The sequence below is a fragment of the Streptomyces plumbidurans genome (assembly GCF_019857225.1).
Classification (GTDB): domain Bacteria; phylum Actinomycetota; class Actinomycetes; order Streptomycetales; family Streptomycetaceae; genus Streptomyces; species Streptomyces plumbidurans.
Window position 1 is genome coordinate 56763 of record NZ_JAFJSY010000013.1, and the last position, 115343, is coordinate 172105.

Sequence of the window (115343 nt, forward strand, 5' to 3'; positions counted from 1 at the left end):
TGACGCCGCAGTTCTCCTGCTCGTGGCCGTGCGAGACAGCGCTTTCCATCGGCGCGGGCCGCGCGCCCGGCACCGGCTCGACTACCGTCGATCGCATGACCGGCACGAACACCCTCACCGCGGCCCTCGGCCGGGGGACCGTGGTCCTCGACGGCGGCCTGTCCAACCAGTTGGCGGCGGGCGGGCACGACCTGAGCGACCGGTTGTGGTCGGCGCGGCTGCTCGCCGACCGGCCCGAGGCGGTCGCCGAGGCGCACCTCGCCTACTTCGAGGCGGGCGCCGACATGGCAATCACCGCCAGCTACCAGGCCACCTTCGAGGGCTTCGCCGAGCGGGGCATCGGTCACGACCGGGCCGCCGAACTCCTCGCCCTCAGCGTGCGGTTGGCGCGCGAGGCGGCCGGGCGGGCGCATGCGAAGGGGGTCACGCGACCGCTGTGGGTGGCGGCGTCCGCCGGTCCGTACGGGGCGATGCTCGCGGACGGCTCCGAGTACCGGGGCCGGTACGGCCTGAGCGTGGCCGAACTCGAGCGTTTTCACCGGCCCCGCCTGGAGGTGTTGGCGGCGGCCGGGCCCGACGTGCTGGCTCTGGAGACGGTGCCCGACACCGACGAGGCCGCGGCACTGCTGCGGGCGGTGCGCGGGCTCGGTGTACCGGCCTGGCTGTCGTACTCCGTCGCGGGCGACCGCACCCGCGCCGGTCAGCCCCTGGACCAGGCCTTCGCGCTCGCCGCCGACGCGGACGAGATCATCGCGATCGGCGTCAACTGCTGCGCCCCGGAGGACGTCGACGCCGCCGTCGAAACGGCCGCACGGGTCACGGACAAGCCGGTCGTCGTCTACCCCAACAGCGGCGAAACCTGGGACGCCGACGCCCGCACATGGAACGGCCGCTCCACCTTCACCCCGCAACAGGTCACAGGCTGGCGGGAGTCGGGGGCACGACTGATCGGGGGGTGCTGCCGGGTGGGGCCGGACACGATTGCGGGGATTGCGGGGGCGCTGAAGGGGTGACGGGAGGGGCGGCCGGGGTACCGGAACTGGTCGCCGCGGCTACCGGAAGCACAACTCGGCGGCCGACTCGGCGAACTCCGCGGCGCGGGGGGCCCGACCGCAGCCCCGCCCGCCCAAAAACGCGCACCCCCAGCTCACTGCCTCCGCACCGACCCCGGCAGCCGCAACCGCCGTACGACCGAGCGCAGCTCCGTGGCGCGTGAGGACGGGCTGCGGGGCGGGACCATCGCGGGCACAGTCTGCAGCTCAGGGGGTGGGGCGGCGGTCCACAGGGCGAAGTCTGCGTCGCGGGGGCCGTAGGCGACGCGGGGTGGGTCCGCGTCGAAGATGCGTACGGGGTGTGTCTCGTCCCAGGGCTGCCAGCCCGGGTCGCCGTCGGTGGCGAAGCGGACCCAGGCCGAGTGCATCGCGTCGGCCAGGTGCTGGGGCCCGCCCTCGCCCGCCAGCTTGCGGGACTCCGGTACATCGCCGGTGTCGAACACGAAGCCGAGTTCCAGGGCGTGGCAGGCGCCGAGGCCGGGGAGGTTGGAGGGCCAGGCGAACTCGTAGACGTACGAGGTGCCGGGGTGCGCGTCGGCCAGCCGGTGCAGCGGGAGGCGCAGCAGGTGGTCGGTGACGATCTGCCCGACGATGTCGGCGGTGCCGGCCTCCGGGTGCAGGGTGCGGTAGCCGCGGGGCACCTCGGTGCCGCAGTGGCAGCGGGCCATGGCCCCCGCGAGGGCGACGGCACCGAGCCGGTCGACGCGTTCCAGGAGGCCCCCGGGGACCAGCCACAGGCGGTACTCCTCGCTGGTCCAGCCCATCATCAGGTCGACGCCTCGGGCCGCGTCGCCCGTGGTCAGGGCCTCCAGCGGGTCGCTGGGTACGAGGTCGCCGTCGACGACGATCCCGAAGGAGGGCCCGCCGAGCACGGGGCTGCTGAGGCGGCCCACGTCGCCCTGGACGCGCAGCAGCAGGTCGCGGTCGACCTCGGCGAAGGCGGCGGCGGTCGCGGGGATCTTCAGGCGGGTCGCCATGCGGCGCACCATCCGGCGCACCTTGTCCCGTTCGAACGCCTCGGGCGGCCCGCTCTGCAGGACCGCCCGGTGTATCAGCCCCTGCGCCTGCGGGGCGGCCAGCAGGGCGCCGATGCTGATCGCCCCCGCCGACTGGCCGAAAAGGGTGATCCGGTCCGGGTCGCCGCCGAAGGCCGCGATCGACTCGTGCACCCATTGCAGCGCGGCGAGCTGGTCGCGCAGACCCGCGTTGGCGGGGACGTCCGGGAAGAGCCCGTAGCCCTCGACGCCCAGCCGGTAGTTCACCGAGACCAGCACGACGCCGTCGCGGGCGAAGGTCGCTCCGTCGTACACCGGCACGGCGGAGGAACCCCTGGTCAGGGCGCCGCCGTGCAGCCAGACCATGACCGGGAGCCGGGCGGCGGGGCCGGGCTCCGGGGTCCACACGTTCAGGTTGAGGCAGTCGTCGCCGGGGACGACGGGGTCGGACAGGTACTTGTCGAAGGCCTCGGAATACGGCGGTTTCGGCGGTGTCGGCCCGAAGGAGCCCGCGTCGCGGACACCGTCCCAGGGCTCGGGCGGGACGGGCGGCCTGAACCGCCGGGGGCCGAAGGGGGGCGCCGCGTACGGGATGCCCCTGAACACCGCGATCCCGTGCTCGTACCGGCCGCGTACGGCTCCGTACGGCGTGCTCACCACGGGATCCGTCTGGACTGCTGCCGTCATACGACCATCAGCCTCCTCACCGCGCCATTGCACCGTGAACAACAGAGCACCACAGGCCGCGCCGGTATTCCGGCTCAGGGCGCGTTTCGGCCGCCGGCCGGGGGACCCCGCCCGCCGATGGCCGGCCTCGGTGGCCGGCCTCGGCGATCCGCCCGTGGGTGGACGGGAAACGGCTCCCGGCCGGTCGTGTCCGATTCCTTCAAGACCCGCCGCCGGGATGCTGCCTACGGTCGTCGCATGACTCCACGAATCGATGCCGTAGGGATGGTCGTCTCCGACATGGCGGCCTCCGTCGCGTTCTACCGCCGGCTCGGCCTGGCGTTCCCCGAGGGGGCCGAGGGCGAGCCGCACTGCGAGGCCGCGCTCCCGGGCGGGCTGCGTCTGCTGCTCGACACCGAGGCCACGGTCCGCTCCTTCCACGCCGGGTGGCAGCCACCCACTGGCGGCTACCGGTCCGCGCTCGCGTTCCGCTGCGACAGCCCGGCGGAGGTGGACTCGGTGTACGCGGAACTGGTCGAGGCGGGACACCACGGGGAGCTGAAGCCGTGGGACGCCTTCTGGGGCCAGCGCTACGCGGTCGTGCAGGACCCGGACGGCAACGGCGTCGACCTGTTCGCCCCGCTAGCGCAGTAGCTCGCGCAGCGGGACGCCCGCCAACTCCTTGACGTCCCGGGACAGATGGGCCTGATCGGCGAATCCGGTGCGGGCCGCGGTCTGCGCGAACGGCACCCCCTGCCGGGCCAGCCGCAGCGCCCGCTGCAGCCGCAGCACGCGGGCCAGCGTCTTGGGTCCGTAGCCGAAGGCGGCCAGCGAGCGGCGGTGCAACTGGCGGGCGCCGAGCCCGAGTTCGGCGGCGGCGGCCGCGACCGGGCGGCCCCGGTCGAGGGCGCCGACGAGGTGCCGCAGCAACGGGTCGGGCGGTCCGGTGCCGGCGGCCAGGCGCAGCGCCAACTCCTCCAGCGCGCCCGCCGGTTCGGCCGCGGCGCGCATCCGGTCGGTGAGGCGGCGGACCTCCGCGGCCGGCCGGAGTTCGGCGAGCGGGACGCGCCGGTCGCGCAGCTCGTGTGCGGGCACGCCGAGGAGTGCGGGAGCGGTTCCGGGAGCGAAGCGCACGCCGGTCCACACGCCGGGCGCGTTCTCGGTGACGTAGGCGCTTGTGTCGGGTCCCGCGACCAGCAGCCGGTCCTCGTGCCAGAGCAGGTCCATGCAGCCGTCGGGCAGCACCCGCCCCACGCCGGCCTCGGCCGGGGTGTTGCGCCACACGACCGCTCCGGTCAGCCGGGACGGCCTCTCCGCGTACACGTCGGCCAGCCTACGCGCGCGCCTCGGCCGCCCGCCCCCGGTGCTCCTGCGGGCTGACGCCGTAGACCCTCTTGAACGCGCCGGACAGGGCGAACGCGCTGCCGTAGCCGACGCGGCGGGCGATCGCCTCCAGGGTGTCGTCGGTGTCGCGGAGGGCGTCCGCGGCCAGTTCCAGACGCCGGCCGGTCAGATACGTCATCGGGGGCTCGCCCACCAGCTCGGTGAAGCGGCGGGCGAGTGCGGCCCGGGACACCCCTGCTTTGCCCGCGAGCGAGGCCACTGTCCAGGGGTGCGCGGGGTCGCCCTCGACCAGCCGCAGCACCCGGCCCACCACGGGGTCCGCGAGCGCCCGGTACCAGGCCGGTGCCTCCGCGTCGGGGCGGGAGAACCAGGTCCTGAGCGCGGCGATGACGAGCAGGTCGAGGAGCCGGTCGAGGACCACCTCCTGGCCCGGTTCGTCCCGCACGATCTCCGCCATGAGGAGTGGGGTCAGCGGGCAGTCCCACATCTCCGACGTGAGGGTCAGCAGGGGCGGCAGGGCGTCCAGCAGGCGTCCGCCGACCTCGCCCTGCCACAGATAGGTGCCGATCAGCAGCACGGCGGAGCCGTCGAGCCGGTGCCCCCAGCTGCGTACACCCAGGTCCATGGAGCCGTTCAGCGACCGCCCGTCGGGGTAGCTGCACTCGGCGCCGGGCAGGATCAGCGCCTGCGGCTCGGTGCCGGGGTCGTCGGCGCAGGTGTAGGGGTCCGGGCCGCGCGCGACGGCCAGGTCGCCCGCCCGCAGCCGCACCGGCTCCCCCGCGTCCGGTACGACCCATGCCTCGCCGCGGACCATCAGCATGACGGTGAGGGGCGCACGGTCCTCGATGCGCACGGACCACGGCGGTTCGAAACACGCACGGATCATGAAGGCGCCCCGCGCGCGGGGGCCTTCGAGGAGGCCTGCGAGAGCGTCCATGGGCTCAGCGTAGACGTCCGCGCATGGGAATGAGCCGTTCGGCCATGGGGGCTTGGGGCGTTGGGCCGTTGACTTCAGGCATGGCTGACAACACGGCGAAGACGCGGAACATGACGGTGGTGGTGACCGGTGCCTCGGGGCGTACCGGGAGCCGGGTGGCACAGGCGGCACGGGCGGCGGGCCTGACGGTGCGGGCCGCGTCCCGCGCCCGGGGCTTCGACTGGGAGAACGCGGCGACCTGGGCACGGACTCTGCGGGGCGCGGACGCGGCGTACCTCGTGCATCCGTCCGACGTCGGCGCCCCGGCGGCGACCGAGGCAGTCGGGGCTCTTGCGCGGGAGGCGGTCGGGCTCGGGGTGCGGCGGCTGGTGCTGCTGTCGGCGCGGGGCGAGGAGCAGGCGCGGCCGACCGAGGAGGCCCTGCGGGCCTCGGGCGCGGACTGGACGATCGTACGGTCCGCGTGGTTCGCGCAGAACTTCAGCGAGGGGCCGCTGCCGGCCGAGCTGCGCCGGGGCGGGCTGGTCTTCCCGGCCGGTGAGGTGCGCGAGCCGTTCGTCGACGTACGGGACATCGCGGATGTCGTGGTGACCGCGCTGACCTCCGGGGACCGCTTTGCGCGGCGGGCGGTGGAGCTCACCGGGCCGCGGCTGCTGTCCTTCCGGGAGGCGGTCGCGGAGATCTCCCGGGCGACCGGCACGGAGCTCACGTACACACCGGTCCCGGCGCGCGCCTACGGCGAGGCGCTGACCGGGTTCGGCGTGCCACCGGAGGAGGCGGAGTTCCTGGTGGAGGTGTTCGAGGGGCTGCTCGACGGCCGCAACGCCCGTCTGACGGACGGCGTACGGCAGGTGCTGGGCCGTGCGCCGCGCGACTTCACGGACTTCGTACGGGAGGCGGCCGCGGCGGGCACCTGGAAGGCGTGAGCCCTCAGGGGGTGTCCGGCTTGTGTCCCGTGTGCGGCGGGTGCGTGCTCTTCACATGGGTGCGCAGCCGGGAGGTGACGTCCTCCGGCGGCAGGAAGCGGGACCAGCGTTCGGGGAACTCGGAGGGCATGTCGGGGTCGTCGGGGTCGGGTTCGTGGCCCGCGGCGGCGCGGGCCACCTGCTCGGCCAGCTGTGCCTCGCGCAGGCGTTCGTTCGCGGCGCGGGCCGCGGCGGTCGCGGCGGCCGGCCAGACCCGGTCGATCGCGGCGTTGACGGCGGCCCCGACGAGCACGGCGAAGGCGGACACGCCGATCCACAGCAGCACGGCGACGGGCGCGGCGAGCGAGCCGTAGATGGAGGGGCCCTCGACCGTGCTGGTGAGGTAGATGCGCAGCAGGAAGCTGCCGAGCACCCACATCGCGAGGGCGACCAGGGCGCCGGGCACGTCCTCGATCCACGGGGAGCGGACGGGCACGGACACGTGGTACAGCGTGGTCAGGAAGACCACCGACAGCACGATGACCACGGGCCAGTACAGCACTTGTACGACCGTCGTCGACCAGGGCACGACGTTGACCACCGCGTCCGGCCCGGCCACCATCAGCGGCAGCGCGATCGAGCCGATCAGCAGCGCCACGACGAAGAGCAGGAAGGCCAGCAGGCGGGTCTTCACGACGCCCCGGGCGCCGTCGAGGCCGTACATCACGGTGATGGTGTCGATGAAGACGTTCACGGCGCGCGAGCCCGACCACAGGGCGAACACGAAGCCGATGGAGATGACGTCCGGTCTGCCGCCCTTCATCACGTCGTGCAGGATCGGCTGGGCGATCTCCGAGACGCCCTTGTCGGACAGGACGGTGCGGGACGCCTCCAGGATGTTGTTCTCCAGGCTGGCGATGGTGTCCGCGCCGGTCCAGTCGTCGACGTAGCCGAGCAGGCCGATCATGCTCAGCAGCAGCGGCGGCACGGACAGCAGCGTGAAGAACGCGGCCTCGGCCGCGAGGCCCAGGATGCGGTACTCCATGCAGGAGTTGAAGGTGTCCTTGAGCAGCAGCCAGGCGGTCCTTCGTTTCGAGACGTTCCGGTAGAGGGCACGCGCCCGGTGGAGACGCCCGGAAGGGCCCTGTGGGGATTCACTTGCTGGCTGCACGACCTAAAGGTATCCGCCGTGGCGGGGTGCACTCACCCCCTGGCCCCACGGCCTGTCGGGATGCCCGGGACGAAACGGGGCGGTAACGGCCCGGAGGCCGGTCGAGTGAATCCGACCCATTATTCTGTCATGTCCTCGATGGCCGGATTGTTCTGCCGTTCAACCGGAATCATTGCGCACACGTGTGCCAGCAATCCGGCGAGTGAGCCGGTCGCGCGCCGCGAGATCCCTCATCCGGGGCGCGCACAACGCACCGCGCACCGACTGGATCGCGCCAATGGCCGAAACGCCCTTGAACCGTTCATGCACTCTCCGAAAGAATTCGCATTGCATTCGTCGTGCATGCTGGGAACGACTCAGGCGCACACGACACGGGGGACTTCGAGGGCCCGCGACCAGGGCCCGATCCAGCCGCGTTACCCGTGATTCGCAGGGGACCCATGCGAATCGCGCCGTGCTGCCCTGCGCCATTTTTCACGCGGCCACTCCACACACTTACACACCATTCTGAACTCGAACACCAATCTCTCGGAATTCCGTCCCGGCGTGAACAGCCGACGGATTTCCGCCGTATTTGTCTCGGGGGAATTCTCATGCCAGCTGCGCACTCATCGACGCGTGCACCGTCGCCGGCACACCGGGCCGGCGCGGGCAGAGCACTCGCGCCCCGCACGGCGGCGGGCAGGCACCATGCCGCCCACCCCCCACATGCAGCTCACCCCCCACTGCGCGCTCGTCCCGCTCCATGCGACGGGCGCGCTCGGCAACTCCCCCGGCCTGCTCCAGGCCGCGCCGGTCGCCTTCGGTCGTGATGCAACAAGCCTGTCACCGACGGAACCGGACAAGCCGCAAAGCGCGTAAAGACTGCAAAACCCGTAAGGAGCAGACGTGGTGGGAAAAATCGACACCCTCACCGAAAATGTACTGGCCGAGGTCCTGGCCGGCGTCGTACGCCGGGACCACGTACCGCTCGACAGCCACTTCTTCGACGATCTCGGCGCCAACTCGCTGGTGATGGCCCATTTCTGTGCCCGGGTCCGCAAACGCCCCGACCTGCCGTCCGTGTCGATGAAGGACGTCTACGGCAACCCGACGATCCGCAGCCTGGCCGCCGCCCTCGACACGGTCCCGGCCCCCGCACCGGCCCCGGCGCCCGTGGCACCCGCGCCGCAGCCCGGCAGCACGCCGCGCTATCTCCTGTGCGGCCTGCTGCAGTTCCTGGTCTTCGCCGTGTACTGCGCGATCGCCGGGATCGTGATGGGCCGGGGCTACGACTGGATCTCGGCCGTGGACGGGGTCCTCGACATCTATCTGCGGTCGCTGGTCTTCGGCGCCTCGGTGTTCGCGGGCGCCTGCCTTCTCCCGATCGCCGCCAAGTGGCTGCTGGTGGGCAGGTGGAAGGAGACCGAGTTCCCCGTCTGGAGCCTCGCCTACTTCCGCTTCTGGACCGTCAAGGCGCTGCTGCACACCAACCCGCTGGTCCTGTTCACCGGCAGCCCGCTGTACGTGCTGTACCTGCGGGCGCTGGGCGCGAGGATCGGCAAGGGCGTCACGATCCTGACCCACACCGTGCCGGTCTGCACCGACCTGCTCACGGTCGGCGCCGGTTCGGTGATCCGCAAGGACTCCTTCATCCTGTGCTACCAGGCGCACGCGGGGCGCATCCGCACCGGCCGGGTGACGCTCGGCCGGGATGTGTACGTGGGTGAGAAGTCCGTCCTCGACATCGGTACGACGATGGGTGACGGCGCCCAGCTCGGCCACTCCTCCGCTCTCCACGCCGGGGCGTCCGTCCCGGCCGGCGAGCGCCGGCACGGCTCCCCCGCCGTACCCACGGACGTCGACTACGTCCGCATCCCCCCGGCCCGGGTCTCCACCCTGCGCCGGGCCGTGTACGGCCTCGGCGGGCTGCTGCAGATGCTGGTCGTCTACGTACCCGTCGGGGTCGGCGGAACCTATCTGCTGCTGACGGTGGTCCCCGCCCTCGACAAGCTGCTCGACCCGACCTCGAAGGACCTGGGCTCGGCCGCGTTCTACGGCGAGTCCCTGGGCTTCTCGCTGGCGGCCTACGCGGCCTTCCTGGTCCTCGGCTTCCTCGGCGTGTCCGTGCTGCCGCGCCTGCTGGGCCGGATGCTCCGCCCGGACCAGGTCTATCCGCTCTACGGCTTCCACTACTCGCTGCAGCGCGCGATCGCCCGCATGAGCAACATCAAGTTCTTCAAGTGGCTCTTCGGCGACAGCTCGTACATCGTCCACTACCTCAGGTCCATCGGGTACGACCTCTCGCACGTCGAGCAGACCGGCTCGAACTTCGGCACCGAGGTGCAGCACGAGACACCGCACCTGGTGACCGTGGGCAGCGGCACGATGGTCGCCGACGGGCTGTCCGTCGTGAACGCCGACTTCTCCGGCACGTCCTTCCGGGTCTCCCGCGTGACGATCGGCGCGCACAGCTTCCTCGGCAACAACATCGCCTACCCCAGCGGCGGCCGCACCGGCGAGAACGTCCTGCTGGCGACGAAGGTGATGGTCCCGCTGGACGGCGAGGTGCGCGAGGGCGTGGGCCTGCTGGGCTCGCCCGCCTTCGAGATCCCGCGCTCGGTGGAGCGCGACAGCCGCTTCGACCACTACCGCGAGGGCGACGAGCTGCGCCGCAGGCTGGCCCTGAAGAACCGCTACAACCTGCGCTCGATGGGCCTGTTCCTGTTCGTGCGCTGGCTGCACTGGTTCGCCCTCAGCGTGCTCGGCTTCGCCGCCTTCGACCTGTACGGCGCCGACGGCATCCTCGGCGGACTGGTGATCGGCGCGTCCCTGCTGGTGGGCCTGGTGTTCAGCACCGGTTACTACGTGCTGGTGGAGCGGCTGATCACCCGCTTCCGCCCGCTGGAGCCGCGGCTGGTCTCGATCTACGACCCGCACTTCTGGTGGGTGGAGCGCCTGTGGAAGGTGCCCGACAACCACCTCGTGGTGTTCAACGGGACGCCGTTCAAGACGTTCGTGTGGCGGCTGCTGGGCGTACGGATCGGGCGCCGGGTCTTCGACGACGGCTGCTACATCACCGACCGCACGCTCGCCGCGATCGGCGACGACTGCACCCTCGCCGCCCACACCAAGGTGCAGGCCCACTCGCAGGAGGACGGCACCTTCAAGTCCGACCACATCACCATCGGCGCCGGCTGCACGCTCGGCACCGGAGCACTCGTGCACTACGGCGTCTCCATGGGCGACGGCGCGGTCCTCGCCCCCGACTCCTTCCTGATGAAGGGCGAGGAGATGCCGGCGGGGGCGCACTGGGGCGGTAACCCGGCGGTCGCACCGAGGCACGCGTGAACACAACGCACGGAAACACAGGGGGGAACCACTGATGGAAACCATTCCGCACTGGACGCTCGACCCGGTCGTGGGCGTCGCGGAGTACGAGGTCCCGCTGCCGGACGGAGTGCCCTGCACGCCGGCCGAGCTGGCGGCCGCACACACCAGGGTGCTCGCCGCACTGTCCGGCGAGGACGAGGTGACGTCCGGGCCCGACGACGGCGCCCTGCACGTCACCGTCACCGGACGCACGCTGCGCCTGCGCTACCGCACCGACGTGCTCGACGCCGGTGCCGCCGCCCGCATCGCCGGCTACCACCTCACCGCGCTCGCCCACCCCGAGCGGACGAGCCTGCTGTCCGAGGAGGAGATCCGGTTCCAGCTTCTGGAGCTGGCGGGGCCCGAGCGGACGCTGCCCGACCGGCGCGTGCACGAGCTGTTCGAGGAGCGGGTGCTGCTGCACCCGGACGCGGTGGCCGCCGTCCAGGACGACCGGGAGTGGACGTACCGGGAGCTCAACTCCCGTGCGAACCGCATCGGCCGGGCGCTGCTGGCCCGCGGGCTGGGCAGCGAGGGCGTGGTCGCGGTCGTCATGGAGCGCAACCTCGACTGGCTGGCCGGCGTGCTCGGCGTCCTCAAGGCGGGCGGCGTCTACCTGCCGATCGAGCCGCACTTCCCGGCCGACCGCATCGCGACCACCCTCGGCCGGGCCGGCTGCGCGCTCGTGCTCACCGAGCACGGCAGCGCCGGTCATGTCGACGAAGGCACCCGCAGGCTGTTCGTGGACGACGCCTACGCGGAGGACCACGCCGACGACGACCTCGGCGTGCCCGTCGAGCCCGGCCAACTCGCCTACATCTACTTCACCTCCGGCTCCACCGGTGAGCCCAAGGGCGCGATGTGCGAGCACGCCGGTTTCCTCAACCACGTCCTCGCCAAGATCGACGACCTGGGCGTCGGGGCCGGGCGGACGGTCGCGCAGACCGCGCCGCAGTGCTTCGACATCTCCCTGTGGCAGCTGGTCTCCGCGCTGCTCGTCGGCGGGCGGACGCTGCTGGTGGGGCAGGAGACGATCCTGGACGTGCCCCGGTTCGTGGACACGATCGCGCGCGGCCGGGTCAACGTCCTGCAGATCGTGCCGTCCTATCTGGAGGCCGTGCTGGCCGAGCTGGAGCAGCGGCCGCGCGAACTGCCCGACCTGCGCTGTGTGTCGGTCACCGGTGAGGCGGTCAAGAAGGAGCTCGTGCAGCGCTGGTTCGACGCGATGCCCGGGATCCGGCTGGTCAACGCCTACGGCCTGACCGAGACCTCGGACGACACCAACCACGAGGTCATGGAGCGGGTCCCGGACCAGGACCGGGTACCGCTCGGGCGGCCGATCGCGAACGTACGGGTGTATGTCGTCGGCCAGGACCTGGCGCCCGTGCCGCTGGGCGCACCCGGCGAGATCGTCTTCTCCGGCGTCTGCGTGGGCCGTGGCTACGTCAACGACCCCGAGCGCACGAGGGCCGCCTTCGGCGAGGACCCGTACCGGCCCGGCGAGCGGCTGTACCGCAGCGGCGACCACGGGCGCTGGCTGCCCGACGGGAAGCTGGAGTTCCTCGGCCGCCGCGACAGCCAGATCAAGATCCGCGGCTTCCGCGTCGAGATCGGCGAGGTCGAGAACGCGCTGCTGCGGGTGCCCGGCGTGCGGGACGGCGCGGTCGTCGTCGTACGGGGCGAGCAGCTGGTGGCGTTCTGCACCGGCGACCAGCCGGTGGGCGCCGAAGAGGTGCAGAACAAGCTGGCCGCCTCGCTGCCCACGTACATGGTCCCCGCCGTCGTGCACTGGCGCGAGGCGCTGCCGCTGACCGCCAACGGCAAGATCGACCGCAAGACGCTGACCGCGCTGGCCGAACAGCTCGACTCCGCGGACTGCGAGGCGCCGGACACACCCGCGGAGCGGCGGATGGCCGCCGCCTGGGCCGAGGTGCTCGGCGTGAGCGCCGACCGGATCGGCCGCACGGACCACTTCTTCGACCGCGGCGGCACCTCGCTGTCCGCCGTGAAGCTGGCGATCGCCCTGGACCGGGCGATCAGCCTCAAGGACGTCACCCGCCACCCTGTCCTCGCCGATCTGGCGGGGCTGCTGGACCAGCGCCACTGAAAGGAACCAGTGCCATGTCGCACACGTCCCCTGCTGCTTTGTCCGACATCGAACTGGCCCCGGGCCGGCCGCCGATCCTGCACACCAAGTCCGACGGCGACACGGCCGGCTGGGCCGCGGAGCACCGCGGCGCGCTGCGTGCCGCCGTCGCCGAGCACGGCAGCCTGCTCGTGCGCGGCCTGGGCCTGGACGGGCCCGGCGTCACGCAGGAGGTGTTCCGGCAACTGTCGAGCGACCGCTTGATGGCCGACCGGGAGCCGTTCGCACCGCGCCGCGCCTACTCCCAGGGCGTGTACTCGTCCTCCAAGTGGCCCTCCAACCAGCCGATGTGCATGCACCACGAGCTGAGCTACGGGCTCGAGTTCCCGGGCCTTCTGCAATACGCCTGCCTGGTGGCGCCGGACGAGGGCGGCGCGACCGCGCTCGCCGACAGCCCGACGGTCCTCGACGCGCTGCCCGCCGATCTGGTCGAGCGGTTCGAGCGCGAGGGCTGGGTGCTGACGCGGACATACAACGACGAGATCGGGGCCTCGGTCGCCGAGGCCTTCGGCACCGACGACCGCACGGCCGTCGAGGACTACTGCCGGGCGAACGCCATCGAGTTCGACTGGCAGGACGACGGCTCGCTGCGCACCCGGCAGCACCGCAGCGCCGTGCTGCACCACCCGGTGACCGGCCGCCGCTGCTGGTTCAACCAGATCGCCTTCCTCAACGAGTGGACGATGGACCCCGAGGTGCGCGAGTACCTGGTCGACGTCTACGGCTCCGACGGGCTGCCCTTCAACACCCGTTTCGGCAACGGCGATCCGCTCGACGAGGGCGTCGTGAAGACCATCAACGAGGTCTACGAGGCCCACACCCTGCGCGAGCCGTGGCACTCCGGTGACCTGCTGCTCGTCGACAACATCCGCACCTCGCACAGCAGGGAGCCCTTCGAGGGGCCGCGTGAGGTGCTGGCCGCGCTCGGCGAGCCGGTCCGGCTGACGGACTGCGCGCCGACCATCGAAGTGAGGACCGCATGACCACCACTGACAGTGCCGCTCAAGGCGCCCTGGCCGCACCGCCGTTCGCGGTGATCTCCGGCGAGCAGGTGCAGCAGGTGCTGGCGGGCCACGAGCCGCAGATCGCCGAGCTCGTCGAGGCCGTGTACCGGCTGCACGGGGCGGGTGACGCGGTCAATCCGCCGTCGTTCTTCCTGCGCTTCCCGGACCGTCCCTCGTCGCGGATCATCGCGCTGCCGGCCTCGCTCGGCGGGAAGCTGCGGGTGGACGGGCTGAAGTGGATCTCCAGTTTCCCGGAGAACACGGATGCCGGGCTGCCGCGGGCGTCGGCCGTGCTGATCCTCAACGACCCGGAGACCGGCTATCCGTTCGCATGTCTGGAGAGCTCGGTCATCAGCGCGACGCGCACGGCGTCCTCGGCCGCGCTGGCCGCCGACCGGCTGAGCCGGACCCGGCAGCGGCCGCCGCGCGTCGGCTTCGTCGGGACCGGTCTGATCGCCCGCTACATCCACACCCATCTGACCGCGACGGGCTGGGAGTTCGAGGAGACGGGCGTGTACGACCTGTCGCCCGGCAGCGCGGCGGGCTTCCGCGGATACCTGGAACGCACGGGCGCCAAGGGGCGGTTCACGGTGCACGACAGCGCCGAGAGCCTGGTGCGCTCCAGCGATCTGCTGGTGTTCGCGACGGTCGCGGCAACCCCGCACATCCACGACGTGTCGTGGTTCGACCACCATCCGCTGGTGCTGCATGTGTCGTTGCGCGACCTGGACCCGCAGATCCTGCTGGCGTCGGCCAACTACGTCGACGACGTCGAGCACTGCCTGAAGGCGCAGACGTCGCCGCATCTGACCGAAACGCTCACGGGGAACCGGGAGTTCATCGACGGCACGCTGAACGACGTCCTGACCGGGCGGGTGTCCGTGCCGGGTGACCGCACGGTGGTGTTCTCGCCGTTCGGGCTGGGGGTGCTCGACCTGGCGGTCGGCAAGTTCGTTCACGACGAAGTGGCCCGCAGGGGTGGGCTGCACGTCGTCGACGGGTTCTTCCACGAGCTGCGAAGGCATGGCTGACCGGCCCGTGGCGCATGAGGAGGGGGGGCATCATGCCCGTCATTTCTGATCCTGTTCAGTTCAACGAGGAGGAGCTCTATGTCGACCTTCGGGCCGCACTGGGGCTGCCTCTGTACCTGAAGTGCGAGGGGTTCAACTTCGCCGGGTCCATCAAGCTCAAGGCGGCGACGGAGATGGTCGACGCGGCCGAGCGCGAGGGGCGGCTGCGACCGGGCGCGGTCCTGGTGGAGTCCTCGTCGGGGAACCTGGGGGTGGCGCTCAGCGTGATCGCGGCGAGCCGGGGCTACCGGTTTCTGTGCGTGACCGACGCGCGCTGCAACAAGCCGACGATCCGGCTGATGGAGTCGCTCGGCACCCAGGTGCACGTCATCGACGAGCCCGACACGCTCAGCGGGTTCCTGGGGGCGCGGATGGCGTACGTCAACGCCTTGTGCGCCTCCGACGACCGGTACGTGTGGCTCAACCAGTACCAGAACCAGGGCAATTGGCGGGCGCACTTCCGTACGACCGCGCCGGAGATCGCCCGCCGCTTCCCGGACCTGGACGTCCTGTTCGTCGGGGCCGGCACGACCGGCACCCTGATGGGCTGCGCCCGCTGGTTCTGGCAGCGGAGGCGCCGGGTGCGCATCGTCGCGATCGACACCGTCGGCTCGGTGAGCTTCGGCGGGGTGGCCGGGCGGCGCATGGTCCCGGGGCTCGGCATGAGCGTGCCCCCGGCCCTGCTCGACGAGTCCTACGTGGACGACCTGGTCCGCGTCGAGGAGAGCGACGCCATCCTCGCCTGCCGCCGCCTGGCCGCCCGCGGCTTCATGTTCGGCGGCTCCACGGGCACCGTCATCAGCGGCGCCGGCCAATGGCTCGCCGAACACGCCCACCAGGCCCTGACCGCAGTAGCCATCGCCCCAGACCTCGGCGAACGCTACCTGGACACGGTGTACCGAGAGGGCTGGCCGGCGGACGCGATGGAACCGGAGCCGGCTATGGCTAGGTTGGCTTGATCGGGCGGCGGCCGGCGTACGCCGTTGACCGAGTCGACCGCCGGGCGCACGCGGTTGGCCGGGCCGGGCTGGCGTGACGGGTTGGTCCGGCGCCGGGGCGTGGGTGTCCGGTCGGGGTCGGGCGTGCGTGTCCGCCCGCCCCCGGCGCCCGGGGACACTTGCAGGCGGGGGCTATAGCCAACGCGGCAGTCCCGGGGCGCCACCCCCGGGCCCGGGCACACATGCTCGTCCAGCAGCTGGCACCCGTGGTCAGCCGGGTCCGGCGTCCCGGGGCACCGCCCGTCCGGCGCCGTAGCGGGAGTCCCAGGCGCAGGCCCCCCGGACCGGGCTGCTGGGGGCGCCCGTGTCCTCGGTGGGGCTGAGGCGCGGGCCCTCGTGGGCGGACGGAACCAGGGCCGCGGTCGGGGCGGCGCCCGTCGGTCCATGTCCCCGGTGTGACGGCAGCCCCGTCCGGGGTACCTTCGCCGCATGGCGCGTCGTACTCACATCGTGAGCAATCAGCCCCCGCCCCTGGTCGGGTACGACGTTTTCGGGGCCGATCGGGTGTTGGGGGAGGCTGTTGAGCGGCATGTGGATGGCGGGCTGCTCGATGAGGTTCGTGGTGAGTTGGGCGCGCTCGGGGAGGCTTCGGGGTCGGCGCAGTTGCAGGAGTGGGCTGTGCAGGCGAACGAGAATGCGCCCCGGCTGCGTACGCATGACCGGCACGGGCGGCGGATCGACGAGGTCGACTTTCATCCCGCCTGGCACCGGCTGCTCGGCAAGGGTGTCTCGGCGGGCCTGACCGCGGCCTGGAACCGGCCCGGCGGTCATGTCCGCCGGGCCGCAGCGTTCGTGGTGTGGACGCAGGTCGACGCCGGGAACCTCTGCCCCCTGTCGATGACCCACGCCGCCGTACCCGCCCTGCGTACGGACCCGGAACTCGCCGCCGAGTGGGAGCCGCGACTGACGTCCGTGATCTACGACCGCGAGCTGCGCCCCGCCCCCCTCAAGCCCGGCGCCCTGTTCGGGATGGGCATGACGGAGAAGCAGGGCGGCAGCGACGTACGGGCCAACGCGACGACCGCACGGCCGCTCGCCGAGGACGGGACGTACGAGCTGACCGGCCACAAGTGGTTCTGCTCCGCCCCGATGTCCGACGGCTTCCTGGTGCTCGCGCAGGCGCCGGGCGGCCTCTCCTGTTTCCTCGTGCCGCGCGTGCTGGAGGACGGCACCCGCAACGTCTTCCTGCTCCAGCGGCTCAAGGACAAGCTCGGCAATCGCTCCAACGCCTCCGCCGAGGTCGAGTTCGACGGCACCTGGGCGCGCCGGGTCGGCGAGGAGGGGCGCGGGGTGCGGACCATCATCGGCATGGTGGCCGCGACCCGCCTCGACTGCGTGCTGGGCTCCGCCGGACTGATGCGGCAGGCGGTGGCGCAGGCCGTGCACCACTGCGGCCACCGGGAGGCGTTCGGCGCGAAACTCACCGACCAGCCGCTGATGCGCAACGTCCTGGCCGACCTGGCGCTGGAGTCCGAGGCGGCGACCACGCTGGCGCTGCGGCTGGCCGCCGCCTGGGACGACGGCGGCGAGCAGGAGCGGGCGCTGCTGCGGATCGCGGTGCCGGCCGCCAAGTACTGGGTGACCAAGCGCTGCCCCTCGGTCGTCGTCGAGGCCGCCGAATGCCTGGGCGGGAACGGGTACGTGGAGGAGTCGGGGCTGCCCCGGCTGGTGCGCGAGTCGCCGCTCAACTCGATCTGGGAGGGCGCCGGCAACGTCCAGGCACTGGATGTGCTGCGTGTGCTGCAGCGGGAGCCGCAGGCCCTGAACGCCTACCTCCAGGAGGTCGGCAAGGCCCGCGGCGCCGACCACCGGCTGGACGCCGCGATCAAGAACCTGCTGACCGAACTGGCCGATCTGGACGGCATCGAGACCCGCGCGCGGCGGCTGACGGAGCGGTTCGCGCTGGTGCTGCAGGGCTCACTGCTCGTCAGGTTCGCGCCACCGCAGGTCGCCGACGCCTTCTGCGGCTCGCGGCTGGGCGGCGACGGCGGCTCCGCGTTCGGCACCCTGCCGCACACCCTGGACCTGGCGTCGATCGTCGAGCGGGCCCGGCCGCCGGTCTGAGCTGTGCGGACGCGTTGCGGGGGTGATGCTGCGCCGACACGGCATCACCCCCGCCCAGCTGGCCCCTTACAAGGCCAAGAACGCCGCTCGGGACGGCGTTGCCCAATATTCAAACAGTCCGGGAGCGCTTCACCAGGGTTGCAAGGGGTTGCAACTTGCTGCTGTCTGTGGCTGGACTGTCTCCGTCAGTCAGCGCCGGACGGCACTATGAGACGGACAGTGCGGACGGCTTCGGGCTCCGTGGCCGAAAGGCGACGGAAACCGGTTGTCCCGAGCCCTTCTTGCGGGAGGACCAGTGGCGCATCCGCCGACGGACGTGACGCAGCTCGCCATGGTGGACACGGCCCAGGCGGCGCGCGTACTGAGCGAGGTCCGCACCGCCCGGCTCTCCGGGCAGCGCACCTCGGTCGCCCCCCGCCCGGTGATCGAGCAGTCCTGGGGGCGCATGCTGCGCAGCGGCATCGACCCCGAGCGCGGCCGCCGCTCCGGGCTGCTGCCCGCCGACGAGGTGCGGCGGCGCAGGGAGACCACGACACTGCGGCACGTCCTGCCGGTGCTGCGCGAGGGGTTGCTGTCGGTCGCGGACGTCGCCCACCACATCATGGTGGTCGCCGACGCGGACGGCCGGGTGCTGTGGCGGGAGGGCAGCCCGTCCGTTCTGCGCAAGGCGGACCACCTCGGTTTTGAGCTCGGCGCGGACTGGCGGGAGGACGTCGTCGGCACGAACGGCATCGGCACCCCCGCGGTGGTGCGCAGACCCGTACAGGTTTTCGCCTCCGAGCACTTCGTGCGTTCGCAGACCTCCTGGACGTGCACCGGCGCGCCGATCACGGATCCGCGGGACGGCCGGCTGCTGGGGATCGTGGACGTCAGCGGGCCGCTGGAAACGATGCATCCGGCGACCCTCGCCTGGGTCGACTCGGTGGCCAAGCTGGCCGAGGCGCGGCTGCGGGAACTGCATCTGGGCTCGCTGGAGCGGCTGCGCGCGGTGGCGGCGCCGGTGCTGGCCCGGGTGGGCGGCCGGGCAGTGGCGGTGGACCGGGACGGCTGGACGGCTGCGGTGACCGGGATGCCGTACACCGCTCGGATCACCCTGCCCAAGTCCCTTTCGGCGGGCCGCCGGCGGCTGCCGCCGCTCGGTCTGTGCGCGGTGGAGCCGCTCGGGGAGGGCTGGCTGCTCCGGGTCTCGGAGGAGCCGCTGCCGCGCGGCGCCACGCACATCCTGCTGGATCTGACGGTGCCGCGCCGCTGTTCGGTGACGGTGTCCGGGAGCGCCGGCTCGTGGACCCACGAACTGAGCCCCCGGCACGCCGAGTTGCTCTACCTGCTCGCGCTGCACCGCAGCGGGTGCAGCGCCGCCGACCTGGCCGAGGAGGTCTTCGGCGACCCGGCCCGCAGGGTGACGGTACGGGCGGAGATGTCCCGAGTGCGCCGCTATCTCGGGGGGTTGCTGGAGCACCGGCCCTACCGTTTCGCGGAGGACGCGGAGGTGGAGCTGCTGCTGCCGGCCGCTCCGGTCGATCTGCTGCCGCAGTCGACGGCACCGGCGGTGCTCAGGGTGCGCGAGCCGTTCGAGGCGCCTTGATCGTGACCGCCCAGTGACCGGGGCGTCCCCCTGAGTCACCCCATGGGCCCATCTTCCGCATAATTGCAGGGTCTTTGTCCCCGGACGGCCCCGACTGCCGTAGCATCCCTCTACGGGCCACCCCACCTGCTCCTTTGGTCAACGCTCGGACCAATAAACGCAGTTGGCCCGCCTCGGGAGGACGTATGACGCAACGTGGCCGACACCGCAGGCAGAAGCGGGGCCGTGCGCTGCGCGCCGCCCTGGCCGGGACCGCCCTCGCGCTCACCGCCGCCGCCACGATGATCAGCGCGTCGCAGGCCACGGTCGGTGACAAGCCGGGGGCCCTGAAGACCCTCGCCTCCTCCGACCGGGCGGCCGCGGGGCTGCGCCTCCAGGAGCGCGAGGTGCCGCAGAGCACGCTCGACCGACTCTCCTCCGCGATGGGCAGGCCCGTGGGTGTGAGCACGGTCCTCGCCGACGCCGACCACTCGCTGCTCGGCGCGGGCGACTGCGCGTCCACCGAGCGCGCGGCGCTGCCCCTCGCTCCGGCGGCCACGCGCGCGTACTGCTGGGACGCCGCCGACACCCGCGGCTGGCGGGCGGGCGCGGTCACCACGTCCGGGGACGCGGACGACGACGGTCACTGGGGCGAGCACCGGGTGATCCTCTCCGGCTGGAGCCGTGACACCGGCCGCTCGGCGAAGCCCGGCTCCGCCCGGCTCGCGGTCGTCGACGCGACCGACCCGGCCAGGCTCACCTACGCCTGGGCGTCGCTCGTCGTCCCGGTCGACGGCGGCCGCAACTACCGCGGGCTGTCCTCCCCCGTCTCGGGCATGGTCTGGTATCAGGGCAAGCTGCTGGTCACCGCCGCCGACGGGCTGTACGTGTACGACATGCACCGCATCCAGCGGACCACCGTGAACAGCGGCGCGGTCGGCCGGGTGAAGGGCGGCTGGGCTGCGCAGGGCTCGCGGTACGTGCTGCCCGCGATCGGCTCGTACCGCCCGACCGGTCATGGCGCGCGACCGGCGGCGATCTCCCTGGACCGCAGCACCGCGCCGGACAGCCTGGTGGCGAGCGAGCGGGTGCGGGCGGACAGTCGAGGAACCACCCTGCTGTGGCGCTACGCCTTCAGCAGCGACCCGGTCCGCGCCGGACTGCTGGCCACCGACGCCGCGGGGCGCGCGGTCCCGGACCGGGCGTACGAGACGAGGACGGACGGCGTCGGCGGTGTGCTGTCGTACCGCTCGCAGTGGTATCTGGCCCGCTCGGACGGTGACCCGGACGGCCACGGCACACTCTGGCGGCAGAACGCCCGCAAGGCGCAGGCCACCCGGTGCGGGTCGGACGAGTCCAACCACTGCTGGACCCCGCGGGCCGGGTCGCTCTCCTACGCCGAGGACAGCGGCGAGGTCTGGTCGCAGTCGGGACCGATGCTCTACGCGCTGCCGCTGGCCTCGATCGACAGATCTCTGGGGTAGATGATTTTCTGGCGGTCATGACCACCATCCCCGTGACCACCTGGTCCCTGGAGCAGACCGACCCCGCCGACCTGCTGCCGGCCGCCGCGCCGGAGGGGGACGTGCGGATCGTCCGCTCCGAGATCCCCTCCCCCGAGTTCAGCCGTTTCCTGTACGCGTCGGTCGGCGGCGACATCCGCTGGATCGACCGGCTGGGCTGGACGTACGCGCGGTGGCAGGAGCAGCTGGACCGGCCGGGCGCGGAGACCTGGGTCGCCTACGACCGGGGCACACCCGCCGGGTACATCGAGCTGGACCCGCAGGACGACGGGGTCGTGGAGATCGCCTACTTCGGGCTGATCCCCGCCTTCCGCGGCCGCCGCATCGGCGGGCACCTGCTCTCCTACGGCACCGCCCGCGCCTGGGACCTCGCCGAACGCTGGCCCGAGCGCCCGCGGACCAAGCGGGTCTGGGTGCACACCTGCAGCCTGGACGGCGAGCACGCCATGGACAATTATCGGCGCCGGGGCTTCACGCTCTTCGACACCAGGGTCGAGGAGCAGCCCGAGGTGCCCGCTCCCGGTCCGTGGGCCGGTGCATACCCGGCCTGACCTGCGCCGACAAGACCGGTCGCAGCCGATGTGATCGAGGACACGCCTGTCCCATAATTCGGGACAAGGATGTCCGCATCGTGGACGAAGCTGGACTGTGTCCAGACTGCCGTGCCACGCTTCCGTCATGTCTGGAACTGGAATTGCCTTGGTGAGTCGGCGGCACGTCGACCTCGGCCGCATGTCCAGCGCCATCTGTCCGGCGAGCTGATCTGCTCCACGGTGGCCTTCGGCCACCGGCGCAGCACGCCCGGCACCTTTTGACTCTCTCCCCCCGCGCAACGACGCGCACGTATGCCCATGCGCCCGCACGCGCAGGTCAGAGCCGCATTCACGCCTGTCCCGAAGGACGTATCAACCATGGCCGCCACCCCGCAGAAGCCTGCCGCCGCGACTCCACGCCGCAAGGTGAGCCGTCACCGCGGTGAGGGCCAGTGGGCCGCGGGGCACTTCACCCCGCTCAACGGCAACGAGCAGACCAAGAAGGACGACGACGGTCTCAATGTGCGGACACGCATTGAGACGATCTACTCCAAGCGCGGCTTCGACTCGATCGACGGCGGTGACCTGCGCGGACGGATGCGCTGGTGGGGTCTGTACACCCAGCGCAGGCCCGGCATCGACGGCGGCAAGACCGCGGTGCTGGAGCCGGAGGAGCTGGACGACGAGTACTTCATGATGCGCGTGCGCATCGACGGCGGAGCGCTGACCACCCAGCAGTTGCGGGTCATCGGGGAGATCTCGCAGGAGTTCGCGCGCGGCACCGCGGACATCACCGACCGGCAGAACGTCCAGTACCACTGGATCCGCATCGAGGACGTCCCGACGATCTGGGAGCGTCTGGAGGGCGTGGGCCTGTCGACGGTCACCGCCTGCGGCGACACCCCGCGTGTGATGATCGGCTCCCCGGTCGCGGGCATCGCCGAGGACGAGATCATCGACCCGACGCCGGCGCTGGAGGAGATGAAGCGCCGCGTTCTGAACAACAAGGCCTACTCCAACCTCCCCCGGAAGTTCAAGACGGCCATCTCGGGGTCGCCGCTGCTGGACGTGGTGCACGAGATCAACGACGTCTCCTTCGTCGGCGTACGCCACCCCGAGCACGGCCCCGGCTTCGACCTGTGGGTCGGCGGCGGCCTGTCCACCAACCCCAAGCTGGGCGTGCGGCTCGGCGCCTGGGTGCCGATCGACGAGGTCCCCGACGTCTACGAGGGCGTCATCTCGATCTTCCGCGACTACGGCTACCGCCGGCTGCGCACCCGCGCCCGGCTGAAGTTCCTGGTCGCCGACTGGGGCGCGGAGAAGTTCCGGCAGGTACTGGAGGACGAGTACCTGGGCGGACGCAAGCTGATCGACGGACCCGCCCCCGAGCAGCCGGTCCAGCAGTGGCGCGACCACATCGGCGTGCACCGGCAGCAGGACGGCCGGTTCTACGTCGGCTTCGCCCCGCGCGTGGGACGCGTCGACGGCGCCACGCTCACCAAGATCGCCGAGCTGGCGGAGGCGCACGGCTCGGGCCGGGTGCGCACCACCGTCGAGCAGAAGATGATCGTCCTCGACGTCGAGCAGGACCGCGTCGACTCGCTCGTGGAAGGGCTGGAGGCGCTGGACCTCACCGCCCGGCCGTCCACCTTCCGGCGCGGCACCATGGCCTGCACCGGCATCGAGTTCTGCAAGCTCGCCATCGTCGAGACCAAGCAGCGCGGCTCGCAGCTGATCGACGAACTGGAGCGCCGCCTGCCGGACTTCGACGAGCCGCTGACCATCAACCTCAACGGCTGCCCGAACGCCTGCGCCCGTATCCAGGTCGCGGACATCGGTCTCAAGGGCCAGTTGATGCTCGACGACCGGGGCGAGCAGGTCGAGGGCTACCAGGTGCACCTCGGCGGCGCGCTCGGCCTGGAGGCCGGGTTCGGCCGCAAGGTGCGTGGTCTGAAGGTCACTTCGCAGGAGCTGCCCGACTACATCGAGCGGGTCCTCAAGCGGTTCCTGGCCGAGCGCGAGGACGGCGAGCGGTTCGCCGCCTGGGCCGCGCGCGCCTCCGAGGAGGCCCTGTCATGAGCGAGCGCGCCGCCCCCTTCTACTGCCCCTACTGCGGCGACGAGGACCTGCGCCCGCACGAGGAGAGCCACGGCGCATGGGAATGCGCGGCGTGCAACCGGGCCTTTCAGCTGAAGTTCCTCGGGCTGCTCGCCCGGGGCCTTCAGCACTCCGACGCAGGGGGAGACACGACATGACCGCGGTGACGGAAGAGCAGACGACACAGGACCTGAAGGCGCTCGCCGAGCAGGCGGGCCGCGACTTGGAGGACGCCTCCGCGCTGGAGATCCTCCAATGGGCGGCCGACACCTTCGGCAAGCGCTTCTGCGTGACCTCGTCCATGGAGGACGCGGTGGTCGCCCACCTCGCCTCCCGGGCCATGCCCGGTGTGGACGTGGTGTTCCTCGACACCGGCTACCACTTCCCGGAGACCATCGGCACCCGCGACGCCGTCGAGGCCGTGATGGACGTCAACGTCATCACGCTGACCCCGCGTCAAACGGTCGCCGAGCAGGACGCCGAGTACGGGCCGAAGCTGCACGACCGCGACCCCGACCTGTGCTGCAGGCTGCGCAAGGTCCAGCCGCTGGAGCAGGGCCTGACCAATTACGTGGCCTGGGCGACCGGACTGCGCCGCGACGAGTCCCCGACCCGGGCCAACACCCCGGTCGTCGGCTGGGACGAGAAGCGGCAGAAGGTCAAGATCTCGCCGATCGCCCGCTGGACCCAGGACGACGTCGACGCCTACGTCGCCGAGCACGGCGTGCTGACCAACCCGCTGCTGATGGACGGTTACCCGTCCGTCGGCTGCGCCCCCTGCACCCGCCGGGTCCTGGAGGGCGAGGACGCGCGGGCCGGCCGCTGGGCCGGGCGGGCCAAGACCGAGTGCGGGCTGCACGGATGACGGCCGCCCCCGGTCCTCACACGACGCCCACAGGTCCGGCTGGTACTGCTGTGACCGAAGCGACCCCTGCGACTTTGGAGAACCACGTGACGAGCGGAGCCACCGTCTGGCTCACGGGTCTGCCGAGCGCCGGCAAGACCACCATCGCGTACGAGCTGGCAGGCCGGCTGAGCGAGGAGGGCCACCGCGTCGAGGTGCTCGACGGCGACGAGATCCGCGAGTTCATCTCGGCGGGCCTCGGCTTCTCCCGCGAGGACCGGCACACCAATGTGCAGCGCATCGGCTTCCTCGCCGAACTGCTCGCCCGCAACGGCGTCAAGGCGCTCGTCCCGGTGATCGCGCCCTACGCCGACAGCCGCGAGGCGGTCCGCAAGCGCCATCAGGACAGCGGGGCGCCGTATCTGGAGGTGCACGTCGCCACCCCGGTCGACGTGTGCTCCGTACGTGATGTGAAGGGTCTGTACGCCAAGCAGGCGGCGGGCGAACTCACCGGGCTGACCGGGGTCGACGACCCCTACGAGGCCCCCGACTCGCCCGACCTGCGGATCGAGTCGCAGCACCAGACCGTCCAGGAGTCCGCGGCCGCGGTTCACGCGCTGCTCACCGAAAGGGGACTGGCATGACGACCGTCGCCACAGCCGAGGAGGGCACGGACGCCCCGTACGCCCTCTCGCACCTGGACGCTCTGGAGTCCGAGGCGGTGCACATCTTCCGCGAGGTGGCGGGCGAGTTCGAACGGCCGGTGATCCTCTTCTCCGGCGGCAAGGACTCCATCCTCATGCTCCACCTGGCGCTGAAGGCCTTCGCCCCGGCGCCGGTCCCCTTCTCGCTGCTGCACGTGGACACCGGGCACAACTTCCCCGAGGTCCTCGCCTACCGCGACCGCGTGGTGGAGCAGCACGGACTGCGCCTGCATGTCGCCTCCGTGCAGGACTACATCGACCGCGGCGTCCTCAAGGAGCGCGCGGACGGCACCCGCAACCCGCTGCAGACGCTGCCGCTGACGGAGAAGATCCAGGCGGAGAAGTTCGACGCGGTCTTCGGCGGCGGGCGGCGCGACGAGGAGAAGGCCCGCGCCAAGGAGCGGGTGTTCTCGCTGCGGGACGAGTTCTCGCAGTGGGACCCGCGCCGCCAGCGGCCCGAGCTGTGGAACCTGTACAACGGCCGGCACGCCCCCGGCGAGCACGTCCGGGTCTTCCCGCTGTCCAACTGGACCGAGCTGGACGTCTGGCAGTACATCGCCCGCGAGAACATCGACCTGCCGCAGATCTACTTCGCGCACGAGCGCGAGGTGTTCAACCGCGGCGGGATGTGGCTGACGGCCGGCGAGTGGGGCGGGCCGAAGGACGGCGAGAGCGTGGAGAAGCGGCAGGTGCGCTACCGCACCGTCGGCGACATGTCCTGCACCGGCGCCGTCGACTCCGACGCCGACACCATCGACAAGGTGATCGTCGAGATCGCCGCCTCCCGGCTCACCGAGCGGGGCGCGACGCGCGCCGACGACAAGCTCTCCGAGGCCGCGATGGAAGACCGCAAGCGCGAGGGGTACTTCTAAGCATGAGCACGATCACGACCGAGGAGCTCTCGGCCACCACGCTGCTGCGGTTCGCCACCGCCGGCTCCGTCGACGACGGCAAGTCGACGCTCGTCGGCAGGCTGCTGCACGACTCCAAGTCGGTCCTCACCGACCAGCTGGAGGCCGTCGAGCACGCCTCCCGCAACCGCGGCCAGGAGGCCCCCGACCTCGCCCTGCTCACCGACGGCCTGCGCGCCGAGCGCGAACAGGGCATCACCATCGACGTGGCGTACCGCTACTTCGCCACGCCCAGGCGCCGGTTCATCCTCGCCGACACCCCCGGCCATGTGCAGTACACCCGCAACATGGTCACCGGCGCCTCCACCGCCGAACTGACGATCATCCTCGTCGACGCCCGCAACGGCGTCGTCGAACAGACCCGCAGGCACGCCGCGATCGCCGCCCTGCTGCGGGTGCCGCACGTGGTCCTGGCCGTCAACAAGATGGACCTGGTCGACTACAAGGAGCCCGTCTTCGCCGCGATCGCCGAGGAGTTCACGGCGTACGCGCTCGAACTGGGCGTCCCCGAGGTCACCGCCATCCCGATCTCCGCGCTCGTCGGCGACAACGTGGTGGAGCCGTCGGCCACCATGGACTGGTACGGCGGCCCGACCGTCCTGGAGCACCTGGAGACGGTCCCGGTCAGCCACGACCTGAGCCACTGCCACGCGCGGCTGCCCGTGCAGTACGTGATCCGGCCGCGGACCGCCGAGCACCCGGACTACCGGGGCTACGCCGGGCAGATCGCCGCCGGTTCGTTCCACGTCGGCGAGCCGGTCACGGTGCTGCCGTCCGGCCGTGCGTCGCGGATCTCCGGCATCGACCTGCTGGGCGAGCCGGTCGACGTCGCCTGGACCACCCAGTCGGTGACCCTCCTGCTGGAGGACGACATCGACATCTCGCGCGGCGACCTGATCGTGCCCAGCAAGGACGCCCCGGCGACCACGCAGGACATCGAGGCGACCGTCTGCCATGTCGCCGACGCGGCGCTGACCGTCGGCCACCGGGTGCTGCTCAAGCACGGCACCCGCACCGTGAAGGCGATCGTCAAGGACATCCCGTCCCGGCTCACGCTGTCCGACCTGTCCCTGCACCCGCACCCGGGGCAGCTCGTCGCCAACGACATCGGCCGGGTGAAGATCCGTACCGCCGAGCCGCTGCCGGTGGACTCCTACTCCGACTCGCGCCGCACCGGTTCCTTCATCCTCATCGATCCCAGCGACGGCACCACGCTGACCGCGGGCATGGTCGGTGAGTCGTTCGCCTCGCCCGAGCCCGTCAAGGACGACCCGGACGACGACGGTTGGGACTTCTGACATGAACCCCACCGACTACTACTCCACGTTCGCGAAGGAGGGCGGCCGCGTCGGCAGCGGCGACCTCGGCAGCGGGCAGGGCGGAGTGACGCGATGTGTGCGCTGACGTACGCGCACTGCTTGCGCGCCCTCACCCCCCACCGCCGTAGACGCAAACCTGCCGACCTCCCGGCCACGACCTGAAAGACCGTGACCGCCGGGCCAACGAGAGGAAAGCCTCCCGTGCCTGCCAACCGCTCGCGCAGCAAGTTCCTTCGCCGCGGCACAGCCGTGCTCGCAGCGCTTCCGCTTCTCGCCCTCGCCGCTTGCGGTTACGGGTCCCATTCCGACGACACCGACACCGCGAAGGTGGCCGCCGGGTCCAAGAAGATCGACGGGCTGGACTCCGTCAAGATCGGCTACTTCGGCAACCTCACCCACGCGACCGCGCTGGTCGGCCGTGAGCAGGACCTGTTCCAGAAGGAACTGGGCGCCACCAAGGCCGACTACGCGATCTTCAACGCCGGCCCCTCCGAGATCGAGGCCCTCAACTCGGGCTCCATCGACATCGGTTGGCTCGGCCCCTCCCCGGCGATCAACGGGTACACCAAGTCCAACGGCAAGAGCCTGAAGATCATCGGCGGTTCGGCCTCCGGCGGCGTCAAGCTCGTCGTGAACCCGAAGAAGATCAAGTCCCTGAAGGACGTCAAGGGCAAGAAGATAGCGACGCCCCAGCTGGGCAACACGCAGGACGTCGCGTTCCTCAACTGGGTCGCGGAACAGGGCTGGAAGGTCGACGCGCAGAGCGGCAAGGGCGATGTGACGGTCGTCCGCACCGACAACAAGATCACCCCGGACGCCTTCAAGGCCGGTTCCATCGACGGCGCCTGGGTGCCGGAGCCGACCGCGTCGAAGCTGGTCGCCGAGGGCGGCAGGACCATCCTCGACGAGTCCACGCTGTGGCCCGACAAGAAGTTCGTGATCACGAACATCATCGTCCGGCAGGCTTTCCTGAAGGAGCACCCGAAGGCCGTCGAGGCGGTCCTGAAGGCCTCCGTCGAGGCCAACAAGTGGATCAACGCCAACTCGGACAAGGCGAAGACGGCGGCGAACAAGCAGCTGGGGATCGACTCAGGCAAGGAGCTGCCGGCGAACGTCCTGGACCCGGCGTGGAAGTCCATCCGGTTCACCGACGACCCGCTGGCCGCCACCCTCAACACCGAGGCGGCGCACGCGGTCAAGGCCGGTCTGCTGCAGAAGCCGAACCTCAAGGGCATCTACGACCTCACCGTCCTCAACAAGATCCTCAAGGCCGCGGGCGAGGACCCCGTCGACGCCGCCGGTCTCGGCACCAGCTGACGCACGTCCCGACGAGTTCCCAGGAGGTGACGACCATGGCCACGACCACGACGCTCGCCAAGGCCGACGAGACGGTCGAGTACGCGGCACGCCTCGACCACGTGTCGAAGTCCTTCGCGACGCCCCGCGGGCAGCAGCTCGTCCTGGACGACATCAGCATCGATGTCGCGCCGGGCGAGTTCGTCACCCTTCTGGGGGCCTCGGGCTGCGGCAAGTCCACGCTGCTGAACCTGGTGGCGGGGCTCGACCGGCCCACCGCGGGCTCCATCGCGACCGACGGGCGCCCGGCCCTGATGTTCCAGGAGCACGCCCTGTTCCCGTGGCTGACCGCGGGCAAGAACATCGAACTCGCCCTGAAACTCCGGGGCGTGGCCAAGCAGGACCGGCGCGCGAAGGCCGAGTCGCTGCTGGAACTGGTCCGGCTGAAGGGCGCGTACGGCAAGCGCGTCCACGAGCTGTCGGGCGGTATGCGCCAGCGCGCGGCACTGGCCCGCGCGCTCGCGCAGGAGAGCAATCTGCTGCTGATGGACGAGCCGTTCTCGGCCCTGGACGCCATCACCCGGGACGTGCTCCACGACGAACTGACCCGCATCTGGCAGGAGACCGGGGTCTCCGTCCTGTTCGTCACGCACAACGTGCGCGAGGCGGTCCGGCTCGCCCAGCGGGTGATCCTGCTGTCCTCCCGTCCGGGCCGCATCGCCCGCGAGTGGACGGTCGGCATCCCGCAGCCGCGCCGTATCGAGGACGCGCCGGTCGCCGAACTGTCCCTTGAGATCACCGATGTACTGCGTGGGGAGATCCGCCGTCATGGCCAGCACTGAGACCACACCGGTCCAGGACTCCGGGAGTGTCGAGGCCGGCCTGGACGCGCTGGAGACCTCGGCCACCGGCCGTCCGACCCTGCGGCAGACCCTCGTCGGCAAGATCCTGCCGCCGATCGTCGCGATCGCGGTGGTCCTCGTGATCTGGACGCTGCTCTACCCGGTCGTCGACGACCCGACCAAACTGCCCTCGCCGGGAGCGGTGGGCAGCGCCTTCAAGGACGCCTGGCTCAAGGGCGATCTGCTCGGCTACATCTGGACCAGCGTCTCGCGCGGTCTGCTGGGATTCGTTTTCGCCCTGCTCATCGGCACCCCGCTCGGCCTGCTGGTGGCCCGGGTGAAGTTCGTGCGCGCGGCGATCGGCCCGATCCTGTCCGGCCTGCAGTCGCTGCCGTCGGTGGCGTGGGTGCCGCCCGCCGTGATCTGGCTGGGTCTGAACAACTCGATGATGTACGCCGTGATCCTGCTCGGCGCGGTCCCCTCCATCGCCAACGGCCTGGTGTCCGGCGTCGACCAGGTGCCGCCGCTGTTCCTGCGGGCGGGCCGCACGATGGGCGCGACGGGCATCAGGGGCGTCTGGCACGTCACCCTGCCCGCGGCGCTGCCCGGCTATGTGGCGGGTCTTAAGCAGGGCTGGGCCTTCTCCTGGCGCTCGCTGATGGCCGCGGAGATCATCGCGAGCTTCCCCGACCTGGGCGTGGGCCTCGGCCAGCTCCTGGAGAACGCCCGTACCGCCAGCGACATGGCCATGGTGTTCGAGGCCATCCTGCTGATCCTGTTCGTCGGCATCGCCATCGACCTGCTGATCTTCAGTCCGCTGGAGCGGTGGGTGCTGCGCAGCCGTGGCCTGCTGGTGAAGAGCTGATCCCATGCGTCCTGTGAAGCCGGTCCGCCCCGTCCTTGTGGTGATCGCCCACGGCAGCCGCGATCCGCGGCACGCCGCGACCGTGCACGCCCTCGTGCGGCGCGTACGGTCGCTGCGGCCGGGGCTGCGCGTGGAGACCGGCTTCCTGGACTTCAACATCCCTTCCGTGCACGGCGTGTTGGAGTCCCTGGCGGCGGAGGGCGTCCGGGACGTCGTGGCGCTCCCGCTGCTGCTGACGCGCGCCTTCCACGCGAAGTCCGACATCCCGGCGGTCCTGCGGGACGCGCCGCCGCGGCTGCGCATCCGCCAGGCGGACGTGCTCGGTCCGTCGCCGCTGCTGCTGTCCGCCCTCGAACGGCGGCTGTACGAGGCCGGGTTGAGCCCGGCCGACAAGTCCTCGACCGGGGTCGTGCTGGCCTCGGCGGGGTCCTCCGACCCGGAGGCGATCGCAGTGATCGCAGAAATCGCGCGGGAGTGGCGGCACACCGGTTGGTGCGCCGTGCGGCCTGCGTTCGCCTCCGCATCTCTTCCCCGCACCGAGGACGCGGTGCGGGAACTGCGCGCGCTGGGCTGCGCGCGCGTCGCCGTCGCCCCGTACGTGCTGGCGCCCGGCTTCCTGCCGGACCGCATCGCGCGGGGCGCGGCCGGGGCGGACGTACTGGCCGGTGTGCTCGGCCCGGCGCCGGAGGTGGCACGGGTGCTGCTGGAGCGGTACGACGGGGCGCGAGTGGCGGTGCCGGCGGCCTTGGGCGCGTAGCGGTCGGCCAGTCAGTTCCGTTCCCTTCACTTCAGTTCCAGTTCAGTCGAACCGCAGCGACCCCGTGCGGGTGCGCTTCAGTTCGAAGAGATCCGGGTCCGTCGCCAACACCCGGAAGCTGTCGAAGAGTTCGGCCGCGCGGGCGCCCCGGGGGATCGCCCGCAGCACCGGTCCGAACCACACGGTTCCGTCCACGTGCAGGGTGGGTGTGCCCACGTAGCCGCCCGAGTCGGGCTCGACGCCCGCCTCGTGGCTGCGGCGTACGGCGTCGTCGTACGCCGGGTCGTGCGCGGCGGCGGCGAGGTCGGCGGGCAGGCCCAGTTCGGCCAGGGAGTCGGCCACCACCGCGTCGAAGTCCTCGGCCTTCTGCTCGTGGATACGGGTGCCGAACGCGGTGTACAGATCGCGCAGGACCTTCTCCCCGTGCCGTTCGGCTGCGGCCACGGCGACCCGCACCGGGCCGATGGACTTGTCTACCAACTCCCGGTACCAGTCGGGGAGTTCGTTGCCGATGTTGTGCAGGTACAGGCTCATCGCATGGAAGCGGAGGTCGAGCGGGCGTTCGCGCTCGACCTCCAGCAGCCAGCGGGAGGTGATCCAGGCGAAGGGACAGGCGGGGTCGAACCAGAAGTCGACCCGGGTGGGCGAGGTGTTCGTCATGGTGTCGACGTTAACGGGGCAATGGTGCAATGTCCCGGCCCATTCGAGCGTCGTGTCACTGGCCCAATTGTCACCGCCCAATGGCACTGCCCAATTGTCACTGGCCCAATTTCGGATCCCGTCCGCTCGACGCGAGCGCGCGGTCGAAGACGGGTGCGTCGTCCGGCACGGGCACCGGGGCGGCGAAGCCGTCGTACTGGCGGTAGACGTCGCCGTGCTTGTCGACGACGTGCAGGACGAAGGCGGCGGTGTCGTCCGAGACGTGGAACTTCTGGCCGGTGGCGGTGGCGACGTCCCAGCCGTGCACGGCCATCTCCTTGATGACCATCGAGGCGATGTCGAGCGCGGGCATTTTCGCCGTGCCGAAGTCCACGTCGCCCTCCCACACCGCGGGGTCGGCCCAGGCCGCCACCGCGCGGTCGAGCTGCGTCGCGTAGGCGGCGGGCCAATCGGGGTCCGCGGTGAAGTCGCGGGCGGTGAGTTCCTCGGGGAGGTTCTTGCGCAGGGCGCGGTGCTCCAGGCCGTGGGAGGTGTAGAGCACCCAGTGGTTGACCAGGGCGCGGACGTCCCAGTCGGGGCAGTGGGTGGGGTCGCCGAGCCGGTCCGCCGGGACGCCGCGCGCGACACGCGCCGCCTCGGCGGCACACTCGGTCATGTACGGGTGCAGTTGCTTCGGGTCGTCGTACGTCATGCACCCCACGCTAGGAAGGGCCCGCTCAGGACTCTTGAACAAACGCGACAGCCTCGGCCGACTCGACAGCTTCGTCGGCCAGGCGGACGAGCTCGTCGATTCCCATCGAGCCCGGCTCACGGCGCTCGCGCGCGAAGGTGTTCGCCAGGTGCTGGAGCAGGTCGTTGAGCGGGGTCGGCACGCCGTGCAGCCGGCCCAGCAGGGCGATCTCGCCGTTGAGGTAGTCGGCCTCGATGGTGCCGGTGCCGCGGCTGAGCGACTGCCAGGAGGAGCCGCCGCCGCGCGGGGCGCCGTCGAGCGGCACCAGGTCGACCTTGTGGCCGCGCGTTGCCTGCTGCTCTTCTGCGCTCGCGTACGCGATCTTGGCGGCGTCCAGCACGCTCTCGCCCTCGGCGCGCACCCTCTCGTACAGCTCTCCCGCCTTGTCCCCGGCGATCGGCCCGGCGACGGCCTCCAGGGCGTTGCCCAGGTTGGACTGCAGCTTGGCGTACTGCCAGCGGGCCACGTCGGCCACGACCGGTGCCTCGAAGTGCGCCTCGGCCAGGTCGGCGGCGACCCGCCGGGCGGTCTCGTCGGTGCCGTGCGGGTGGCGGCCCAGGTGCAGGATGCCGGTGAGGGGGGTGCCCGCGGCGGAGACGGCACCCGGCTCGACGAAGGTCGCCGGCAGCCACACGCAGACGCCGTACACACGCCGGAAGACGCGCAGGGCGAGGCGCTGGCCCTCCACGCCGTTCTGGGCGCAGAACAGCGGCAGCCGCTCGGCCGCCGTGCCGCCGCCCGCGACCGGCGCGGGCCCCCAGGTCCGCAGCGCGCCCACGGTGTCCTGGGTCTTCACGGCGAGGACGAGTACGTCGTCGGTCCTCAACTCCCCCAGTTCGTCCGGCCCTTCGACGGCCGGCAGCCGGTGGGTGTACTCGCCGTCCGGCACCTTCAGCCGCAGCCCGCCGTCCCGCAGCGCGGCGAGATGCGCGCCCCGCGCGACCAGGACGACCTCGTGGTCCGCGCCCGCGAGACGCCCGCCGATGGCTCCGCCGACGGCCCCTGCTCCGATGATGATGTAGCGCATGTCCCGAGCCTCGCACACCCGTGCGCGGGGCCGATCCCTACCCCGTGCGCGGGGCCGGTCACGGTGCGGTGAGTTCGACCAGCTTCACGACGGTGTTCCAGTTGCGGCTGGTGGCGATCACGCCCTTGTTGATGCGCGGCTTCGCCAGGTACTCGGCGAGCTTGGAGCGGCCGAGCCCGTCAGGGGCGTAGAGGTACAGGGCGCGGTCCCCGAGCCGGAACTCCTCCGGCAGGTATTTCTCCCGGTCGATCTCCGCGAAGCGCGCCTCGTCGACAGGTGCGGAGAAGTAGGTGACGTGCAGCTGCCTGCCCTCCAGCTCGGCCGCCGGGAACGGACAGGCCTCCGCGACCGCCCTGAGGTAGGCGTGGTCGCGGACGATGACGTCGACCGGGAAGCCGTAGTGCTTCTCGATCGCCTCGGAGAGCCGGGCGGCCAGGGACTCCTCGTCGCCGTGCGCGGTGGTGAAGACGGCCTGTCCGCTCTGCAGATGCGTGCGTACGCCCTCATAGCCGAGGCCGGTCATCAGCTGCCGCAGCTCGGCCATCGGCAGCTTCCTGCTGCCGCCCACGTTGATCCCGCGCAGCAGCGCCGCATACGTCGTCGTCATGGCCCCAACCCTAGGACGGCCGTCGTGCCCCGTGGGGGTGGGCACGACGGCCGCGTCCGCGTGAGGCGGACTGCGCGAAACTCTGGCCGAACGACCCGGCCCGTAGCAACACCTACACGCAGCTGTGACTTGTTCAACAAGGTTCTGTAATCACAAAGAGGAGCGATGCCGACGGACCGGACACGCACCGGAGACGGGGCGGAGACGAGCCGAGGACGGGCCGGTCACCCTGATCACTACCTTCGGGTAGCCCGGATAGATGTAAGGGCCCGTGGTCCTCCCCAGCGGTGAGTCCGCCGGGTCCGAGGGGATGAGTTCTCGCCCCGGCACTTCACCGGGGAGCACGACGAGATGCGCTTACGCCGCCCATACCGTCGAAGCGGAAGGTGGCGGCACGGGGCCGTCACCGCGCAAGAGGGGGCAGGCCCGTCATGGGGAACGGAGATTCGCGGGTGCGGGGCATGGCCGCCCGGGCCGGCGGCTGGAGCGCCCGGCACCGCTGGGCCGCCGTCGGTATCTGGGTGCTGTTCGTCGTCCTGGCGATGGGGCTCGGCTCCGCGGCGGGCCGGGTCGACCTCAAGGACAGCGATCAGCTCAAGGGCGAGACGCACACCGCCGCAAAGATCATCGACGACGCGGGGATCAAGGAGCCGGCCGGCGAGACGGTCCTGATCCAGGCGAAGGGCGACGGGCTCAAGGCCACGGACGCCGACTTCAAGGCGGCCGTCGGCGCCGTCGTGAAGGCCGTCGACGCGACCGGCAAGGTCACGGACGTGAAGTCGCCGTACGTCACGCGGACGATCTCCAAGGACGGGCGCAGCGCGCTGGTGCAGTTCGACATGCGCGGCGACGCCGAGAGCGCGGGCGACCGCGTGGCGCCCGTACTGAAGGCCGTCGACGGGGTGCAGAAGGACCACGAGACGCTGCGGATCGAGGAGATCGGCAGCGCGAGCATGCAGAAGACGTTCGACGACGCGTTCGGGGACGACTTCCAGAAGGCCGAGCTCTCCGCGGTGCCGGTGGCCCTCGGCATCCTGCTCATCGCGTTCGGCGCCCTGGTGGCCGCGCTGCTGCCGGTCGCGCTGGCGATCACCGCGATCATGGCGACGATGGGCCTGATGGGCATCGTCAGCCACATCCAGCCGATGACCGACACCGCCAACTCCGTGATGCTGCTGGTCGGTCTGGCCGTGGGCGTCGACTACTGCCTGTTCTATCTGCGCCGCGAGCGCGAGGAGCGGGCCGCGGGCCGGGACGGGCAGACGGCGCTGCGGATCGCCGCCGCCACCAGTGGCCGCGCGATCATCGTCTCGGGCATCACGGTGTGCGTGGCGATGGCGGGCATGCTGTTCACCGGGCTCGCCACGTTCGAGGGGATGGGCCTGGCCTCGCTGATGGTCGTCGCGGTCGCCATGGTCGGCTCCGTGACCGTGCTGCCCGCGCTGCTGTCGCTGCTGGGCGAGCGGGTCGAGAAGGGGAAGGTCCCGTTCCTGGCCAAGGCCATGGAGCGGCGCGCCGCCCGCACGAACGGGGAGAGCCGGTTCTGGACCGCGGTCCTGCGCGGCGTGCTCAAGCGGCCGCTGGTGTCGGTGCTGGTCGCGGCCGGCGCGCTGCTCGCGATCGCGGCCCCGGCGGTCGGCATGAAGACCCAGAACCTCACGCTGGACCAGGAGTTCGGGAACTCGCTGCCGATCGTGCAGACGTACAACCGCGTCAACGACGCCTTCCCGGGCGGCTCCGAGCCGGCCGAGGTGGTCGTCAAGGCGAAGGACATCAACGCCCCCGAGGTGAAGTCCGCGCTCGCCGACTTCAAGGCGCGGGCGATCAGTTCGGGTGCCACCCGCGGCCCGGTCGAGATCAAGCTGCACGACGCGCAGAACGTCGCCTACGTCTACGTCCCGCTCGTCGGCGGCTCCGACCTCGACAAGGCGGGTGCCAGCCTGGACAAGCTGCGCGACGAGGTACGGCCCGCCACGCTGGGCACGGTGGACGGGGTGCAGGCACCGATCACCGGGCAGGTGGCCGGCTCGCACGACTTCAACGACCAGCTCGCCGGAGCCGTGATCCCGGTCTTCGCGTTCGTCGTGGTCTTCGCCTTCGCGCTGATGCTGCTGTCGTTCCGCTCGCTGACGGTCGCGATCACGTCGATCCTGCTCAACCTGCTGTCGGTGGGCGCCGCCTACGGCATCCTCGTCGCCGTCTTCCAGCACGGCTGGGGCGCGTCCCTGGTGGGCGCGGAGGGCGTCGGCGCGATCATCACCTGGCTGCCGCTGTTCCTGTTCGTGATCCTGTTCGGGCTGAGCATGGACTACCACGTGTTCGTGGTCTCGCGGATCCGTGAGGCGCGCATGCGGGGCCGTACGACGCGGGACGCGATCCAGCACGGTGTGGTCACCACGGCCGGTGTCGTCACCAGCGCCGCGATCATCATGGTCGCCGTGTTCGCGATCTTCGGCACGCTGTCGATGCAGTCCATGAAGCAGATGGGCGTGGGCCTCGCGGCCGCGGTGCTGATCGACGCGACGATCATCCGGGGCGTGCTGCTCCCCGCGGTGATGGCGCTGCTCGGCGAGCGCAACTGGTATCTGCCGAAGTGGCTGCACCGACTGCCGGACCTGACGCACGACGAGGCCGCGGAGGCCGTGGTCGCGCCCGCGGCGCGGGACGACGAGGGTGAGCCGCTGCGGGTGTGAACCCACCGAACCCGCCCTGGGTGAGGGCCCGTTGGCTGCCGGGGAGCCAACGGGCCCTTCCTCATGCCTGATGCTTGCGCAGTTCGGCCTCGACGAGGTCGGCCGCCCGCCGCGTGCCCCCCTCCCGGGTCATCTCGGCCCGGATGTCCCGCAGCCTGCGGGCGACTTCGGGATCGTCGACGAGCGCGAGGGCGGCTTCTCGCAGCGTCTCGGCGCTCGCCTCCTCGGTGTCGATACGGCGTGCGACGCCGAGACCCACCAGCATGTCCGCGTTGCCGAACTGGTCCACGGCCTGCGGTACGGCGATCATCGGCGTGGCCGTGCCCAGGCCCTCCTGGCTGCCGCCCGCACCCGCGTGCGTGACGAACAGGTCGGTCTGCCGAAGGATCGCCAACTGCGGTACCCAGGACCGCACTTCGACGTTGTCCGGCAGGTCACCCAGCTCCCCGGGGTCCACATGCGTGCCGACCTGGAGCACCAGGTGCCAGCCCGGCAGCTCGGCGAAGGCCTTCGCGCACTCGCGGTAGAACGCGGGCTGCTTGGTGAAGGCCGACCCGAGCGAGACGAGCACGACCTTCTCGGCACCCTCCGGACGCTGCCAGTCGCCCTCGGCACTGCGGTCGCCCTGACAGGCTCCGACGAACGTGTACACGCTCTCGTCGACCCGGCCGGCGTTCGGCTGCATCGCCCTCGGGATCAGGACGAGCGAGCGGTCGGGCCGGCCGACGAAGGGGTCCGGGTGCAGGGCGATGCCGTTCTCCTCCAGCCAGCCCTGGAAGCGGGCGTAGTACGCCTGTCCGCGCGGGGTGCGCTTCGGCTCCGCCCACATCGGCTCGGCGACCTCCTCCTCGTACCCCTCCCAGGCGACCAGGTTGGGTGACAGCGAGACGGCGGGCACGCCCCAGCGGTGGGCGAGGACGCGGGCCGGGTACGACGTGATGTCGTGCAGCACGAGATCCGGCTCGTCCCCCTCGTACGCCTCGGTCAGCTGCGGCAGCGCCTGGATCGCGTCGTCCAGGAACAGCTCGACGTGGTCGAGGAGTTCGCTGCCCCAGGCCTTCGGGTCGGCGTCGGGTCCGGGCAGGACGGAGTTCCACAGCTTGGGCTCGGCGCCGGTCGCGGCGACCTTCTCGGCGAACGCGGGCGGGATCGCGTACGTGACCCGGTGCCCCCGCGCGACGAGCTCGCGGATCACCTCCAGGCTGGGGTTCACATGCCCGTGGGCGGCGATGGAGAACATCGCGATGTGGGCGGGGCGGGTGGCGGGGGCTCGGCTTGTCATGTGATCGACGCTAGGCGAGACGATACGTCTCGTGCAACCGCAATACTTTCCGTACGTCACCGTCCTACCCGCCCAGTACGTCGTGCAGCCGCAGCCAGCGCTCCGGGGACACCTCTCCGACCAGGACCCCGGGGTCAAGCCCCGCCGCCCGGAACGCGGCGTCGACCCGGCGCCGCGGGTACGCCCGCCGCAGCGAGGCGTGCAGCGAGCCGCCGACGCCTGAGAAGCCGAGTTCGACCAGGTGCCGCCAGCCGGCGTAGGCGTCGCGGTCGAGCAGTGGGGTGGCGCGCCGTTCGATGCGTACGATCCCGGCGTCGACGCGCGGCACGGGCCGGAAGCGGCGTCGGGCGACCCGGCCGACCAGTCGCCACTCGTGGCACGGCCAGCTGAGGACCGTGACCAGGGTCCAGCTGCCGTAGTCGCCGGTGCGTTTGCGGGCGTATTCGAGCTGGGTGAGGAGGGTGGCCTCGGTGAGTGCGGGGGCCCGCAGGCACCAGTCGACGATCGCGCTGGTGCGGTGGAACGGCAGGTTCCCGGCGACGGAGAACGGCGTGTGCGGCGGGTCGGCGTGCAGGAAGTCGCCGCCGATGACGGTGACGTGGGGTGTGTCCGCGAAACGGAGGCGAAGTGCCGGGAGCAGTCGGCGGTCGATCTCGTACGCCCGCAGCTCTCGGCAGCGGGGTGCTAGTCGCTCGGTCAACGCGCCTTTTCCTGCGCCGACTTCGAGCAGGAGGGGGGTCTCGTGTCCGTGCGGGACGGCGAGGCGGGCCAGATGTTCTGCGGCGGCGCGGTCGGCGAGGAAGTTCTGCGAGAGCGTCTGGCGGAGCTGTCGCGGGTGCTTCTGGGGGAGCTTCTGCGAGCGCGCGCGGGAGGTCGGGCGGGGGCGGGCCATGGCCTGCGTCCTTGTCTTCCGTGAGAAGGGAGAGGGCAGCCGAGGCCCTGGCCGGAAGACAGGAAGCGAGCATGCACGGGGCGCGGGGCGTGCCGCCAAGGGGTCACGCGCCGCGAGAAGGGATCAGCGGGTGCGGCTCTCCGTACCGGTCAGGGCACCGGGGCCACGACGCCTCCGTACGGAGTGCGTGGTGCCCCGGCCGAGACCGGAGTCGGTGATCGCGTTGCAAGCTGCCACGGACGGAACGCTAGGGGGGTGGCCCCTCACGGGGCAACGGGTTTTCCAGCGGCGCTGCCGCCCCTCAGCGCTGATAGCGGGCCAGCACCAGGTTGCCGTCCTTCTCCAGGCGTCTGCGCAGCTCGCCGAGGCCGATGGCTCCGCTGTAGTACTCCTGGAGGGCGGGGGTCGCCACCTTGTCCTTCCACTCCGGGTAGCCGCGGACGGACTGTGCGGGTGCGGAGCGGAGGTGGGCGGCGAGGGCGGTGCCGGTCGCCCAGCCGTTCTCAGTCGTGTGCAGGGCCGGGTCGCCGAGGGCGCTGGTGCCGGTCGGCAGCATCCAGTCCCCCAGGGCCAGGCGGACCATGTTCCGCGGCCGGAGCAGGAAGTCGACGAACGCGGCCGCCTCCTTCTTGTGCGGGCTGTCCTCGGCGACGGACAGGGTCTGCGGGCTGACGCCCTGGGTGAGCCCGTCGGCGCCGGCAGGGGCGGGCAGCACCTGCCAGTGGAAGCCCTTGGGGGCCTGCTGCGCGATCTGCTGGCGGTAGGAGAAGCCGAGCGGGACCATCGCGTACTTCCCCGCGAAGAAGCCGGGCAGAGTGTCTGAGCCGCCGCTGCCCAGGGTGGTCGGCGAGGCGCTGTGATCGGTGTTCGCCTGGTCGTGGATCGTGCGCGGCACCACCTGGTCAGCCGCTCCGAAGCGGATCGTCACCTTGCCGTCCGCGCCCCGGTGGAACAACTCGCCGCCCGCCGACAGGGCGAGGTTGAGCGTGGCGGAGACGGGCTCCTTGAGCGGCCAGGCAACGCCGTACTTCCCCTTGCCGCTCAGCCGCTTCGTCACCTGCCTGAACTCCGGCCAGCTCCAGGGGCGTTGGGGCGTCGGGATGCGCACACCGGCCTTCTTCAGCCAGGTGGAGTTGGCGATGAGCACCCTCGGCTCCTGGAGGAAGGGCACGCCGTAGATGCCGTCGCCGAAGGTGGCCGTCTGCCAACTCCGTTGTGGGATGTCCGACTTGAGGCGGGCGGGCAGCAGGTCGGTCAGGTCGGCGAGATAGCCGCCGTAGGCGAAGTCCGCGAGGTCGTCGGAGGCGTCGTGGATGATGTCGGGTGCCTCACCGCCCTCGAAGGAGGTGAGCAGCTGGTCGTGGACGCTGTCCCAACTCCCCTGGACGTATTCGACCTTGACGTCCGGATGGCTCGCGTTCCACTCCTTGACCAGCTCCTTGTTGGCCTTGACGGAATCCTGCTGCCAGGCCAGGGACTGGAAGCGGAGGGTGATGTGGCCGTGCGCGCCACCGCTGCCGCCGCTGGTGCATCCGGCCAGCAGCAGGGTGAGGACGAGGAGGCAGATCATGCGGGCCCGCATCAGTGCTTCACCGCCCCGGTGAGCATGCCGCCGGTGATCCGGCGCTGGACGATCGCGAAGACGACGAGGGAGGGCAGCGTCGCGAGGAAGGCCGCAGCCGCGAGCGGGCCGAGGTCCGCGACCCCTTCGGCGCCGATGAAGTGGGTGAGGACCACCGGCAGGGTCTGTTTGTCCGGGGTCTTCAGCAGGACCAGCGCGAAGAAGAACTCGTTCCACGCGGTGACGAACGCGAACAGTCCCGTCGCCACGATCCCCGGCGCGAGCAGCGGCGCCACCACCGACACCAGCGTCCGCGCCCGCCCGGCCCCGTCGACGGCCGCCGCCTCCTCGACCTCGGTGGGCACGGCACGGACGTATCCGGCCAGCATCCACAGCGCGAACGGCAGCGCCCACACCACGTAGACCAGCGTCAGCCCGAACAGCGAGTCGATCAGGCGCAGGTTCTTCAGCACGAGGAACAGCGGGATGATCACCAGTACCAGCGGGAACGCCTGGCTGACCACCACCCAGCCGGTGGCGGCCCGGGTCAGCGCGGTGCGGCGGCGCGCCATGACGTAGGCGAGCGGGGTCGCGATCACGACGGCGATGACGGCCGCACCGGCCGCGGCGAGCAGGGAGTTGAGCGCGGCGTGCAGCAGGGGCTGCTCGTCGAAGGCCTGCCGGAAGTTGTCGAGCGTGGGGTTCCGCGGGATCCAGGTGGGGTGCAGACTGCCCAGCTCGCGGGGCGACTTGAAGGCGGTGGACAGCAGCCACAGCAACGGGAAGGCGAGGAAGACGAGATAGGCGAGCAGGGCGATGTACTGCCCTGCGCGGGTCCCGGCTCTGGCCCTCATGCCTCGTCACCTCCGCTGAGCCGTCCCACCAGGAAGAGGGCGAGCAGGACGGAGACGACGGCGACCATCACGCATCCCATCGCCGCCGCGTACCCGAACTGCCCGTAGCGGAAGGCCTCTTCGTAGGCGAACAGCATGGGCAGCCGGGTACGGCCGCCGGGGCCGCCGTTGGTCAGGACGTAGACCAGGGCGAAGGAGTTGAAGTTCCAGATCAGGTTGAGCGCGGTGATGGCGAGGGCGACCGGGCGCAGGGCGGGCCAGGTGACCGTGCGGAAACGGCGCCAGGCGCCCGCTCCGTCGACGGCGGCCGCCTCGTGCAGTTCGCGCGGGGTGTTCTGCAGTCCGGCGAGCAGGGCGACCGTGGTCTGCGGCATACCGGCCCAGACGCCGACGACCACAACTGCGGGCAGCGCGGTCGCGAGACCCGCCAGCCAGTCGTGGCCCCCGCCGAGGCCGAGGTCGCGCAGGGTCTCGTTGAGCACGCCCGCGTCCGGGTTGTAGACCAGCCGCCACATGACACCCACGACGACCTCGGGCATGGCCCACGGGATGATCGCCAGGGCGCGGGCCAGCCAGCGCAGCTTCAGGTCCTCGTTGAGCAGCAGGGCGAGGCCGAGCGCCAGCAGGAACTGCGGCACGGTCACCCCGACCGCCCACACCAGCCCGATGCGGAACGACTCCCAGAACAGGGTGTCGTGCAGCAGGTCCTGGAAGTTGAGGCCGCTGATCCACTGCGTGGCCTGCGTCCGGCCCGACTGGGCGTCGGTGAACGCCAGCAGGATGCCGTAGAGCAGCGGTGCCACGCTCAGCACGAGGATGGGGATCAGCGCGGGGAGGACCAGGAACCAGGCGCCGCGGTCGGTGGCGCGCCGCACCGGTCTTTCCGCCTGGGCCACTGACGCCACGAGTTCTCCCTTTCTGGTACGACTCCACCGTCCTGACCGTACTGACCGTCCTGATCGTGCTGATCATCCGGACCGTCCTGTACGGCATGGCCGGGCCCGGTCATGGTCGTGAAGGCACTGTGCCCCGTCAAGAGCCCGCGCACCCCTCGCGACCTGTGTGAATGCGAGACTGATCGCAGCGGATCGTGCGGATGGCGTGATGGTGACGCCGACGGCGGCAGGGGCACGACGACACGGAGGCGGACGATGGACGAGGCACGGGCGCGGGACGTACTGGCCGCTGCGGACATACTGTCCGGCCCGGCGCGGCTGCTTTCCCTGGGCGAGAACGCGGTGTTCGCCGCCGGTGACCTGGTGGTCAAGGTGGGCCGCGACCCGGAGCTGCTGGAGCGGGCACGCCGCGAACTGGACATCGCCCTGTGGCTGGCCGAGGCGGGCGTGCCGGCGGTCCGCGCAGCCGAGCCGAAGCCCCGGTCGGTCGACGGCCACCCCGTGACCGTGTGGCACCGTCTGCCGGATCCCGTACGGGACGCCGAACCGCGAGATCTGGCCGAACTCCTGCGCATCGTGCACGCCCTGCCCGCCCCGCCCTTCCGGTTGCCGCCGCGCGAGCTGCTGGGCGGCGTGGAGCGCTGGCTGCGCCTCGCGGGCGACGCGATCTCCCCGTCCGACGCGGCGTACCTGAGGGAGCGCCGCGACGGCTTCGCCGCCGCCGCGGCCGCGCTGACACCGCATCTGACCCCGGGACCGATCCACGGGGATGCGCTGCCGCGCAATGTGTACGTGGGCCCGGACGGCCCGGTGCTGGTGGACCTGGAGACGTTCTCCTCGGACCTGCGGGAGCACGACCTGGTGGTCATGGCACTCTCGCGCGACCGGTACGGGTTGCCTGCGGCGGCTTACGACGGGTTCGTCTCGGCGTACGGGTGGGATGTGCGCGAGTGGGAGGGCTGCTCTGTGCTGCGGGGGGCACGGGAGACGGCCAGTTGCGCGTGGGTGGCGCAGCACGCGGGGAGCAATCCCGCGGCGTTGGTCGAGTTCGAGCGGAGGGTGGGGTCGTTGCGGGACGGGGATGAGTCGGTGCGGTGGTATTCGTTCTGAGCGGCTGAGGGGGTGGGTGGCTTTTGTTCGTCGGGCGTGTGCGGGTCGGTTGTGGCTTGTCGCGCAGTTCCCCGCGCCCCTGGCGGGGGTGCAGCTAGCGTTCCTGGATTGTTCTGGCCGCCTTGTGGAGTTCATGTAGGACCGTCCGGACCGCTGTCCTGGCGGTGCGTTCCGGGCGGTGGAGGGCGTCGATGTGGCGTCTGGCGCGGACTCCGCTGAGGGGTCTGAGGGTCAGGGCGGGATGGGGGCGGGTGGTCCAGCGGGGCATCAGGGCCAGGCCGCCTCCTGCTGCGACTGCTTCGGCCACGACCGCGAACTCGTTGATGCGGTGGGCGAGATGGAGGCGTTTGCCCGCTGCGGCGGAGATCGCCTCGATGGTGGCCATGACCGGGAAGCCGTCGTGGACCGTGATCCACGGTTCGTCGGCCACGTCGCGCGGGGTCACGCGGCGTTTGGCGGCGAGCGGGTGGGTGGCCGGCATGGCCACGTCCAGGGGTTCGCGCAGCAGGGTCGTCGCGGAGACCGTGTGCGGCCATGGTGGTGCGTGGTCGAGGCGGTGCGCGAGGACGAGGTCGTACTCCTGGGTCAGGCGCGGGAACTCCTCCTGCGGTACGTCCTCGTCGGCGAGCCTCGGCACCGGGGCGCCGTCGGAGGCGAGCGCGCGCAGCAGGAGCGGGAAGAACGCCGCGGCCGCGCTGTGGAACGCCGCCACCGACACCTCGCCGTCGGGCCGGTCCAGGAACTCCCCGACGCTGCGGCGGGCCCGCTCCAACGCGGACTCCACCTCGATCGCCGCGCCCGCCAGCGTCTGCCCGGCGTCGGTGAGCACCAGGCGTCTGCCCCGGCGCTCGGTGAGCGGCACCGGGATGGAGCGCTGCAGCAGTCGTAGCTGCTGGGAGATCGCCGACGGGGTCACGAGCAGCGCCTCGGCGACGGCGGTGACGCTGCCCAGTTCGCCGAGTTCCCGCAGGATCCGCAGCTGCCGTTCGTCCATGCGCCCAGTGTAGGGACTCGATGTAGGGCTGCTAAAAGATCGATTCAGTAAGTGGTACTGGGCTTCACAGACGCTTGCGGTGCAGGGTGGAGCGGTGTCCGACGTCCGCCGTACCGATGCGGTACTTCTCCTTGTCGCCGTCGTCTGGGGTTCGAGCTATCTGTCCGCCCGGACGGCCACCGCCGCGCTCCCCGTCCTGCTGGTGCTGTTCGCGCGCTACGCCCTGTCCGCGCTCGCCCTGCTCGGGCTCGTGGCCGTCCGCCGCGGGCCGCGCCGGTTCAGCCGCGACGAACTGCGGGCGGGGGTGCCGCTCGGGCTGACCCAGGCCGCCGTCCTGGTCGTGGAGACGTACGGCGTCGCCCACACCAGTGCCGCCAACGCGGGGCTGATCATCAGCCTCACCATCGTGCTCACCCCGCTGCTCGACCGTACGCACGGCGGTCCGCCGCCCCTGTTCTACGCCGCCGCCGGTGTGTGCGTCCTGGCCGTGGGCCTGCTGGTGGCCGGCCACGGCTTCCACGCTCCGCGCTCCGGGGATCTGCTGATGCTCGGCGCCGCGGTGGTGCGGGCGGGCCATGTCGCGCTTGTCGGGCGGCTCACCGTCGGCCGGGCCGTACGTCCGCTGCAGCTGACGGCCGTGCAGACCCTCGTCGGCACGGCGCTGTTCCTGCCGCTGGTGGCCGTCCATGGTGCGCCGGAGTTGGCCCGGGCCGGTACGGCGACCTGGGCTCAGCTCGTGTATCTCGCCCTGTTCTGCAGTGTGTTCGCCTTTCTCGCGCAGACCTGGGCCGTGCAGCGCACCTCCGCCAGCAGGGCCAGTCTGCTGCTGGGCACCGAGCCGGTCTGGGCCGTCGCGGCGGGTCTCGCCCTCGGCGGTGAGCACCTCACCGCGCTGACCGCCCTCGGTGCGGCCATGATGGTCGCCGGCACCTACTGGGGCCAGTCCGTGGAGCGCGCCCACCGCGCCGCGGTCACAGCGGCAGCCGATACCGAAGTCCACGCCCACGAAAGGGACGTCCGATGCCGGACCACGACACCTACGACCGTCTGATCTCCCTGCTCGACGCCTCCTCCATCGACTACAAGCTGATCGACCACGAGCCCGAGGGCACCACCGAGGCCGTCAGCGCGCTGCGCGGGCACGCCGTGTCCGAGGCCGCGAAGTGCATCGTGCTGCGTGTCAAGGTCGACCGGCACACGACCCGGCACGTCCTCGCGGTCGTCCCCGGGGACCGGCGGGTGGACCTGGACGCCGTGAAGGCTTTGTACGCGGCCCGCTACGTCGGCTTCAGCGACGCGGAGACGGCCGAGCGACTGGCCCACGCCGTCCCCGGCACCGTGCTCCCCTTCAGCTTCGACCCCGAACTGGAGCTGCTGGCCGACCCGGACGTCATCACCCTGCCCCGCCTCTACTTCAACGCGGCCCGCCTGGACCGCTCCCTGTCCCTGTCGGGCCCCGACTACGAGCGGGTGGCCCAACCCCGCGTGGAACGCATCGCAAGCAGTCCCGCCCAGGCGTAGGAACCCCCGGGCGGGCAGGCCCGCCCCAGCACCAACCCCCCCCCCGGGGCGGCGCTCAGAGCACCCGCTCGTCCGCCGATTCCCGCAGCGGCCAGGTGGCGTCCACGACCGCCGTTGCGTCGCCCTTGCGGCGTAGGAAGTTCTGGAAGTCGGCCGCCCATTCGGCGTACCACTCGATCTGGCGGCGGTGCAGTTCCGCGGGGCCGAGGGCTGCGATCTTGGTGTGGCGGGTGGCTATCGCGCAGGCCAGGGCGGCGGCGGCGAGGGCGTCCGCCGCGGCGTCGTGGGCGGTGTCGAGGAGGACGCCGTACTCAGCGCAGACCGCTTCGAGGTTGCGCTTGCCGCGGCGGTAGCGGTCGACCCAGCGGTCGATGGTGTACGGGTCGATGACCGGGGCGGGGGCGATGCCGCCCAGGCGGTCGCTCAGCGACGGCAGGCCGTAGCGCCGTAGTTCGGCGGAGAGCAGGCTCAGGTCGAAGGCGGCGTTGTAGGCGACGACCGGGACGCCCGTCTTCCAGTACCCCGCGAGGACGTCCGCGATGGCGTTCGCCACCTGGTCGGCGGGGCGGCCCTCCGCGGCCGCCCGCTCATTGCTGATCCCGTGCACCGCCACCGCGTCCGCCGGGATGTGAACGCCCGGGTCCGCCAGCCACTCCCGGCGCCCTATGGGCTGCCCGCCCCTGACCTCGATCACGGCCCCCGTGACGATGCGCGCCTCGCGCGGATCGGTCCCGGTCGTCTCCAGGTCGAAGCCGATCAGCAGCTCCTGGTGCCAGCCCATGGGCGGCCCCCCTTCTTGGTGGTGCTTTCCCCCAGTGGTCTCCACCTTCCCATGGGCCACTGACAATCAGAGGACCGCATTCCGTTTGCCGTGGACACGGCCCGCGAGCGCGGCATACGAGCGCGGTCTCAGGACACGGGGCGCGAATCCACCCACGTCATCTCGAACTCCTCGCGATACGTGGGGAAGAGCCCGTTGTCGACTCCCTTGTCCATATCGTCCGGCTTGACCACACGGTTGCCGTTGCGCAGCACCAGCACCGGCGCCTCCATGCCGCGCGTGCGCCGGAGATAGGACTGCACGACCGCTATCCCGTCCGAGCCGTCCCCGTCGACCAGATAGGCGGTGAAGCGCGGGATCTCGTCGTAGACATGGATCTCGAAGGCGTCCGGGTCGCGCAGTCGCGACCGCACCCGGCGCATGTGCAGGATGTTCATCTCGACGGAGCGGCTCAACTCGCCGCGTTTCATGCCTAGTTCGCGCTCGCGCCGCTTGACCGCGCTGGAGGCCGGGTTGAGGAACAGCAGCCGCACCCGGCAGCCCGCCTCGGCCAGGCGCACCAGCCGTCGCCCGGAGAAGTTCTGCACGAGCAGGTTGAGCCCGATGCCGACGGCGTCCAGGCGGCGCGCGCCGCCGAAGATGTCCTCGGCCGGGAACTGGCGCAGCAGCCGCACCCGGTCGGGGTGCACGCCGACCACGTCCGCGTACCGGTCGCCGACCAGGTCCTCCACCGCGTCGACGGGCAGCCGGCGGGCCGAGGGCACGTTCCCGGCCGCGCCGAGGACGTCCAGCAGCTTCGCCGAGGCCCGCTCGGCCTGGCTCAGGACGGCCTCGGACAGGGCCCGGTTGCGGGAGACCACATTGCGGGTGACCTCGAGCTCGTCCAGGGCGAGTTCGACCTCGCGGCGGTCGTCGACGTAGGGCTCGAAGCACGGCCAGTGCTGCACCATCAGCTCGCGCAGCTGCGGCAGCGTGAGGAAGCTGAGGACGTTGTCGTCGGCCGGGTCGAGCAAGTAGCCCTTGCGGCGGCTGACTTCGCGTACGGCGACGGCGCGCTGCACCCATTCCTGACCGGCCGGGCCGGCCGCGGCCACCACCCAGTCGTCGGCGTGGACGGGTTCGTAGATGGGTCGCAGAACAGCGGCCACGACCGCGCGCAGCCGCTGTTCGACGAGGTTCAGCCAGACATAGGCCCGTCCCGCTCTCTGGGCGCGCGTACGCACCTCGCGCCAGGCGTCGGCGTCCCAGTCGAGCTCCGGCCCGATGGAGTTGGTCGCCATGGGCCTGGCCAGAGACACCGTGCCGGGCGGGACGTCTGTGGAGTTCCCCTCGTGACCCTCGTCACCAGGGGGCAGCTCCAGCCCTCCCGAGCCCACCCGCGCACCGCCTTCCGCTCCCCCGAGACTCCCCGTCTCAACGATCAAGGAAGGGTACTCCGGGACCGGTCGGCGATGCAGCCGGATGGACAGGTCGTTTCTCAACTACGCGGCTCCCAGTGGCCGTTCTGGGCCGCCAGGGCGTCGGGAGTGAGCGGATTCATAGCGGTGACGTCGCGCGGGGCGATGGAGAAGCCCTGCCAGTGGATGGGCATGGGCTGCTGGTCCTCGTCACGGGCGATGTGGTGGAAGCCCACGTTCATCCAGACGATCGGGTGCGTGAGGGTCTGGCCGTTCACCCACTTGTCGACCGATTTGCCTTCCGCGGCGGGGCAGTTGCCGGTGTTGTTGCTGGCGAACTGCTCGCACTTCTTGTAGTCGGTGAAGTACAGGTCGTGCTTGGTGAAGCTGCGGCCCGGGTACTTGGTGGTGGGCCCGGGGACGATCTCGTACGAGCGCGCGTGCCCGTCCTTGTTCTTGCCGCTCGCGCTGACCATCCGCCACCAGCGGTAGGTCTTGTAGTCGCCGGCCAGTTCCTTGGTGACCTTGGTGCGGGTGGTCTTCGCGGTCGGGGCCTCCTGGCCGCGGGCCGGTGCGGTGACCTTCGAGTCGTACTGCTCGACCTTGGTCTTGGAGGACCCGTCGAGGCCGAAGTCCAGCCGCCAGAAGACGTTGTGGCTGTGGCTGGTGGCGGAGGCGGAGGCGCCCTTGCCGATGGGCCAGCCGCGGCCGTCACCGGCGTCGTAGTCCTCGTAGGAGAGGCTGCCGGTGGCGCCGACGTTCATGTTGATCGTGCCGTCGTCCTGGAAGCGCCACTCGGTCATGTACTCGTACCAGCCGACCTGGTTGACCGTGTAGACGAGCAGGTCCTTGCCCTGGGCCTGGTAGACCTTGTTCGCGCTGTCGCCCTGCATGCGGTAGGCGTGGCCGCGTGAACGGGTCGTGGTGCACAGGCCGTTGACGTTGGGGTGCTGCGGGTCCCAGGAGTCGGGGACCTTGACGGACTTGATGGTGCCGCCGGGGCATTCGCCGGGCGCGAGGTTCACCAGGCCCTGGGCGAAGCCGAAGCCGGTGAGGTCGTCGTACTCGACGCTGCCGTCGTCGTAGGGGACGTCGACCTGGGCGAGCCGGGCGCTGTTGAGCACCTTGATCGGCTTGGTCTCGCCCTTGGGCTGGTAGGAGACGTCGTCCAGGACGAGGCCCGCCTTGCTGTCGTAGCGCCAGCACATCGTCCAGGTGGTGCCGCTGGAGAGCTTCTGCTGGATCTTGTAGGTGCTGCTGCAGCCGGCGGCCGGGGCGGCGGCGGTCTTCTGCTCGGCGGAGGCCGGTCCCGCGCCGGCCATCGCGCCGGCGGCGAGTGCGGCCACGGACACACCGACGGCCGTGCGCATGCGTGCACGGCTCACTCTGTTGACGTGCATGAAGAGATGACTCCCTTACAGGAGAAGCAAGTTGGAAAAGTGGACGGAGGTCAGCGGTCGAGCCTGGCGACCTTGCCGGCGCTGAGGTCGACGATCAGCTTCCTGGCGTCGATCCACGGGCCGTTGACGACCTTCGGGAACAGCCGCACACAGCGGTGCTCGCCGCACTTGTCGAGCACGGCGGGCTGGGCGCCGGGCGTGGCCCGGTAGACGGCACCGTTGAGCAGCAGCTGGTCCGGCGAGGTGAGCTCCTTGCCGGTGGCGTCCTTGTAGTCGGCCTTCAGGCCCGCGCCGAGCCGGTCGGCGATCAGAAGCCTGGCCGCCTCGGCGTTCTCCGCCCGGCTCAGCGGCGGCTGCACTCCGTGCTGCGAACCGCTCTCCTCGACCTTCCCGGTGTCCAGATTGACCGTCTTGGTGACGAGGCTGTCGTTCCGGTAGTCGTAGAACGTGACGTCGGCGCGCCGTGGCGCGTTCGCGCCGTCCGTCCCCTCGTCCTCCGGGTCGACGAGGTCGACGGTCAGTCGCTGCGGACCCCGCTCGCCCTGCACGTTCTGTGCGGAGTTGCGCAGCTGCCCGGTGGCGGCGAGCTGCTCCGCCCGCTTGATCTCGTCGTCGGTGAGCGGGTCGCTGCCCTTGCCCTTGTCCCCCTCGGCGGGTGCCTGCTGCACGACGCCCGGCCGGACCGCGCCGTCCTGCCCCGCTGCGGCCGCCGTCCCGGCCGCCCCCTTGCCCCCTCCGGATTCGTCGGCCCCCGCCGTCCCCGGCAGGGTGATCGCGACCATCACGGCGGTCCCTGCCACCGCTACGGCCGCACCGGCCACCACCTTTCCCAGATGGCGGTGCACTATGTTGCGCACATTTTCCCCCTACTCCCCCTTGGTCACGGGAGTACGTGTCTGCCCCACTGGTTCGGCATAGCGCGTATGCCTGGTCGAGATAGCGCGCCTGCCTGGTCGAGCGGTAAGAGGGACGTAAGTCATAGGTGGTTCCATCACTTTCGGGGACACTCGACGCGAAGGCGCCACCGGCGTCGCGGTCCAGCTGAAAGAGTCGATCCATGCAGGTCTGGCCTGGCGAGGCATATCCGCTCGGTGCCACGTACGACGGCGCCGGCACCAATTTCGCGGTCTTCACGGAGGCCGCGGACCGAGTAGAGCTGTGTCTGCTGCACGACGACGGCTCGGAAACGGCGGTGGAACTGCGCGAGAGCGACGCTTTCGTACGGCACGCGTACGTGCCCGGCATCATGCCCGGGCAGCGCTACGGCTTCCGGGTGCACGGACCGTACGCCCCTGAACACGGTCTGCGCTGCAACTCGGCGAAGCTGCTGCTCGACCCGTACGCGCGCGCGATCAGCGGCTCCGTCCGCTGGGGCGAGGAGGTGTACGGCTACCACTTCGACGCGCCCGAGGAGCGCAACGACCTGGACTCGGCGCCGCACACGATGACCTCCGTGGTGGTCAACCCGTACTTCGACTGGGGCGACGACCGGCGGCCACGGCGCGGCTACCACGAGACGGTGATCTACGAGGCCCATGTCAAGGGCCTCACGATGCAGCACCCGGGGCTGCCCGAGGAGCTGCGCGGCACCTACGCGGCGCTCGCGCACCCGGTGATCATCGAGCATCTGGTGGAGCTCGGCGTGACCACGCTGGAGCTGATGCCGGTGCACCAGTTCGTCAACGACCACCGGCTGGTCGACATGGGCCTGAACAACTACTGGGGCTACAACACGATCGGCTTCTTCGCCCCGCACAACGCCTACGCCTCCTGGGGCGACCGCGGGCAGCAGGTCCTGGAGTTCAAGTCGGCGATCAAGGCCCTGCACGAGGCCGGCATCGAGGTCATCCTCGACGTGGTCTACAACCACACGGCCGAGGGGAACCACCTGGGCCCGACGCTGTCGTTCAAGGGCATCGACAACGCGCAGTACTACCGCCTCGCGGACGACCCCCGGTACTACATGGACACCACGGGCACCGGGAACTCCCTGCTCATGCGGTCCCCGCACGTCCTGCAGTTGATCATGGACTCGCTGCGCTACTGGGTCACCGACATGCACGTCGACGGCTTCCGCTTCGACCTCGCGGCGACACTGGCGAGGCAGTTCCACGAGGTGGACCGGCTGTCGTCGTTCTTCGACCTGGTACAGCAGGACCCGGTGGTCTCCCAGGTGAAGCTGATCGCCGAGCCGTGGGACGTCGGCGAGGGCGGCTACCAGGTGGGCAACTTCCCGCCGCTGTGGACCGAGTGGAACGGCAAGTACCGCGACACCGTACGGGACATGTGGCGCGGTGAGCAGCGGGCGCTCGCGGAGTTCGCGTCCCGGCTGACCGGCTCCTCGGATCTCTACCAGGACGACGGCCGCCGCCCGCTGGCCTCGATCAACTTCGTGACCTGCCACGACGGCTTCACCCTGCACGACCTGGTCGCGTACAACGACAAGCACAACGAGGCCAACGGCGAGGAGAACCGGGACGGCGAGAGCCACAACCGGTCCTGGAACTGCGGGGCGGAGGGCGAGACCGAGGACTCCGATGTGCTGCGGCTGCGGGCGCGCCAGATGCGCAACTTCGTCGCCACGCTCATGCTCTCCCAGGGCGTGCCGATGATCAGCCACGGCGACGAGTTGGCGCGCAGCCAGGGCGGCAACAACAACGCCTACTGCCAGGACAACGAGATCTCCTGGGTGAAGTGGCTCGACCCCGACGCCACGGAGGAGACCACCGAGAGCGCGCTGCTGGACTTCACGCGCGCGATGGTGTGGCTGCGCAAGGACCACCCGGTCTTCCGCAGGCGCCGCTTCTTCCACGGGCGGCCCGTGGAGGGCACCCACGACGAATTGTCGGACATCGCCTGGTTCACGCCGGAGGGCAACGAGATGAACCAGCAGGACTGGGACACGGCGCCGGCCTCCGCGCTGACGGTGTTCCTGAACGGCAACGCGATCTCCGAGCCGGGGGTGCGCGGGGAGCGGATCGCCGACGACTCGTTCCTGCTGATGTTCAACGCCTCGCCCGAGCCGCTGGAATTCGTGGTGCCGGTCAACCACGGGCGGCAGTGGCAGGTCGTGGTGGACACCGCCCGCTCGAACGGCCTGCCGCCGGAGGGGGAACCCAAGGTGGACGCCGGTGACCGGCTGACCCTGATGGACCGGAGCCTGACGGTGCTGCAGCGGCCGGTCTAGGTGGTGGCGTGCCGGGGCCGTACCGGACGGTGCGGCCCCGGCGGCCGTTCAGCGCACCCGTGGCGGAAGGGGATGACACGAAGGGCGGCAGGACGGGTACGTAGGTCTGCATGACACCTGAGCGACCCGAACCCGTGGTGCCCACGGCCACCTACCGGCTGCAGCTGCAGCCCGACTTCCCGTTCGCGGCCGCCGCGGCCGCCGTGCCGTACCTGGCCTCGCTCGGCGTCTCGCACCTGCACCTGTCGCCCGTCCTGGAGGCCCTGCCCGGCTCCACGCACGGTTACGACGTGGTGGACCCCGCGCGCGTGCGCGAGGAACTGGGCGGCGAGGAGGGGCTGCGCGCGCTGGCGCGTACCGCGCGTGAGCACGGTCTGGGCCTGGTGGCCGACATCGTGCCGAACCACATGGCCATGGCGCCGCGGCACAACCACGCCCTGTGGGAGGTGCTGCGCGAGGGCCCGAAGTCGCCGTACGCGCGCTGGTTCGACATCGACTGGGAGGCACAGGACGGCCGGATGCTGCTGCCGGTGCTCGGCCGGCCGCTCGGCTCGGTGATCGACGAACTGCGCGTCGACGGCGACGTACTGCGCTACTACGACCATGCCTTCCCGCTGCGCGCGGGCACCGAGGAGCTGCCGCTGCCGCGGCTCCTGGACGCCCAGTGGTACCGCCTGGCGTGGTGGCGGCTGGCCCGCACCGAGCTCAACTACCGGCGCTTCTTCAGCATTTCGGAGCTCATCGGGGTGCGGGTGGACGACCCGGAGGTATTCCGGGCCACGCACGCGAAGATCCTGCAGCTGCTGCACGAGGGCGTGATCGACGGGCTGCGCGTCGACCACCCCGACGGGCTCGCCGACCCCGGCACCTATCTGCGGCGGCTGCACGAGGCGACCGGGGGCCGCTGGACGGTCGTGGAGAAGATCCTCGCGGACGGGGAGAGCCTGCCGGCCTCCTGGCCCGTGGCGGGCACCACCGGCTACGACGCCCTGCGACACATCGACGGCCTGTTCACCGACCCGGCGGGGTTCGGTGAACTCCTCGGCCAGTATCGGCGGTTCGCGGCTCCGCAGGCGGACCGGGGCGGCGACTGGGCGGCCACGGTGCGCCGGGCGGCGTACAAGGTGATCACGCACGAGCTGGCCACCGAGGTGCGCCGGCTGACCCGGGTGGCGGACCGGCTGTGCGCCGGATCGCCGGACCCCGCGCTGCGCGACCGCGCTCCCTGGGCGCTGCGCACGGCACTGCGGGAGCTGCTGGTCCGCATGGAGGTCTACCGGCCCTACGCCGAAGGGGACGCGGCCGCTGTGGTCACCGAGGAGGCCGCCGCCGAGGCCCGGCTCGCCTTCGCCGTCGCGGAGGAGGCGGGCGCGGTCGACGTGGTGCGCGGTCTGGTCCTGGGGCGGGACGGGGACGCTGACGGGGCGGGGGGCGGCGACGAGTTCCGGGCGCGGTTCGCCCAGACCGCGTCGGCGTTGCGCGCCAAGTCCGTGGAGGACACGGCGTTCTACCGCTACGTGCCGCTGCTCTCGGCGAACGAGGTGGGCGGCAACCCGGGCAGCCCGGCGGTGTCCCCGGAGGACTTCCACGGCTACTGCGCGCGCGTGCAGCGCGACTGGCCGGCGACGGGCACGGTCGTCTCGACGCACGACACCAAGCGCAGCGCCGACGTACGGGCGGCGCTGGCGGTCCTCACGGAGTGCCCGCAGCGCTGGGCGGACGTCCTGGCCGAGGCCACGCGCGCGGGCGCTGGTGTGCCGGACGCGCAGCTCGCCTGGGCGGCCTGGCAGACGGTGTTCGGGCTCGGGGCGGCGGACGAGGAGCGCGTGCAGCAGGCGCTGCTGAAGCATGTGCGCGAGGCGGGGCTGGGGACGAGCTGGACGGAGCAGGAGCCCGCCTACGAGGAGGCGGTGGCGGCGTTCGTCGCCGACGGGCCGTGCGGGGCGCCGGGCGAGCGGGTGGTCGCCCTGCGCCGGGCGCTGGAGCCGCACGTGAGGGCGAATGTGCTGGGTACCGCCCTGGTGCAGCTGACCATGCCGGGCGTGCCGGACGTCTACCAGGGCACCGAGGGCGAGTACCTGGCGCTGGTCGACCCGGACAACCGGCGGCCCGTGCACTTCCCGCCCGACACCGCGGGCGACAAGGACTCGCTGACTACGGCGGCACTGCGGCTGCGCGCGCGACGGCCGGGCGCCTTCGGGGAGGCGGCGACGTACGCGCCCCTGACCGCCGAGGGCCCGGCGGCGGCGCACTGCCTGGCCTTCGCCCGCTCCTCCCAGGTCGTGACGGCCGTGACACGCCTCTCGCTACGACTGGCCGAGGCGGGCGGCTGGCGGGACACGCTGCTGCCGCTCCCTCCGGGACGCTGGTCGGACGTACTGTCCCCGGAACGGGAGTTCACCGGGCACGCACGCGTGGGGGAGCTTTTCGGACGGCTGCCGGCGGTGCTGCTGGAGAGGGTCGACGAGGAGTAGGGCTCTGGTAAGCGCGCGGGGCGGTGGGCGGCACGCGCGTGAAGGCGGTCACGGGGCCCGAGCACGCGCGCGTGGCGCAGTTTTTCACCCCGCTGCGGAGCAGTGGACCTCACACCGGGAGGACCGCCGCCGTCCCCGGCGACGGCCAGGCCTCCCGCAAAAGGTCCACGAAGGCCTGTGCCGCGCCGGTGGGTGGTACGCGGGTGAAGACGGTCATGGGGCGTCGCCAGGGCGGGGTGTGCGAGAGGACCGCGCAGTCCTCGCCGACCGCTCCGCGCACGATGTGCGAGGGCGCGACGCACACGCCCACTCCGGCGGCGGCCATCCGTACGGCCGTCGAGGTGTGCTCGGTCCACACGGCGGTGCGGGGCTCGAAGCCGGCCCTGCCGCAGGCGAAGTCGAGGAAGCGCTCGCCCTGGACCACCGGTTCCATGGCGCAGCGGATCCAGTGGCGGTCGGCCAGTTCGGGCAGGGTCACCGTGCTGCGGGCCGCGAAGCGGTCGTCGAAGGGGACCACGAGGACGGCCTCCTCCTCGCCGACCGGTACGACGGTGCCGGGCCAGTCGGCCGGTGCGGGACCGATGGCCAGGTCCGCGGTCCCGCGTTCGACCTCCTCCTCCAGCGCCTGCGAGGTGGCGTACTCGTGCAGGTGCAGCAGAACGTGGGGGTGGGCGGCGCGCCAGCGGGCGAACACGTCCGGGAGCACCCCGACCGCGACGGAGTGGACGGCGGCGAGGTGCAGTTCGCCGCCCTCGGCGTCGGCCGCGGCACGGGCCGCGCGGCGGGCCTGGACGGCGCTGCGGACCGCGCGTTCGGCGTGCGGACGGAAGGCGCGGCCCATCGGTGTCAGGCGCACGCCGCGCGGCAGACGCTCCAGGAGCTCACCGCCGACCGACCGCTCCAGCGCCTTGATCTGGTGCGAGAGCGCCGGTTGCGAGACATGCAGGGCGTCGGCCGCGCGCGTGAAGGACGCCTCGTCGACGACGGCCAGGAAGTACTCCATCTGCCGCAGACTCATGCCGCTCCCTCCGTCCGCAGGGTCCGCGCCCACGGCCCCCGGAGTGCTTCATAAACATCGTGCATGGGGTCGACAAGAACATTGCCTTGGACTCATGGCAAGAGGTGGGCGGAGGGTGGGGCCATGGACACAGTGGATGTCATCGTCATCGGCGGCGGCACCGGCGGTTACAGCACCGCCCTGCGCGCCGCCGCCCTCGGTCTCGACGTCGTGCTCGCCGAGCGGGACAAGATCGGCGGGACCTGTCTGCACCGCGGCTGCATTCCGAGCAAGGCGATGCTGCACGCCGCCGAGCTCGTCGACGGCATCGCCGAGGCGCGTGAACGCTGGGGCGTGAAGGCGAGCCTGGACGCCGTCGACTGGCCGGCGCTGGTCGCCACCCGCGACGACATCGTGACGCGCAACCACCGGGGCGTGGAGGCGCACCTCGCGCACGCGGGCGTGCGGGTGCTGCACGGCAGCGCGCGGCTGACCGGCCCCCGCACGGTGCGGGTGGAGAGCGCCGACGGGACCGGTGGTGACGTCGCGCCGGGCTTGCGGGACCTCACCGCACGCCGTGGGATCGTCCTGGCCACCGGCTCACGGCCGCGCACGCTCCCTGGGCTCGAACCGGACGGCCGGCGCGTGGTGACGAGCGACGACGCCCTGTTCGCGCCCGGTCTGCCGGCGTCCGTACTGGTGCTCGGCGGCGGCGCGATCGGCGTGGAGTACGCCTCCTTCCACCGCTCCATGGGCGCGGAGGTCATGCTCGTCGAGGCCGCCGACCGGATCGTGCCGCTGGAGGACACGGACGTCAGCCGGCATCTGACGCGCGGCCTGAAGAAGCGCGGCATCGACGTGCAGGCGGGCGCCCGGCTGCTCGACGCCGAAGTGCTGGAGTCGGGCGTACGCGCACGCGTGCGCACCGCCCGCGGCGAGACCCGTACCGTCGAGGCGGAGCGGATCCTGGTGGCGGTCGGGCGGGCCCCGGTCACCGACGGCCTGGACCTGGCGGCCGCGGGCCTGGCGACGGACGCGCGCGGCTTCGTCGAACCGGCCGACTGGTCCCGCCTGGAGACGTCGGTGCCCGGCGTCCACGTCGTGGGCGACCTGCTGCCGCCGCCGTCCCCGGGCCTGGCCCACGCGTCCTTCGCGGAGGGGCTGCTGGTGGCCGAGACGCTGGCGGGCGTGGACTCCGTGCCGGTCGACTACGCGGCGGTGCCCCGGGTGACGTACTCGTCGCCGCAGACCGCGGCCGTGGGCCTCGGCGAGGCGGAGGCACGCGCGCGTGGGCACGAGGTGGAGGTGAACACCATGCCGCTGACGGCGGTCGCGAAGGGCATGGTGCACGGCCGCGGCGGCATGGTGAAGGTCGTCGCCGAGGCCGGCGGCGGGCAGGTGCTCGGGGTGCATCTGGTGGGCCCGCACGTCTCCGAGATGATCGCGGAGAGCCAGCTGATCGTCGGCTGGGACGCGTACGCCTCGGACGTGGCCCGGCACGTCCATCCGCACCCGACGCTGTCCGAGGCGGTGGGCGAGACCTTCCTGACGCTGGCGGGGCGCGGGCTGCACCAGCAGTGAGTGCCGCCGCTCGCGCCCCGGGCGGTAGCCGGGCCCGTTGCGGGCGGCAGCGAATGCTTCCGGGCGCCCCCAGGAGCCTCCCCCACGGTGTTATTGACACTTCGTGGAGGGCATGGGGTACTGCGGTTGCGGAAGCCGGGCGGACGGGTCGGGGGTGAGTCTCCTGCGGCAGCTGCGCTACCCCACCGTGACGCAACTCGTTGCGTGCGCACAGTCGTTGGCCGGTACGAGACCCGGTCTGTGCACACTGCGGCAAGTCGGCGTCTCCCGGGCCGGCAGGCCCCTGCATCTGCTGTCCGTGGGCCGCGCCCGGCGCGCCGTGCTCGTCGTCGCAGGCGCCCACGCCAATGAGCCGACCGGCGCCTGCACGGTCCTCTCGCTCGCCGAACGGGTGCTGGCGGAGCGGGAGTTGCGCGCGGAGACGTCCTGGCACTTCCTGCTGTGCGCGGACCCCGACGGCGCGAGCCTGCATGTCACACCCGCGCCGCGCAGCCTCTACGAGTACCACCTCGGGTTCTTCCGGCCCTCGGCCGAGGAGCAGCCGGAGTGGTCGCCCTCGGTGCTGCCGCCGCACCTGCTGCCACCCGAGACACGCGCGCTCACCGAGGTCATCGACGAGCTGCGCCCCTACCTCCAGGTGACCCTGCACGGCACCGATCTGGGCGGCAGCTGGGTGCAGTTGACCGAGGACATCCCTGGTCTCGCCGAGCCGTTCGCCAAGTCCGCGGCGCAGCTGCACATCCCGGTGGAGACGGGCGCCTCGGACGCCGCGGGCTGGTCCGCCTCCGGGCCGGGGGTGCATGTGATGCCGTCCGTGGGCGCGGGCGCCGCGTACCCGAGCATGCCGGACGACGCGCGCAACAGCACCTGGTACGCCACGCACCGCTACGGCGGGCTGACGGCGGTGGTCGAGGTTCCGATGTGGGCGAGCGACCTGGTGGACGATCCGGCCCCGCATCCCGCCCCGGCCGCGGAGATCGGGCGGCTGGCACGCCGGCTGCAGTGCGACGCGCTGGAGGTGGAGCGGGTGCTCGCCGACGCGCTGCCGCGCCTCGAGGGCGTCGAGGGGCCGCTGCTGCGGGCCGCACAGTGGGTGCTGGATCTGGTGCCGGGCCTGGCCGCGGACTGGATCCACACGCCGCCCGCCGACGACACGATGGCGTACGTCAGCAGTGTGGACGCGTTCGGCCGCCGCCTGCCGCTGCGGGCGGCGGCCATGCTGCTACGGGTCCTGCGGGAGACCGGCGACCCCACGGCACCGGGTCTGGAGCGGCTCGTGGAGACCTGGAGCGACGCCTTCGCCGAGCGCTTCCGGGCGCGCTGGGTGCCGCTGGAGCACCAGGTCGAGCACCAGTCCCGCACGGTCGTCACGGCGGCACGGTGCGCCCGCGACCGGGCCGCCTGAGCGGACCGCCGGAGGGGCCGTCCGAGGGGGCCGCCCGGGGGGCCGCCGTCAGTCGTCCAGCGCGAAGACCGAGCCGGTGCGCGCGGTCATGAAGCAGGCGCTGGAGAACCTCTCGGTGTAGTCGACCGTACGGCCGCTCCACTGCCCGCGCGCGTGGACGGTCACGGGTGCGTAGATCATCGGGCAGAAGGTGTCCTTCACCGGGATGCGGGTGATGTCGCCGTCGACGGCGGCGAGTTCGCCGCACGCCTCGGCTGCGCGTGCGTGTCCCGCGGGCGGGTCGCACAGCAGCAGGGTGCCGTGCCGGTGGCCGGCGCGGGCGTCGCCCTTGGCGACGGTGAGGTAAAGCCAGTTGTTCGGTGGGAAGCCGTGCGTGACCGCCTGCGCCGGGGCCGCGCCCGCAACGAGGAGGGCTGCCGCCGCGAGCAGACCGCCTCGCAGCGTTTTCGCTCTGGTGCTGATCGTCATTCCAGATGCATCGGCACGGCCGCCTGCGAACCCCAGCCGGACTCACCCGAACGGGAGCACGCCGGGGCGTACCGTCCGGCGAGTTCGAACGCGGCGAGCACCACGCGCGACTGGTACTCCACCTGGCGCGCGACGGGGATCCAGCGCGCCCCGATGGTGTCGCGGTAGTCGGCGCACCACTGCTCGATGAAGCGCTCGAGGTCCGGCAGCACATTGGCCGGGTCGCGCCCTGCGGCCGTCACGAGCTGGTGCAGCAGCCCGGCCGTGCGCAGCGCCAGCCGTCGTCCGGCGATGCGCAGGGCGGCCAGGTGGGCGTTGCTGAGGGGCGGCAGTGGACGCGCCCCGTCCGCGATGTCGGGGTCCCACGTGTCGGCCAGTCCGGGGCAGACCAGTAAATAGTCGTCCACCGGGGCGAGCAGATGGGCCACGTCCGGGGTCCCCGCCAGGTGCGGGCGCAGCCGTGCGAGCAGCGCCTCGAGCAGCCGTGTGTCGCGGCGCAGCGTGTGGCTGACCGTGCGCAGGACGGCTGCCGCGTCGGCGGGCGGTGAGCCGTCCTCCACGGCCGCCACGCCCCACATGGGCGCCTCGACGACCGCTGTGACGGTGCCGTACCGGTGCGGGTGGAACCAGGTCGACTCGACGGCCGCCTCCGTGATGGCCGCGGCCAGGTCGCCGATCTGGGGCGGCGGGATGCGGTAGACGGCGGGGCCCAGGCTCGGCCAGTACAGCGTGTCGTAGGGGCCGAGTTCGCGCGGGATGCCGAGGCGGGCCGCGGTGTGCGCGACGCGGCCCGCGAGGCCCGGCAGGTCGTGGGTGAGCTCGACGAAGCCGCCGCCGACGTCGACGCCGTGCAGCGAGCACTGCAGGAAGGGCCGCAGTTCGTCCTGGAGCTCCAGCAGGGTGCGGGTCTCGGGCAGGGCGGCGCCCGCGGCGCCGTCGGGCAGCCACTCGGGCTGTTCGAGGAAGCCGGGCCGGAAGAAGTTCCGGAAGTACCGGCCGAGGGTGTACGGGCCCTGCAGCCAGCCCTCGTTGCGGTGCAGTCCGTCGGGGTCGAGGGAGAGCAGCAGGTTCCAGGTGGCGTCGGCGCCCTCGGTGAACCGCGGGTCGGCGAGTGCGCGTTCGGCCAGCCGCAGCACGGTGCCGCCGCCGACGGGTTCGTTGGCGTGCGGTCCGGCGACGACGAGGGCCTGCCGGCTGCCGTGACCGATGGAAAGCAGCCACATCGGATGGCCCGCGCGGGAGGTGCCGACGCGGCGCAGACGAGCGTCCGCGGGACGGCGGGCGACCATTGCAGCCGCCCGCGCGCCGAGTTCGTCGACGGTCGGGTAGCGGAGGAGGGGCGGCAGGGCACACCTCCACAAGTGGTGCCGTCGGTTCACCTGATGTACATGGCCTACGCACAGTCAGTCACGACTTGGGGGGTACGTCAACACCATGGAGGGGAAACCGATTTGGGCCATCGCAGCACGTCAACGCGGTGTCATGCTCAGGCCAAAGCTAAGCCGGTGCTCAGTCGACGGCGAGCCGGAACGACATCCGCCCGAAGCCGACCTGATCGCCCTCGCGCACGACGGCGGCGCCGATGACCCGCCGCCCGTTGACCGTAGTGCCGTTGGTCGAGCCGAGGTCGCGCAGCACCCACACGCCGCCCTGGCGGGTCAGTTCGGCGTGGGTGCGGGACACCGTTTCATGCGTGAGACGCAGGCCGTTGGCCGGATCGCGTCCAATGCGCAGCGGGTGCCCGTTGCCGGGGTGCGGCAGCAGCAGCTTGGGCAGGCGCTCGGCCTGCCACGCCCTGCGCAGCCGTACGGTGAAGCCGGACACCGCCTCCACGGTGCCGAACACCACGCGCGAGAGGCGGCTCTCCTGGGGGAGATCGGCGGTGAGCACGGCGAGTTCGTCCGGGCGGCGGGCGGCGAGCGCCAGCTCCATGCGGTGGATGAACGTGTCGTGCGAGAGCCGTCCCATGGCGACGCCGTCGCGCAGCACCTTCAGCGCCTTGTCGCGCTCCGCGTCGGACAGCCGCGCGGGGTACGTGTTGAACTCGAAGGACGACGTCACGTTCGTGATTGTCGGTCAGCGGGCACCGGGTGTCCAGAAAACGGGAGAACGCCCGCCACGCGCGCGTGCCCCCGGCGACACCAGCCGCAAAACGGGTGAATCAAAAGCGCATTGATCCCTTTTGAAGCACCATGGACGGGCTACATCACGGTGAACAGACGAAGGGGAACCGTCCGTGCAGTTCGAGGTGTGGGCACCACAGGCCGGCCGTGTGACGCTCCGGTGCGACGGCGCCACGCGCGCGTTGGAGCGCGATCCGCAGCGGGAGGGGTGGTGGCGTGCGGATGCCGAGGCGCACGACGGCTCGCGGTACGGGTTCGCGCTGGACGACGGTCCCGTGCTGCCCGACCCCCGTTCGCGCCGCCAGCCGGACGGCCCCGACGGGTTGAGCGCGGTCGTCGACCACGGGCGGTACGCGTGGCGCACCGAGTGGGCCGGGCGTCCGCTGCCCGGCGCGGTGCTCTACGAGCTCCATGTGGGCACGTACACCCGCGAGGGCACCCTGGACGCGGCCGCCGAGCGGCTCGGGCATCTCGTCGAACTGGGTGTCACCCACGTCGAGTTGATGCCGCTGTGCCCCTTCCCGGGGCGGCACGGATGGGGCTACGAGGGCGTATCGCTGTGGGCGGTGCACGAGCCGTACGGCGGCCCGGAGGCGCTGAAACGGTTCGTCGACCGGGCGCACGAACTCGGCCTGGGCGTCGTCCTGGACGTGGTGCACAACCACCTCGGCCCCTCGGGCAACCACCTCCCCGCGTTCGGCCCGTACTTCACCGACACCCATCACACGCCCTGGGGCTCCGCCGTCAACCTGGACGCTCCCGGCTCGGACGAGGTGCGCGCCTATCTGCTCGGCAGCGCACTGGCCTGGCTGCGCGACTACCGCATCGACGGGCTGCGCCTGGACGCGGTGCACGCCCTGGCGGACACGCGCGCGTACACGTTCCTGGAGGAGCTGTCGACGGCCGTGGACGCCCTCGGCGCGGAGCTGGGCAGGCCGCTGTTCCTGATCGCCGAGTCGGACCTGAACGACCCCCGGCTGATCACCGCCCGCGAGGAGGGCGGCCTCGGTCTGCACGCGCAGTGGAACGACGACTTCCACCACGCCCTGCACACCGCCCTGACCGGCGAGTCCCAGGGCTATTACGGGGACTTCGCCCGCGCTCCCCTCGCCGCGGTCGCCAGAACGCTCACCGGCGGCTACTTCCACGACGGCACCTACTCGACCTTCCGCGGCCGGCACCACGGACGCCCTCTCGACCGCACGCGCGTGGGCGCGCACCGGCTCCTCGGCTACAGCCAGACGCACGACCAGGTGGGCAACCGGGCGCTCGGCGACCGGCTCGCGGCGACGCTCTCCCCGGGCCTCGTGGCCTGCGCGGCGACGCTGACGCTGACGGCGCCCTTCACGCCGATGCTGTTCATGGGCGAGGAGTGGGCGGCCGGCACGCCCTGGCAGTTCTTCACCGACCACACCGATCCGGAGCTGGCCGAGGCCGTACGGCGGGGCAGGCGACGGGAGTTCGCGGCGCACGGCTGGGCGGAGGAGGACGTACCCGATCCGCAGGACCCGGCGACCCGCGACCGGTCCTGCCTGGACTGGACGGAGCCGGACCGCGAGCCCCACGCGCGCGTGCTGGACTGGTACCGCGCGCTGATCGCACTGCGCCACGCCCAGGCCGACCTGACCGACCCCGACCTCGCCGACACCAAGGTGGCCCACGACGAACACCAACGCTGGCTCGCCTTCCGCCGCGGGGACGTCCGGGTCGCCGTGAACCTCTCCAAGGAACCGGCCGCGATTCCCCTCGGCCCTCGCCACGCGCGCGTACTCGCCGCCTGGGAGCCGGTCGAGGCACCGGGCGCGGACGGGGTGCTGCATCTGCCCGGGGAGTCGTGCGTGGTGCTGCTGCAGAGCTGAGGGACCCACGGCCGTACGGGACCTCGCCGTACCGGAGCCCGCGGGAGCAGGCTGCGCAGACAGGGGCGGGCGCCTCGCCGTGCCGGAGTCGGCGAGGTGGCTCAGATGTCCGCGTCCCCGCCCCGGAGGTCCGTCACACGCTCCAGGAGGATCGCCTCCCATGCCCGCCGCAGGCGCAGCCTGAGCAGGGGCAGGGCGTCGGTGTCGCGGGACTGGAGGGCCTCGGCGAGGCGGGCGGCGGCGTCGCAGCGGGCCAGCCAGAGGCCGCGGAGGCAGGGGCGGGCGCCGTAGCCGGCGAGGGTGGCGGCGCGGACGGCCGCCGGTGAGCCGACGGCCTGGGCCAGTCCTGCGATGTCCTCGGCGGGGTCGCCTACGGCAGCGTCGGTCCAGTCGAGGACGCCGCGCACCCGGCCGTCGGCGCTGACCACCAGGTGCTCGCCCCTGAGGTCGTGGTGGACGAGGACCGCGGTGCCGGGCTGGGCGGCGAGCTGGACGGCCGCCGCCCCGGTGAGCTGGTGCAGCCGGGCGGGGTCGAACTCGTCGGCCGCGCCCAGGCGCTCGGCGGCGTGCTGCGCGGCCCGGCGCAGCGCCTCCAGGGAGCGCGGGGCGACGCGCGGGACGCCGAGCGTCTCGGCCTGCCGGGCGGGCACCTCGCGCAGCCCGCCGAGCAGCCCCGCGAGGTCGGCCTCGCCGACGGCGGACACGTCGTGGTCCTCGCCCGTACCGCCCGGCACCTTCGTGTCGAGCGTGTACGGCAGCCCGGGCGCCCACTCCCCCTGCGCCACGCTGGTCGGCACGGCCACCGGCAGATACGGGCGCAGGACGTCACGCAGGCGCAGCTCGCGGCGCTGCCGCAGGGCCGCCTCGCGGTCCGGGGCCAGGCGCAGCACATGGCGCCCGCCGACCCACCAGGTGGAGTGCCCGGCGCCCTCGGCGACGGGCCGCACCTCCGGTCCCGCGGCGCCGCCCCCGCCGTCCTTGAGCAGGGAACTGACCAGCCTGCGGACGGTGTCCGCGGTGGGTGTCGGTGCCTGGGTCATGGTCCGCGCCGTTGTCGCTCGGGGGTGTGGTGGGGCTCCTGGTGGTCGTTCAGTCCACTATGACCATCTCGCGGGTCGTGTCGTTCAGCCGGCGCCCGCCGTCCTCGGTGACGGTGACGATGTCCTCGATGCGCACTCCGAAGCGGCCGGGCAGATAGACGCCGGGTTCCACCGAGAAGCACATGCCGGGCATCAGGGGCTGCCGCTCGCCCTCGATCATGTACGGCGGCTCGTGCGTGGTGACGCCGATGCCGTGACCGGTGCGGTGGATGAAGTACTCCCCGTACCCGGCCTCCGCGATCACCGCGCGTGCCGCCCGGTCCACCTCCTGGCAGGCGGCGCCGGGCCGCACCGCCCGGAAGCCCGCCTCCTGGGCCTCGCGCACCAGGTCGTGCACCCGGCGCTCCTCCTCGGTGGGCTCGCCGACGTGGACGGTGCGGGAGGTGTCGGAGCCGTAGCCGTCCCGCAGGCCGCCGAAGTCGAGGACGACCATGTCGCCGAACTCGATGACGCGGTCGCCGACCTCGTGGTGCGGATTGGCGCCGTTCGGCCCGGACGCGACGATGGTGAAGTCGACCTGGGAGTGGCCGAACTGCCGCAGCAGATCGGCGAGATCGGCGCCGACCTCGGACTCCCTGCGGCCCGCGAAGGGAACCTTGCGGATCTCCTCGAACGCCTGGTCCGCGGCCGCGCCCGCGGCGGCCATCAGCTCCAGCTCCGCCGCGTCCTTGACGGCGCGCAGCATCGGCAGGACCTCGGTCAGGGAGTCGTAGGAGGTGCCGGGCAGCGACCGCTGCAGCCCGAGCAGATGCATCGCCCAGGCGTTGTCGCTGATGCCGAAGCGGCCGGCGCCGGACAGCAGCGCGGCGGTCGCGGCGTAGGGGTCCTTGCCGTCGGTCCAGTCGCGCAGGTTCAGGGCGGGTGCGCCGGGGGCCTGCGCGGCGTCGGGGGCCTCCAGCGTGGGGACGACCAGGACGGGGGCCCGTCCCTGGGCGAGGACCAGCAGGGTGAGGCGTTCGGTGACCGCGGTGGGCGCGTAGCCGGTCAGCCACACGAGGTCCGGTCCCGGCGCCACCAGGAGCCCGTCGAGACCGGCGTCGGCGGCGGCCCGCGCGGCGCGGTCCATACGGGACCGGTAGTCGTCGGCGGTGAAGGGCACGCGCGTGCTGCCGGTCATCCGAGCCTCCAGGGACGGATCAGGGAACCACAAGGGACTACGGGCAGCATCCTGCCCGGACAGCGGGGGCCGCGCGACCGGTCTGCGGGTCTTTCGCGCACTGCGCCGGACATGTCACCCGCCGCGCCGGGCAGGTCAGGGGCCGCGCCGCGCATCCCGTCAGCTCTCCAGGGCGAGGCGCACGCCGAGGAGCAGCAGCACGCCACCGGAGACCTGCTCCAGGCGCCGGCGCACCCCGGCGCGGGACAGGACGGCCCGCATCCGGCCCACGAACCACACGTACAGGCCGTAGTAGCCGACCTCGTAGACCGCCCAGAGCGCGGACAGTCCGACCATCGTCGCGAGGTGCGGGGCGCCCTCGGGCACGAACTGCGGCAGGAAGGACATGGCGAAGATCGCCGCCTTGGGGTTGGCGAGGTTCATCAGCAGCCCGCCGCGGTAGGTCGCCCAGCCGCTCTTCCGCGTGCCCTCCCACGCCGTGTCCTCGGGCGCGCCCCCGGCGCGGCGTGCCTGCCGCAGTGCCTGGATGCCGAAGCCGACCAGGACGACCGCGCCGACGATCCGCATCACGTCGTAGGCCACCTCGGAGGCTGCGAGCAGCGCGGTCAGGCCGAAGGCGGCTACGACGCCCCAGGTGAAGACGCCGGTCTCGTTGCCGAGGACCGTCAGGAACCCGGAGCGTCTGCTGCGCAGCGACTGCTTGATGATCAGCACGGTGCTGGGGCCGGGCGAGGCCGCGATGAGGGTGCAGGCGCCGAGGAAGGCGAGGAGGGTGCTCATCATGAGGGCCATCGTTGCTCGCGTCGCCCGCTCTGGCCACCGCTTTTCCCGGGCGCCCCACGACGTCTCCCCACTCCCGTCGCCACGCCCCTCACGACGCCGCTCGCGCTCCCGGCGGGCGTGCCGCGGCGCGTACCCGGCCGGTCCTCACATGACGAACCCCGGGACCACCGCCAACTGCTGGTATCCGCCACTGTGATGACGAACCGTCACGGTGACGCCGGTGCCGGGGCGGGCGTGCGCGACGGCGCGGGCGAGGTCGGCGGCCGTGTCGACGCGGCTCCCGCCGAAGGTGAGAAGTACGTCACCGCGGACCAGGCCCGCCGAGTAGCCGGGGCCGGGGACGTGGACGGCGACGATCAGGGCTCCCGCCTTCTGCGCGTCGACGGCCTCCAGGCCCAGGGTCGCGGCGGCGGGTGCGGGGGACGCGGGCGGGGCCGGGGTCGCGGTGGGGACGGCGGCGCCGGTGTGCGGCAGCGCGGGTGGCCGCTGCGGTGCCTGGCGCTGCAGGTCGGCGAGCTTGCTCATACCGATCACGGTGGCGCCCACGGTGCCGATGCCCACCCCGGACAGCACCAGGACCACCGCGACGAACAGGCCGAACAACAGGGCCCGCAGCCGCCGTGCCCGCCTGCGTGCGGCGTGCGGACGCCGGACGGGAACGCCGGATCGGGTGCCACGGCCGGGATCCTGGCCCGGCATCGGCTTGGGACGCAACGCAGTCTGTTCCATCGATCGCCTCCGCTGGAGCACTACCCGGCGCTCCGGCGCACGACGAGCCACGAACGAGTGAGACTGACCTGCGGTCAGCGGTGGCAGGCGGGGCGGTGAACCCGCGGCCGCCGCCCGCGGCACGGAGCCCGCGACAGGGAGTCGGGCGAGCGGCAGACCGGCGTCAGGATCGGGCCGCTACAGGACAGGCACGGCAGGCGGGCGGCCCGGGACGAAGCCGTGGGCGCGGCGAGCGAGGTAGCCGGCCTTGTAGCGGTCCACCGACCGGTGCCAGTGGAGGATGCCCGCCATCCAGTGCTGCAGGTCCCGCACATAGCCGTCCACGGCCGCGCGCTCCTGCTCGGAGAGGCCGAAGTCCTGCTGGACGACGGGTAGTTCATGTGCGGCGACATGCTGGAACTGGCGCATGCGCTGGGTCATCAGGTCGTGGACGACACCGAGCGCGGTCGGGTGGTCGACGCCGAAGAAGTTCTGCACGACGAGGATCGCGTTGTGGATCTCCCCCTCGTACTCGATCTCCTTCTGGTACGAGAAGACGTCGTTGACGAGGCAGGCGTAGTCGATGGCCGCGTTCTCCAGCGAGCGGACCGGGCCGCTGCGGTAGACCTCGGGCGCGATGGCCGGGCCGTACCCCGTGCGGCACATGCTCAGGGTGAGGTCGGAGCCGAAGGTGGCGCGGCGCATCTCCAGATAGTCGACCGGGTCGGGGATGCGGTGCTGCAGTTGGTTCGACAGCTCCCACACCCAGCTCTCGGTCATCGCGTTCACCGCGTCCTTGAGGGTGCGCCGTTCGTCCGGGGTCATCCCGGCCGTCGTGCGCGCCCACAGGTCGGTGAGGCCGCGCTCCATGCCGTTCACCGGGACGACGGCCACCTCGCCGTCCAGGGGCATGCAGTCGGCGAGGCGCCGGGTGGTCAGGCGGGCCGCGGCCAGGTCGCGGCGGTTGCCGTACACGAGCGGGTAGTAGTCGTCGGCGTACGTCCCCCAGGCGAGCCACCGGGAGCTGAGGTCCAGGGCCTCGGGCGTCGCGTCCGGATCGATGCCCGCGGAGCACAGCGGGAGGTCGCAGGCGGCGAGTTTGTCCTCGTCCCAGACGCCCTCCTCCAGCATGCCCATGGCGTGCATCCAGGCGGTGAGCCGGGGCCGGGCCGCCTCCAGATGCGGGCTCACCTCGACCTGGAAGGGCATGTCGAAGTCGGGCAGCAGGGACGGCCCGACCCGTTGGTACGGCGTGTGCGTGTACGCGCGCAGGCGCTCGGCGCCGGCCGCGGCGAGCAGGGCGCCGATGTCGGCGGACGAGCCGGGGCCGGGCGGGCCGTGCCACGGATTCGCCGACTGCGCGCGGGCGTTCATGTAGCGGCTGGAGCGCAGATGCCACTCGTGGCCGCCGGACTGCCAGTCCTGCAGTCCCTGGGTGTACTTGGCGACGGCCGCGACCTCGGGCGGGGTCAGACCCCTCTCCAGGGCCAGCGCGGGCACTTCGGTCAGGGCGGTGTGCTCGAACTGGTGCAGGCGCGAGGTGAGGATGTCGTTGACGGTGTCGGCGGCCTCCTGGGTGGTGCAGCCGAAGAAGGTCTCCAGGACGAGCACGCCGTTGCTGTTCTCGCCCTCGTCCTCGACCTCGCGCTGGTAGGAGAAGAGGTCGTTGCGCAGGTGGACGGCGTCGGCGAACGTCTCCATGAGCACCCTCAGCGGCCGCGAGCCGGCGACCGCGGCGGGGACCTCGGCCGTCGCGTACTCCACGAGCCCCGCCGACCAGGGGGCGCCGCCCACCTTGCGGCGCATCTCGATGTACTCGACGGGGTTGGCGATGCGCCCCTCGTTGATGTTGGACAGCTCCCACAGGGACTCGTTGAGCAGGTGCTCGGTGGCCACGGCGAAACGGCGGCGCCAGTCGGCGGACATGGCGGGCACGGTGCGCGTCCACAGATCCGCGAGTCCGGCCTCCACCGGGTTCTGCGGCTCGGGCATCGGGGTGTCGGGGCCCATCGGCATGAACAGTGGGAGCCGGTCGAGATGGGCCTTGCCGCCGGCGCGGTCCTGGGTGCGTTTGAAGATCTCCAGGAAGTGGTCGTCGAAGAAGAAGACCCACACGTACCAGTCGGTGATCAGGGACAGGGCCGGGCCGTCGCACTCGGGGTGGGTGTACGCACAGAGCAGTCCGTAGTCGTGAGCCTCCAGGTCGGACTGCTCCCAGATCCCCGACCCCTCCAACATGCCCATCGCGTGCGCCCACTCGGTCGAATGGGCCCGTGCCTGTTCGACGTGAGGGTTCAGCCGCGCGGGATACGGCATGTAGAAGTGCGGGAGTTCGAACGGCTGTTGCGTCATGGCCGGGCCCTACCCGTGGCCCGTCGGCACCATCCTCCGGCCCGGACATGATCACACCATCGCGTGAATCAGGGGTGGATTCGGGAGTTCTCCCGGGCCCTTGTGACGTTCACCTCTACGCGCGCAGACTACCGAAGTTCACGTCTCCTCCCTCACCGGAGTCCCGATGGACCACCAGCCCAGAACCCTCTCCCGCCGCACCGCCCTCGCCTCGCTCGCCGGGGCCGCACTGGCCGGCACCGCCGCCGTGCCCGCCGCGGCGTCCGGCCTCGCCCGCAGCGCCCAGGGCGCGGGAGGCAGCCACGGCGGCCGCACCGTGCGCTTCGCGACCTTCAACGCGTCGCTCAACCGAGGCACCCAAGGCGCCCTGGTCACCGACCTGTCCACCCCGCACAACGCCCAGGCGCGGAACGTCGCGGAGACGATCCAGCGCGTGGACCCGGACGTCCTGCTGATCAACGAGTTCGACTACGACGAGCACGGCACGGCAATCTCCCTGTTCCTGCGCAACTACCTCGCCGTGAGCCACAACGGCTCCCGGCCGCTGCACTTCGCGCACCACTTCACCGGCCCGGTGAACACGGGCGTGGCCTCCGGTGTCGACTTCGACGGCAAGAACGGCGCGGTGACGACGCCCGGTTCGGACGCCTACGGCCAGGACGCGTTCGGATACGGCTTCTTCCCCGGGCAGTACGGCATGGTCGTGCTGTCCAGGTTCCCGATCGACACGCGCGCGGTGCGCACCTTCCGGCACTTCCTGTGGAAGGACATGCCGGGCAACGTGATGCCGCCGGGGTACTACAGCGACGAGGCCCGCGCGATCTTCCGGCTGTCCTCCAAGAGCCACTGGGACGTGCCGCTGCGCATCGGCCGCGACACCGTGCACTTCCTGGTGTCGCACCCGACGCCGCCCTCCTTCGACGGCCCCGAGGACCGCAACGGCCGGCGCAACCACGACGAGATCCGGCTCTGGGCCGACTACATCGGCGGGCGCCGCCGCAGCGCCTACCTCTACGACGACAAGGGCGTGCGCGGCGGGCTGCGGCCCGGAGCGCGGTTCGTGATCGCGGGCGACCTGAACGCGGACCCGCTCGACGGCGACAGCTACGACCACGCCGTACTGCAGCTCCTCGACCATCCCGCGGTGCGCCGCCCTGCCACCCCGCCGGCGAGCGCGGGCGCGGTGGAGGCGGCCCGGCTGCAGGGCGGCGCCAACACCTCGCAGACCGGCAACCCGGCGTACGACACGGGGGACTTCGCCGACACCGCGCCGGGGAATCTGCGGGTCGACCACATCCTTCCGTCGAAGGGGCTGACGCCTGGGGCGAACGGCGTGTTCTGGCCCACGTCCGACGACCCGCTGTACCGCCTCGTCGGCGACGGCACCACGGTCGTGACCTCGGACCACCGGATGGTGTGGCAGGAGATACGGGTGGACTGACCGGACGTCTGTGGCAGTACTGCCAAGTAGGAGTGAAGGCAAGGCTGTTCAGGTGGCGCCGGGCGATCCGTGGGGCCTAGGCTCGATCGCCACATGGAAGCCGACCGGCCGTTCGCGGCCCGGGGGAGGTAGGCCGTCATGACCGAGGCACCGCTGCGCGCGGAGCTGCTGCTCACCCACGACGTCTCCGCGGAGCTGGAGCGGGAACTGACCGCCGGGTTCCGGGAACTGGGTGCGCCCGCGGTCCGTGTCCGGCGGACGCTCGATCACCGCGGCCCGGCCGAACTGCAGTGGCTGGTGCTCGTGTCACTGCCTCTGCAGGCCTTCCTCAGCGGGCTCGGCGGGGAGGCCGTCAAGGACGGCTACCGCGCGTTCAAAGATCTCGTGGCCCTCCTGTTCCGGCGCGGGACGACCGCGCCGGACGCGGCGCCCCGGCCGCTGGTGCTGCAGGACGAGCGGACCGGGCTGCGGATCGTCCTGGAGGCGGACCTGCCGCAGCACGCGTACGAGCAGCTCACGGCGCTCGATCTGAGCGGGTTCACCGTCGGCCCCCTGCACTACGACCTCGCGCGCGGCAGGTGGCGCTCCGAACTGGACGAGGCGGCGGGCTGAGGCGCGGCGGCGAAGTGGCGTACGACGACGTGCACCACGAACCGGACGCGCGGCCCCGCCCCGAGGACGCGAGGGCAAGGCGCCCCGCCGCCCCGCCGAACCGGATTCTGCGCAACTGCGAGCGGGGGGAGGCTTTTCTGGCCGCGGGGGACCTGACGGCGGCGGCACGGGCGTTCCGTGCGGTACTGGCCGAGGTGGGTCCGCTGGAGGACGGCAGTCCGGAGGGGGACAGCGGGTGCGCGGCACCCGCGACGGACGCCGGCACCGACTCGGCAGGCCGTTCGGCCACCGCCCGGGGCGCGGATGCCGATTCATCGCCCGCCCCGGACGCGAACGCGGAAACGCCTTGCGGCTCCGACTCGGACGCCGACTCGACCGCCGTGCCGGACACGGACGCCGGCACCGACGCAGACACGGCTGCAGGCGCGGACGCGGACACGGCAGCAGGCGCGGACAAAGACGCCCACGCGACCGCTCAAAGCCCCACCCCCACCCACCTCGCCGCCCGAGCCCACATCGGCCTGGGCCGGTTGGCGCTCTGGATGGAGGAAGCGGACCGGGCCGAGAGGGAGTTTCGGCGGGCGGGGCGGTTGCGGCCGGGGAGTCGGGAGCCGTTGTACTGGCTGGGTTGCGCCGCCGCGCACCGGGGAGCGCAGGACCGGGACGCCTACGAGCTGGCCGAGTCGAGGTTCACGGAGGTGGTGGAGCGGTGGCCCGGTGACGGGGCGAGCCTGGTGCAGCGGGCCCACGTCCGCGTACGGCTCGGCCGACCCGCCGACGCACTCGCCGACTTACGCTCAGCGGAGCGCATCGCCCCGCTGGACGCGGAGGCCCGCTGGGTGCTGGCCGCCCTCTCGGGCGCCACGGCACCGGAGGTCGCCCGGCGGCTCGGCACGGCGGCCCGGTCCGCCATGGAGCGCGCCGCCGCCACCGGGCCGAAGGGCCGCCCGCGCGCGGCCGACGACTGGAACCGGGCCGTGACCCTGCTCGACCGGGCACGCCAACTCGACCCCGGCAACCGCGAGTTCGGCCTTCCGCACGCGGTCGCCCTCTGCCTGAGCGGCCGTCGCGAGGACGGCATCGCGGTGATCGCGGACGCGGCGCGCTCCGCACCCACCGACCGGCATCTCGCGCACACCCTCGCCGTGATGTCCTGGCACGCGCTCGCACCCGGCGACGGCACGGACACCGACGCAGCCGCAGCCGCAGCCGCAGCCGCCGATACCGGCACCGACCCAGACACAGAAACAGACCCAGACCCAGACCCAGACACCGCGGACGACGCCGGCGCGGACGTACCCCGTACCTGGTCCCGATGCGTCGCCTCCTGGGCCGGGCTCCTGCACGACACCCCCTTCTGGGAGCGGCTGCGCGCCGGTGCGGCCGAGCGGTACGGCGTGGTCGTCGACGACAAGAACCTCGCCACGCTCCGCGCCGACCTCCAGGCCGCGCTGGAAGCTCTCATGCCCGAGACGGGCGCCGGTGACCGGATCTCCCCCGAGGCGCTGCTGCACCGCGAGACCGAGGCGGCGCGGCTGCTCGCAGAGGCCGGTGGGCTGCCGTTGGCGACCGGTTCCGCGCCCTTGGTGTGCGGTCCGCTGCGGATCGTGGAGTTGGGCAGGGAGGCGGAGTTGGGGGCGTTCGTCTCCGCGGCGGGCGACGCCGCACCGGCGCTCCGCCAGGCCTTCTCCCACCTCGGTTTCGCGCAGGCCCTGCTCCGCCTCGACCGTCCCGCGGAGGCGCTCTCCGCGCTGTCGGGACTGCGCTGCCCGAGGTGCCGCGCCCGCGGCGGCAGCGGGGACGAGGGCAGGCGAGGCGGTGGTGGAGAGCAGTCGGGCGGGGATACGGCGTCCCATGGGCGGGCGGCCGCGCCTCGCGCGAAGCGTGGTGCCGTCTGCGATCCCGACTGCACCCGCTTCGACACCCGTAACCCCGCCTACGCCGGACAGGCTGCCAAACACGTCCTGCTGATGCGGGACGGGCGCTCGCTCGCGTTGGCCGCACGCCTCGCCCAGGGCCGCGCCGCGCTGACGCCCACCGGGCCCGATGTCCGCAGAGCCGCGACGAGTTGGCAGCGCGCGCTCACTCACGCCCGGGCCATCGGACAGGGCCCGGAGGTCGAGGCGATCGTGGCCGACACGGCGCTCGCCGCGGCCAAGGCGCTGCACCGGGCCGGTGACATCGACGCCGCGGGCTCGACCCTGGAGTCGGCGTACGCCCTGCTCGGCGAGGGCCAGCACGAGCGTCTGAAGGGGCAGTTGGCGCGGGTCCTGACCGACCGCGGCATCGCACAGGCCAACCGTGACATGGACCGGCTGGAGGGCCCGGCCGCCGATCTGCGCCGCGCGGTCGAGATCAACCCCCATCTGCACCGGGCCCAGGCCAATCTGGGGGTCGTCCTGCGCATCCTCGGGGCACGCATGCGGTGGTCGGGAAGCCTGGTGGGGTGCAGGAGCAGGCTGCAGGAGGCGCTGGACCGGGTCACGGCGGCACTGGAGCACTTTCCCGGGGATCCTGAGCTCTCTCAGCTCCGAGATCTGGTGGAGGCCGATCTCGCCCTGGTTCACTCGGAGTTGGAGCAGGGGCGGATCGGGGGACTGCCGTAGTGATGGAATACGAGGAGCTGCGCTTCCGGGTGCGCCAGGTCGGCGCGCACCGGCATGTACTGACGGTGAGCGGTGCGGGAGGCGCCGCTGACGTACTGACGGTGGGGGCCAGGCCCGAGGCCTATCGCGAGCGCCTGGAGCAGCTGATCGAGGCCGAGCTCGGGTACGCGCCGCTCGGCGACCAGGATCCCGCCGCCCGGCTGCGTGACCTGGGCCGGGACGTCTTCGCACTGCTGCTGGGCCGACGGGCGGCCGAGTGTCTGCGCGCGGCGCACGAGCGGGTGCGGCGCATGCAGCCCGCGCGCGGGCTGCGGCTGCGCTTCGACCTGCCGCCGGGTCTGCGCTCGCTGCCGCTGGAGGCGCTGTGCGCGCCCGCCGCCGAACCGGGCCAGGCGCCCGCGTTGCACGACAGCCTGTCGCTGGTGCGGTCACTGCCGGGCGGACCGATCGGCAGACGGCTGCCCGACCCGGAGGACGCCCCGAGCAGGATCCGGCTGCTGGTCGTGCACGCCTCGCCCGAAGGCGCGCAGCTTCCGGTCGGCGAGGACGAAGTCGCGTCGCTGCTGCGGGAGTTGCCGCAGGTCGCCGTCGAGACGACGCTCGTACGGCCGGCCACCCGCGAGCGGCTGGAGGCCGCGCTGGGCGAGCGCTCGGACCTGACCACAGCCGTCCTGCTGATCGCCCACGGTACGTACGACACCGAGCGCGGCAGGGGCACGGTGCACCTCGAGACGGTGGACGGGCGCACCGACCAGGTGCCCGCCGATTTGCTCAGCGGCATGTTGCTGCAGGCACCCCGGCTGCGCCTCGCGGTGCTCAACCTCTGTTCGGGGGCGGACAGTTCGCACACCGAGCCGTTCTCGGGGCTCGCCCAGGCGCTGATCGACGGCGGGGTGCCCGCGGTGGTGGCCATGCACGGCCGGGTCAGCGACCGTTCGGCGGGTCTGTTCGGGCCCGCGCTGCTGAAGAAGATCGCGGCCAACCGGACGATCGACGAGGCGATGGCCTACGCCCGCCGCACCATCTCCTACCAGTCCGGGCACACGGCCACCGAGTGGGCGACCCCGGCGCTGTTCCTGCACGAGGAGTGCCGGCACGGCTGGCTGTTCAAGGCGCGCGGGGTGCGCGACGGCGGCCACGCGGCGCACGATCCGCTGCGCCGGGGCGCCGAGGCGCTGGATGCCTACAACAACCCCATCGGGGACGTGGATTCGGCCCAGCTGATCGAAGCGGCCCGCTTCCAGCGGCTGCGCAGGGACTGGGAGCAGGTGCGCAGCATCCTCGCCACCGATGTGCAGCGGTTCCGCCGGGAGCAGGAGCTGCTTCGCGAGGAGGCCGCGTACGAGCTGGCCTGGGAGAAGGTGCAGGGCCTGTGCGAGCTGCTGGCCGCGGAGGACGCGACGGCTGCGCACAGGGCGCTGCCCGGGGTGCGGGGCGCGCTGCCGCACGGCGAACAGGCCTGGCTGCCCCTCCTGGACAAGGAGGTGCAGGACCTCACCCGGCTCACCGCGCTGCTGGAGCAGGCGCACGCGGCCGCGCGGGAGGCGGACTGGCCCGGTGCGCTCGCGCTGTGCGCGGAGATCCTCGCCGAGCGGCCCGCCGGGTTCGGTGACGCGCAGCGGCTGCGCGACACCGCCGTGGAGGAGCAGGCGGTGCAGGAGGCCTGCGCCGAAGCGTCCGGGGCCTGCGCCACGGGCGACTGGGCGGCCGCTGCCGCCGCCTGGGACCGAGCGCTCGCGCTCCGCGCCGACCACGGTCCGGCGCTGGCCGGACAGGCGTATGTGCACGGCCGCACGGCCGAGGAGAGCGGGGACTGGACCGCCGCCGCGGACGCCTACGCGCGCTGCCCGCAGCTGCCCGACGCGACGGCCCGCGCGGCTTACGCCCGGGGCCGTCAGGCCGCCTCGGCCGGGGACTGGAGCGCGGCCCACGACGCGTTCGAGGAGGCGGCGGCCCGGGGCGCCGAGAACGGCGGGGCGGCCTTGGACGTACAGGCCGGGGCACCGAGCGGCAGCTCCAACGGACACGCACGGACTCGGCCCCACTCCCCCGCACTCACCTCCTGGCTCGCCTACGCCGCCGCGCGCGTCGCGGAGGAACAGGAACGGTGGGAGGAGGCGGCCGAGGCGTTCACGACGGCCGACGGTTTCATCGACGCCGCCCTTCGAGCCCACCACGCCAGGGGCCGCGCGGCCATCAAGAACGGCGCCTGGCCCGAGGCACTGGAGGCGATGCAGACGGCGGCGGGGCTGCGCGCGGAGGCCGAAGGGGTTCTGCCGGCGGCGGCTGCACTGTGCGCAGAGGCCGGGGCCCTGCCCGCAGCGGCCGGACTGCCCGCGGAGTCCGAAGGAGCCCTAACGCCGGCGGCCGGACTGACCGCGGGGGCCGAAGGAACCCCGCCCTCGGCGGCCGAACTGCGCGCTGAGGCCGAAGGGGCCCCGCCCACGGCTGCTGGGGTGCCCGCGGAAGCCGAAGCGACCCCGCCCATGGCGGCCCGGCTGCCCGCAGAAGCCGAAGGAACCCCGCCCTCGGTGGCAGGCGTGCCCGCAGGAGACGAAGAGACCTCGCCCCCGGCAACCCGGCTGCCCGCAGAGCCCGGTAGAGCCCTACCAGCCGCACACCGTCCCCCGGCGGGCAGCGCGGTGGTCGCCGGCAAGGCGCCCCACGCCGGAGCGCACCCTCAAGTCGGCGACAGCCCAGTCCTGTTGGCCGACCCACTCCCCGACCCCGCCTCCTGGATCCCCGAGTTGTGGGAGCGGGTGCGGGAATGGGCCGGGCTTGTGGCGGAGTCGGGTGACTGGGGGCGGGCGCTGGAGTGTTGGGGGATGCTGCCGGACGGGTTCGAGGACACGTTGCGGCAGCGTCGGTTCGCCGAGGGGCGGGTGGCGGAGGCGGCCGGGGAGTGGGAGGCGGCGGCCGGGGCGTATGCCGAGGCGTTGCACCCCGACGCTTCCGCCCGGCGGCACTACGCCCTGGGGCGGGCCTCGGCGCTGTGCGAGGAGTGGGACGCGGCCCGCGAACACTTCGCCGAAGTCCCCGACCGTATCCATGACTTCCCGGAGCCGCCCGCGCCGCTGCGGCTGTACGCGCAAGGAAGGGCGGCCTCCGCGCGCGGCGACTGGAAGGCGGTCGTGGAGGACTTCGGCGGGCTGCCGGACAGCCATGCCGACGGCGACGTGGGGCATCGGCGGCGGTACGCACGCGCACGGATCGCCGAACAGCAGGAGGAGGCCAGGGCCGACACCTGGATCTCGGTGCTCCGGCACCTGGACGACGTACCGGACGCTGCCCTGGACGGGGCGGTCGGTCTGCTGCGCCGCAAAGCGGCCGGGCTGCACGCGCTGGGGCAGGCCCAACTGGAGCGTGCCCGGGACCTGTTCGAGCCGTTCGCCGCCGAGGACGAGGAGTTCGCGCTGTGGCACGGATACGTGCTGGCGCGGCTGCACGAGCGCGACGAGGCCTGGGAGGAGGCGCTGGCCGCCTACCGCGCCCTGCCCGCAGGCCACGCCGACGTGGCGCCCCGCACCCGGTACGCCGAGGCGCGGGTGGCGGAGGCGGTCGCCGAAGGCGCCGAGCAGTGGGGTGCCGTGCGGGAGGCGTACGCGGAGCTGGCGGACGCCTTCGCCGAGGACGGCGGTTTCGCCGACGCGGCGGTGCGCGCCCAGTACGCGCGGGCCCGGCTCGCCGAGGCCGAGAGCGACTGGGAGGAGGCGTGCCGCAGCGCCGACGCACTCCGCGCGCACGCCGACGCGCCGCTGATCGCCGCCTATGCGCGGGGCCGGCTGACCGAGGCCCGGCGGGACTGGCACCGGGCCGTGGACGCCTTCCGGGCGAGCGGGTCCTACCGCGACGCCGGGGCGCGGCTCGCCCACGCCGAGGGGCGGCTGCTGGAGGAGCAGGGCCGGTTCGCGGCGGCCGCCGAGGCCTACGAGCGGGCCGGTGACGGGCACGAGGGGGCGCGGGCGCAGGCAGTGCGGCTGCGCGGCGTGCTGCGGCTGGCCTGGGTGGACGGCGCCATCGGCGAGCCGCTGGTGGCGGACCCGTTCGCGCTGCGGGACCGGACGTTCCCGTATCTGGCGCTGCGCGACGCGGGCGTAGGCCCGGGCTCGTCGATGGATGCGGTGAACGAGGTGTCGTTCACGCTGATGGAGCGCGAGGAGATGAGCTGGTCCTGGCCGGAGCGGGTGGCCTGGGACCGGCTGCGGGTGGCCGCGCGGCGGCTGGAGCTGGACGCGCAGCTCTACCGGTGGCACGCCCCGGCCGCGGTCCGTGAGGCGGTCGCGCATCTCGCGCCGGACGACGGGCCCGATCCCCTGCAGGCGCTGTGCGAGCGGTTCCCGAAGGACGCCCCGCTGCTGCTACTGCTCGCCCGGGGCCGGGACGCGGCCGTGGCGGCCTGGGAGGAGCGGCTGGCGACGGCCCCCGGTGACATGGCGGTGGTGCACGGTCTGGCCGTGGCCCGGCTGTGGCAGGCGCGGGAACTGGAACACAGCGGCGCCTGGGAGCACGCGGTGCGCGCCTGGGAGGAGGCCCTCGCGTACTGGGCCGCGCTGCTGAGCGACGAGGGCTACTGGGACGGCTGGCGCACCGAACGCGCGGCCTGCTACCAGCGGACCGTGTCGCTCGACGACCTGACGAGACTGCGCCGGGATCTGAGCCTGCATCTGTCCGACGGGCTGGCCGCGGGCGAGGAGACCCACACCGACCAGGGCCGGCCCGAACAGGCCGCGGAGTACCGGCGGTTGACGGCGCTGTTCGAGGCGGAGCTCGGCGGGGCGAGGGTGCTGAAGGAGGTCGGCGGGCTGCCGACGGTGCCGGGCACGGCCCTCGCGCTCGCCTGCGGGCCCCGGTATCTGCACATGCTGCGTCTGGAGGTGCCGCTGGCCGAGCGGGTGGCCGAGCTGAGCGCGGCCGCCCAACAGGGCCACGATCCGGGCGAGTTCGCCGTACGAAAGCTGCGCTGGGCGTTCTCGGAGCTGTCCGGTGCCTACGCGCTCGCTGAGGCCCACCGGTTCGAGGAGGCCATCGAGGCGATGCCCGTGCTGCCCGCGCTGACCGAGCTTCCTGACGACTGCGCAGACCGGGACGCGAAGACCCATTCGCGCGACTGCGGCCACTGCCAGGACTTCGTGCGCCGCGGCCCGGCCTATCTGCGGCTGCCGCGGCGGCACGCCCGGTTCGCGCAGGACGGTGCGGCGCTCGCGGTGCACGCCCGGCTCTCGCTCGCCCAGGCGGCGCTCACCAGTGGCTCCGGCGCGCTGGACCGGGCGGTGGAGCACTGGCGGCAGGCGGTGACGGCGGCGGCGAGCGGCGGCATGCAGAGCCGTATCACCGGAGCCGTCGTACAGATGGTGCTCGGGCGGGTCGAGGCGCTGATCGACGCGCCAGCCGAGCAGCGGGACGCCTCCCTGGACGCGGCGGTGGCGCTGATCGAGCAGGTCAAGCCTGTGCTGCAGCCGCTCGCCAAGGACCTGGCGGCCCAGCTGGACGCCCAGCTGTCGCTGCTGCTGTCGATGCGCGGCGTGTGGCGCGCCTCCTCGCGGGCACGCCACGGCCTGCCCCTCGACCTGCCGGCCGCCGAGGCCGACCTGCGGCGGGCGCTGCAGCTCAACCCGGAGTCGGGCCACGCCCGCGGCAATCTCGTACGGGCGCTGGTGTACACGCTCGACGAGCGCACCGCCGATCCGGTGGAGCAGCTGGGCCTGCTCGCGGAGGCGATCGGCCTGCTGCACACGGGACTTCGGCAGGAACTGGTGCACGACTACCGGGAGACGCTCGCCGAGACCCTCAACGCGCTGGAGCGGCTGGTGTCCACGCGGATAGGCATCGACGGACTGGCCGAGCTGATGCGGGCGATGTCCCACGAACAGCCGGAGAACGAGAACGACCTGACCGCGCTCGCGGAGGGCCTCGTGGAGCGGGCACGGCAGGCGCTGGAGCGGGACGAGGACGTGGCGCTGGCGGTGTATCTGCTGATCCGCGCGGCCCGCACCGACCCGAACTCGGAGCAAATCCGCGGGGTTCTGCTGGACGCGGTCCACCGGTGGCGCGATGTTCTGCGCGGCTCGCACGGATCGGGCGCTACGGGCGGCACGGGCGGCACGGGGCAGGAGGAGGGGCACGCATGATGATCGAGGACCCGGCGGGCGGGCGGACGCCGTACGCCGCGCTGGCTTCGGTGGGGGTCACGCCGTGGACGTCCCACGCCGAGATGCAGGACGTGTCGTTCGAGCTGCAGGGGCGGGAGTTGATGTCGCTGCGGACGATGCAGGCCTGGAATGTGCTGCGCAGCACTCGGCGGAGGTTGCTGGTCGATCTGTTGATGTACGACCTCGGCGAGGAGGAGCCTCCGGCGGTTGATGAGGGGTCGGTGTCGTGTGGTGCGGGGGTGCCTCCGGTGTGGGCGGGGCGGTTGTTGGACGAGTTGATTCGGTTCGATCGGTGAGTGGGGGGCGCCTCTTGGGGGGTGTGGTGTGTGTTGTCGGGCGGGTGCGGGTGTGTTGTGGCTTGGCGCGCCGTTCCCCGCGCCCCTTTGGGGCGCTTCCGTCAAGCCGGTTGGTTCGAGCTCTGGGGGTGCTGTGAGCGACTCGGACATGGTTGCCGCTCGGCTCGGTTATCAACATGCCAGGGAGCTGGCGGCGCGGGATGCGGGGCATCGGGCGGAACTGGAGCGGCTGTTGCTGCTGTGCGCGGACACGCTCGACGACTTCGACCGGCTGCTGGGTGATGGTCCGGAGCGGGACGCGGAGGCGTACCGGCGCGGGGTGCGGCGGATCGCCGAGCGGTTCGAGACCGCGCTGCGCGGTGAGGGTCTGGAGCCGATCGGGGTCACGGGCGAGCGGGCGGACCCGGCCACCCACCACGTGGTCGAGGTGCGGCCGTCGGCGTCGGCGAAGGAGGACGAGGTGGTGCAGGTGCTGCAGCGCGGGTACGGCCACGACGGCCGGGTGCTGCGGGCGGCGCGCGTGGTGGTCGCCGTGGCGGACGGTGAACGAGCGGGCGGGAGCGGTCGGTTGACCGGGAACGACACGGAGGGGGAGCAGGAATGACGGCGATCGGCATCGACCTGGGCACCACCAACAGCGTGGTGGCGCGCTACGACCCGGACCACGGCGAGGCCCAGGTGGTCCGCAACGGCGAGGCGAACAATCTGACCCCCTCGGTGGTCGGCATGTTGCGCCGGGAGGGCGCCGAGCAGCTGCTCGTCGGGCAGCACGCGCTCAACTGGGCGGACCGGCAGCCCGAGGACACTGTGCTGTCGGTGAAGCGGCTGATGGGCCGCGACTTCACGGACGCCAAGGTGGCCCGGGCCAAGGAGCGGCTCAACTACCGCATCGTGGCGGGCGAGGACGACGACCCGCGCGCCCATGTCGTCTTCGGCGGCCGTACCACCACACCGGCGGAGGTCTCCAGCGCGATCCTCGGCAAGCTGGCCAAGGACGCCTCGCGCAACCTCAACGAGGAGGTGACGCACGCCGTCATCACCGTTCCCGCGCACTTCGGCGACGCGCAGCGCGCGGCCACGCGGGAGGCGGCGGAGATCGCCGGGATCACCGTCAAGAAGATCATCGACGAGCCGACGGCGGCCGCGATCGCCTTCGGCATGGACAAGAAGGCCGGGGAGCGCAGCCGTATCCTCGTCTACGACCTGGGCGGCGGCACCTTCGACATCTCGGTCCTGGACTCGACCAAGGGCCGTGACGGGACGGCCCAGTTCGCGGTGCGGAAGTTCGCGGGCGACGACTGGCTCGGCGGTGACGACTTCGACCTGGCGGTCGTGGAACGGATCGCGCAGTGGGTCGAGCGGGAGTGCGGCATCGACCCCTCCGGCGACAAGCAGTTCCGCTTCACCGCGAAGAAGTACGCGGAGCAGGCCAAGCGCGAACTGAACGACCTGCCCGAGACCATCATCAACATCCCGGCCGGCTTCCGCGGCGACGGCGTGGTCGTCGACGTCTACATGCCGCTCACCCAGGCCGAGTTCAGGCAGCTGACGGATCCACTCGTGCAGCGCACGATGAGCCTGGTGCGCGAGACCCTGGAACAGGACGGGCTGACCACCGCGCAGATCACGGACGTGCTGCTGGTCGGCGGCGGGACGCTGACGCGTTCGGTGTACGAGGCGGTGGAAGCGTTCTTCGGCAAGGAGAAGGTCCGCCGCACCATCAACCCGATGGAGTGCGTGGCGCTCGGCGCCGGCATCCTGGCCGGGACGCTGGACGGGGTGGAGTGCCCGGCCGAGGACTGCGGGGCCGTCAACGACGAGGCGGCCGACGCCTGTTCGGCCTGCGGGACCAGCCTGGCGAGCGGCCGCGCGGTCGGGTCCACCGGTCTGTACGAGGTGACGGGCGTGGCCATGGGCATCGCCGCCGTACGGGGTTCGCAGCGCGACGTCTTCGTGCCGATCATCGAGAGCGGAACCGCGTATCCGCTGCCCGAGCCGTGCACCAAGGTGTTCCAGGCGACCGACACCCGGGTCATCAGAGTGCCGGTGTACGAGGGCAACAGCCCGGTGGCGAGCAAGAACCAGGAACAGGGCGTGGTGGAGTTCGAACTGCCCGACCCGATCGAACTCAACCAGCGCGTCGACGTGTCGTTCAACTACGACGCCGACCGCACCATCACGGTGTCCATCAACGTGCCCGGCACCCAGATGCACATGCCGCCCGCACCACCCAAGCGCGAGAAGCCCCGCACCCAGCCGCCCGCCCCGGCCTACGAGCCGGACAGCGCCACGCTGCGCCAGCGGCTGGAGTGGGCGAAGCGGGACGCGGAGAAGTTCCTGCAGCGCTACGGCGGTTTCGTCGAGGACCTGCAGGAGATGAAGGTGCGCCGGGATCTGCAACAGGCCGAGCAGGTGCTGAGGCAGGGCGAGAGCGGCGAGTACAAGCGGCTCACCGAGCTGCTGATCGACGACATGTACCACAACTGCGGCTACGCCAGTCAGTTCCTGCACGCCGAGGAGGCCGCGGACGGCGCGCCCCCGGAGACGGCGGGGCTGATCAACGAGGCGGTGGGCTATGTGAAGCAGGCGCACGCCGAGGGCAACCGGCTGCTCGCCGCCCAGCAGGCCCGCAATCTCGCCAACCTGGTGGCGCAGGCCTACAGCGCCCGCCGGGTCTCCGCGCTGCGCGACACGGAACACCTGGACGGGATCCTGCGGGTCCCCGACGACGCGGCGGACACGTGACCGCGGCGCGCAGCCCGGACGGGCGGGGGCACGAGCTGGGGCTCGGCCTCGACTTCGGCAGTACGGCCCTGCGGGCGGCGTTCGGCGGTCCGGGTGGCCCGGTGCGGCGGTTCACGCTGTCCGGTCCGCGCTGGCCGTGGCTGCTGTGCGAGCGGACGGTGACCGGGCCGCTGCCGGTGGCGTTCCCGAGCCTGAAGAGCCGGCTGGGCAGCGGCCGGCCGGTCCGGGTGGGCGGGGCGGCGAGGACGCCGGAGGAGGTGGTGACCGGGCTGCTGCGGGAGGTGCGCGAGCGCGCCGAGGCGGAGGCCGGCGGGCGGATCACCCAGACCGTCGTCAGCGTCCCGGTGAGCTACGACTCCGGGCAGCGGACGGCGCTGCTGGACGCGGCGCGTGCGGCCGGGCTCGGCCCGGTGCGGCTCATGGGGGACGCGATGGCGGCGGTCATCGGGCACACGGAGGGGCGGGGCAGTACGACCTGCCTCGTCTACGGGCTGGGGTACGGCGGCTTCGAGCTGGGGCTGGTGCGCGGGGCGCGGGAGCGCTACCGGGCGCTGGGCCACGAGTCGGCGTCCACGACCGGGGGGCGGGCGTTCGACGACGCGGCGCTGACCGGCATGTTGCGCGCCGCGCGGCGCCGGGCCAACCCGGACCGGCTGGAGGAGACGGACTGGCTGCGGCTGCGGGCGCGGGTGGAACGGATCAGGGAGGAGATGGGCACCTCCGGCGGCGACGGGCTCCTGGAGCTGGACCTGGGCGGTGGGATGCCCGCTCAACTGCAGTTCGACCGGGCCGTGTTGGAGGAGTATCTGGAGCGCCATGTGCGCCGTACGCTCGACCGGGCGCACACCCTGCTGGACCAGTCGGGGATGGAGCGGCGGGACGTCGACACGCTGCTCCTGGTGGGCGGCGGCACCCGTCTCGCCGCGGTCCGGTCAGGGGTACGGGGGCTGGGCCGCGAGCTGGTCACGGCCCCCGCGGACCTGCTCGCCACGGGCGCGCTGTGGCACGCCTCGCAGCTCGCCGGTGCGCCGCCCTCGTCCCTGGAGGGCCTGGCCGCGGAGCCCGCGGACACCTCCGACGACACCCTGGCGGAGGCCCCCCGTCTGTCGGTCACCCTGCTGTCGCCGCCACCGGCGTCCTCGCCCCCGCCGGCGCCCTCGCCCGAGTCCGAGGAGTCGGTGCCGCCGTCCGGTCCGGGCGTGCCCCTGGACGTCGCGCTGGCTCGCCGGCTGGCCGAGCACGGCCGGGTGAAGGAGGCCAGGGCGCTGCTGGAGAGGATCCTGTCCGAGGCCGGGACCCTGCTGGAGTCCCTGGAGGGTGCGTCGGCCCAGGTGCCGGACGCGCCGTCGGCCGAGACGGCGGCGCCCGTCACCGCGGCCACCGGTCCGGGCCGGGAAGCCACCGGGGACGACCAGGCGGCGGCTCCCGCTTCCGCCGAGCCGACGGACTCCGAGCACTGGGCCGATCTCAAGGCCGCGCGGCGGCTGACGGTGGCGCGGGACCTGCTGACGGAGAAGCGGTACGAGGAGGCGGTGCAGGCCTCGCACGCCGCCTGGCAGGCCGCCGGGGACGGCACGTCGGGCGCCGACGTACTGGACGCGATGGTCGGGGTGCACTGCGCGGCGGCCATGGCCGACTTCTCCCCCGAGCACTATCCCGACGCCGAGCGCTGGCTGCGCTGCGCCTACGGCCACGACCCCACCAACGCCGGGGTGCGCGAGTTGCTCGCCGAGCGCACCTACCGGCACGCCGAGCGGCTGGAGGGGCGGGGCCGCTTCGACGACGCCGTCGAGGCGCTGGAGCAGTGTCTGACCTGGAACCCCGAACACGCCTTCGCCCACGAGCTGTTGGAGCGCATCAGCCGCCGTGGCAGGAACCACCGGGACAGAGGCGGCGTCCCCCGCTGAGGAGAGCCCGGCCGATCGCAGGAGCACCGGACGTTCCGGTGCCGAGTCAGGAGAACTCGCGTGCCCACCGCACCCAAGCACAACGACAAGAACTTCCTCGACCGCAAGGTGCTGGGCACGCAGCTGACAGAACTGCTCGACCGGCATCCCGACCGGCTCGCGGCCCGCAGGCCCGAACTGCGCACGCTGGCCGCCGACCTGGACGCCGACCGCCGGCTGCAGGCCTGGGCCGAACTCGACCTCGTCGAGACCTTCGTACGCCCGGAGAGCCTCGCCGCCGTGCCGTCGGGCGCACCGACCGGCACGCCCTGGTGGCGGCGGGCCCCCCGGGACGGCGTGCTGGAAGCCGTACTCGGTGTGCTGGTGTTCATTCCGCTGCTGGTCACCTGGTTCGGCCTGCGCGAAGCGGTGCGTGCCTATGGCGAGTTGAGCCGCGACAACCCCAAACAGGCGACCCGGCCCTTCCTTCAGCTGTGGCAGACCGGTTTCGGCGGTCATCTGGCGGCGGTGGGCCGGTTCGAGAACGTGGCCATGATGGCCGTCGTACTGATCACCCTGCTGGTGCTGCTGTCGGTGTGGCACGCGCACACCCGGACCCGGGCCGAGCGGGCGGAGGAGGAACGGCAGGCGGGCGACGAGCAGTTGCTCGGCTCGCTGGCCTCGCTGCTGAGCCGGGTGCAGCTGTGCCTCGCCCCGCACCGGGCCGCGTCCCCGGACCAGTTCTCCAGGGAACTCACGCGCGCGGCACAGCAGTTGCAGAACCTGCTGCAGAAGGCCAACGGCAGCCACAAGCGACTGTCGGACGGCGCGGACGCGGTCGCCAAGGCGACCGACGCACTGCAGCAGGCGGCCGGGGCGCTGTCGGCCGAGGTGCCGCGGCTGGCGACGGCGGCCACCCGCGTCGAGGCCGCCGTCACGGCCGGTACGAGCGCCACGGACCAGGTGCGCCAGGACAGCAAGGAGTCGGCGCGGCTCATCGCGGACAAGCTCCAGTCGGCCTCCGGCGAGGTGCAGTCCGCGTTCTCGTCGCTGGTCGCCGAGCAGAAGGCGCTCGCGGCCAAGTCCGGGGCGGCGGCGCACGCGGCCGAGCAGGCGGCGCAGGCCGTCGCCGCGGGCGCCGGACGGACCAACGACGTGGTGGACGGCATGCGGGAGGCGACCGAGCGCTGGGACGCGGCGGCCGCCCACTGGCAGGACGCGGCGGCCCGTCTCGACCAGGCCGTCCGCACCCTGAGCACCCGCCAGTTGCCGCCGGGCCCGCCCGCGCTCCCCGGACAGCCCTACGGCTCCAACGGCCCGAACGGCACCGCGCCCGCGGCCCCCGACGGGCACGCGTACGAGTACCCGGACGGCGGCAACGGCACCCAGGGCACCATGCAGTTGAGGTTCGGCCGGCGCCGGCGCCCGGACGGCGGTGAGGTGTGAGCACCCGCCCCCAGCGCCGCACCCGCCGCCCCGGAGTGGTGGTCCTGGCCGGCTGGCTCTTCGCCGACCTGCTGCTGGTGCTCGCGCTGGTGTCGATGGCGGACCGGCCGGATCCGCTGGCCGACCCTCCCAAGCCGTCCCCGGCCCCCTCGACCTCCGCCCCCACGAAGCCGCACCCCTCGCCGACCGGGCCGCAGGGCGTGTCGCGCTCACCGATCAAGTTCAAGGTGCACGGCACGGACAAGGGCTCCCTGCAGCGCCAGCTGCGCTCCGCCACGGCCAAGTGGAAGGGCCGTACGGCGGCCCTGGTGCTGACGTTCGGCGGCGGCCAGGGCGGCACGGTGTACGCGCACCGCGTCAACGGCCAGCTCTCCAAGGCGCGGCCCGACATGTTCGGCAAGCGGATGGCGACGGACGACTTCCTCGACCTGAGCGCGTCGGCGAACACAGCGGTGGTGCGCGTGTACTTCTACACACAGCCCGCCCAGTAGCGGGCCGTGGACCGTGCGGCGGCGGACCCGAGGAAAGGACCTTCGAGCGTGGCGCAGTGGCGGCCCGGACAGCGGGCGGCATGGGACGGGCCGGGCGGTGGCGGCGACGGGGGTAAGGGCGAAGGCTCGGCCGCGCGGCCGCCGCTGCCCGACCTGCCGTGCTTCCCCGCGATGCACGGCTACACCAAGCTGCGCGAGGACCTGGCCGCGCTGAAATTCCGGCATGTGGCCGACGCCTTGCGCCCGCCCCCGCCGACCGGGAAGACGGCCTTCGGGGCGGCTCCGCGCCCCGGGAACGACGACGGGTTCAGGGTCCTGGACGGGCTGTGGTTCCGCGGCCGCGGCACCCGGTGGGTCCGGGTCGACGAGGAGTACGTGCGCCAGGCACGGGACGGCTGGCGGGCCTGCGGTGATCCACGGGCCGACGGCGCGGCGGCCGTGGCGGACACGCTGGAGGCGTACGCCCGGCACGACCCGATGGGGCTGCGCCGGCTGCTGCTGTGGCAGCTGGCCTGTCTGCTGCGCGACGCGGACACCGGGCCGACCGAGGCGACGGCCAAGGACCTGGGGGTGCACGCGGACGAGGCGGGATATCTGGCGGCTGCGGTGGCGCTGGGGTTCCCCGAGGACGGTCCGGCCCGCGAGCCGGCCGAACGCCTCGGCGACCTGTGGCCCGACCGGCGGCTGTGCCGCGCCGAGAGGGCGGCCGCGCAGGTGTCGCACACCGGCCGGGACCACGTACTGACGCGAGTGCTGGGCGAGTTGCGCGCACAGCGCACCGCAATCCATCAACTCCTCGACAGGGCAGCCCGGTTGGAGGCGGGCGTTTCCGTACGGGCCGCGGTCAAGGCGCGGTTCGAGGCCGTGCGCCGGGCCGGGGACGACCCGGCGCTGGAGGCGGGTCTGCTGGGTGCCGCTGCCCGCGCGACGGACGTTCTCGGTGCCTCGGATCCCGGTCCGCACCTGGATGTGGTCCTGGACGAGCGGACCGTCCGTCTCGCCTGGCCGCCACCGCGGCCCGGCGTCGAACCGGTCACGTTCCGGGTGGTGCGCTTCCCCGACGGCGCGCCCGCGGACCTGACCGAACTGGCGGTCCTCGGCGGCGAGTCGGGGCCGCAGCCGCTGTGCCACAGCGAGGAGGACGCCCCGGTGGGCAGGGCGGTGCGCTACGCCGTCGTACCGCTGCGTCAGGACATGGTCGCCGGCATCCCGTTGGCGTCCGAGGCCGTGGTGGTCGCGCCCGAGGTGACCGGCGTGTCCGTCTCCCTCGTGCCGGACGGGGTGCGGTTGCGCTGGCGGGCGGACCCGGCCTGTGTCGAGGTCCAGGTGGAGCGCCGCGCGCAGGAGGCGGTGAACGTGTGGCCCGATGCGGTGGCGTGCGAGCGGGACGGGCTGCGGGACGTGCCGCTCGCCGCGGGCTCGTACCTGTACGAGATCCGCTGCGGGTATCCGGGACCGGAGGGCCGGACGGTCTGGTCCGAGGGCGTTCGGGTGCCGGTGCGTGCCGAGGCGTGGCCCGATCAGGTGGAGGACCTGGTGGGACGCCTCGTCGGCGACGGCGACCGGGTGGCGCTGACCTGGCGGCCGCCGCGGCAGGGGCTGAGCACGGTGGTGGCGTGGCCGAGCGGGCCCGTGCGTCCGGGCACGGACGTCTCCCGCCGCACGGACCGGACGACGCCGCCGCCCCCGGCCGCTCCCGAGCCGTCGGTGGAGGTGGCCGTCCCGGAGCGGTCCCGGGTCCGCATGACGGCGCTGAGCACACTGGGCGGCCAGGCCCTGACCGGACCGGCGGTCGTGGTCGAACGACCGGGAACGGTAAGGGACCTGACGGCGCATCGCATCAGCGCGGACCGTGCCGCGGTGCGGTTCGAGTGGCCGGAGCCGGCCGTGCTGGTGCTGGTCGCCTGGGAGGGCGGGGGGCGGCGCGAGGAGCGGCGGGTGGCGCGCAGCCGCTTCCTCGCCGAGGGCTTCGTGGAGTTCCCGGTGACCGCGGACGCCTGCCGCGTGACGGTCGCCGCGGTGCCCCGCCCCGACGCCCTCGCGGTCCCGGCCGACGCGGCGATCGCGCACGTGCCCGCGGCCCCCGTGCCGCCGCGTCTGCTGCCGGCGGTGCGGCAGCCGGCGTACACCTGGCGCCACCGGTGGCGCAGATGGTGGCCGTTCGGCCGCTGACGGCCCTCAGTCGCGTACGACGGCCTCGGCGCCGCCGCCGAACTCCAGCTGCAGGTCCGTGCTGAGGCCGATGGTGCGGCCGGGGTCGACGTCGTGCACGGAGCCGTCGGCGCGGCGGGCCGTCCAGCGGTTCTTCGAGCGGTTGGTGATGCCGAACCGGCCGCGCTGCTGCGGGTGTTCGGTGACTTCCGCGACGACGGCGGTGAAGTCGTGCCGCTCCGCCTCCACGACCAGGTGGTGGGCGTACACCCGGGCCTGCGGGCCGAGGCGGATCGATCGCGGCTTGGTGCGCATCATGCCCGAGCCGATGGTCAGCTGCAGACGCGGCGGAAGCGTCAGCCGGCGGCCGCAGTTCTGCCCCCAGCAGTGCGGGGCGGGGCCGTCCGGCTCGGTGAGGTTCTGCCGGCCGCAGGCGCAGACGCAGATGGTGTCGAGGACCTCGCTGAGCGCGTCGCGCCACTGGCTCTCACGCACCCGCCGCAGCGGGTTCTTCAGACCGTCGGTGAACGTCTCCACGAACAGTCGCTGCAGGATCGGCGGGAGCGCGCCCCAGGTGGCCACGACCGTCTGCTGCTCCTCGGGCACGGGGCGGTTGCGGTGGTCGTTCGGGTCGTAGAGGAAGACCGGGTCGGTGCCGTAGAGCTTCTTGCGGGCGTTCTCGTCCAGGCAGCGGATCTGCAGGGCCAGTGCGCCTTCGAGGGGGTGATGGTTCATCAGGAGCAGGAAGAGCAGCACCGCTAGGGAGTGCAGGTCGCTCTGGATGCCGGGCTGGGCGCCGCGGTCGCCGCGGACCAGCTCCGGTGCCATGAAGTCCATGGTGCCGGCGACGCCCGCGCTCTCGCCCTCGAAGACCGCGTTGTCGTTGTCGCAGACCAGGACGTCTCCGGTGCGCGGGTCGAAGAAGATGTTGCCCCAGTTGATGTCGCGGTAGGCGATGCCCTTGCCGTGCAGGGCGCGATAGGCCTCGACGGTGTGCAGGGCGGCCATCACGAGGGTGCGCTGGGTGGTCGCGGAGATCGCCGGGTCGCGGCGGAAGAGCGCGGGCAGATCGTGGAAGCGGTCGGGCCGTACGTCCATGAGGTAGCCGAAGCCGGGCACCCTGCCGTCGGCGTCGACGACGACGGTCTGCGGCCACAGGAACCGGTCGTCGCTCCAGGAGCAGGCGATCAGACCTTCGAGGATCTGGCGCTGGCGGTTGTCCGCGGTCTGCGGGTAGTACCACTTCAGGGCGCGGTCGCCCTTGCGGGTCCTCACCCGGTAGACCTCGCCCTGTCCGCCGGAGCCGAACATGTCCGCGACCTTGACCTTCTCCCCCTCCTCGGTCACCAGGGTCTGCCCGGGGGCGAGCATGCCGTTCACCATGCGGTTCCTCTCGTCGCTCACGTGTGTGGCGCGTCGTTCTGCCGGGGCGCGGGGTGGCCTTGGGCCTCGAAGGCGCCCACGAGTGTCGTGTCGTCGCCGGAGTACTGGGCGGCACGGCTGAGCCACTCCGGCAACCGGCTGCGCACCGCGGGCATCCCCAGCTCGTGGGCGCGGCCCTGCACCCCGGCCGCGAAGTCCAGGAAGCCCTGGTGGTCGGTGAAGCTCTTGGACAGTCCGTCGGTGGACAGCAGCACCCCGGAGGGGCCCTCGCTGGTCAGCGGCTGCCAGTGGCAGCGGGCGCGGTGCCAGGACTCGGGCGCGCACAGCGAGTCCGTCTCGTCGCCGAGGTCGGGGCCGGTGTAGAGCGGGGTGTACGGCGTCCCGGCCGCGTCCAGGACGACGACGTCGCCGTCGCCCAGCTGCCAGCACACCAGCAGGCGCCGGGTCAGGACGGCGCCGACGAGCGTGGTGCCGTAGGCGGTGAGGTCGGGGCCCTTGGGTGCCTGCTGGGGTGTGCCGTGCGCCGGGGAGTTGCAGTCGTGCAGGGTGGCCCGCTCGTACCAGCGGTGGGCGACGAGCTGGGGCAACCGGCGGGCGCAGGCCCGCAGTTCGCCCAGTCCCTGCCACCACGCGCTCTCGTCGCCGTGCGGTTCGGTCTCGTCGTCGTGGCGGACCGCGGAGAGCGCGAACTCCTCGGCGCAGGCGGCGAATTCCTCGACGGCCCAGCGGGCGCCGAGGTCGCTGCGGAAGTGGGGTGCCGAGCCGTGGCCGTCGGCGACGGCGAGCACGACAGCGCGGCCGTCCGCCACCTGCCGGGCCGTGCAGCGGTCCTGGCTGTACTTCTTGGCTGCGCCCTTGACCTCGCCCTTGAGCAGTTCCCACCGCTCGGCCGGTGCCATGACGCCCGTCACCAGATGGGGTTCTCGTCCTCGTCCTTGCCCAGCGCGACGGGCGGCGGGGCCTGCACGGGGCCGCCGCCGTCGGGGCGCGGCGTCGAGGCGGCCTTGACGGCCGTGGACATCCAGCGGATGGCGGCGGCGAGCTGGCGCGGGTTCTTCGCCTGCAGCGGCTCCAGTTCGGGGTTGGCGAGGAACTCCTTGAGCATGCTCTTGTCCGCGTCGTCGCCGATGGCGAGGGCGACGCGCACCGCGCGCTTGCCCCAGGGCGTGTCGTCGATGGCGCGCAGCCCGGAGCGCCAGTCGTCGGTGGGCTGGCCGTCGGAGACCAGCGCCAGCACCGGCGGCAGGGCGCGCTGCGGCATGGGCGGCGTCTGCAGCGCGCCGGCCGCGAGGCGGAAGGCGGCGCCCATGTCGGTGCCGCCGTAGGTGTGCAGGTCCTCCCAGGTGAACTGGTCCACCGGGGTGGGGTCGTTGATGTGCCAGCTGGCGCCGCTGGCGAAGGACACCGCGCGGACGAGGAGGGTGGCGCCGGGGTTCGACCGGGCGGCCGACTGCATCTCCGGGATCGCCTCGCGGATGGCGAAGTTCAGCTCGGCGATCTTGCCGTTCACACTCATCGAGCCGGAGCAGTCCAGCAGCCAGATGAAGTGGACGGGACGGCTCGCCATGCTGCCGCCGGGCAGATCGAAGGTGTCGCTCACGCTGGTCCTCTCCCCCGAGGTGGACCCGAGACGGGCCCGGACTTCCTTCGGTACAAGCCTAGTTGAGAAAGCGGCGAAGATCTGGTGCCCCGGGCAACTCGCGAGGCACAGGGACGTCCACCGGTTTCGTTGTGCGCCCCTTGTGCGCCCCCGGTCACCTCGGCGCGTGCCACCACTCGTTCCAGGCCCGCACCCAGTGCTGTCCTCCCCGGTCGGACAGCACCCGTGCCACCTCGCGCTGATCCCGCTGGTCCATGTGGCGCAGGGCGGCGCCGAGCACCTCGTTGATCAGCCGGTGTGACAGGTTTTTCCAGGCTCCCGTCTGGCCCGGGTGGAGTTCCGCCCAGGCGAAGAACAGCGCGGCCACGCGCCGCGGTTCGCGCAGGGCGGGGGCCTCCAGCGCGTCGCCCTCGCTTTGTGCGCTGCGCACGGCCTTGTCGTAGAGCGCCAGCAGCCGCATGCTCCCGACGGCGTAGCGTTGCAGTACGTGGGTGCCGTACACCTCGTAGGGGTCGGCGCGGGTGATGCCGCGGGCGATCCAGTAGTCGATCTGATCCCGGAGTACGCCGTCCAGCCGTCCGGTGCGTTCCTCCAGGGCGGGCAGGCGTTCCATGGCGTCCGCCAGGGTCTCCTCGCCGCGGGCGAAGTCGCTTGCGAGGACGACGAGTCGGGCGGTGGCACGCTCGGACTCCGAGAGCTGCTTGGCGTCGGTCGTGGCGCGGGCGAGGTCGAGATACCGTCTGTCGATCCGGTCCGGGTGCCGCAGCCAGTGCGTGAGGGAGACCTCGCGGCCGGCCTCGACGATCAGCCGGGCGGAGCAGACCTCGGTGATCCTGCTCTGCTCGGCGTGGGGAACGATGCCGCCGCGCGAGGGCCAGGCCAGCGGCCACAGGATCCTCAGGGTGGGCACGTCGGGCACCTTCGCGCCCTCCAGGTGCCGGTGTGCGAGGTCGATCCAGAGCTCGACTCCCGTCAGGCCGTACGCGCCCCGGCCGCGGTACCCCGCCGTCGCGGCCAGGCGTACGGCGCGGGGCGCCCCGTCGAGATGGCCGCTCAGCCACTCGCCGTGCGGTGAGGCGGCGAGGTCGCGCAGGGCACGGATACGGCGCTCCTCCTCCCCCTCGGCGAGCCGTTCCAGGATGCGGCGGACCAGGGCCCGGTCGCCGAGGGCTTCGAGCAGCGCGACGGCGTCGCCGCAGGTACGCCGCTGGTCGGGACGGCTCAGCGCGGAGGCGATCCGGGACTCCGCCTCGTCCAGGACGGAGCCGCGGGCGGGGTCGCCCCCGGCGGCGAGCAGGGCGCGCAGCGGCTTCTCCCAGGCGGAGGACGGCCGTTGGCGCAGCAGCCTGCGCAACTCGTCCTCCGGTGGCGGGCCGAACTCGGAGCGCACCGTGCGCCAGGTCTTGTCGTCGACCGGGAGGTCGGCGCGAGCAGCCTCCAAGGTGGGTACGACGTTCTGCGGGTCCGCCGCCTTCGCACGGCTGCGCAGCAGGGCCGCGGCGAGCGGCTGGACCGCGTCGGGCCGGTGTGCGGCGAGCTGCCGGGCGATGTCGGCGAGGTCCTGGGCGGTGCCGGTGTCGAGCGGGCCCGCTTCCGCGGCGCGGATGGCCGCGGAGAGGATCGCGCGCAGTACGTCCTCGGGCAGATCGGCCAGGGCCTGCCCGGACCGGGCGGCGAGAGCGCGGCGGGCCAGGGGCAGGACGGCGAAGGGGTCGCCGCCCTCGTGCTCGTCGGTCCGCGGGATGACGCCCTCGCGCCACAGCAGGGCGGCCAGCTCGGCCCAGGGGTGCGGCCGGGGCGGGCTGCCCGGGCCGCCCAGGCCGTCGTGCACGCGGAAGAGATGGCTGACGGCGTTGTCGTCGTAGCGGTCGAAGACCTCGGTGTCCAGGTCCGGGCCGATGCCGAGGATCTGCTGGGGGGCGAGGCCCGGGTCGGCGCAATGGGTGGTGAACGTCAGTGCGCGCGCGTGCGTGACGGGCAGGGAGGCGCAGGCGAGGGCGATCCAGCGGGCGACGGTCTCCTGGTCCCGTTCGGCCAGGACGATCTGGCGTCCTGCGGGGTCGGCGAACAGTGCGCGGACGTCGGCGAGGAACGGCGCGATGCGCGCGCCCTGTTCGGAGGCGAACTTCGTCAGCAGCGCGTAGTCCCAGCACCAGTCCCGCGGTGCGAAGCCCGCGCCGCCGTCGGCGTCCAGGGTGCTCCTGCGGAAGGCGTCGACGGGCCAGCGCCTCTCGCCGTCCGCGTCCCCCGCCTCGTACCGCGCGTCGACCCGCAGCCCGTCCGACTCCTCGTCCGGCCGCACACTGCACAGCAGTCCGCCGCCGTCGCGATGGGGCAGCCGGGTGTAGCTGAGCGCGGCACCGAAGGCGGGTGCGGCACGGTGCGTGGCCGCGATGACCCGCCGCATCAGATCGTCCGGCATCCCGTCGGGCACCTCGCCGTCGGGCGTGAACCGGTCGGCCCCCGAGTCGGGGTCACGGCGGAGCACGTAGCTGAGTTCACGGATGGCCATCCCCCGATTCTGACCATCAGCCCCGAACCCCGCAGCAGGACACCCAAGTTGACACGGGGCGCACAGAAGCGGACGGGGCGCTGCCGCGCGGGGCGGGACGGACGCTCGGCGCGGACTGCGGATCAGTCGGAGGCGACGGGGCCTCGTACCGCGCGGCCCACCTGGGCTCGTAGGGCTACGAACTCCGGCAGCCCTCGGGTGGTGATCTGGTCGCGTTTGGTGGGGAGGGTGACGGGGAGGTCGAGGACCGGGTGGGAGGCGGGGCCCGGGGAGAGGACGACGACGCGGTCGCCGACGTAGACGCTCTCGTCGATGTCGTGGGTGACGAAGACGATGGTGGCGCCGTCGCTGCGGTGCACCTCCAGGAGGAGGTCCTCCAGGTCCTCGCGGGTCTGGGCATCCAGCGAGCCGAAGGGTTCGTCCATGAGCAGCAGCGAGGGACGGCAGACCAGGGCGCGGGCGATGGCGACGCGCTGCTGCATGCCGCCGGACAGCTGCCAGGGGTGGCGGCGCCCGGCGCCCTCCAGGCCGACCCGTTCGAGGATGCGCTCGGCCTGTTCGCGCCGCTCGGCCCGGGGCAGCCCGCGGCGGCGCAGCGGGAGCGCGACGTTGTCGCGGACGGTGAGCCAGGGGAAGAGGGAGCGGCCGTAGTCCTGGAAGACGACGGCGAGTTGGTCGGGTACGCCGGTGACCGGGGTGCCGTCGATCGAGACGGAACCCTCGTACGCCGGCTGCAACCCCGCGACCGTGCGCAGCAGCGTGGACTTGCCGCAGCCCGACGGGCCCACGACACACAGGAGTTGGCCGTCGGGGACGGTGAGGTCGATGTCGTGCAGGACGACCTGTTCGCCGTAGCGCTGGCCGAGGGAGTCGAGGCGGAGCGTCATGCCGTCCTCCTTCCCCGGCCGACGAGCCGTCTCTCGGCCGCGAGCAGGGCGGTGTTGAGCAGATATCCGAGGATGCCGAGCAGCAGCAGCGCCGCCCACACGGTGAGCAGGTCGGAGCGCGACTGGGCATCGGTGAGGGTGAAGCCGATGCCGTTGGCGCTGCCCGGCAGCAGTTCGGAGAACACCATGAGGATGAGGGCAAGCGACAGGCTCAGGCGCAGGCCCGCGAAGATGCGGGGCAGCGCGGACGGCAGCAGCAGGAACCACAGCCGCTCCACGGGGTGAAGGCGCAGCACGGCCGCCACGTCGAGCCGCAGCGGGTCCGTGTTGCGCACCCCCTCCGCCGTGTTGATCAGGACCGGCCATACGGCGCTGAAGGCGATCGACGCGATCTGCATCTGCGTACCGAGATCGAGGACGACGACGAAGACGGGTACCAGCGCGGGCGGCGGCACGGCCCGCGCGAACTGCAGCACCGGATTGCACAGCGCGTACACCCGGCGCGAGCGCCCGACCGCGACGCCCAGCGCGATCCCGGTCAGGGCGGCGATCCCGAAACCGGCCGCCATCCGCCCGAGGCTCGGCAGCACGTCCGCCACGGCGGCGTCGGTGAGGAAAACCCGCCGGACGGGCCCCGAGAACCACAGCTCGTACATGCGGTGAGCGATACGGCCCGGGGGCGGGAAGTACACACTGCCGTGCGCCTCGGCCGCCAACTGCCAGACGGCCAGCACGAGGACGAGGACCGCGAGGCGCAGCACCAGATGCTGCCACGCGTTCCCGGGGCCCCGCGCCACTCCCCCGCGCCCGCGCGACGCGCCACCGCCACTGCCACTGCCCCCTCCCCGGTTTCTCGCCGTGGCGGTCGCCTGCTTCGGGCCGCCGGCCCGGCTCCCCCTCATCACCGCACCACACCCGATCCCGACCCCGTCCCGGGCGCTTCCGGCCCCGACGCATCCGACCCCGGCTCGGACCCTGCCCCCGACCGCACCGCATCCGCCTCCGCAGCACCCGCCCCCGGCGCACCCGCCCGCACCCAGCCCCGCCCCGCCTGCCGTTCCGTCTGTCGCTCCGGCGTCCACGGGAACAGCCGCCGTTCGCCCCACACCAGGACCCCGTTGATGACCAGCCCGAGGGCGCCAGCCCAGACCACGCCGGCCAGGACGTCCCGGGTGCCGTCGGTGGCCAGGCCCGCCTGTGCGATGAAGATGCCGAGGCCCTGGCCGAAGCCGGAGAGGAGTTCGGTGGCCACGGCGAGGATGAGGGCGACGGACGCCGAGATGCGGATGCCGGCGGCGATGAACGGTGCCGTGCCCGGCAGTTCGACCCGCAGCAGCACCGAGAGCCGGCCGAAGCCGAAGGCGCGCAGGGTGTCCTTGGCGAGCGGATCGGTCTCGCCGAGGCCGTAGATCGTGTTGAACAGGACGGGCCAGACGCACGCATAGGTGATCAGCGCGACTTCTGTCCTGATCCCGGTGCCGAGGAGCAGGGAGACCAGCGGGATCAGCGCGACCGACGGCAGCGGCCGCAGAAACTCCACGATCACGCGTACGGCGGAGTCGACGAGCGGCACGCTGCCGAGCAGCAGGCCGAGCGGGACGGCGATCGCGACGGAGAGGCCGAGCCCCAGCGCCCAGGCCTTCACGGTGGCGCCGACGCCGTCCATGAAAGCGCCGTCGCCCGCCAACTGCACCGCGCGTGCGACGACTTCGGAGGCGGGCGGAAGATAGCTGCGCCGGACCACGCCCGCGCGGCCGACCGCCTCGCAGATCCCGAAGGCCAGCAGCACACCGAGCAGCCCCAGCCACAGCTCCTGATGCCGTTTCGGACGCCTCAGCCGCCTCACCTCACTCGCAGCCGTCTCACTTGACCAGCAGCGTCGCCGGATCGAGATCCTTCTTCAACAGCCCCTGTTTCTTCATGAGTTCGGTCAGCCGCCGCAGCTGCGCGGCATCGGTGGTCGCCGGGTACGAGGGCAGGTGGATCTTCTGCGCCTGACTCGCGGTCACCTTGGTGTACTTGGGCAGTTCCTCGCGTACGGCACCGGGGTCCTGCGTCGCGATCTTCGACGCGGCCTCGATCGCGCGCCGGAAGGCCGCCGCCGCCTTGGCGTGCCCGGCGGCGAACTTCTGCGTGGTGACATAGCCGCTGATGGGCAGCGACTCGGCCGGCGCCGTCCCGCCGTCCAGCAGCACCCTCGCCTTCAAGTCGCCCTGAATCGCGCTGTCGAAGGGCTCCACCGCGTGCACGGCGTCCACCTGGTCGCGTTGCAGGGCGGGGCCCATCTGCGGGAAGGCGATCTGCCGGTAGACGGGCCGGTCGACGCCCTTGGCGTCGAGGATCGCGTTGAGGGTCAGCGACTGGATGTTGTTGAGGATGTTGACGGCGACCTTCTTGCCCGCGAGGTCGGCGACGCTCTTGATGCCCGAGTCCTTCGGCACCAGGACGTCCATCATGTGCGGCGCGACCCGTACGCCCTCGGCGAGGATGCGGACGTCGAGGGTGCCCTTCTCGTCGGCCTGCAGGAAGGTCACGTAGTTGGCGCTCGCGATCACGTCGACCTGGCCGTTGACGAGCGCGGGCAGCGCCTGGATGCTCTGCTGGACCGGCTGGATGGTGACGTCCAGCCCCTCCTTCTTGAACAGCCCACGGTCACGGGCGAGATAGAGGGCCGCGGAGTCCGTCAGCGGCAGCGCCGCCACTCTCAGCTTCGTGCTGGTGCCGCCTGTGGAGTCCGAGTCGTCCTTGCCGTCACCACAGGCCGCGAGGAGCAGGGTCAGGGCGGCCAGTACGACCGCCGGTTTTCCGATTCCCGGCATCGATCGACGTAACGCCATGCGGGCATGACTACCAGGGATTTGTCATGATCACCACATGTCGATCGATGGAATCGTCAAACCGTCATCAATCCGTCGCTGGTCCGTCGTCAGTCCTCACGGACCTTGTGGAAGGACGAAAGGATCTCCTCGGCCGTCCATACGAGCGCGTCCGGCAGGGCGTCGGCCGCCACCGGCAGCCACAACGAGCAGGAGGACAGCCCGGCGTCCGCCAGGGCGGCCAGCTCCTCCCGCACGCTCTCGGCACTCGCGTCCCGTCCGCCCAGAGGCCGGCTCGGCAGCTGTACGGCCGGCGCGAAACCCGGCGGAACGAGGAAGGCACCCGCGGTCAGCGCGAGCGTGCGCGGATCGCGCCCGGCCTGCTCCCCGAGACCGGTCAGCCGTTCCCGCACCGCCGTGAGCCCGGCGGCGTCGATCCCCGAGCCGTGCCAAGCCTCGCCGTACCGCAGCGCCCTGCGCAGCGCCGCGTCGCTCTGCCCGCCGACCCATACGGCCGGACCGCCCTCGGTGCGCGGCAGCACCCCGAGCCGTACGTCCCCCTCGCCGCGCCACAACTCCCGTACGGCGGCCAGCTGTTCGTCGGCGCGACGACCGCGGCCCGCGAAGGGGACGCCGACGGCCGCGTACTCCTCGGTGTCCCAGCCGGTGCCGATCCCCAGGGTGAAGCGGCCGCGGGAGAGGCGGTCGAGGGTGGCGGTCTGGTGGGCGAGGACGACCGGGTTGTACAGCGGCAGGACGAGCACGCTGGTCACCAGCCCGATCCGCTCGGTCGCACCGGCCACGGCGGACAGCGTCACCAGCGGGTCGGGGGTCACGCCCTGATCCCCCGCGATCGCGTGGCCGCTGACGAAGACATGGTCGAAGCCCAGCTCCTCAGCCCTGCGCGCGGTCGCCAGGACTTCGTCGGTCTCGTCCTCCCGTGCGGGCCACAGACGGTGCGGTGCCACTCCGATGCGCAACATGTCGTCACGTTCCCCTCGTCCGGCAGTGCGGTCACGGAAGCGTCCGGCAGTGCTGTCAGGAAGCCTCCGGCAGTGCGGTCGAGGAAGGCAACACCGCGGCCGGTGCGGGCATGCCCGCCGCGCGCTGTCTTGCCCGGGGCCCGTCCCCCGCGTCACCGTGGTCGCATGAATGTGCGCGACGCCCCGCAGGTCCCGGACGTCTTCGACCCGCGGCAGTACGCCGCCGGGGTGCCCCATGCCGCCTATCGGGTCCTGCGCGACCACCACCCCGTGGTCTGGCAGGACGAGCCCGAGGTGCTGGGGTGGCCCGCCGGGCCCGGGTTCTGGGCCGTGAGCCGGCACGCGGACGTCGTACGGGTCCTCAAGGACTCGGCGACGTACTCCTCCCATCTCGGCGCGACCCAGATCCGCGATCCCGACCCGGACGATCTGCCGTTCATCCGCCGCATGATGCTCAATCAGGACCCGCCGCAGCACGGGCGGTTGCGGCGTCTGGTCAGCCGCGCCTTCACCCCGGGCCGTATCGAGCGCTTCACGTCGGTCGCGCGGGAGCGGGCGCGGGGCCTGCTCGCACAGGCGCTGCGGGACGCCCGTACCCAGGACGGCACCGTCGACCTCGTGGCGGCCGTGACCGACGACTACGCCCTGCTCAACCTCGCCGACCTGCTCGGCGTCCCGGACAGCGACCGCGGCCTGCTGCTGCACTGGACGCAGCGGGTCATCGGCTACCAGGACCCGGACGAGGCGGGCGCACCCGTGCTCGACGCGGCGGGCAAACCGGTCAACCCCCGTTCCCCGGCCATGCTCCGGGACATGTTCGACTACGCCCAGCGCCTCGCCGCGCACAAGCGGCGGCACCCGGCCGACGACGTGCTGACCACGCTCGCGCACGAGGCCGAACTCGCCGACGCCGAACTGGAGATGTTCTTCTTCCTGCTCACCGTCGCCGGCAACGACACCGTGCGCAGCGCCGCTCCCGGGGGGCTGCTCGCGCTGGCCGAGCACCCGGAGGCGTACTCGTCGCTCCGCGCGGGGAAGTGCGAACTCTCCACGGCGGTGGACGAGTTGCTGCGCTGGCACCCGCCCGTTCTCACTTTCCGCCGCACGGCCACCGAGGACACCGAGCTGGCGGGGCGGCCCGTCCGGGCGGGCGACAAGGTGGTCGTCTTCCATGCCTCCGCCAACCGCGACGAACGCGTCTTCGCCGCACCGGACCGACTCGACCTCTCCCGCACACCGAACCCCCACGTCTCCTTCGGGGACGGCCCGCACGTCTGCCTGGGCGCGCACTTCGCACGTCTGCAACTGCGGGTGCTGTACGAGGAGGTGCTGCGGGCCCTGCCTGTGCTGCGGACGGCGGGGGCGGCGGTTCGGCTGACGTCGAACTTCATCAATGGCATCAAGTGCTTGCCGGTGGAGGTGGCTTGAGGGAGGAGGTGACTTGAGGGAGGAGGGGGGCTACGGGCTCAGGCGCGGACCTGGATCAGGGCGTGTGTGCCGCCGGTCCGCCAGCTCTGCCCCTCCGCCGCGACCAGAGCGGCTTCCGTGGCGGGGTCCAGGCCGGTGATGACGTCGGACTTCAGGGTGCGCAGGGCGGCCACCGGGCCGGGGAAGTGGGCCGTGACGTCCGCGAAGGGGGTGGTCGGGGGCCACAGCCGATCGCCCACCAGGCGGCGGTAGTTGAGGTCGCCCTTCACGATGGTCACCGTGGCGGCGGCGAGTTCGGCGCGCAGGTCGCCAGGCATGTCGGCGTACGGCAGCGGGGCGCTGGAGAAGGGATGGGCGCGCAGTACGAGGCGGCCGTCGGTCATCGCCGACCACAGGATGCTGCCGTACTCGACGGCGGCGCCCTCGGCGCCGGTCAGTCTCCTCAGCGCGTCGAGCACGTCGGCGGTCGTGGCGTCGGAGACGTAGTACGGGTACGGCTTGACGTGCAGGACGGCACGGGCGATGCGCCCGCGCTCCAGGAGATGGGCGATGAGCAGGAGATCGGGGATGAGTTCGCGTCCGGCGTTGTCCGCGATCAGGCAGAGGGTGCCGGCGCCGGACTGCGGGAGCAGTGACCAGAGGGCCGCGCTGTCGTCGGCGACCAGGCCCGGGGCGGCGTCCGCGGGGCCCGCGTCCCCGGCGGAGAGGCGGAAGCCGAGGTCGGCGCGGTTGCCCCAGAGGGAGCCGTGCAGCAGGGCCCGGTCCTGGTCGCCCGCGGACAGGGCGTCCAACGCGGCCAGTTCCTCGTCCGTCTCCGGTGAGTCGAGTTCGGCCAGCTTGAAGGGGCGGAACGGGTCGATGCCCTGCCAGGGGCCGGTGCCGAAGTAGCCGACGGCTTCGAGCAGTTGGCGGTAGAAGTAGCTCTCCGACCAGAGCCAGGGGATCTTGAACCAGGAACGGCCGGTGTATCCAACAGCCCCCCACTCCTCCCAGCGCGCCCGGTCGTGCGCGTGAGCGGGGAGCGGTTCGACGACCCCCTCGGTGCAGCTCGCGAGCAGCGCGTCGAGCGCACGGTGCTGCGCGGGACCGTAGGGGAAGGCCTCCCGCACCTGGCGGATGATCGCGGGGTGCCGCTCGGCAAGCACACCGTGCGGGAAGGACCCCGGCTCATCACCGAGGATCACAGGCGCAGACGGGACATCGGACATGCGCCTCACCCTAGGGGGTGTCCTGCGGATCGGCTCGGGGGCGGGGCGGGGGTTTGACCGGCGCGCGGTCCATGCCGTGTGAAGGTCGGTCCGGTGCCAAGGCCTGTCCGGGGTACGGGGTCGCTCCGTGGTCCGGGCCGATCTGAGGACAGGCGGATCCGGGACGGGGGTCCTGCGGCATCGCGGCTGGCGGTGTCGGAGCCGGTCCGAGGCTGGGGCCGGCCCGCAGTTGAGGCCGGTGGAGGCACTGGGCCGTGGGATGTCGGGCGCCCGTTCGGTGCCGAGATGCGTCCGGGGCGGAGATTCACCGGTGCCAAGCCTGTCCGGTGCGGAGGCCGCTCGGGTGCCGAGACCCGTCCAGTCCCGCGGCCCGCCCAGCCCCGGGGCCACTGCTGCGCCAAGCCCGGTCCGTCGCCGAGGCCGGTCCGGGGCAGAGATTCCATCCGGTGCCAAGGCCTGCCCAACGCCGGGGTCGTTCCGGTGCCGAGGCCGTCCGGCGTCGGGCCGGTTCGGGGTCGAGATCCACGTGGTGTCGAGGCCGATCCATGGTCGAGCCCGGCCCTCGGTCGACCCGAGCCCACAGTCAAGGCCGGCCCACGGTCGAGTCCAGCCCACAGCCCAGGCCTCTGCCGGGCCCGTGTCGCGCCGGCCCGCTCTCAAGCAGGCCGGATCTCCCGTTCCAGCCTCGCCGCGAGGTTCAGATAGCGGGCCCGGCGTGTGACGGGGACCAGGCCGCGGATCAGGACGTACCACATCTCGGCCAGTCTGCGGGGCTGGCGGGTGACCGGCTCGAGCGATCGGCTGACTATGCGGGTGCCGACGTAGAAGCTGACGAGGGAGTGGGCGATGGCGTCGACGTCGATGTCCGGGTGGAGGTCGGACTCCTTGACGGCGCCGAGGAGTTTGCGGGTGGCCATGTCCCGGAACTCGGTGAAGGGGTGCTTGGCCGGTGGCCGTACGGCGACTCCCCCGGTGGCGAGCCGGAGGCCTGCCCGCGGGATCGGGCCTTCGACGGACAGCCGGGCGATGCCGAAGGTGATGCGCATCAGGGCCTCCAGGGAGGAGTGACCCCGTGCGTCGATCTCGGCCGTCAGGTCCCGCAGGGCCCTCGACTGCAGCTCCATGATCGCGTGGGCCAGGTCCTCCTTCGCCGCGAAGTGGAAGTACAGCGCGCCCTTGGTGACGTGGGCGTGCTCGACGATGTCGCTGAGGCTGGTCGATTCGTAGCCGCGGCGGTCGAACAGGTCTGCTGCGGCCGCGATGATCGTCGTGCGGGTCTGCTCGGCGCGTAACTGCCTCGCCATCGGCTGAACACTCCTGGGACTGGAACGAACGGGTCGTGCTGTTTGTTTTTACTCCCCGTGAACGATATCTCACCGTGCGGCGGCGTCCACGGCGCACTCGAAGACCGTCGAACCGCCCTGCGTTCCCCGGACCCGGAGCCCCTTGCGGTCTGCGTCCATGACCTCGATCCAGGTGGGTATGTCCAGCTCGGCGTATCGATGGAAGGTGGCGCGGAAGGACGCGGACGAGCCCGGCCCGCCGGTGGTCGCGCGGGCCGCCTGCCGTGCCGCCTCCAGCAGGAGCATGCCCGGTACGTGATCGAGGGGATGGTCGAAGAAAACGGGATGCGCGGTATCTACCCGCAGTTGCCAGCGCCCCGGACGCTCGGGCGGCGCGAGCACGACGTCCGCCGCGAGCGCACGGCCCACCGCGTCGGCAGGCAGCGCGGGCGGTGGTGGCAGCGTCGAGACGGTGTCCACGGTGCGGCCGCCGCGCAGCCTGCGGTAGACGGAGGGGCTGGTCCAGCTCACCCAGATGTGCGCGCTCGCGACCCGCTCCCCGCCCAGGCGCACGTCGGTGTCGTAGCGGAACGCGGTCGGGCGGCCGGAGCGCCGGCGGATGTCGAACACCCTGACGTCCAGGACGGGTTCGGCGGGTGCGGCGCCCACGGCGAGGTGCTCGGGGTGTGTGGTCAGGCGCAGTTCCTGCAGGACGAAGCAGTGGTCGAGCGGGGCCTCGTACGCGGTGTGGGACAGCAGCGCCCCGCACTGGCGCACGGTCTCCGCGACGAGCAGCGGCTCGTGGGCGGAGCGGTCCGGGGACACGTGTAACTGATGGGCCCGTGGCCACTGCGCACTCAGCCTGAACCGGTCCGTCCCGGTCTTCTCCCAGCCGGTGAGATACGTTTCCGCGACCGCAGCCCGGTGCACGAGCTGACGGGGAACGGTGGCCGTCAGGGTCGGTTGAGGCATGTCCCTCCCTCGGTCCCCCGAAAGCGATGACAGACCAGACGGACAGGGCCGTACCGGCGACCGCCAGAGTACGAGGCGACCGGTTGGTTTTCAATGAGACGGACGTGCCTCAAGGGGCGGACGGCGCAGGTGAACGGGCGGCGCCGGGCGCACGTTCGGATACCGGGCGCCCTCTTTCACTCCGGGGCTCACACGGTGAACGCGTCGCACCCGTCGTCCGTACTCACCGGGAGCACACCGATCCCGCGCCGGCCGAGGAGACGTTCCGGATGTCCCGGATGACCGCACACCGCACCGCCCTGACGGCCGCCCTCGTGACCCCGTTCCTGCTCCCCCTGTGGGCGGCGGGACCCGCGCAGGCGCACGGCGCACCCGTCGATCCGGTCAGCCGGGTCTACGCCTGCTCCCCCGACGGCGGCAGCTCCCGCACGGCGGCCTGCAGGGCGGCCGTCGCCGCGAACGGCGCCCCCTTCACGATGTGGGACAACCTGCGGGTGCCGGACGTGGGCGGCAGGGACCGGCAGGTCATTCCGGACGGCAAGCTGTGCAGCGGCGGCCTGCCCGCCTACAAGGGCCTGGACCTGGCGCGCTCCGACTGGCCGTCGACGACGCTGACGCCGGGCGCGACGATGACGATGAAGTACGCCTCGACGATCCCGCACACCGGCACGTTCAAGCTCTATCTCACCAAGCAGGGCTACGACCCCACGAAACCGCTCACCTGGTCCGAGCTGCCGGAGCAGCCGTTCGCGGCGGTCAAGGACCCGGCGCTGACGAACGGCGCGTACCGCATCACGGCGAAGCTGCCGTCCGACCGGAGCGGGCACCACGTGCTGTACACCATCTGGCAGAACAGCAGCACGACGGACACGTACTACTCCTGCTCGGACGTCGTGTTCCGGTCGGCGTCCGGCAGCGGCGGAGGCGGCGGTGCGGCGGGGTCGTCGGCCGGGGGCGCGAAGGGGAGCGGCGGCAAGAAGGCCGCGAGCGGCAGCACTTCGCGGACGCCGGGGTCCTCCACGAGTCCCGCCACGCCCCCTTCGCACACCGCGCAGGCGGCGCCGCAGCAGAAGACCGGCGCCCCCGACAGCACTCCGGTGGCCTCCGCCTCCACCGCGGACTCCGGTCCGTCCGCGCCCATGCTTGCGGGCGGCGCCGCAGCGGTGCTGGTGCTCACCGGCGGCGCCGCCCTGGCGCTGCGTCTGCGTCGACGCTGAAGTCGCCCTACATGATGGTCAGTTGCTGAAGTCGCCCTGCGCGATGGTCAGTTGACGTAGACCGTCGCGCCGTTGTCGGTCACCGGGGCGTACTTGGCGCTGAAGAAGCCGCTGCTGAAGCAGAGCGAGGAGCCCGACGTCTTGGTGAACTCCTGGTTGGTGAAGGCGATGCTGCTGTCGTCGTTGCTGGCCGTGCCGGTCAGGCTCGGGGCCTGGTAGACGCAGGTGATGCTGCCCAGCAGCGTCTTCAGCTTGACCGTGGTCTGGATGGTGGACCCGCTCGCCGGGGTCACCGAGAGGGCGCCGTCGGAGGTCACGGTGGTGGTGTACGGCAGGTTGTCGACGGTGATGCTGGTGACGCCGGTGACGCCCAGGACGTTGCTGGTGCAGCTGCTGCTGTCGAAGCTCTGCCCGCTGACCGACTCGGTGGCGGTGCCCGGCGCGGCGGGGTTGTCGGTGACGCTCGCGGTGAACGTCGAGGACGAGCAGGTGACGCCGCTCGTGCCGGTCGCGCTGGAGTAGAGGGTGGCGTTGGTGCCGGAGGCCAGCGGTGCGGTGAGGACGTCACCGACCGCGACCGCGGTGCCGCCGGCCGAACCGGTGGTCAGGACGGGGGTGTCGGCCGCGGAGGCGGGGACGACGGCGGGGATGGAGAGGGCGGCGACGGCGCCGATGAGGGTGGCGAGGGTGCGAGTACGCATGCGGGGGCCTCTTCTCTGGGATGTGGGGGCTGAAGGTGGCGTGGGGGGACGCTGGACTGCGTCCGCCGCCACCGGTCCGTGACGCCTTCTCCGTACGTGACGGACCGGCAACGGCGACCGGCCGGTGACCGGCGAGGGACCCGTGGAAAGGGCCATGTGCCGGGACCGGGCGGGGAAGCCGGCCCGCACGGGACAGGGGGAAGTACCCGTGCGGAGCCGTCGAGAGCGTGGGGGTGTGTGGGATTCCGGGAGCGCGGGTCATGCCGCGCGACGGGGATCCGGCGCCACGGATCCTGGGGGAAGCCAGGGGCAGTTGTAGACCTGAGACTCAGTCAACGTCAAGGCTGCGTGCGGCAGTTGACGATCGTTCAAGTGTTGTATTGGGGCTTCGTCGCAGGACGGAGGCACAGGTGAGGCACAACGGACACTCTTTTTTCACAACTCCCTTGACCCTTAAATGTAACCACGGGTAACTTCCTGATTCGGCTACTGCGGAGTACGTGAAAGCCCTTGCGCCCGCCGGGAGTTGCGAGGAGGCGTGCACCGCTGTCCGCTGTCCGCGCCAGGACAACGTGCCGCTGATGCCCAACCCGCAATGACCACGCACATGGGAGCAGAAATGGCCTCGTCCTCGGACGTCACGTCCGCCGACCACACCCCAGGGAACCCGGAAAGCGGTTCCGCGACCGACCCCGCGAGACGCGGGCGGGTCCGGCTGCGCCGTGCCGCCGTGATGGCCGTGCCCGCCGTCGCGGTCGCCGCCGGACTGGCGATCATGACCGCGGAGGGAGCGCTGGGGGTGTCGTTCTCGATATCCGGCATGCCCTTCACGGTCACCGCCAAGTCGCTGGACGGCACCGGATTCGAGCAGTTCGGCGGGCTCGACAGCATGATCGACAACAGCCCGAACCAGGGCGACACCGGCGGTCAGGTGCTGATCGTCACCTCCGCGATCAAGAACGCCACGCTGGACAGCCTGTGCCAGAGCGTCGACCTGGGCGGCACCAACCTGCTCATCAAGGCGGGCAGCGGCTCGTCGAAGGTGAAGGCGACCGACCTGACCACCGACTCCACCCAGCTGTCCGGTGACGCCTCGTTCAACAACATCGAGATCGGCAACGACGCGAGCACGCTCGACAAGGCCGGCGTCAAGGGCCCGAAGGGCGTCTTCAGCCAGCAGGCCGACACGGTGCACATCGCCAACCTGCGGCAGACGAACTACGCGACGACTGCGGGCGTCTTCAAGCTGCCGGGTCTGAAGCTGTCGTTCAGCGACTCGGGCTGCTGATGCCGAAGCGCTGGGAACAAGGCGTGCGGCCCGCTTTTCGTCAGTGGCGGGCCCGCCGTCCGTTCTGGGGCGGGCTGCTGCTCGCTCTGGGCGGGGCGGAGATCCTGCTCACCGAGAAGGCCTCGCTGAAGGTCGTCATGCACATCGGCATGCAGGGCCTGGCCGGGTATCTGCTGCCCGTGGTCATGGTGCTGTGCGGTCTGCTGACCCTCTTCAGCCCCTCGCAGCGGCTCTTCTACTCCATCATCGGCGTCCTGGCCTCCCTGGGTTCCTGGATCACCTCCAACCTGGGCGGCTTCTTCATCGGCCTGCTCCTCGGCGCCGTGGGCAGCTGTCTCGTCTTCGGCTGGCTGCCGGACCAGGAGCCGCGCCGCAGCCGGCGCCGGCGCAGGAGGGAAGCGCGGACACAGCACGAGGAGCAGGGCGTGCCCGCCTGACCGGGGAGCGGGCACGGCCCCGGCCGCAGCCCCCGTCATGTGACTCCCGTGGCCCAAGTGGTTTGCCCCGCCCGCCGGTTGACGAAGTAGAGGGCGGGGCCGCGTGCGGCGGGACGACGTGACGAGAGGGGCCATCGTGCCCGAGGACAGCGCCCGGCCGGGCGACCGGACCGGCATCGACACCGGCACCGCGCATGCCGCGCGGATCTACGACTACATCCTGGGCGGCAAGGACCACTACCCCGCCGACCGGGAGGCGGGCGACGCCATGTGCCGGGAGTGGCCCGCCCTGCCGGTCCACATGCGGGCCAACCGCGACTGGCTGAACCGCGCGGTGCGCCGGCTGGCCGAGGAGGCGGGGATGCGCCAGTTCCTCGACATCGGCACCGGCATCCCCACCTCGCCCAACATCCACGAGATCGCCCAGTCGGCGGCCCCCGGATCACGGGTGGTCTACGTCGACAACGACCCGCTCGTCCTCACGCTCTCGCAGAGCCTGCTGAACAGCACGCCCGAGGGCCGCACCTCCTATGTCGAGGCGGACATGCGCGATCCGCGGACCATCCTCGACAGCCCCGCCTTCCGCGACACCCTGGACCCGGCCGAGCCGGTCGCGCTCACCGTGGTCGCGATCGTCCACTTCATGCTCGACGAGGACGACGCCGTGGGCATCGTCCGCCGGCTGCTCGAACCGCTCGCGCCGGGCAGCCATCTCGCGATGTCCATCGGCACCGCCGACTTCGCGCCGCGGGAGGTCGGCCGGGTGGCCCGCGAGTACGCGGCCCGCGGCATGCCGATGCGGCTGCGCACCTTCGCCGAGGCGCAGGAGTTCGTCGAGGGCCTGGAGCTCGTCGAGCCGGGACTCGTCCAGGTCCACAAGTGGCGTCCGGACGGTACGGACACCGGGGCGATCCGCGACGAGGACATCGCGATGTACGGCGTGGTGGCCCGCAAACCGTAGCCGCACCCCCTGCTGCCCGGCGTGCATCATCACGATGCGGCAGCGACAACTCACTGAATGTTGCTGATCACTTGACTACCGGCGGTCCCACGCGATTGGCTCCGGCCAGCGAGAGTCACCCTTGCGTCGTCCGACGTCGGACGACGGACGGAAGCCCTCTCTCGCCGTTCCACTTGCTCGGCCGCACAGCGAGGTGCCGTCCCCTCATGAATACTCCTCCCCCACCGTCCGCCGCCCACAGATCCGCCCGTGTGATCGCCGCGGCCGCCGCCGTCTGCCTGTTCGCGGCCGGGTGCTCCGGGTCCAAGGACGGCTCCGACGCCGCTCCCGGCGCCGGCGGCCGGGCGGACACCGCCCGCCTCAAGGTCGCCCTGGTCACCCACGCCTCGGAGGGCGACACCTTCTGGAACCTGGTGAAGAAGGGCGCCGAGGCGGCCGCCGCGAAGGACAACATCGAACTGACGTATGCCAACGACCCGGACGCGGCCGCGCAGGCCTCGCTGGTGCGGGACGCGATCCGGCAGAAGGTCGACGGCATCGCGGTGACCTTGGCCAAGCCGCAGGCGATGAAGGGCCCGGTCGCCGCGGCGCGCGGGGCGGACATCCCGGTGGTCGGCCTCAACTCCGGTATCGACTCCTGGCAGTCCGAGGGGACCATGGAGTTCTTCGGACAGGACGAGAGCCTGGCCGGCCGCGCGGTGGGCGACAAGCTCGACGACCTCAGGGCCAAGCACGCGCTGTGTGTGATCCACGAGCGCGGCAACGTCGCCCTGGAGGCCCGCTGCGCCGGGGTGAAGAAGACCTTCGGCGGCCGCACCGACATCGTCTACGTCGAGGGCACCGACGCGAACGCCACCGACGCCGTGATCACCGCCCGGCTGCGGCAGGACCCGACGATCGACGAAGTGATCATGAACGGCGCGCAGTTCGCGCTCGACGCGGTCAAGTCGGTGAAGCAGGCCGGCAGCAAGGCGCACGTGGCCACGTTCGACCTCAACCAGGACCTGGTGAAGGCCGTGCAGAGCGGCGATGTGCAGTTCGCGGTGGATCAACAGCCGTATCTGCAGGGCTATCTGGCGGTGGACGCGCTGTGGCTGTACAAGACCAACGGCAATGTCAGCGGCGGCGGTGTCTCCCCCGTGCTCACCGGACCGGCATTCGTCACCAAGGCGAACGTGGCCTCGGTCGCCGAGTTCGCGTCCCACGGGACGCGCTGAACGACACTTCGGACGTCAATGTCGCGAAAGATTCGGAGACCTGGGGCGCGTGCGGTCAGTTGTACGGATAGCATCCTGTGCACCCCTTCTCCCCCAGCTCACGGCCATCCCCGTGTTTCCCCCTCCGCTTTGCTGATCGCCTAGGACGACGATGTCTGAACGGACAGGTGCCCGGCGCCGCATCGGCTCCATACGTCTCTCCCTGATTCTGCTGGCCCTGGTGCCGAGCGTCACGCTCGCGGCCATGTGGGCACTGACGACCACGCAGATCTTCAGCGAGGGGCTGCGGCTGCGGGGGCAGACGCAATTGAGCCGGGACACCGGGGCCATGGGCACCGACGCCACACTCGCGCTGCAGCGCGAGCGCAGTCTGTCGGCGGCCTGGCTGGCCGACCCGCACGGCTCCCGGCAGGCCCTGGACACCCAGCGCCGGGCGACCGACAAGGCGGTCGCCAAGCTGGTCGGCCAGACCGACGCGATCAACAACGCCCCCGCGCGCATCTCGGACCGGCTGTACTCGGTCCTCGGCTCGGTGAGCAGCCTGGAGTACTACCGCGGCCAGCTGGACAACCCCAGCGACATCACCGCCGCCCAGGCGCTCGACCAGTACGGCTCGATCATCGACGACCAGATCCACGCCTTCCAGGAGCTCTCCCAGGTCGACGACGGCGACCTCACCTCGCAGGCCGACCCGCTGATCGCCCTGGAACACGCGGCGGAGCTCGTCTCCCAGGAGGACGCCCGGCTCACCGTGGCCTGGCCGTCCGGAAGGCTGAGCGAGAAGTCGTGGGACACCTTCTCCGAGCTGGTCGCCACCCGCCGCTGGCTGGTCCAGGACCAGATCGTGCCCTCGCTGCGCGGCAGCGCGAAGGCACAGACCGATCGGATCCTGCAGAGCCCCGAGTGGCAGACCATCTCGCACGTCGAGGACCAGGTGCTCGCCTCCCGGCCCGCCACCGGCGGCGGGAGCGTCGCGCTGCCCGCCGCGCAGAAGCAGTGGGCGGCCTCGTTCCAGAAGGTGGGCGACGAGTACGCGAAGCTGATCGGCGCCCAGACGTCCGGGCTGCTCGACCGCAGCGCCGACAAGGCCGACAACCTGCTGCTGAAGGCCGCCGCCCTCAGCGCGGGCGGACTGCTCGCCCTGCTGCTGTGCGTGGGCATGTCCTGGCGGATCACCCGCTCCCTGTCCCGCCGGCTGCGCGGCCTGCGCGAGGCCACCCTGAGCCTGGCCGAGGAGCGGCTGCCGGACGTGGTCTCCCGGCTCGACCGGGGCGAGAAGGTCGACGCGGACCTGGCGACCCCGCCGCTCGACTACGGCTCCGACGAACTCGGCCAGGTAGCACGGGCGTTCAACAAGGCGCAGCGCACCGCCGTGCACACCGCGGTCGAACTCGCCGACACCCGGCGCGGTTTCCAGAAGGTCATCCTCGGCATCGCACGGCAGAGCCAGAACCTGGTCAATCTGCAGCTGACCAAGCTCGACACGCTGGAGCGCAGCCACTCCGACCCGGACGTCCTCAAGGGCCTGTACGAACTGGACTCCACCGCGAGCCAGTTGCGCCGCTACGAGGAGAACCTGGTCATCATCAGCGGTGAGCAGCCGCGGCGCAGCTGGCGGGAGCCGGTCGCGCTGATCGACATCCTGCGCGGCGCGGTCGGCGAGGTCGCCGAGTACCAGCGGGTCGAGGTGCACACCGACGAGGACGTGTACGTCGCGCCGCCCGCGGTGGCCGACGTGATCCATCTGCTGGCCGAACTCATCGACAACGCGACCGTGTACTCGCCCGCGCCCGCCCCTGTCGGGGTGCGCGCGGCGACGGTGGCCAAGGGCGTGGCCGTCGAGGTGGAGGACCGCGGCCTCGGCATGTCGGAGGAGGACTACGCCTCCTTCAACGCCCAGTTGGCGGTGGAGCCGCAGTTCGACGTGGTGGCGCTGGCCGACGACCTCAGGCTCGGCATGTTCGTGATCGCCCGGCTCGCCACCCGGCACGGCATCACGGTCACGCTGCGCCCCTCGCCGTACGGCGGCACGACGGCGATCGTGCTGCTCCCGCACGACATCGTCGTACGCGAGACACCGGCCGTCCCCGGCAAGGCTCCCGCCGACGACAAGACCGAGGAGCCTGCCGCCCACGACGAGGAGCCCGCGGAAGAGAGTGCCACCACCCCCGTCACCAAGGGCCCGGTGCCCGCCGCCCGCCGTGACGGCATGGCGCCGCTGCCCCGCCGTGTCCCCCAGACCAGCCTGGCAGCCGAGCTGCGCGAGGACGCCCCGGCCGGTGAACAGGACGACGGCGACGAGGAGTTCACCGCGGAACAGGCCGCCTCCTCGCTGGCCGGCTTCCAGAGCGGCACGCTCCGGGCACGTGACGACGACACCGAGACGCAGTACGACCTTCAGGAAGCACCCGGGACTCGGGACCCGGATGCGTCCGCCCCCGCCGCAGGTATTCCAGTCCCCTCGACTCCGCCCGCCGACCGCTGACGAAGGAACACCGCCATGACACCCGCAGTCCCAGCCACCCATACCCAACTGGACCAGTTGCTGACCGGCCTCGTGGAGCGGGTCGCCGAGGTGAACCACGCCGTCGTGCTCTCCGAGGACGGGCTGGTCGTCAGCAAGTCCACCGGGTTCCTGCGCGACGACGCCGAACGGCTGGCGGCCACCGCGTCCGGTCTGATGAGCCTGAGCAAGGGCGTCAGCATGGACTTCCGCGGCGGCCCGGTGCGCCAGGCGCTGATCGAGATGGCGCACAGCTATCTGATACTCACCTCGGCCGGTCCGGGCGCCCACCTCGTGGTGCTCACCAGCCAGGGCGCGGACGTCGGCGTGGTGGCGTACCAGATGAACATGCTGGTGAAGAAGATCGGCGAGCACCTCAGCGCGGCGCCGCGGGCCGGCCTCGGCCCGACCGCCGAATCCGGCGCGTGAGATGGGCGGTGGCGACACGGCGGGCCGTCTGGTCCGGCCGTTCGCACTGACCGGCGGACGGACCAGGCCGAGCCGCGCCGACTTCACGCTCATCACGACGGTGACCGCGGTGGACCCGCCGCCGACCTGGGCCACCCGGCCGCAGCCCGAGCACCAGCGCATCCTGCGCCACTGTGCCGAGCCGCTCGCCGTCGCGGAACTCGCCGCGCTGCTCGATCTGCCGGTGAGCGTAGTGGTGATCATGCTCTGCGATCTGCTGGAGGCCGGCCGGATCACCGCCCGTCCTCCGCACCCCGTCACCTGCAATCCGGACCTGGACCTGCTGCAGAAAGTGAGGGACGGCCTTGGCCGGCTCTGATGTCGTCACCCGGGCGGCGCCCGACACGGTGAAGATCCTGATCGCCGGGGGATTCGGCGTCGGCAAGACCACCATGGTCGGCTCGGTCAGCGAGATCGCCCCGCTGCGCACGGAGGAGCGGCTGACCCTGGCAAGCGTGGACGTCGACGACCTCGCCGGCATCGAGGAGAAGCACGCCACCACCGTGGCCCTGGACTTCGGCCGCATCACCATCGGCCAGGACCTCGTGCTGTACCTCTTCGGCACCCCGGGCCAGCAGCGCTTCTGGTTCATGTGGAACGACCTCGCGCTGGGTGCGCTGGGCGCGGTCGTCCTGATCGACGTCCGCCGCCCGGAGACCAGCTTCGCCGCGATCGACTTCTTCGAACGCCGCAAGATCCCCTTCGTCGTGGGCGTCAACGGCTTCTACGGCGACCACCCCTATCCGCCCGACGAGATCCGCGACGCGCTCGCCCTGCCGGAGCACGTCCAGGTGCTGCTGTGCGACGCGCGGGAGCGCGAGTCGTCGCGGGACGTACTGATCGCTCTGATCGACCAGTTGATCGAGTCGGCGACGCGGTGAACGGGGCGGGTCGGCTCACCACCCCGGGCCGACTCCCTCCTCCGGGCCGGTGAGCGGTTCGGCCGGTGGCGGGACGATCCGGGCGGTGAGGTCCGGGTCGGGCATGTTCTGGTCGAAGGGGAACACGGGGCGGCGGATGCGGTGGTGGCCCAGCCGGGTCAGGTCCTGGTCGACGCCGCCCGGGGTCAGCGCCATCTTCCAGTCCGCGGCCATGGCGAAGAGTTCGGGCTCCAGATAGCCGATCTTGACGATCACGACGTCCGCCGCGCGCGGGTCGAGGTCCAAGTCGGTGAAGTCGTGCTCGTGGTGGTACGGCTTGCGCAGCCGGGTCAGGATCACCCGGACGCTGCCGACCCGCAGGACGACCTCGGTCCCGGCATCCCGGTCGCCGTGCCGGACTGCGTGGACGACACCGGTCAGGGTGAGCGGCCCGGCGTGCCGGTCGTCGACCTCGGCGCCCGCGGTGACGGTGACGGTCGCGCCGACGCCGGCCTTCTCGGCCTCGGCGACCGCGGACGGTCCGGGCACGGACGCGTAGATGACCACCGGGCCCGAGGGGTCCTTGAACTCCGGGCGGGACAGCACCTGTTGCAGCCCCCAGGTGACGTCGCCCGCGCCACCGGCGGTCGGGTTGTCGCCGGTGTCGCTGATGAAGTACGGGCGGGCGGAGGAGGCCAGCGCCTCGTCGAGGCAGTCCGCCAGGGTGCCGGTCGGGGCGACGAAGGCGAAGTCGCGGCGGGCCTGCCAGAAGCCGCGGGCCAGTTGCTCGGCGCCCTTCGCGACCGCGGTGCGGTCCGGGCCGGTGACCACGACGGCGGCCCGGTTGCGCGGTTCGTCGGCCCAGGCGTAGCCGACCCAGATCGCCGCGTCCGTCACGCCCTCGGCGGCCTCCACCTCGGCGACCGCGGCGTACACGCTCTTCGCGGGTTCGATCCGGGTCGAGGTCTGCTCACCCGCCAGCAGTACCGGCACCGGGACCCAGGCCTTGACCGGGCGGGGCCCGCCGCCGGCCAGCAGGTCCACGAGGTTGCGGGCGGCGCGCTCCTTGGTGTCCATGGCGTCCTCGTGCGGGGCCATGCGGTAGCAGGTGATCAGGTCGCTGAGGTGGACGAGTTCGCGGGAGACGTTGCCGTGCAGGTCCATGGAGGTCGACACGGGGACGTCCGGGCCGATCACCGCGCGGATACGGGTCAGAAGGTCCACCTCGGCGTCGTCGAGGCCCTCGACGGTCATCGCGCCGTGGATGTCGAACCAGAGGCCG

Annotated in this window: 94 protein-coding genes (1 of these 94 only partly in view); 53 read left to right on the plus strand and 41 right to left on the minus strand. The window is 72.2% G+C overall.

Going from position 1 to position 115343, the window contains the following annotated elements:
- Window positions 1-95 precede the first annotated feature (95 nt).
- A complete protein-coding gene (mmuM, locus tag JYK17_RS11500) occupies window positions 96-1013 on the plus strand; it encodes a homocysteine S-methyltransferase (RefSeq protein ID WP_222810296.1) in 918 nt (305 codons plus the stop codon).
- 134 nt (window positions 1014-1147) lie between these two features.
- On the opposite strand, the gene JYK17_RS11505 is transcribed toward mmuM, so the two are convergent.
- A complete protein-coding gene (locus JYK17_RS11505; protein WP_222810297.1) occupies window positions 1148-2734 on the minus strand; it encodes a carboxylesterase/lipase family protein in 1587 nt (528 codons plus the stop codon).
- Between the two features lie 237 nt (window positions 2735-2971).
- Between JYK17_RS11505 and JYK17_RS11510 the strand changes: the two genes are divergently transcribed.
- The gene (locus JYK17_RS11510; protein ID WP_222810298.1) at window positions 2972-3367 is read left to right on the plus strand and encodes a VOC family protein; all 396 of its coding nucleotides are present in this window, start codon (window positions 2972-2974) and stop codon (window positions 3365-3367) included.
- On the opposite strand, the gene JYK17_RS11515 is transcribed toward JYK17_RS11510, so the two are convergent.
- Window positions 3356-4036 carry a helix-turn-helix domain-containing protein gene (locus tag JYK17_RS11515; protein ID WP_108006706.1) on the minus strand — a complete coding sequence of 227 codons (681 nt, stop codon included), beginning with the start codon at window positions 4034-4036 and terminating at the stop codon, window positions 3356-3358. The two genes, JYK17_RS11510 and JYK17_RS11515, sit on opposite strands and share 12 nt — an antisense overlap.
- Before the next feature lie 10 nt (window positions 4037-4046).
- On the minus strand, window positions 4047-4994 hold the full coding sequence (locus JYK17_RS11520; RefSeq protein ID WP_222810299.1) for an AraC family transcriptional regulator: 948 nt from the start codon (window positions 4992-4994) through the stop codon (window positions 4047-4049).
- Between the two features lie 80 nt (window positions 4995-5074).
- On the opposite strand from JYK17_RS11520, the gene JYK17_RS11525 reads away from it, so the two are divergent.
- Window positions 5075-5917 carry an NmrA family NAD(P)-binding protein gene (locus JYK17_RS11525; RefSeq protein ID WP_108006710.1) on the plus strand — a complete coding sequence of 281 codons (843 nt, stop codon included), beginning with the start codon at window positions 5075-5077 and terminating at the stop codon, window positions 5915-5917.
- Window positions 5918-5921: 4 nt separating this feature from the next.
- Here JYK17_RS11525 and JYK17_RS11530 read toward each other — a convergent pair whose 3' ends face one another.
- Entirely contained in the window at window positions 5922-7067 is a 1146-nt protein-coding gene (locus JYK17_RS11530; RefSeq protein WP_108006712.1) for a YihY/virulence factor BrkB family protein, read from the minus strand.
- 891 nt (window positions 7068-7958) lie between these two features.
- On the opposite strand from JYK17_RS11530, the gene JYK17_RS11535 reads away from it, so the two are divergent.
- From JYK17_RS11535 to JYK17_RS11630, 20 genes are all read left to right on the plus strand, one after another.
- Complete coding sequence (locus tag JYK17_RS11535) at window positions 7959-10397, plus strand: Pls/PosA family non-ribosomal peptide synthetase (protein ID WP_108007471.1); 2439 nt, start codon at window positions 7959-7961, stop codon at window positions 10395-10397.
- Between the two features lie 34 nt (window positions 10398-10431).
- Entirely contained in the window at window positions 10432-12525 is a 2094-nt protein-coding gene (locus JYK17_RS11540) for a non-ribosomal peptide synthetase (RefSeq protein WP_128801600.1), read from the plus strand.
- Window positions 12526-12539: 14 nt separating this feature from the next.
- Complete coding sequence (locus tag JYK17_RS11545) at window positions 12540-13547, plus strand: TauD/TfdA family dioxygenase (protein WP_108006716.1); 1008 nt, start codon at window positions 12540-12542, stop codon at window positions 13545-13547.
- Window positions 13544-14599: a 2,3-diaminopropionate biosynthesis protein SbnB gene (gene sbnB, locus JYK17_RS11550; RefSeq protein ID WP_108006718.1), complete on the plus strand. Its 1056-nt coding sequence runs from the start codon at window positions 13544-13546 to the stop codon at window positions 14597-14599. The genes JYK17_RS11545 and sbnB overlap by 4 nt, the downstream gene beginning before the upstream one ends.
- Before the next feature lie 32 nt (window positions 14600-14631).
- Window positions 14632-15597, plus strand: coding sequence for a 2,3-diaminopropionate biosynthesis protein SbnA (gene sbnA / locus JYK17_RS11555; protein WP_128801601.1), 966 nt, complete (start codon window positions 14632-14634; stop codon window positions 15595-15597).
- Window positions 15598-16065: 468 nt separating this feature from the next.
- Window positions 16066-17700: an acyl-CoA dehydrogenase family protein gene (locus tag JYK17_RS11560; RefSeq protein WP_222810300.1), complete on the plus strand. Its 1635-nt coding sequence runs from the start codon at window positions 16066-16068 to the stop codon at window positions 17698-17700.
- A 295-nt stretch (window positions 17701-17995) separates the two neighbouring features.
- A complete protein-coding gene (locus tag JYK17_RS11565; protein ID WP_108006724.1) occupies window positions 17996-19285 on the plus strand; it encodes a GAF domain-containing protein in 1290 nt (429 codons plus the stop codon).
- 185 nt (window positions 19286-19470) lie between these two features.
- Window positions 19471-20748 (plus strand): hypothetical protein, encoded by a 1278-nt coding sequence (locus tag JYK17_RS11570; protein ID WP_222810301.1) that lies wholly within the window; start codon window positions 19471-19473, stop codon window positions 20746-20748.
- A 17-nt stretch (window positions 20749-20765) separates the two neighbouring features.
- Entirely contained in the window at window positions 20766-21338 is a 573-nt protein-coding gene (locus JYK17_RS11575; RefSeq protein ID WP_108006728.1) for a GNAT family N-acetyltransferase, read from the plus strand.
- 127 nt (window positions 21339-21465) lie between these two features.
- Complete coding sequence (locus tag JYK17_RS41155; RefSeq protein WP_309486338.1) at window positions 21466-21549, plus strand: putative leader peptide; 84 nt, start codon at window positions 21466-21468, stop codon at window positions 21547-21549.
- A gap of 149 nt (window positions 21550-21698) precedes the next feature.
- Window positions 21699-23399: a nitrite/sulfite reductase gene (locus JYK17_RS11580; protein ID WP_108006730.1), complete on the plus strand. Its 1701-nt coding sequence runs from the start codon at window positions 21699-21701 to the stop codon at window positions 23397-23399.
- Window positions 23396-23575 (plus strand): hypothetical protein, encoded by a 180-nt coding sequence (locus JYK17_RS11585; RefSeq protein ID WP_108006732.1) that lies wholly within the window; start codon window positions 23396-23398, stop codon window positions 23573-23575. Before JYK17_RS11580 ends, JYK17_RS11585 begins: the two co-directional genes overlap by 4 nt.
- A complete protein-coding gene (locus JYK17_RS11590; RefSeq protein ID WP_222810302.1) occupies window positions 23572-24282 on the plus strand; it encodes a phosphoadenylyl-sulfate reductase in 711 nt (236 codons plus the stop codon). Before JYK17_RS11585 ends, JYK17_RS11590 begins: the two co-directional genes overlap by 4 nt.
- Window positions 24279-24905, plus strand: coding sequence for an adenylyl-sulfate kinase (gene cysC, locus JYK17_RS11595; protein ID WP_372465076.1), 627 nt, complete (start codon window positions 24279-24281; stop codon window positions 24903-24905). The genes JYK17_RS11590 and cysC overlap by 4 nt, the downstream gene beginning before the upstream one ends.
- Window positions 24902-25837, plus strand: coding sequence for a sulfate adenylyltransferase subunit CysD (gene cysD / locus JYK17_RS11600; protein ID WP_108006738.1), 936 nt, complete (start codon window positions 24902-24904; stop codon window positions 25835-25837). Before cysC ends, cysD begins: the two co-directional genes overlap by 4 nt.
- Before the next feature lie 2 nt (window positions 25838-25839).
- Window positions 25840-27174: a sulfate adenylyltransferase subunit 1 gene (locus tag JYK17_RS11605; RefSeq protein ID WP_108006740.1), complete on the plus strand. Its 1335-nt coding sequence runs from the start codon at window positions 25840-25842 to the stop codon at window positions 27172-27174.
- 222 nt (window positions 27175-27396) lie between these two features.
- Entirely contained in the window at window positions 27397-28512 is a 1116-nt protein-coding gene (locus tag JYK17_RS11615; protein WP_222810303.1) for an aliphatic sulfonate ABC transporter substrate-binding protein, read from the plus strand.
- A 35-nt stretch (window positions 28513-28547) separates the two neighbouring features.
- Window positions 28548-29333 carry an ABC transporter ATP-binding protein gene (locus JYK17_RS11620; RefSeq protein ID WP_108006746.1) on the plus strand — a complete coding sequence of 262 codons (786 nt, stop codon included), beginning with the start codon at window positions 28548-28550 and terminating at the stop codon, window positions 29331-29333.
- On the plus strand, window positions 29320-30198 hold the full coding sequence (locus JYK17_RS11625) for an ABC transporter permease (protein WP_108006747.1): 879 nt from the start codon (window positions 29320-29322) through the stop codon (window positions 30196-30198). Before JYK17_RS11620 ends, JYK17_RS11625 begins: the two co-directional genes overlap by 14 nt.
- Window positions 30199-30202: 4 nt before the next feature.
- A complete protein-coding gene (locus tag JYK17_RS11630; RefSeq protein ID WP_108006749.1) occupies window positions 30203-30955 on the plus strand; it encodes a sirohydrochlorin chelatase in 753 nt (250 codons plus the stop codon).
- Window positions 30956-30997: 42 nt separating this feature from the next.
- On the opposite strand, the gene JYK17_RS11635 is transcribed toward JYK17_RS11630, so the two are convergent.
- The 4 genes from JYK17_RS11635 to JYK17_RS11650 form a co-directional block, all read right to left on the minus strand.
- Window positions 30998-31615 carry a mycothiol-dependent nitroreductase Rv2466c family protein gene (locus tag JYK17_RS11635; RefSeq protein ID WP_128801606.1) on the minus strand — a complete coding sequence of 206 codons (618 nt, stop codon included), beginning with the start codon at window positions 31613-31615 and terminating at the stop codon, window positions 30998-31000.
- Between the two features lie 97 nt (window positions 31616-31712).
- On the minus strand, window positions 31713-32306 hold the full coding sequence (locus JYK17_RS11640) for a TIGR03086 family metal-binding protein (RefSeq protein ID WP_128801607.1): 594 nt from the start codon (window positions 32304-32306) through the stop codon (window positions 31713-31715).
- Window positions 32307-32331: 25 nt separating this feature from the next.
- On the minus strand, window positions 32332-33372 hold the full coding sequence (locus JYK17_RS11645) for a ketopantoate reductase family protein (RefSeq protein ID WP_108006755.1): 1041 nt from the start codon (window positions 33370-33372) through the stop codon (window positions 32332-32334).
- Between the two features lie 58 nt (window positions 33373-33430).
- Window positions 33431-33979: a DUF1697 domain-containing protein gene (locus JYK17_RS11650; protein WP_222810304.1), complete on the minus strand. Its 549-nt coding sequence runs from the start codon at window positions 33977-33979 to the stop codon at window positions 33431-33433.
- A gap of 431 nt (window positions 33980-34410) precedes the next feature.
- Here JYK17_RS11650 and JYK17_RS11655 point away from each other — a divergent pair, with 431 nt between their 5' ends.
- Entirely contained in the window at window positions 34411-36672 is a 2262-nt protein-coding gene (locus tag JYK17_RS11655; protein WP_222810305.1) for an MMPL family transporter, read from the plus strand.
- Between the two features lie 61 nt (window positions 36673-36733).
- On the opposite strand, the gene mgt is transcribed toward JYK17_RS11655, so the two are convergent.
- From mgt to JYK17_RS11680, 5 genes are all read right to left on the minus strand, one after another.
- Window positions 36734-37954 carry a macrolide-inactivating glycosyltransferase gene (mgt, locus tag JYK17_RS11660; protein ID WP_222810306.1) on the minus strand — a complete coding sequence of 407 codons (1221 nt, stop codon included), beginning with the start codon at window positions 37952-37954 and terminating at the stop codon, window positions 36734-36736.
- Between the two features lie 64 nt (window positions 37955-38018).
- Entirely contained in the window at window positions 38019-38846 is an 828-nt protein-coding gene (gene erm / locus JYK17_RS11665; RefSeq protein ID WP_222810307.1) for an ErmE/ErmH/ErmO/ErmR family 23S rRNA (adenine(2058)-N(6))-methyltransferase, read from the minus strand.
- A gap of 301 nt (window positions 38847-39147) precedes the next feature.
- On the minus strand, window positions 39148-40428 hold the full coding sequence (locus JYK17_RS11670) for an ABC transporter substrate-binding protein (protein WP_222810308.1): 1281 nt from the start codon (window positions 40426-40428) through the stop codon (window positions 39148-39150).
- Window positions 40428-41261, minus strand: a complete 834-nt coding sequence (locus JYK17_RS11675; RefSeq protein ID WP_128801611.1) for a carbohydrate ABC transporter permease — start codon at window positions 41259-41261, stop codon at window positions 40428-40430. The genes JYK17_RS11670 and JYK17_RS11675 overlap by 1 nt, the downstream gene beginning before the upstream one ends.
- Window positions 41258-42166: a carbohydrate ABC transporter permease gene (locus JYK17_RS11680; RefSeq protein WP_108006770.1), complete on the minus strand. Its 909-nt coding sequence runs from the start codon at window positions 42164-42166 to the stop codon at window positions 41258-41260. The genes JYK17_RS11675 and JYK17_RS11680 overlap by 4 nt, the downstream gene beginning before the upstream one ends.
- Window positions 42167-42412: 246 nt before the next feature.
- Between JYK17_RS11680 and JYK17_RS11685 the strand changes: the two genes are divergently transcribed.
- Window positions 42413-43267: a phosphotransferase enzyme family protein gene (locus JYK17_RS11685; RefSeq protein ID WP_222810309.1), complete on the plus strand. Its 855-nt coding sequence runs from the start codon at window positions 42413-42415 to the stop codon at window positions 43265-43267.
- A gap of 94 nt (window positions 43268-43361) precedes the next feature.
- On the opposite strand, the gene JYK17_RS11690 is transcribed toward JYK17_RS11685, so the two are convergent.
- Window positions 43362-44261: a LysR family transcriptional regulator gene (locus tag JYK17_RS11690; RefSeq protein ID WP_222810310.1), complete on the minus strand. Its 900-nt coding sequence runs from the start codon at window positions 44259-44261 to the stop codon at window positions 43362-43364.
- A gap of 94 nt (window positions 44262-44355) precedes the next feature.
- Here JYK17_RS11690 and JYK17_RS11695 point away from each other — a divergent pair, with 94 nt between their 5' ends.
- Both JYK17_RS11695 and JYK17_RS11700 read left to right on the plus strand, forming a co-directional pair.
- Window positions 44356-45312, plus strand: a complete 957-nt coding sequence (locus JYK17_RS11695; RefSeq protein ID WP_222810311.1) for a DMT family transporter — start codon at window positions 44356-44358, stop codon at window positions 45310-45312.
- Window positions 45282-45782, plus strand: a complete 501-nt coding sequence (locus tag JYK17_RS11700; protein WP_222810312.1) for a YbaK/EbsC family protein — start codon at window positions 45282-45284, stop codon at window positions 45780-45782. The genes JYK17_RS11695 and JYK17_RS11700 overlap by 31 nt, the downstream gene beginning before the upstream one ends.
- A gap of 55 nt (window positions 45783-45837) precedes the next feature.
- On the opposite strand, the gene JYK17_RS11705 is transcribed toward JYK17_RS11700, so the two are convergent.
- From JYK17_RS11705 to JYK17_RS11720, 4 genes are all read right to left on the minus strand, one after another.
- Window positions 45838-46563 (minus strand): 3'-5' exonuclease, encoded by a 726-nt coding sequence (locus JYK17_RS11705; RefSeq protein WP_128801614.1) that lies wholly within the window; start codon window positions 46561-46563, stop codon window positions 45838-45840.
- Between the two features lie 128 nt (window positions 46564-46691).
- Window positions 46692-47939 (minus strand): DUF5919 domain-containing protein, encoded by a 1248-nt coding sequence (locus tag JYK17_RS11710; protein ID WP_128801615.1) that lies wholly within the window; start codon window positions 47937-47939, stop codon window positions 46692-46694.
- Between the two features lie 101 nt (window positions 47940-48040).
- Window positions 48041-49360, minus strand: a complete 1320-nt coding sequence (locus tag JYK17_RS11715) for a copper amine oxidase (protein ID WP_222810313.1) — start codon at window positions 49358-49360, stop codon at window positions 48041-48043.
- Between the two features lie 50 nt (window positions 49361-49410).
- Window positions 49411-50217 (minus strand): Tat pathway signal sequence domain protein, encoded by an 807-nt coding sequence (locus tag JYK17_RS11720; RefSeq protein WP_222810314.1) that lies wholly within the window; start codon window positions 50215-50217, stop codon window positions 49411-49413.
- 200 nt (window positions 50218-50417) lie between these two features.
- Here JYK17_RS11720 and glgX point away from each other — a divergent pair, with 200 nt between their 5' ends.
- Together glgX and treY are read left to right on the plus strand one after the other, a co-directional pair.
- Window positions 50418-52547: a glycogen debranching protein GlgX gene (glgX, locus tag JYK17_RS11725; RefSeq protein WP_108006788.1), complete on the plus strand. Its 2130-nt coding sequence runs from the start codon at window positions 50418-50420 to the stop codon at window positions 52545-52547.
- Between the two features lie 110 nt (window positions 52548-52657).
- On the plus strand, window positions 52658-55021 hold the full coding sequence (gene treY, locus JYK17_RS11730) for a malto-oligosyltrehalose synthase (protein WP_222810315.1): 2364 nt from the start codon (window positions 52658-52660) through the stop codon (window positions 55019-55021).
- A 109-nt stretch (window positions 55022-55130) separates the two neighbouring features.
- Here the strand turns inward: treY and JYK17_RS11735 are convergent, their stop codons facing one another.
- Window positions 55131-56039, minus strand: coding sequence for a LysR family transcriptional regulator (locus JYK17_RS11735; RefSeq protein WP_108006792.1), 909 nt, complete (start codon window positions 56037-56039; stop codon window positions 55131-55133).
- Between the two features lie 123 nt (window positions 56040-56162).
- Here JYK17_RS11735 and lpdA point away from each other — a divergent pair, with 123 nt between their 5' ends.
- Together lpdA and JYK17_RS11745 are read left to right on the plus strand one after the other, a co-directional pair.
- A complete protein-coding gene (lpdA, locus tag JYK17_RS11740) occupies window positions 56163-57599 on the plus strand; it encodes a dihydrolipoyl dehydrogenase (protein ID WP_222810316.1) in 1437 nt (478 codons plus the stop codon).
- Between the two features lie 154 nt (window positions 57600-57753).
- Entirely contained in the window at window positions 57754-59004 is a 1251-nt protein-coding gene (locus JYK17_RS11745; RefSeq protein ID WP_108006796.1) for a M14 family zinc carboxypeptidase, read from the plus strand.
- A 48-nt stretch (window positions 59005-59052) separates the two neighbouring features.
- Here JYK17_RS11745 and JYK17_RS11750 read toward each other — a convergent pair whose 3' ends face one another.
- The 3 genes from JYK17_RS11750 to JYK17_RS11760 form a co-directional block, all read right to left on the minus strand.
- Window positions 59053-59472, minus strand: coding sequence for an SSI family serine proteinase inhibitor (locus JYK17_RS11750; protein WP_108006798.1), 420 nt, complete (start codon window positions 59470-59472; stop codon window positions 59053-59055).
- Window positions 59469-60833 carry a M14 family zinc carboxypeptidase gene (locus JYK17_RS11755; RefSeq protein WP_222810339.1) on the minus strand — a complete coding sequence of 455 codons (1365 nt, stop codon included), beginning with the start codon at window positions 60831-60833 and terminating at the stop codon, window positions 59469-59471. Before JYK17_RS11755 ends, JYK17_RS11750 begins: the two co-directional genes overlap by 4 nt.
- 148 nt (window positions 60834-60981) lie before the next feature.
- Window positions 60982-61533: an FHA domain-containing protein gene (locus tag JYK17_RS11760; RefSeq protein ID WP_222810317.1), complete on the minus strand. Its 552-nt coding sequence runs from the start codon at window positions 61531-61533 to the stop codon at window positions 60982-60984.
- Between the two features lie 175 nt (window positions 61534-61708).
- Between JYK17_RS11760 and treZ the strand changes: the two genes are divergently transcribed.
- Window positions 61709-63454, plus strand: coding sequence for a malto-oligosyltrehalose trehalohydrolase (gene treZ / locus JYK17_RS11765; protein WP_222810318.1), 1746 nt, complete (start codon window positions 61709-61711; stop codon window positions 63452-63454).
- Between the two features lie 101 nt (window positions 63455-63555).
- On the opposite strand, the gene JYK17_RS11770 is transcribed toward treZ, so the two are convergent.
- The 5 genes from JYK17_RS11770 to cyc2 all read right to left on the minus strand — a co-directional run bounded on the left by JYK17_RS11770 (window position 63556) and on the right by cyc2 (window position 69514).
- A complete protein-coding gene (locus JYK17_RS11770) occupies window positions 63556-64494 on the minus strand; it encodes an aminoglycoside phosphotransferase family protein (RefSeq protein ID WP_222810319.1) in 939 nt (312 codons plus the stop codon).
- A gap of 49 nt (window positions 64495-64543) precedes the next feature.
- On the minus strand, window positions 64544-65671 hold the full coding sequence (locus JYK17_RS11775) for an aminopeptidase P family protein (RefSeq protein WP_128801624.1): 1128 nt from the start codon (window positions 65669-65671) through the stop codon (window positions 64544-64546).
- A gap of 159 nt (window positions 65672-65830) precedes the next feature.
- Window positions 65831-66454, minus strand: a complete 624-nt coding sequence (locus tag JYK17_RS11780) for a LysE family translocator (protein ID WP_108007473.1) — start codon at window positions 66452-66454, stop codon at window positions 65831-65833.
- A 144-nt stretch (window positions 66455-66598) separates the two neighbouring features.
- A complete protein-coding gene (locus JYK17_RS11785) occupies window positions 66599-67183 on the minus strand; it encodes a PDZ domain-containing protein (protein WP_128801625.1) in 585 nt (194 codons plus the stop codon).
- Window positions 67184-67360: 177 nt separating this feature from the next.
- Window positions 67361-69514 carry a germacradienol/geosmin synthase Cyc2 gene (gene cyc2 / locus JYK17_RS11790; protein ID WP_222810320.1) on the minus strand — a complete coding sequence of 718 codons (2154 nt, stop codon included), beginning with the start codon at window positions 69512-69514 and terminating at the stop codon, window positions 67361-67363.
- 166 nt (window positions 69515-69680) lie between these two features.
- Between cyc2 and JYK17_RS11795 the strand changes: the two genes are divergently transcribed.
- The 11 genes from JYK17_RS11795 to JYK17_RS11845 all read left to right on the plus strand — a co-directional run bounded on the left by JYK17_RS11795 (window position 69681) and on the right by JYK17_RS11845 (window position 89358).
- Window positions 69681-70955 (plus strand): endonuclease/exonuclease/phosphatase family protein, encoded by a 1275-nt coding sequence (locus JYK17_RS11795; RefSeq protein WP_108006814.1) that lies wholly within the window; start codon window positions 69681-69683, stop codon window positions 70953-70955.
- A 138-nt stretch (window positions 70956-71093) separates the two neighbouring features.
- Entirely contained in the window at window positions 71094-71567 is a 474-nt protein-coding gene (locus JYK17_RS11800; RefSeq protein ID WP_222810321.1) for a hypothetical protein, read from the plus strand.
- A gap of 14 nt (window positions 71568-71581) precedes the next feature.
- Complete coding sequence (locus JYK17_RS11805; protein WP_222810322.1) at window positions 71582-74173, plus strand: tetratricopeptide repeat protein; 2592 nt, start codon at window positions 71582-71584, stop codon at window positions 74171-74173.
- A gap of 2 nt (window positions 74174-74175) precedes the next feature.
- Window positions 74176-80301 (plus strand): CHAT domain-containing protein, encoded by a 6126-nt coding sequence (locus JYK17_RS11810; protein WP_222810323.1) that lies wholly within the window; start codon window positions 74176-74178, stop codon window positions 80299-80301.
- Window positions 80298-80618, plus strand: a complete 321-nt coding sequence (locus JYK17_RS11815; RefSeq protein WP_108006822.1) for a hypothetical protein — start codon at window positions 80298-80300, stop codon at window positions 80616-80618. The genes JYK17_RS11810 and JYK17_RS11815 overlap by 4 nt, the downstream gene beginning before the upstream one ends.
- A 148-nt stretch (window positions 80619-80766) precedes the next feature.
- Complete coding sequence (locus JYK17_RS11820) at window positions 80767-81222, plus strand: nucleotide exchange factor GrpE (protein ID WP_146191685.1); 456 nt, start codon at window positions 80767-80769, stop codon at window positions 81220-81222.
- A complete protein-coding gene (locus JYK17_RS11825; RefSeq protein ID WP_128801630.1) occupies window positions 81219-83363 on the plus strand; it encodes an Hsp70 family protein in 2145 nt (714 codons plus the stop codon). Before JYK17_RS11820 ends, JYK17_RS11825 begins: the two co-directional genes overlap by 4 nt.
- Window positions 83360-85270 (plus strand): Hsp70 family protein, encoded by a 1911-nt coding sequence (locus tag JYK17_RS11830; RefSeq protein ID WP_222810324.1) that lies wholly within the window; start codon window positions 83360-83362, stop codon window positions 85268-85270. The genes JYK17_RS11825 and JYK17_RS11830 overlap by 4 nt, the downstream gene beginning before the upstream one ends.
- A gap of 60 nt (window positions 85271-85330) precedes the next feature.
- A complete protein-coding gene (locus tag JYK17_RS11835) occupies window positions 85331-86695 on the plus strand; it encodes a hypothetical protein (protein WP_222810325.1) in 1365 nt (454 codons plus the stop codon).
- Complete coding sequence (locus JYK17_RS11840; protein WP_108006832.1) at window positions 86692-87186, plus strand: hypothetical protein; 495 nt, start codon at window positions 86692-86694, stop codon at window positions 87184-87186. Before JYK17_RS11835 ends, JYK17_RS11840 begins: the two co-directional genes overlap by 4 nt.
- 48 nt (window positions 87187-87234) lie before the next feature.
- Window positions 87235-89358 (plus strand): hypothetical protein, encoded by a 2124-nt coding sequence (locus JYK17_RS11845; RefSeq protein WP_222810326.1) that lies wholly within the window; start codon window positions 87235-87237, stop codon window positions 89356-89358.
- A 6-nt stretch (window positions 89359-89364) separates the two neighbouring features.
- Here the strand turns inward: JYK17_RS11845 and JYK17_RS11850 are convergent, their stop codons facing one another.
- The 9 genes from JYK17_RS11850 to JYK17_RS11890 form a co-directional block, all read right to left on the minus strand.
- Window positions 89365-90720, minus strand: a complete 1356-nt coding sequence (locus JYK17_RS11850; RefSeq protein ID WP_206660247.1) for a protein kinase domain-containing protein — start codon at window positions 90718-90720, stop codon at window positions 89365-89367.
- A 17-nt stretch (window positions 90721-90737) separates the two neighbouring features.
- A complete protein-coding gene (locus JYK17_RS11855) occupies window positions 90738-91619 on the minus strand; it encodes a protein phosphatase 2C domain-containing protein (RefSeq protein WP_128801634.1) in 882 nt (293 codons plus the stop codon).
- Window positions 91620-91627: 8 nt separating this feature from the next.
- Window positions 91628-92287, minus strand: a complete 660-nt coding sequence (locus tag JYK17_RS11860; RefSeq protein WP_234548507.1) for a vWA domain-containing protein — start codon at window positions 92285-92287, stop codon at window positions 91628-91630.
- Window positions 92288-92474: 187 nt separating this feature from the next.
- A complete protein-coding gene (locus JYK17_RS11865; protein ID WP_108006840.1) occupies window positions 92475-94832 on the minus strand; it encodes a GTPase-associated protein 1-related protein in 2358 nt (785 codons plus the stop codon).
- A gap of 122 nt (window positions 94833-94954) precedes the next feature.
- Complete coding sequence (locus JYK17_RS11870; RefSeq protein ID WP_108006842.1) at window positions 94955-95719, minus strand: ABC transporter ATP-binding protein; 765 nt, start codon at window positions 95717-95719, stop codon at window positions 94955-94957.
- Window positions 95716-96516 (minus strand): ABC transporter permease, encoded by an 801-nt coding sequence (locus JYK17_RS11875; RefSeq protein ID WP_234548211.1) that lies wholly within the window; start codon window positions 96514-96516, stop codon window positions 95716-95718. Before JYK17_RS11875 ends, JYK17_RS11870 begins: the two co-directional genes overlap by 4 nt.
- Window positions 96517-96620: 104 nt before the next feature.
- Window positions 96621-97565, minus strand: coding sequence for an ABC transporter permease (locus JYK17_RS11880; RefSeq protein WP_234548210.1), 945 nt, complete (start codon window positions 97563-97565; stop codon window positions 96621-96623).
- 16 nt (window positions 97566-97581) lie between these two features.
- Complete coding sequence (locus tag JYK17_RS11885) at window positions 97582-98538, minus strand: ABC transporter substrate-binding protein (protein WP_222810328.1); 957 nt, start codon at window positions 98536-98538, stop codon at window positions 97582-97584.
- A gap of 107 nt (window positions 98539-98645) precedes the next feature.
- Entirely contained in the window at window positions 98646-99518 is an 873-nt protein-coding gene (locus tag JYK17_RS11890; protein WP_234548209.1) for a TIGR03619 family F420-dependent LLM class oxidoreductase, read from the minus strand.
- Window positions 99519-99683: 165 nt separating this feature from the next.
- Here JYK17_RS11890 and JYK17_RS11895 point away from each other — a divergent pair, with 165 nt between their 5' ends.
- On the plus strand, window positions 99684-100946 hold the full coding sequence (locus JYK17_RS11895) for a cytochrome P450 (protein ID WP_108006848.1): 1263 nt from the start codon (window positions 99684-99686) through the stop codon (window positions 100944-100946).
- 38 nt (window positions 100947-100984) lie between these two features.
- On the opposite strand, the gene JYK17_RS11900 is transcribed toward JYK17_RS11895, so the two are convergent.
- From JYK17_RS11900 to JYK17_RS11910, 3 genes are all read right to left on the minus strand, one after another.
- Window positions 100985-102154 carry a damage-control phosphatase ARMT1 family protein gene (locus tag JYK17_RS11900; protein WP_108006850.1) on the minus strand — a complete coding sequence of 390 codons (1170 nt, stop codon included), beginning with the start codon at window positions 102152-102154 and terminating at the stop codon, window positions 100985-100987.
- 656 nt (window positions 102155-102810) lie between these two features.
- Window positions 102811-103458 (minus strand): ScbR family autoregulator-binding transcription factor, encoded by a 648-nt coding sequence (locus tag JYK17_RS11905; protein WP_108006852.1) that lies wholly within the window; start codon window positions 103456-103458, stop codon window positions 102811-102813.
- A 69-nt stretch (window positions 103459-103527) separates the two neighbouring features.
- Window positions 103528-104409, minus strand: coding sequence for a ScbA/BarX family gamma-butyrolactone biosynthesis protein (locus JYK17_RS11910; protein WP_108006854.1), 882 nt, complete (start codon window positions 104407-104409; stop codon window positions 103528-103530).
- A gap of 269 nt (window positions 104410-104678) precedes the next feature.
- Here JYK17_RS11910 and JYK17_RS11915 point away from each other — a divergent pair, with 269 nt between their 5' ends.
- Window positions 104679-105626: a lytic polysaccharide monooxygenase auxiliary activity family 9 protein gene (locus JYK17_RS11915; RefSeq protein WP_128801640.1), complete on the plus strand. Its 948-nt coding sequence runs from the start codon at window positions 104679-104681 to the stop codon at window positions 105624-105626.
- A gap of 47 nt (window positions 105627-105673) precedes the next feature.
- Here JYK17_RS11915 and JYK17_RS11920 read toward each other — a convergent pair whose 3' ends face one another.
- Window positions 105674-106327, minus strand: coding sequence for a Tat pathway signal sequence domain protein (locus tag JYK17_RS11920; RefSeq protein WP_108006858.1), 654 nt, complete (start codon window positions 106325-106327; stop codon window positions 105674-105676).
- A gap of 619 nt (window positions 106328-106946) precedes the next feature.
- On the opposite strand from JYK17_RS11920, the gene JYK17_RS11925 reads away from it, so the two are divergent.
- From JYK17_RS11925 to JYK17_RS11960, 8 genes are all read left to right on the plus strand, one after another.
- The gene (locus JYK17_RS11925) at window positions 106947-107615 is read left to right on the plus strand and encodes a DUF6230 family protein (RefSeq protein ID WP_108006860.1); all 669 of its coding nucleotides are present in this window, start codon (window positions 106947-106949) and stop codon (window positions 107613-107615) included.
- Complete coding sequence (locus tag JYK17_RS11930) at window positions 107615-108052, plus strand: DUF6114 domain-containing protein (protein WP_108006862.1); 438 nt, start codon at window positions 107615-107617, stop codon at window positions 108050-108052. Before JYK17_RS11925 ends, JYK17_RS11930 begins: the two co-directional genes overlap by 1 nt.
- A 136-nt stretch (window positions 108053-108188) precedes the next feature.
- Window positions 108189-109013: an SAM-dependent methyltransferase gene (locus tag JYK17_RS11935; protein ID WP_128801641.1), complete on the plus strand. Its 825-nt coding sequence runs from the start codon at window positions 108189-108191 to the stop codon at window positions 109011-109013.
- Window positions 109014-109219: 206 nt separating this feature from the next.
- Entirely contained in the window at window positions 109220-110230 is a 1011-nt protein-coding gene (locus JYK17_RS11940; protein ID WP_108006864.1) for a substrate-binding domain-containing protein, read from the plus strand.
- 151 nt (window positions 110231-110381) lie between these two features.
- Window positions 110382-112715: a sensor histidine kinase gene (locus JYK17_RS11945; protein WP_222810329.1), complete on the plus strand. Its 2334-nt coding sequence runs from the start codon at window positions 110382-110384 to the stop codon at window positions 112713-112715.
- Window positions 112716-112730: 15 nt separating this feature from the next.
- Complete coding sequence (locus tag JYK17_RS11950) at window positions 112731-113162, plus strand: roadblock/LC7 domain-containing protein (protein WP_108006868.1); 432 nt, start codon at window positions 112731-112733, stop codon at window positions 113160-113162.
- A gap of 1 nt (window position 113163) precedes the next feature.
- A complete protein-coding gene (locus JYK17_RS11955) occupies window positions 113164-113520 on the plus strand; it encodes a DUF742 domain-containing protein (protein ID WP_108006870.1) in 357 nt (118 codons plus the stop codon).
- Window positions 113507-114082, plus strand: a complete 576-nt coding sequence (locus JYK17_RS11960; RefSeq protein ID WP_108006872.1) for a GTP-binding protein — start codon at window positions 113507-113509, stop codon at window positions 114080-114082. The genes JYK17_RS11955 and JYK17_RS11960 overlap by 14 nt, the downstream gene beginning before the upstream one ends.
- 15 nt (window positions 114083-114097) lie before the next feature.
- Here the strand turns inward: JYK17_RS11960 and JYK17_RS11965 are convergent, their stop codons facing one another.
- On the minus strand, window positions 114098-115343 hold the 3' portion of the coding sequence (locus JYK17_RS11965; RefSeq protein ID WP_222810330.1) for a M81 family metallopeptidase. It continues 281 nt past the right edge of the window; the window shows 1246 of its 1527 coding nt (coding positions 282-1527); its start codon lies off the right edge, out of view; it ends in the stop codon at window positions 114098-114100.

Bases quoted from the DNA above. Each gene is read 5' to 3' on its own strand.
- JYK17_RS11920 (WP_108006858.1), bottom strand. From the start codon at position 106,327: ATGCGTACTCGCACCCTCGCCACCCTCATCGGCGCCGTCGCCGCCCTC.
- JYK17_RS11810 (WP_222810323.1), top strand. From the start codon at position 74,176: ATGGAATACGAGGAGCTGCGCTTCCGGGTGCGCCAGGTCGGCGCGCAC.
- JYK17_RS11825 (WP_128801630.1), top strand. From the start codon at position 81,219: ATGACGGCGATCGGCATCGACCTGGGCACCACCAACAGCGTGGTGGCG.
- JYK17_RS11865 (WP_108006840.1), bottom strand. From the start codon at position 94,832: ATGGCCATCCGTGAACTCAGCTACGTGCTCCGCCGTGACCCCGACTCG.
- JYK17_RS11520 (WP_222810299.1), bottom strand. From the start codon at position 4,994: ATGGACGCTCTCGCAGGCCTCCTCGAAGGCCCCCGCGCGCGGGGCGCC.
- JYK17_RS11705 (WP_128801614.1), bottom strand. From the start codon at position 46,563: ATGGGCTGGCACCAGGAGCTGCTGATCGGCTTCGACCTGGAGACGACC.
- JYK17_RS11645 (WP_108006755.1), bottom strand. From the start codon at position 33,372: ATGCGCTACATCATCATCGGAGCAGGGGCCGTCGGCGGAGCCATCGGC.
- JYK17_RS11950 (WP_108006868.1), top strand. From the start codon at position 112,731: ATGACACCCGCAGTCCCAGCCACCCATACCCAACTGGACCAGTTGCTG.
- JYK17_RS11820 (WP_146191685.1), top strand. From the start codon at position 80,767: ATGGTTGCCGCTCGGCTCGGTTATCAACATGCCAGGGAGCTGGCGGCG.
- JYK17_RS11735 (WP_108006792.1), bottom strand. From the start codon at position 56,039: ATGAGTCTGCGGCAGATGGAGTACTTCCTGGCCGTCGTCGACGAGGCG.
- JYK17_RS11685 (WP_222810309.1), top strand. From the start codon at position 42,413: ATGGACGAGGCACGGGCGCGGGACGTACTGGCCGCTGCGGACATACTG.
- JYK17_RS11715 (WP_222810313.1), bottom strand. From the start codon at position 49,360: ATGCACGTCAACAGAGTGAGCCGTGCACGCATGCGCACGGCCGTCGGT.
- JYK17_RS11570 (WP_222810301.1), top strand. From the start codon at position 19,471: ATGACGCAACGTGGCCGACACCGCAGGCAGAAGCGGGGCCGTGCGCTG.
- JYK17_RS11700 (WP_222810312.1), top strand. From the start codon at position 45,282: ATGCCGGACCACGACACCTACGACCGTCTGATCTCCCTGCTCGACGCC.
- JYK17_RS11585 (WP_108006732.1), top strand. From the start codon at position 23,396: ATGAGCGAGCGCGCCGCCCCCTTCTACTGCCCCTACTGCGGCGACGAG.
- JYK17_RS11545 (WP_108006716.1), top strand. From the start codon at position 12,540: ATGTCGCACACGTCCCCTGCTGCTTTGTCCGACATCGAACTGGCCCCG.
- JYK17_RS11750 (WP_108006798.1), bottom strand. From the start codon at position 59,472: ATGACGATCAGCACCAGAGCGAAAACGCTGCGAGGCGGTCTGCTCGCG.
- cysC (WP_372465076.1), top strand. From the start codon at position 24,279: ATGACGGCCGCCCCCGGTCCTCACACGACGCCCACAGGTCCGGCTGGT.
- JYK17_RS11795 (WP_108006814.1), top strand. From the start codon at position 69,681: ATGGACCACCAGCCCAGAACCCTCTCCCGCCGCACCGCCCTCGCCTCG.
- JYK17_RS11895 (WP_108006848.1), top strand. From the start codon at position 99,684: ATGAATGTGCGCGACGCCCCGCAGGTCCCGGACGTCTTCGACCCGCGG.
- JYK17_RS11945 (WP_222810329.1), top strand. From the start codon at position 110,382: ATGTCTGAACGGACAGGTGCCCGGCGCCGCATCGGCTCCATACGTCTC.
- JYK17_RS11640 (WP_128801607.1), bottom strand. From the start codon at position 32,306: ATGACGTACGACGACCCGAAGCAACTGCACCCGTACATGACCGAGTGT.
- JYK17_RS11540 (WP_128801600.1), top strand. From the start codon at position 10,432: ATGGAAACCATTCCGCACTGGACGCTCGACCCGGTCGTGGGCGTCGCG.
- JYK17_RS11910 (WP_108006854.1), bottom strand. From the start codon at position 104,409: ATGCCTCAACCGACCCTGACGGCCACCGTTCCCCGTCAGCTCGTGCAC.
- JYK17_RS11850 (WP_206660247.1), bottom strand. From the start codon at position 90,720: ATGGTGAACGGCATGCTCGCCCCCGGGCAGACCCTGGTGACCGAGGAG.
- JYK17_RS11915 (WP_128801640.1), top strand. From the start codon at position 104,679: ATGTCCCGGATGACCGCACACCGCACCGCCCTGACGGCCGCCCTCGTG.
- JYK17_RS11590 (WP_222810302.1), top strand. From the start codon at position 23,572: ATGACCGCGGTGACGGAAGAGCAGACGACACAGGACCTGAAGGCGCTC.
- JYK17_RS11905 (WP_108006852.1), bottom strand. From the start codon at position 103,458: ATGGCGAGGCAGTTACGCGCCGAGCAGACCCGCACGACGATCATCGCG.
- JYK17_RS11955 (WP_108006870.1), top strand. From the start codon at position 113,164: ATGGGCGGTGGCGACACGGCGGGCCGTCTGGTCCGGCCGTTCGCACTG.
- JYK17_RS11800 (WP_222810321.1), top strand. From the start codon at position 71,094: ATGACCGAGGCACCGCTGCGCGCGGAGCTGCTGCTCACCCACGACGTC.
- JYK17_RS11860 (WP_234548507.1), bottom strand. From the start codon at position 92,287: ATGGCGAGCCGTCCCGTCCACTTCATCTGGCTGCTGGACTGCTCCGGC.
- JYK17_RS11775 (WP_128801624.1), bottom strand. From the start codon at position 65,671: ATGACCGGCAGCACGCGCGTGCCCTTCACCGCCGACGACTACCGGTCC.
- sbnA (WP_128801601.1), top strand. From the start codon at position 14,632: ATGCCCGTCATTTCTGATCCTGTTCAGTTCAACGAGGAGGAGCTCTAT.
- cysD (WP_108006738.1), top strand. From the start codon at position 24,902: ATGACGACCGTCGCCACAGCCGAGGAGGGCACGGACGCCCCGTACGCC.
- cyc2 (WP_222810320.1), bottom strand. From the start codon at position 69,514: ATGACGCAACAGCCGTTCGAACTCCCGCACTTCTACATGCCGTATCCC.
- JYK17_RS11855 (WP_128801634.1), bottom strand. From the start codon at position 91,619: ATGGCACCGGCCGAGCGGTGGGAACTGCTCAAGGGCGAGGTCAAGGGC.
- JYK17_RS11560 (WP_222810300.1), top strand. From the start codon at position 16,066: ATGGCGCGTCGTACTCACATCGTGAGCAATCAGCCCCCGCCCCTGGTC.
- JYK17_RS11940 (WP_108006864.1), top strand. From the start codon at position 109,220: ATGAATACTCCTCCCCCACCGTCCGCCGCCCACAGATCCGCCCGTGTG.
- JYK17_RS11575 (WP_108006728.1), top strand. From the start codon at position 20,766: ATGACCACCATCCCCGTGACCACCTGGTCCCTGGAGCAGACCGACCCC.
- JYK17_RS11625 (WP_108006747.1), top strand. From the start codon at position 29,320: ATGGCCAGCACTGAGACCACACCGGTCCAGGACTCCGGGAGTGTCGAG.
- JYK17_RS11890 (WP_234548209.1), bottom strand. From the start codon at position 99,518: ATGTTGCGCATCGGAGTGGCACCGCACCGTCTGTGGCCCGCACGGGAG.
- JYK17_RS11930 (WP_108006862.1), top strand. From the start codon at position 107,615: ATGCCGAAGCGCTGGGAACAAGGCGTGCGGCCCGCTTTTCGTCAGTGG.
- JYK17_RS11620 (WP_108006746.1), top strand. From the start codon at position 28,548: ATGGCCACGACCACGACGCTCGCCAAGGCCGACGAGACGGTCGAGTAC.
- JYK17_RS11655 (WP_222810305.1), top strand. From the start codon at position 34,411: ATGGGGAACGGAGATTCGCGGGTGCGGGGCATGGCCGCCCGGGCCGGC.
- JYK17_RS11885 (WP_222810328.1), bottom strand. From the start codon at position 98,538: ATGCCGGGAATCGGAAAACCGGCGGTCGTACTGGCCGCCCTGACCCTG.
- JYK17_RS11870 (WP_108006842.1), bottom strand. From the start codon at position 95,719: ATGACGCTCCGCCTCGACTCCCTCGGCCAGCGCTACGGCGAACAGGTC.
- sbnB (WP_108006718.1), top strand. From the start codon at position 13,544: ATGACCACCACTGACAGTGCCGCTCAAGGCGCCCTGGCCGCACCGCCG.
- mmuM (WP_222810296.1), top strand. From the start codon at position 96: ATGACCGGCACGAACACCCTCACCGCGGCCCTCGGCCGGGGGACCGTG.
- JYK17_RS11925 (WP_108006860.1), top strand. From the start codon at position 106,947: ATGGCCTCGTCCTCGGACGTCACGTCCGCCGACCACACCCCAGGGAAC.
- JYK17_RS11770 (WP_222810319.1), bottom strand. From the start codon at position 64,494: ATGACCCAGGCACCGACACCCACCGCGGACACCGTCCGCAGGCTGGTC.
- JYK17_RS11525 (WP_108006710.1), top strand. From the start codon at position 5,075: ATGGCTGACAACACGGCGAAGACGCGGAACATGACGGTGGTGGTGACC.
- JYK17_RS41155 (WP_309486338.1), top strand. From the start codon at position 21,466: ATGTCTGGAACTGGAATTGCCTTGGTGAGTCGGCGGCACGTCGACCTC.
- JYK17_RS11900 (WP_108006850.1), bottom strand. From the start codon at position 102,154: ATGTCCGATGTCCCGTCTGCGCCTGTGATCCTCGGTGATGAGCCGGGG.
- JYK17_RS11780 (WP_108007473.1), bottom strand. From the start codon at position 66,454: ATGATGAGCACCCTCCTCGCCTTCCTCGGCGCCTGCACCCTCATCGCG.
- glgX (WP_108006788.1), top strand. From the start codon at position 50,418: ATGCAGGTCTGGCCTGGCGAGGCATATCCGCTCGGTGCCACGTACGAC.
- JYK17_RS11635 (WP_128801606.1), bottom strand. From the start codon at position 31,615: ATGACGAACACCTCGCCCACCCGGGTCGACTTCTGGTTCGACCCCGCC.
- JYK17_RS11675 (WP_128801611.1), bottom strand. From the start codon at position 41,261: ATGAGGGCCAGAGCCGGGACCCGCGCAGGGCAGTACATCGCCCTGCTC.
- JYK17_RS11510 (WP_222810298.1), top strand. From the start codon at position 2,972: ATGACTCCACGAATCGATGCCGTAGGGATGGTCGTCTCCGACATGGCG.
- JYK17_RS11630 (WP_108006749.1), top strand. From the start codon at position 30,203: ATGCGTCCTGTGAAGCCGGTCCGCCCCGTCCTTGTGGTGATCGCCCAC.
- JYK17_RS11785 (WP_128801625.1), bottom strand. From the start codon at position 67,183: ATGGAACAGACTGCGTTGCGTCCCAAGCCGATGCCGGGCCAGGATCCC.
- JYK17_RS11690 (WP_222810310.1), bottom strand. From the start codon at position 44,261: ATGGACGAACGGCAGCTGCGGATCCTGCGGGAACTCGGCGAACTGGGC.
- JYK17_RS11580 (WP_108006730.1), top strand. From the start codon at position 21,699: ATGGCCGCCACCCCGCAGAAGCCTGCCGCCGCGACTCCACGCCGCAAG.
- JYK17_RS11670 (WP_222810308.1), bottom strand. From the start codon at position 40,428: ATGCGGGCCCGCATGATCTGCCTCCTCGTCCTCACCCTGCTGCTGGCC.
- treY (WP_222810315.1), top strand. From the start codon at position 52,658: ATGACACCTGAGCGACCCGAACCCGTGGTGCCCACGGCCACCTACCGG.
- JYK17_RS11505 (WP_222810297.1), bottom strand. From the start codon at position 2,734: ATGACGGCAGCAGTCCAGACGGATCCCGTGGTGAGCACGCCGTACGGA.
- lpdA (WP_222810316.1), top strand. From the start codon at position 56,163: ATGGACACAGTGGATGTCATCGTCATCGGCGGCGGCACCGGCGGTTAC.
- JYK17_RS11650 (WP_222810304.1), bottom strand. From the start codon at position 33,979: ATGACGACGACGTATGCGGCGCTGCTGCGCGGGATCAACGTGGGCGGC.
- mgt (WP_222810306.1), bottom strand. From the start codon at position 37,954: ATGACAAGCCGAGCCCCCGCCACCCGCCCCGCCCACATCGCGATGTTC.
- JYK17_RS11605 (WP_108006740.1), top strand. From the start codon at position 25,840: ATGAGCACGATCACGACCGAGGAGCTCTCGGCCACCACGCTGCTGCGG.
- erm (WP_222810307.1), bottom strand. From the start codon at position 38,846: ATGGCCCGCCCCCGCCCGACCTCCCGCGCGCGCTCGCAGAAGCTCCCC.
- JYK17_RS11815 (WP_108006822.1), top strand. From the start codon at position 80,298: ATGATGATCGAGGACCCGGCGGGCGGGCGGACGCCGTACGCCGCGCTG.